The organism is Rhodanobacter umsongensis (assembly GCF_042654965.1).
GTDB classification, from domain to species: domain Bacteria; phylum Pseudomonadota; class Gammaproteobacteria; order Xanthomonadales; family Rhodanobacteraceae; genus Rhodanobacter; species Rhodanobacter umsongensis.
On record NZ_JBHSMK010000004.1, the window covers coordinates 1 to 112831 of the forward strand.

The window sequence follows — 112831 nt, forward strand, 5'->3', positions numbered from 1 at the left end:
GAAATCGTCAGGTCGTGCACATAGACCTTGCTGGACGCGAGGATGTCGATGCCCATGCCCCATTCGCCGGTGGTGCCGATATGCCGGGCGCGCTCGCCGACAATCGCGCCGCCGGTGATCTCGACGTTCGTCACCTTCCAGGCCTTGATCACATGGGAGCGTTGGCTGCTATTGGGAATGGCGACCAGCTTGGCCCCTGAACTCAGCTGCAGGCGAACATGCGAGCGCATGTTGATCGAGCGCAACGCGTCGATCATGTAGGTGCCGGCGGGTACCGTGATGGTGCCGCCGGTCGAAGGCAGCGAGTTGATCGCCGCCTGGAACGCGGCAGTGTCGTCGTGCCGGCCATTGCCGAGGGCACCGGCATTGCGCACGTTGATGGTCTTGCTGCCGATCGAAATGCTCGGCGAGGTCGACCACCAGTTGGCCGCCGATGCAGGCAGCGCCAACAGGCTGAACGCCAGCGCGGCGCCGGCCATGCCCAGCGATCGTCGGATGGATGTGCCGCGACGCGCGGCAAGAGTGGCATCGATGGATGCGGCGATTCCCGTTTTTTGTTCAAACATTGTGGTGAAGCCCTCTGATGTCGGATCGGCGACCGCACTACGCGTGCGCTCATCAACCGATCAAGCGTGTGGTATTCGCAGAATGCGTTGAAAGTAAATCCCGCCTTCATCGAGCCGTCACGTCCATTGGGGCACGCTGATATCCGTGGCTTCATGCCATAGCAGGTAGTAGATCTTGTTGTGGTGGTTGTTTTGAAGCCTGATCAGCACGTCGAGAACGCGCAGATGCGTACCGCTGGCCATGGTCCTGGCCCGCAAGATCACCCGATCAGGCAAAAGGGTCCGGGTCGTATGCAAGCGCAGCGCTGCACTGCAACCATCCGGGACTTGTTGCCGCCGACACGCCATTACGTGTCGGGCCTGAACCATACAAGTTAAAGATAGGCATGCAAACCCGCGCAGCGCGCGCGGCGGTTGCATGTCCACCCGTCATCGCGCGCCTTTAACTTTTTCTTTCAGCTTCACTGGGCAAATCAGCGTTACATGTGACCCCCGCGCGTGCCTTGCCCACGGCGGAATACGCGTGATTCCCCGGATTCGTGGGCACCCCATTTCGCGCTAACTGAATATTCCCACAACAGAGGGGCGACCCGCCGCCTTGCGGCCACCGATGCAGGTTGGCGACGGTGATGAGGCCTTGGCGCGCCCCAGAGGACGCCCGTCAGAGCCGGCGCGCCGTACTACGTCATCAGTGCCGGACCGTTCTATGACGGCGAAACTGATCAGGGCGTCCTGCAGTTTGGCTGGAACTGCGGCCCGGTCGGCATCGCGCCAACGCCAGAATGCCCATGGCGGTGCATGTTTCGCTGTTCATGAGGATGGCGCGTCATCCATGCCACTCATTTCCGCGCTGGACACATGGCTAAGCAGCCAAGGCAATATGACGGCGAGAAGATAGAACTTCGAGGCGAAGTACTTGTTGTTCAGCCGGCCACGATGGAGTTCCAGCCAGCTCACTGCGCCAGGCAGCAAAGCTTGTGCCTCCACGGCAAAGGCATGCACCTGATCGAAGCGTCGCAAGGCCAGTCCACACAGGTCGAAACGGAAGGAGCCCTTCGCCGTCAGATAGGGCAGGTGGTGGAACCGCCGGGCGATATGTCGACGCACCAGGATCTTGTTGACTCCTCCTGGCCCGATCAGGCGATCGTCGGGGAGGTGGTGAAAAACCCAATCGCGCAGGCGCGCATCGCAATATGGATAGGCAGCGCGTAACGATGCCGCGCGGGCGACATACATGCCTTTCGCAAAAGCGGAAGACGCTTCGTCGATGGTGCACGCGACCCGGCGCATTGCTTCCCCCGATGCAGCAGAGTCGATGTCATCGCGGTAGGTTTCCAACCGTTGGCGGGAAAAGTGTGCGATCGGCCGCCCAAACAGCGCATCCACCTCGACGTCGGTGAAACGTGAGCCGGGAAAGAAGCGCTCGAAACTGTTCATCTGCAACGTGCCCAGCGCATAACAGAGTTTGAAGCTCCTACCCACCGGGCCAAGCCCGAAGACCCCGGATGGAAGGCGCAGGTTCCGGGCCAATAGCCTCAGCAGCCAAAGTTTGCGACTCAGCGGAGTTCCGAAGTAGACATCCGATCCAAGCCCGTCGATGACGCCGTCACCACCGCGGCTACGTATCTCCGTGGCCAGATCAACGTAGGACAGCAATGCAAAGTCCGCCGTGAGCAACGGAATCCTAGGCACCATGGCCAGATAGCGGTCATAGGCCCGACCCGGATCGCAAGTCAGCGTCTCATGGCGAAGCCCGAGCTCCCGCGCCACCAGGCGTGCTGACTCCAACTCATTCTCCTCGGGCCCACCCAGATAGGTCATGCACGTGGTTTGCGGGCGGACCTCGGCTACTGCAATGGCGAGCGAAGTGGAATCCTTGCCGCCGCTCTGCAGCAGCCAGGGCGAATCCATGTCGCCGGTGCAGCGCACTACGGATTCACACAGCAGCCGGTGATAGGTCTGCAACAGACTGCGATCATCGGCGGTTGCGCTGTCCGGCCTTGCTGACGCGTTCGACGACTGAAACGGAAAATGAAACTTTGGATTGTCGTACATGTCCTGCTTCTCGTCGAAACCCGACGTTGCGACCTTGACGTTGCTGTAGATGGAGTGCGGTGGATAGACAAAGCCATTGCGCAGCAGATCGGCCACCGATATCGGGTCCAGCGACGCGACGGAGCCCTCATGGCCCTCCAGCGCGGAAAAATCCGCCCGGCCGGCAATCTCGTATAAAGATGCAGCTATCTGTATGCGGGAAGTCGTTCCGCCATCGTCCAATGTTTCGATTTTTTGCATGCCAATCACCAATGGATCATCAGTCGTGCGGTGCCGCCGTTGCGAGTCAACGCGAACTCCGGAACCTGCACGTTGTCGCCAGCTAGCGGCGAGAAAGCCAACACCTTGCGGCATGGATCGATCGGATTTTTTTCAGTTCGGTGCAACGATGCTGCTGTTCAAGTTGAGGTATTCGATGGAGCACTTCATGCGACCGAGCCTGTCACGGCGACGTGATCGCAAGCAGATCGACGTTGAGCGAAGTTGCCGTTAGGTCGGCCGCGGTATCTCTCCAGCCGAAGGGCGCCAGACAGAAACCCCGCCTGCTTGGCAGACGCACATCTATCAACATGCTGCCGAGGCCGAAGTTCATATCATTACCTGATGGATCACGTAGAAGCTGAATACGCCACATGCAAATACCAGACCGCCCCGCAACAGCAATGGGTGGCGCAGCAGCGGAACCCGGGAGAAGCAGAAGACAGCGGCGACGATGAACGAGGCCGCCACCCACGGCGGCAGCAGATACCGGTTGGAGTAGTTGCCCCAGCCCACCAGGAAGAACGGCAGCACCATGGCCATGTAGACGGCCGCACTCTGTTTGATGCGCTCGCTGAACGGTGACCGGATGGTGCGTGATGCTATGAACGGCAGCAGATACCAGAACAGGGAAAACAGCGCGAAGTCGTAGCGGATACCCGCGCGGTAGACAGCATCGGCGTGGTAGTTCATCACGTCGCTGTAGACGGCCGGTACAGCCACCCGCACCGCCATCATGGTCAGGCCCGAACAGTACGCAAGGAAAGCCAGGCCCGCGATGATCCGTTGCCGACGCAGGCTGAGCAGCAGCACCGGCGCGACCGACAGATAGACCAGCGAGGAGTAGTGCAAGCTGCTGGCAGCCGCTCCCAGAAGTGCGAAGCTGCGCCACTTGCGCTGATGAAACGCCAGCAGCGCGGCGAACACCAGCGGCGCGGCCAGGCCCTGGCGCACCGCGTTGATCGCCGCATTGACGAACATGGGCGAGACGAACAGGAACAACAATACCGCGGTCAGAAAGGTCAGGAAGCTTCGGTTCGAATCGAGATAGGTCCAGTAGCGGCGGGCCGCCACCGCCGAACCGGCGAGCAGCGCGGCAAACAAGGTCGCCTGGTAGCCGGCCACGCTCATGCCGGTGGCGCTGGCCGCGCGCGTGAGCGCCAGGAAACCGGGTTCGAAGCGGGTGACCAACAGGCTGTCGCGCATCCCGAGAAAGACCCCAGCGTAGACCCGGGTGTCCGTGCCTACATTGATGGCGCGCAGGCTGACCACGATGGCCGTCACCGTGCACGCGCCAAGCAGCAACAACAGCGACAACACGACGCGCGCATTCGCGGCCATCGAGTCGCCGTAGCCCTCGATGGCGCCGCTCGTGCTCATGAGGCCGGAATTCACTTGCATGGCATCTGCTCCTGCCGCCGGTCAGCTGGCGAGTTGTTCGGAAATATGGGCGGTGGCAGATCGCGCCATCATCTGCAGTTCGCCCACCCGCCGGGCCAGCGTCGAGCGCAGCGGCGACTCGTCGTGCAACAGCCTCGCCAGCGCAACGCCCAAGGTTGCTGCCGAAACATCCGGGGTCTGCAGCACCATGTCCTCGCTGCCGAACAGATCCCGATTGATGCCTCGTGCTTTCACGCTGTAGGCAATCGAGATCGTCGGCACGCCGCTGGACAGCGCCGCGATGGTGGCGTGGGTGCGTGCACCGATGAAGAAACTCAGCTTGCCGATCACGTACTTGGTCTGCGCCGCGTTGAATTGCTGCGGCATCATCTTCACCGTGTCGCCGAGATCGGCAAGCTGCGCCAGCATGGGCGCCATGTACGCCGAGTCGCCGCTGAAATCGTTCGCGGTGCGCGGGGGATTCACGTGGGGCACCAGCAGCACGCCCATGCCGTGCGCGGTGACTACGTGGCGAATGAAGTCGGCAACTTCGCTGCGCAAGTCCTGGCCCGGCCGGCGGTAGCGCTCGATCAGATCGCTCACGTTCAGACCGAGCACCCGCCCGTCGCCACGGGGCCAGAACGCCTCCAGGTCGACCGGCTCGGCCGCCAGCAGGAAAGCCGGGTCCGCCGTCTGGATCACATTGCGCAGTCCGAGCTTTTCGGTCAGGTAGCCGTAGCTCACCGACTCCCGCGCCGCCACGTGGCGCATCCGCGAAAGGTGCTGGGTCATCGGCGCCACCAGCCCCGGCACCTGATCGAACGGACCGACCGAGCCGCCCCACAGGATTACCGGCTTGCCCATGTCCATGGCGAACCGGTCAACCGCCATGACCGGCGAGGGGATGCGATAGTCGAGCGAATAGTTGTCGCCTCCCACGGCCAGCACCGCGTCCACGCCGGCCAGATCCTGCCTGAGCCACCCGGGCATCGGAAACGGCCAGCTGGCGCCCTGCAGCGAACGGAATGGCAGCCGCTGCAACTGCACCCAGTAGCGACCCTGCAGCGGTTGGTAGGCGCGTACAAAGCGGACCCCGCGCTTGGTCGCCTCCGGCCACTGGACGCTGTCCCTGGCCGCGTCGGTGGTCGGCACCAGCACCTCGACCTCGCCGAATTGCGCGGTCAGCATATCCACGGTGCTGCGCACGATCGCCTCGCAGCCGCGGTTGTTGAAGGTGCGTTGACCGGAGAGATAGAAACATTTCATTTGGCGTCGTCCAGATGGGTGAGAATGCTTTGTACGGGCCGGCGCGCCGAGTAGCACACCTTGAGATGATCGCTGGCGTAGCCCACCGCCATCATCGTGATGACGGTATGCGCTCCGTCCAGCGGCACAGCCCTGCGCAAGCGCCGGTCGTCTCCCGCGCCGCGGCTCCAGTTGAGGCAACACGACGCCAGCCCCAGCGAGTGCAGCGCCAACGACAGCGACATGGCGAACATGCCGCCGTCGATCCAGTGCTGGAAGCGCTCGCCATGGGTGTGGAAGGCGCTCAGATCGGCGGTGATGATCAGCAGGCACTGCACCTCGTGGCCAAAGCCGCGGTTGCCGTCCTGGAAGGCCAGCGCGCGGTCGATGCTGGCGCGCTGATCCATGTGGTAGACATGCCAGGCCTGCCGGTTGCACACCGAAGGCGCCTTCATTGCCAGCGCCAGCGCGCGCTTCAACAACTCGCGCGGCACGGGGTCCGGACGAAAATCGCGCACGGAATGGCGGCTCAGGAAGAATCGCTCCGGGTCGTCCAGCCGGCCGGCCAGCAGTTGGTCGGCGGTCAGTTCCACCACGCCGCCCTCGACCGAGTCGAGCCGGGTCTTCTCCAGGAATGCGTTGACGTGGCGGGCGGCATCGCCGTCGCCGTCGGAGCTGGCCACGAAGTCGCGCAGCACCTTGATGCCGACCGCCTCGTGATAGCCGGGCATGGCTGCGTCGCCATCGCGCTCAAGCAGATGCACCAGGTCGGTGGCGGCGGCCCAGCCGGAGTTGGCCCGGCGCTCGCGGAAGCTCAGGCTCTTCTCCATGCGGTGGTAGATCTTCACCGCCTTGTAATCCCGCTTGCGGCTGTCGCCGCGGCTGCGCCAGCCGCCATAGCGCACGAAGCGCGAGAAATCGTAGGCAAAGCCCTGCACGGCCCAGACCACGTGACGTAGCGGCCGCAATGCAACCTTGATGCGCCGTGCGATGCTCAAATCGATACCTCCCTGCTGGCGTGGAACCGCTGCATGCCGACGTGGTTGGGCATCAGCTCCGCGTACACATCGACGGTTCGCTGGATCACCAGCCGCTCGTCGAAATCGGCCAGCGCCCGCTGGCGGGCGCTGCAACCCAGTTGCCACAGCAGCTCGCGATCGTCGTCCAGCGCAATGATCTGATCCGCCAACCCGCGCGCGTCGCGCGCGTCCACCCGAAGGCCATCCACCCCATGCTGCGTCACCACCTCGCGGCAACCGGGCAGGCCCGTGGTGACGATCGCCAGCCCGCAGGCCGCGGCCTCGATCAGGCTTCTCGGCACGCCTTCGCGGTAATAGCTCGGCAAGACCATCACATCGACGGTATGGAGCAGCGCCGGCATGTCGTCGACATGACCCAGCCACTGCAGCAAACCCGCATCGACCCACTGCTGCACCTGCGGCGCATTCACGGAACGGGGGTTGCCCGGATCGGGCATGCCGGCCAGCAGAAACTCCACGTCCCTGCCCTGTTCACGCAAAAGCCGGGCGGCGTCGACGAACTCCTGCAGGCCTTTCTCCCACAGCAGGCGAGCTGCCAGCAGTACGCGCAAACGGCCGTCCCGGCGGCGTGGCGGATTGACCGGCTGGAACCGCGTGGTATTGACGCCGGAGCTGCGAATCACGCGGATCCGGTCCGGCCTCGCCAGGCGTGAAGCGGCGAACGCCGTTGCGTCGTCGGGATTTTGCAGGATCAGCAGCGAGCGCACGCCGCCGAAGGTGGCGCGAAACAGGGCCTTCACCACCGGCCGCAACGAACGCGCCTTGAAGCTGTCGCTGGTGAACACGTAACCCATGCCGGCCACCGCATTCACCACCGCAGGCACGCTTGCCGCCCGCGCCGCCAGCGCACCATAGATCGCGCATTTCACCGTGAAGCTGTGCAGCAGGTCGGGACGCTCGCGCCGCAGCAGCTTCACCAGCTGCCACAACGTCGCCGCCTCGCGCAACGGGTTCAGGCTGGCGCGATGCATCGGCAGCGTCACCCAGCGCAAGCCCAGCGCGGCAAAACGCGCACCGAACTCCCCGGGCGGCGACATCATCACTACCTCATGACCGTCCGCCTGCAAACGCCGCGCAGTTGCCAGCCGGAAGTTGTAGAGGTACCAGTCGGTATTGGCAAAGAAGACGAACTTCATGTTGGGATCAATCCTCGACAAGGGGGCCGGGTCGCACACCGCGATACGGAAGGTCGAACTCCTGCACTACGGTTGAAATTTGTTGCCGGACACAGTGACGTTGCGGGCATCCTGATCGACCCGCAGGTTGAGCGTGCGATCGCCCGCGCGCAGCGAACTGATGGACGAGATGAAGCGACGCAGATAGCGGGCGCTGTTGCCCGTCAAGGTGTTGCCGGTGATGCTCACATCGCTCGCCGTGGCCCGCATCATCACGCCGGTCAGGCCGTTGTCCGTTATGACGTTGTCCGCGATCGTGAGCTGACTCGTGTCGCGCGCCAGCACGCCGTAGCCGCTGTTGCCCTGCACCCTGCAGTGCTTCAACACCACGCCGCTGACATTCTTGCTCAGCTCCAGCCCGGAACCCAGGTTGCCGGTTATCGTGCAGTCGCTGAAGACGATGTCGCTGGCCGGACCCTGCCCTTGCGGCTCGATATCGATGCCATCCTGGGGCTTGGTTCCGTGGGTGTTGCTGAAGGTCGAATGGATCACCCTGACGCCACGCACCGGACCTATCGAAAGCGCCTGGCGCCGATTGTTGGTGGACACCACGTGGTCCAGCGTGACCCCCGTCGACACCACCACGCTGGCGTGTTTGCCCAGGCCTCCGATCCAGATGCCGTCGCCCCAGCAGTCCGAGATATGCGTGCCGATGACGCTGACGTTGTTCGATGCCTGGATGCTGATGCCGAAACCCCATTCGCCCGTGGTTCCGAGGTGCCCGTCCCGCTCGCCGACGACGCGACCGCCGATGATCTGCACGTTGTCCGCCCGCCAGACCTTGATCACGTATGAGTGAGTGGAATCGTTGGCGATGGCGCGCAGCGTGGCCGCCGGCGTCATCTGCAGCCGCGTGTTGGAGCGCAGGTTGATCGAGCGCAATGCGTCGACCATGTAGTTGCCGTCCGGAATCGAGACCGTGCCGCCACTGGCCGGCAGCGCATCGATGGCGGCCTGGATGGCGGCGGTATCGTCGTGCCTGCCGTCACCCAGGGCACCCTTGTCGCGCACGTCGATCCTTGGGCCGCCCGAATCGCCCGGCAGTCGGGCCCAGGCCGCGACGGGCACCGGAACGAACGACAATGCTAGCGGTGCGATCAGCAGCAGGGTTCCCCGCAGAAAACCGCGGCGAGTGGGGAGCAGGTTGCGGGCAGCTCGGATACGGTTCATGGTGAAGACCCCTCGTCGGCCTGTGTCGGGTACGACTCGTGCGCGTGGCTCTGCAGCCAGGGCAGGATGACGGCGAGCAGATAGAACTTCGAAGCGAAGTACTTGTTGTTCATCCGATGGCGGTGACGCTCCAGCCACGCCGCCGCCCCAGGCATCAGCTGCTTCATCTGGACGGCAAAATCGTGCACCTGGTCGAAGCGCTGCCGCGCCAAGCCGCGGACATCGAAACGGAAGGAGCCCTTGGCCGAGACGTAGGGCAACTCATGGAAACGGCGCGCGATATGCTGGCGCACCAGCACCTTGTTGACGCCGCCCGGGCCGATCAGGCGATCGTCCGGCACCTCGCGGAACACCCAGTCGCATAGCGACGCATCGCAGTACGGATAGGCCAGGCGCAAATCCAGGGCCTTGGCCGCATACATCCCTTTGGCAAAAACGGCGGACTCCAGGATCGTCGCCGACACGCGCCGCTTCGCCTCCATCGATTTGGCGGTGGTGATGTCGCCGCGAAAGACTTCCAGCCGCCACCTCGACAACCTGGCGACGTCGCTGCCCAGCAGTTCGTCGACCTCTGCATCGATGAAGCGCGAGCCCGGGTAGAAGCGCTCGAAGCCGTCCATCTGCATCGTCCCCAATACATAGCAGAGCCCGAAGCTGTTGCTGACCAGGCTCAGGTCGAGTACCCCGCGCGGCAACCGCAAGCCCCGCGCCAGCGACGTGAGTACGCGGGTCTGCCAGTGCGGAGGCACGCCGAAGTACGGGTCGGAACCCAGCGCGTCGAGGATGCCGTCGCCGCCGTCTGCGGCGATCTCGGCGGCCAGGTCCACATACGAAAGCATGGCGAAGTCCGCCGTCAGCAACGGCATGCCTGGCAGACACGCCAGATAGCGGTCGTAGCTGCGGCCGGGATCGCATACCAGCGATTCGTGGCGCAGCCCGAGCTTGCGCGCCACGAAGCGGGCCGAGTCGGTCTCATCCTCCTCCTTGCCGCCGAGGTAGGTGATGCAACGGGTCTGCGGCGCGACCTCGGCCACGGCGATGGCCATCGACGTGGAATCCTTGCCGCCGCTCTGCAGCAACCAGGGCGAGCGCATGGCGGCGGTGGAGCGCAATACCGCGTCGCACAGCAGGCGGTGATAGGTATCCAGCAGCTCATCGTCATCCACGGCGCCGGCCGGTGGCCGCGGTGGCGCGGCGGCCGACTGCCTGGCAAAGTGGAACACTGGCGTCCCATGCAGGTCCTGCGCGGGATCGAAGCCGGTGCTGGCGACCTTCACGTCCCGGAAAATCGTGTGCGGCGGATAGACGAAGCCGTTGCGCAGCAGATCGGCGATCGATATCGGATCCAGCAAAGCCGCGCCGCCGCCGTGTCGGTCGAGCACCGAGAAATCGACCTCGCCCGCGTGCGGCGACACGTTGATCTGGGTTCGGCGGCCCGCCTCGCGGGCGCCTGTCTGGTCGGTTCGCATCGGCGCATTCATCGACGTGGCCCACCGCGCAATGGAACGGGTGACGTCCGGCACGGAAGACTTCCGATCGCCGCCACCGGGCAGCACCCCCTGCGGCTAGCGGACGGCGCCTGCCGCCAGCCGAACAGCGGGGGAGACCGGGCCTGGCGCACCGCGCCGAGATGACCGGCGATCACAGCACGTCACCGCGATCGCGCGGTGCCCACGGCGAAGCGGGCCTGTCGAGCCGGCTGAGCAGCCACGGCAACATGATCGCCAGGATGTAGAACTTCGACGCGTGGTACTTGTTGCCGAGACGGCTGCGGTGGCTTTCCAGCCAGAACGCCGCACCCGGCAGCAATGGCTGCGCCTGGATCGCCATCGCGTGCACCTGGTCGAAGCACTGCCGCGCCAGACCGCACAGGTCGAAGCGGAAGCTGCCCTTGTTGCGCACGTAGGGCAGTTGTTGAAAGTGCTGGGCAATATGCTGGCGCACCAGCACCTTGTTGACGCCGCCCGGGCCGATCAGCAGTGCGTCCGGCACTTCTCTGAACGTCCATTCGCACAGTTGCTCGTCCCGATAGGGATAGGCCAGCAGCAGCGACAGCGCGCTGGCGGTGAAGATGCCCTTGCCGAACGTCGCCGCCTCCACGATCGTCGCCGCCACGCGACGCTGTGCCTCCATCGACGAAGCCGCGGCGATATCATCGCGGAACAGCAGCAGGCGCCTCCTGGAAGATTCGGCAACGGGGTAGCCGAGCAAGGTATCCACCTCCGCATCGCTGAAACGCGAACCGGGAAAGCAGCGCTCGAAGGTGTCCATCTGCAGCGTGCCCAGCACATACGACAGCCGGAAGTTGTGGCTGACCAGATACGAGTCCACGATGCCGGGCGGCAAGCGCAGGCGCAGCGCCAGCAGCGCCTTCAGGCGCTGCCGCCAGTTGATCGGCATGCCGAAGTAGTTGTCCGAGCCCAGCGCATCGAGCAGGCCATCGCCGCCATTGGCGGCGATCTCGGTCGCCATGTCGACGTAGGAAAGCATCGCGAAGTCGGCGGTCAGCAGGGGCATCCGCGGCACCAGCGCCAGATAGCGCTGATAGGCGCGGCCGGGGTCGCATACCAGCACCTCGTGACGCAGGCCGAGCTGATGCGCCACGAAGCGGGCGGAGTCGATCTCGTTCTCCTCACGGCCGCCGAGATAGGTCATGCAGGTGGTTTCGGGCCTGGCCTGCGCGACCGCGATCGCCATCGAGGTGGAATCCTTGCCGCCGCTCTGCAGCAGCCACGGCGTGCGCATCGGCGCGCTTGAACGCGCCACCGCATCCACCAGCAGCGCGTGGTAGGTCCTCAGCATCACGCCGCCATCCACCGCATCCAGCCGCGGCCGCAGCGCCCGCGAGGACTGGAAGCGGAAATGGAAGCGCGGATCGCCGTGCAGGTCCTGCTCGCCATCGAAACCGGAGATCGCGAACTTCACATCGCGGTAGATCGAGTGCGGCGGATAGACGAAGGCATTGCGCAACAGATCCGCCATCGATACCGCATCGAGCACCGCGGCATCGCGCGGGTGATGGCGCAGCGGCGAGAAGTCGACATTGGAATGGCCGGCAGGCGCAAAGATCTGGATGCCGCTGCCGCGGCCGGGGGTGCCGTGCGTGGGAAATCCGTGCAAAAGAGAAGCGCTCATACCATGCCCTGCCGATCGATTCGAGCAAGGGTGGCGCCGCCGACCGGCGTCATCGCGCCTCGCAGCCACCTGCGGGAAGCACGGGCGATGCGCACGGAAGCACGTGCCCCGCCGCAGCGGCGATTGCTGTCCAGGCCTATCGTCATGAGCTGGTCCTTGCCCGGGTTTCGATGGGCGCATGTCGGGCACGGCGGCGGGCCGCCACGCGGCGTGCGTACGTGAGCACGTGGCGCCGCGCATAGCGCAACAGATTGGAGACATCGAGCACGCGCATCTGCCACGGACCGATCAACCCCTCGGCGTACAGTGCCCTGCGGACGTCCAAACCGGCTTCGCGCATGGCTTTCAGGTCGCCGCTGAGGCCACCCTCGCCGAACGGCTGCTTGTGCAACGAAGCCAGTACCTGGTTGAGCCGCGCGCAGCGATAGCCGGAAAGAAGAATCTGCGCCCACAGCAGAAAGTCCTCCGCACGCCGGCGATTTTCATCGAAGCGGAATGGCAGATCCCGGCGCAGCACCACGGAAGGAGTGGGAAACGACGAACGCGGCCACATCAGATGGCGCGGGCATATCTTCACCTTCAACGGGTAGCGCAGCGCCGGCGGTGGATCCGAACGTCGCTGCACATTCATGGGGTGGGCCAGCAGGCAAATTGTCGGATCGTTCGCCAGCACATCCATCTGCACGCTGAGCTTGCTTGGATGCCAGGTGTCGTCGGCATCGAGAAAGGCGATCCAGGGCTGGCTGGCGTGCCTCCACCCAAGGTTGCGAGCACCCGAGGCGCCGCCGTTGCGCGGCATCGACAACACCTTGACCCAGCCGTCCGGGCAGACGCGCGCGATCGCCTTCAGCCGTTCCAGCGTTCCGTCACCGCTGGCGTCGTCGATCAGCAACACCTCCGCCGGGCGCAGCTTCTGGGCCGCGACCGAAGCCACCGCCTCAACGATGGTGTCGGCGCAGCGGTAGCAAGGAATGACCACACTCACCGGCGCCAGTCCGGCATCCACGCCGGCGGCATTCCGCGCCAGCCCGGCCGCCCTCCGCGCCAGCCGCTTCATCGCCATGTCATGCTCGGGCTGCTTCATCGTCTGCCCGCTCTGCGCCAGTTCCGGGCGGATGAACGGATCGGCGCGACGGGCCGCACCGCCGGCCACCGCCTTCAACTTCTCTACCTTCATGGCCGCAGCCTCTTCGCGATCGGATGGAAACGCTGCACGCCGGCATACAGGCTGAGCAACAGCACGGCTTCGCCTGTCACCGTCGCGCCGGCAGCGCCCAGTTCGTGGTAAATCGGGATCAGGATCAGGTTGAGCACGATCACCACCGTGGCGCCCAGACCCATGGCGAACACGCGATAGCGCATGTGCCGCTCGGTGAGCAGCGCCGCGCCCACGCTGGTGGACAGGAAGCGGATCGGAATGCATGACGCAAGCACCAGCAACACCGGCACCACCGCCCGGTATTTTTCGCCGAACGCGAGCGGCACCAGCCACGGTGCAGCCAGCGCCACCGCGGCAGCCAGCAGCACACCGGAGACCAGCATGGCGAGGTTGCCATGGCGATAGACCAGCCAGAATTTCGTCCTGTCATGGACGGCCCAGCGATGCAGTTTGGAGAGCAGGAATTTCTGGTAGAGCGTTGCCGGGATCAGGTAGATCGCCGTCATCACGGCCAGCGCGATGCCGAAAATGCCGGCCTCGACGTTGCCATCGAGATACTTGAGCAACACCGTGCTGATCTGGAAGAAGATCGGATACAACACGGCTGCGAGCCCGTAGGCCCACGCCTGCGACCACAGCTGCATCGGGCCGGGGGTGGGAGCGTCATCGCACGCTGGCGGAGGACGTCGGCCATGTCCATGCAGCTGGATGTCGCCACGTAGCATCGCGAGCATCTGCGGCGCCGCCAACAAGGTCACCGCCAGCGAAACCACCCCGTAGCCGGCAGCGACGAAGTGCACGGCAAGGGTGGGAACCACCAACAGCATGACCGCTACCAGCAGGCGGCTCCCCGGCGCGATCAGCTGCCACAGCGCCATCGCCTGGTGCCGTTCCTCCAGCCGCAGCTTGCTGCTGAGCAGCATCGCGGCCAGCGTGGCCAGCACCATCGGCAGCAACAGCAGCAGGGTCGCGGTGGCGTCTGCCGGCGCACCGGTGAAGGCCCACACCGCGATGATCGAAAGCGTCAGCAACGTGGTGGTCACAAGGAACTGGCGTGACGAGGGCAGCCAGCGATTGGCCGCCCATCCTTCGCCGCCGTAAACCTTCAACCAGAACTGTGGCACGCCGAAACCTGCCAGCGGCGCGATCATGCTGACCATCGCCAGTGAAGACGTGAACAGCCCATAGAACGCCGGCCCCAGTTCGTGCGCTAGCAGCGCCTGCGTGAGGAAGGCCATGCCTGCACCCGTCGCTGTGGCAACCCACAGCAGGGACACGGCACCGAGTGCGGCGCGCCAACCTTTCGGAAGGGAGGCCACACGTCCAACGCTGGGCTCGATGACGGACATGGCGCGCTCAGGCCCAAGCCAGCGGGCGGGCGCCGGCCGCGAGCGGGATCAGCGAACCGCGAGCGCGACCAAGCCCCCGAGCCCGTTCCGTGCTGTCCGCCGCGGGGCAGGCGGAAGAGGCCGGCGACCGGCCTGCTTCCTTCCCCTCACAGTGGTTCGCGGATGGCAGAATCATGTCCTGATGCGCTCCGGCCGGTCTACGATTTGGCTGCAGCGTATGTGTAGTACGCGTAGGCGTAGTAGCCCGCGCTGCGCTTCTCGACGAGGTTGAAGATGGCGCCCTTGATCGGCACGCCGTTCTGCTCGAAGCGCTGCTTGGCCAAGGCGATTTCGCGGGGCTGGTTGAGGCCGAACTGCACCACCAGCAGGCTGGTGCCTACGTGGTGCCCGATCACCGCGGCGTCAGTCACCGCGAGAATCGGCGGCGTGTCGATGATGATCAGGTCGAAGCGCGACTTCAGGCCTTCGAGCAGACTGGTGAAGCGGGCATGCATCAGCAGTTCGGACGGGTTCGGCGGGATCTTGCCGCGCGCGATGAAGAACAGCTTGCTGATGCCGTCCACGTTGCGCAGCACCTCGGGCAATTCGGCCTGCCCCGAGATCAGCTCCGACAGACCGCGTTCGGGTTTTCCGCCGATGGTCTTGTGGAGCGTGCCCTTGCGCATGTCGGCGTCGATCAGCAGCACCCGCTGGCCGGCTTGCGCAATCACCGCCGCCAGGTTGGACGCGACAAAGCTCTTGCCGACGCCGGGGCTGGAGCTGGAGATCAGCAGCAGGTTGTTCTTCGCCTCCAGCCGGGCGAAGTGCAGGCTGGTACGCAGGCTGCGCAACGCCTCCACCGCCAGATCGGTAGGGGCGCCCGCCGCCAGCAGGTTCTGTCTGCCGGCCGCGTGGCGGTGGCGCACGCGCAACAGCGTGCGCTCGCGCTGCAGTTCGCTGCGCGGAATGGAGACATACACCGGCAGACCCAGCCGCTCGATCGCAGCCGGATCCTCCACGCCGCGATTCAGCAACTGGCGCAGGAACACGAAGCCGACTGCCAGCAGGCCGCCCAGCAAGGTGGACCCCAGCACCAGCAGGATCTTCCGCGGCCACACCGGCTTGGCCGTATCGGTGGCCGCGCGATCGATCACCCGCACGTTGCCGACGGTGCCGGCACGGGCGATGTTCAGTTGCTGGGCCTGGTTGAGCAGGCTGGTATAGGTCGTGTTGCTGACCTGCACGTCGCGTGCGAGGCGGAGCATCTGCTGCTGGATGTCGGGCAGCTGGCCGACCTGCTTCTGCAGTGCGGCCTTCTGGCCTTCCATCTGGCCGATCTGCGATTGCAGCGCCTTGTAGGAAGGATGCGCAGGCGTGAAGTGACGCTGCATGTCGCTCATCTGCATGCGCAACTGCTGCAGGCTGGCATCGATCGCCACGATCTGGTCGAGCAGCGCCTTCGTCTGCATGCTGATGTCGACCGAATGCGCCCGTGTCTGGAACGTGTTCATGGCCTGGGTGGCCTGCTCCAGCTGGAGCCGCACCTGGGGCAGCTGCTGCTTCACGAAGGCGAGGCTGTTCGCTGCCTCGGCGGAATTGCGATCCACGTTCTGGCGCACGTAGAGCGCGCTGATCTGGTCGACCAACTGAGTGGCAAGCACGGGATCGGCATTGCGATAGTCAAGCTCGATGATGCCCGAATCCTTGCCCTGCTCGGTGGCCACCAGCTGCTGCTGCAGCGTGGTGATGAGCGCCAGCCGACTGTGTCGCACCACGTCGAAACGCGTGCCCGGGTTGGCCAATAGCGACTTCACCTGGATGGTGATGCCATGGGCCGTCACCTTCTCGCCCACCCGGCCGGTAAGCAGCACGCCATCGTCGTCATCGCCGAGGGTGTAGGTACCATTCTTGCCGGCGACCAGGTACAGCGGCTGGTCCAGCAGGGATCCCGGCACGTCGAGCTGGTAGACATCCAGGCTGGAACCGCCCCAGTCGTAGCTGCTCAGACCTGCAAACGGCGGCGCCACCGCGCCGGGAACCTCAGGCGCATAGCGTCGCGCCATGAAGCTGCCGATCACCGGGAAATGCTTCGGCTTGCTGTCGATCTCCAGCTTGAGATTGTCGATGGCTCCGCCAACCACGGTTCGCGAAGTGAGCAGCGCAATCTCGGTGACCGCCTGCGACGTCGACGTACCAAGCGTCTGCGCGAGGTCTTCCAGGCCGGGCAGGCTCGGCACGGTGTTTTCCACCTGGACGATGGCGCTGGACTGATAGATCGGCGTGGCAAGCACCGAGTAGATCACCGCCACCGCGAAGAAGAAGAAGGTGGTGAGACCGATCAGCCATTTGTTGTCGAGCAGCGTACCGATCAGGGCGCGGAGGTCGACGTCGTCGTCGCGCGGCGAAAAAGTTTGCCTGGTAGTCATGCCAGCCGTTCCTTAGAAGTTGAAGGAGGAGTCACAGATAGCGGAGCCAACTGTCGACGCCCCGTTCGATGAGGCCGTAGACATCTTCAAAAGCCTGCCGAGGCTGACGGTAGGGATCCGGCACGTCGTCGAACTCCAGCCACCTGCCCAGCAAAAACAACTTACCGCTGGCTTCAGGGGCCAGCCGCGCCGCTGCCGCCAGGTGTCTGCGTTCCATGCCGAGCACCAGCTCGGCCTCCCGCAACATCTGCGCATCGAGCTGGCGAGCCCGATGCGGCGAGGCGTCAATGCCATGCTCCTGCAGCAATTCCATGGCATGCCCCTCGACCGGGTGACCCACCAACGCCCCCAGTCCGGCGCTGGTGACCTGCACATCGCGCCCGGCCAGCTGCCGACGCAACAGATACTCCGCCGTGGGGCTGCGGCAGATATTGCCCACGCAGAGAATCAGGACCTTGTTGAATACGCCGGCCGATTGCTCCGTATGCCCTGCGCCGCTCGCACCCGCGGCGCGCGCCGATGACCGCTCTTCAGGGACGGTCGCGAAGCGGGGCACGGCAGCGGCGGCGGCAGTTGCGCTCAACGCACCGAATCCATCGCGCGCCATTCCATCCCGGTTAAACGAAAAGCAGACAAATTGGACATTTCATTAACCCAGCGACTGGAAGTTGTATAAATGGATTACCTTGGTTTCACATCGCGCTGGCGAAACCGTTTATTACCGCCGTGGCTCGAATGGCTTGGGATTTGCATCGGCAATTCGAAGGCCGCTGCTGCCCGCGATCGGCGATAGTAGGTTCGCTAATGAGAATTACGCGTGAAACGGCGTGGGAGTCACGGATCCAGGTTTTTTGCCACCGCCTTACAGCCGATCCATCTGCGACAAATCTCTGGCGATGCAGCGAATTGTCCAGTGCCCTGAGTGACTGGCCCGACCCGGCGCGGGGTTGAATCCCGAACGATCAGGCAAACGTCTGCTCGGAAACCACGTTTTTTTCACGTGGCGTTGGCGTCGCGCCGAGTCCACTCCCGCTTCAGAGATGACAGTCTGGCCTGCTTTCCTCTTGATTTTGTCCGTCCCCGCACACCGGCTTTCCTGCGAACGGACAAGGTTGAAGAGCCGGCTTGGCGGGCTTTTTTTCTCGATGCGCCACGCCACATGGCGCGCAGTGGTTTAAGTGACATGTTAATGCTGTCGTCAAGCCGGATCCCGCGACCGGAGAGCGCCCTTTTTCTCCGTGGCTGGACCGACAGGAAAATCGACATGATGGTTTTCGATGAACCGGCTTGAAAATGTACAAACTACGCGCGCCATTGCGCCTTTTCAGGGCATGGCTTCTGCTTGAGGATAATCGGTGCCTTTGGAGGCCAACCCATGAAACACTTTTTATTGCCGGCACTCGCGCTGTCGGTCGTGCTGCTGCATGGCTGCGCCATGGTGCCCGGCCAGCGCATGTCCGAGCGGGCCCTCACACAGGGGGGTGGCTCCGCGGAGAGCGGCCATGTAAAGCTGGTGCAGATCACCGCCGATACGCTGGCCAGTGCACAAGCCGGAGCGGCAAACGAGGAGGTCGCGCCCGAGTTGCTCAGCTACCAGCCGCAGCCCTATCGGATCGGTCCCGGCGACTCGCTCTACATCACGGTATGGGATCACCCCGAGCTGACCTCGCCCGCGGGCACCCAGCAGCAAACTGCGGCCAACGGCCGCGTGGTACGGCCGGACGGCACGGTCTTCTATCCCTATGTCGGCACGATCAAGGCAGCCGGCATGACGATCGAGGAACTGCGCGATGCCATCGGAACAAAGCTGGCAAGCTTCGTGGAGAAGCCGCAGGTCGACGTCAGCGTGATCGGTTACGGCAGCCAGCGGGTCACATTGCGGGGAGCGTTCACCAAGACGGATCCGCAGATGATCACCGATGTGCCGCTGACCCTGGGGCAGGCACTCGGAAGCGCGGGCATCAATACGGATCTTGCGGACCTGTCGGACCTCGTGCTGACCCGCGACGGGCGCGACTACCACATCAATCTCAACGCCTCCGGCCGCAGCCCCACCCAGGCGCATGGCATGTATCTGAAACCGGGCGACGCGCTGTACCTGCCTTACAACGAGAGCCGCGAGGTGTACGTGCTTGGCGAAGTGATCCGGCCGCAGGCGATCACGTTCAAGACCACCGGGCTGAACCTGACCCAGGTGATCGGTCGCGCCGGCGGCGTGAATCCGGTGACGGCCGACGCCAAGGCGATCTACGTGATCCGCGGCGTTGCCAATCTGCAGCAGGAGCCGGCGACGGTATTCCACCTCAACGGGCGTTCACCGGCCGCTTTCGCGCTGGCCGACAATTTCGTGATGCGACCTGGCGATGTGGTGTTTGTCGGCACATCCGGCGTGACCGAATGGAACCGCGTGCTGAGCCAGCTGTTGCCGCTGTCGGGCATCGTGGGCAACGCCGCGCTGACCAACCAGCGGCTCGGCAACTGACACATCGAAGTCTGGTTGGCTGAAGAATGCGCAGGGCCGCGACGGCGGCCCTGCCGGCTCCGCCGGCGATGACCTGCCGATCATCCCCGGCCCGGATGTGACGCTTTAACCCGTCGTGATGACGAGCCCTCCAATCGGGCCACTTCCACACCGCCGTGCCTTCGCGCGAAGACCAGGTGCCCGCAGTGTCACAATGTCGTGGACGCCCGCGGTGCCAGCATGGCGGCGGACAGGCCCGCATCGAGCAGTGGCGCCGGCAACGGCCGGCCCAGAGCGAGGTTGGCGCAGGCTTCGCCCATCGCGGCGCTGCTCTGGATGCCGTAGCCGCCCTGCGCGGCAACCCAGAAGAAGCCTGGCGCGTCCGCCGCGAAGCCGCCGACCAGGTCCCCGTCGGCGACGAACGAGCGCAAGCCGGCCCAGCTTCGGCGCGGACGGTGGATGGTCAGCGTGGTGGCTTCCTCGATGCGATGAATGCCCAGCGCAAGGTCGTAGTCCTCCGGCTGCACGTCGTGCGGCTCGACCGGGTCGGCGTTCGCGCAGGTGCCCAGCAACAGCCCGGCATCGGGCTTGAAATAGAAGCTTTCGTCGAAGCTGGTGACGAATGGCCAGTGCGCGGTCGCCAGGCCATCCGGCGGATCGAACAGGAACACCGAGCGCCGCTTCGGCACGATGCCGATCGGCGCCACGCCGGCCAGTGCCGCGACCTGATCGACCCAGGCACCGGCCGCGTTGAGCAGCAGTGGTGCACGGAACGCCCGCTTGCCGTCGTCCACCTGCCAGCCGCCCTCGACACGGCTGATCGCACGGATGCCGACATCCAGGCGCAACTCGCCGCCGAACGCGCGCAGTCCGCGCAGGAAACCCTGGTGCAGCTCGTTGACATCGATATCGGCCGCGCCAGGTTCATGCAGGCCGATCTGCGCCGCTTCGGGTCGCAGCACGGGCACCGCCGCCCGCAGGCGCGCGGCGTCGTGCAGCTCGATGTCGCGGGTGAAAGGCGCGATCGCCTCGTACAACGCGCGCACGTCGTCGGCCTGCGCCGCCGTGCCGATGATGGTGGCACCGCGCGGCGAGAGGATCGGATGCGCCGCGAAATCCGCCGGCGGCTGCATCAGGAACGGTCGCGTGGCACGGGTCAGTGCGCGCACCTGCGGCGAGCCGTAGGTTTCGCTGAACAACGCCGCCGACCGGCCGGTCGAATGCATGCCCGCGTACGCCTCGCGTTCAAGCACCAGCACGCGCGCGTGCGGCGCCATGAAGTACGCGACCGATGCGCCCGCCATGCCGGCGCCGATCACGATGGCATCGAAATTCTGTACGTCGGAACTCATGCGGTGTCGCGCCTCGATTGTCGGGTGACCACGCTGGCGGCGGTGAGGTCGGCAGTGACGTTGCCGAGCGTGGCCAGTGCGTCGGGGATGGTGTCGACCGCCAGCATCAGGCCCAGCGGACTGAGCGGCAGGCCCATGGCCTGCGCCACCGGCAAGTTGGTGGCGACGAAGGTGACCTGGCCCGGCAGGCCGACCGAGCCCAGGCTGATCACCACCGCCAGCATGGCGCCGGCGAGGAGTTGCGCGGTGCCAAGGTCGACGCCGTAGGCCCAGGCGATGAACACGGCCGAGGTGACGTATTGCACGGGGCTGGTCAGGCGAAACAGCGTCACCGCCATCGGCAGCACCAGCGCGGTCACCTGCTGCGGATAGCCGAGCCGGCGATCCGCGCTTTCCAGCATGGCCGGCAGCGAAGCCAGCGACGACTGCGTGCTGATCGCCACCACCTGCGCGGGCACCAGGGCGGCGGCAAAGCGGCGCAGCCGCTCCCCGCCAAAGGCGATCGCCACCGGCAACATCATCGCCGTGACCGCCAGATACAGCAGGCATTCCACCAGCACGTACACGCCGAGCGCGCTGAGCATGTCCAGCCCCGAGCGCGCGCACACCGACAGGATCAGCGCGAACACGCCCAGTGGTGCGGCCCACAGCACCCAGCGCACGATCACGATCATGGCGTCGGAGATCGCCTGGAAGAATTCCATCAGCAGCGCGCGCCGCGCCGGCGCGATGCGCGTCAAGGCAAAACCCAGGAACAGCGCGAACACCACCAGCGGCAGCATCGCGCTCTGCGCCGCCGCCATGATCGCGTTGTTCGGCACGATCGCGGTGAGCGCGTCGACCCAGCTGATCGGCCCGGCCTGCGCGGCCGAGGGTATCGCCGCGTGGCCGAGCGCCACGGTCAGCGCCGGGTTGTGCGGAAACAGCGCGAATACCAGCGGCGCGGCCAGCGCGGCGAAGACGGCGCCGCCGGCCAGGATCACGATGAACACCACGATCGCCCGCCGCGCGATGCGGCCTGAAGCGGCTGCATCGGTGGCGGTGTTCACGCCGACCACCACCAGCGCCAGCACCAGCGGCACCACGGTCATCTGCAACGCGTTCAACCACAGCTTGCCGATCGGCTGCGCCACGTTGGCGACCTGCAGCGCCACGGCTTCGTTCCAGCCCGCCAGCACAAGGCCGATCAGCGCGCCGGCGGCCAGCCCGCTCAGCACCCGTGCCGACGGGCTCATGGCTTGGCCGCCGAGTCGGCCGGCGCGGGCAGCTGCCAGGCGGTGCGCAGCCGCTGGTACTCGGGCTGCGGCAACAGCACGAACACCGGCTGGTTCTCCGGACGCAGCCACGCCAGCAGCCGGCGCATCACCGGCATGGCCATGGCGGTGCAGCCGGTGGTCGTGTCATGTGGCGATTTCCACAGATGCGCAAAGATGCAGCTGCCGGCCTGCGGCACTGCCCGCGCGTTGTGCTCGATCACGAAGCCGAGCCGGTAGCGCTGGTCACCGTGGGCATGCAGGTCGCGCCGCATCGGCTCGGTCGAACCTTTCACCGCCGCGGCACCGACCTCCTTCGCGTCGACGATGCGGTTGTACTGCGCCGTGCCGCTGACATCCATGCAGTAGTCGGTGGCGCTCAGCGCGCGATAGGACAAAGCGGTAGCCGCGCGCCCGGCATAGCCGAACGCCTCGCCGATGCGGAAAACGCCGGCCGGACTGCGGCCGTCGCCTTCCAGCTTGAGCGGGCCGGCCGCCTGCGGCGGCTGCAACCCAAGCCCCCACGCGGCACCGGCTTTGCCGATGGTCACCGGGGTGGCGCGGCCCACCTCGCGCCAACCCTGGCGGTCGCGCTCGAACGTGCGCAGCGTGCCGTGGTTGGCGTTCCAGCCGGGCGTCGTGACCAGTATCAGCTGACGGGCGTTCTGCCACGCGGCGGCCGGTGGATCGGGAGCCACCGCCGTGGCCGGTGCGATCGTGGCGCCGCGGTGCGCGCACCCGGCCAGCGCGACGGCAAGCATCATCAGGACAACGGTGCGGCGGCGAACAGTCATCGGCTTTCCATCCAGTAGTTTGGGCGTCGCGCAATCGCGGTGGTATCGGCCCGGCTCCTGCCACGAAGGCCGACCCCGCGACTACGGCTCCAGCATCAGCTGGATACGGTCAAGATTGGCCAGCAGCTGCGCGTGGCGATCGTCGTGCCCCTCGCACAGCAGCACGAACACGCCATCGAGCAGGTGCTGCAGCGCCGACTGGTAAAGCAGCGGCTGGATGTACGGTTGTTCGTCGTGCGCCGACACCACCAGCGCGATGTCGGCCAGCGTGCGCAGCGGGTTGGCGGTATGCCGCGTCACCGTGATCACCTGGCCGCGGCGCTCGCGGAAATAGCGGCTGATCTTGCACAGCGCCGGGTGGTTGCCGTGCTCGGAAAACACCAGCAGCACGTCGCCGGCGCTGGCCGCCGAAACATTCGCGGTCATCCGCGCGGTGTCGAAATTGTGCACGGTGAGGATGCCCAGCAGCGACAGCTTCAGTGCGAAGCCGCGCGCATGGATATCGTCTTCGCCCAGGCCGATGATGAAGACCTTGCCGGCACGGCCGGCCTGCTCGATCGCGTCCGCCACCGCATGGATGGTCTGCGGCGGATTGATCAGCCGGGTCGCTTCCTCGGCCTCCGATTTGCGCCGCCACAGGTTGCCGAAGAGCGAGGCATCGGAAGCGCCGTCGGCAGACGCGGCCAGCTGCGGCGTGTCGCCGTTGTCGGCGCGCGCGATCGCCTCGCCCACCGAATACTTGAGGTCCGGATAGCCCTTGAAACCCAGCTTCTGGGTGAACTTGACCACGCTGGACTGGCTGATCCCCAGCGCGTTGGCCAGCTGCTGGGAGGAGTAGTCGCGCAGCAGCTGCGCGTTCTCCAGGATGAAGTCGGCGATGCGCCGCTCCACTGCCGACATCTGGTCGCGTTCCGAACGGATTTTGACCAGCGGCGACATCAGGCTTCGATCCTCTCCAGTCCGCGGATCTCGCGGATGCCCAGTCCGGGCGCGTCCGTCACCGAGATTTCCGATTCGTTGAAGATTACCCCACCGTCGACCGGATTGAACTGGCACAGCGAGGGGCCGTCCAGGTCGATCTTGGTGATCACGTTCGACTTCGCCACCGCCACGTGCACCGCCGCCGCCACGCTTATGCTGGTCTCCAGCATGCAGCCGATCATGCACTCGATGCCGTGCATCGCGGCGATGTCGGCGATGCGGATCGCGTTGGAGATGCCGCCGGTCTTCATCAGCTTGATGTTGATGATGTCGGCCGCGCGCAGGCGGATCAGCTCGATCACCTCCATCGGGCCGAACACGCTCTCGTCGGCCATCACCGGCGTGTGCACGCGCTCGGTGACGTAGCGCATGCCGGCCAGATCGCGCGCCTTCACCGGCTGCTCGATCAGCTCCAGCTTGATGCCGGCCTCCTCCAGCGTCTGCAGCGCGTACACCGCCTGCTTGGCGGTCCAGCCCTGGTTCGCGTCCAGCCGCAGCAGGGCGCGCCCTTCCACCGCGGCGTAGATCGCCTTGACCCGCTCGATGTCGACGCCGATGTCCTTGCCGACCTTGATCTTCAGCGACTCGAAGCCACGCTCCACTGCGGAAACCGAATCGGCCACCATCTTGTCGATGTAGTCGACGCTGATGGTGATGTCGGTGGTGATCACCGGGTCGCCGCCGCCGAGCAGCTTGTACAGCGGCGCGTTGTAGAGCTGGCCCCACAGGTCGTACACCGCGATCTCCACCGCCGCCTTGGCGCTGGTGTTCTTCTCCATCGATGACTGGATCAGCTGGGTGAGGTGGTTGAGCTCGGCGATGTCCTGGCCGATCAGCCGCGGCGAGATGTAGTGGCGGATCGCGGCGATGATCGAGCCGTGGGTGTCGCCGGTGATCACCGCGGTGGCCGGCGCCTCGCCGTAACCGACCTGGCCCGTGTCGGTATGCACCATCACCACGATGTCCTCCACCGTGTTGACCGTGCGCAGCGCCGTCTTGAACGGGGTCTTCAGCGGCACCCGCAGCATGCCGAACTGGATGTCGGTGATTTTCATGGGCAAGCCTTCATGGAATCTGTGTCCTTTTTTCTTCTTGGTGCAGGCGCGCTCAGTGGCGGATGCGCACGATGCTGGTCATGCGGTCGGCGAAGGTCTGCTTGTCGTTGAACAGCATCGGCAGCAGCGGCGTCACCGACACCGCGTTGAGCTTGACGTGCGCCTTGCTGCCGTCGGCCTTGCGGTAGCTCATGCCGCCCACGTCGTGGATCACGTAGGGCTGGCCGTGCAGCTGGCCGATCACCATCATCACGTGGCCGGGGATGTAGACCAGGTCGCCCACCTGCAACGCATGCGCCGCCTTGATGCGTTCTTCGCGGCTGTCCTTCGCGGTGAACGCGCGGCGTTCCAGCGCCGGGCTGATCGCCTGCTTGCTGGTGTTGCGCGGCATCTGCACGCCCATGCTGCGGTACACGTCGGAGACGAAGCCGCTGCAGTCGCGGCCGTCGTAGGCGTGGCCCCAGCCATAGCGCTCGCCGAGGAACTTGAACGCCTGGCGGATGAGGTTGGCGCGGGTCAGCGGCAGGTAGTCGGCGGCGGTATCGGTGTTCTTCTGCAGCAGCGCCGGGCTGAACCCCAGCGAGCCGTCGGCCTGGCGCAGCGGCAGCTCGATCACGTGCGCGGCGTACGGCGTCTGGCCGTTGACCGGCTGGTCCGGCGGCAGCTTCGTCAGCAGCGGCACGCGCGTGCCCATGTCCAGCTGCAGCTGCGATACCGCGGGCTGCTCGCGGGTGAACACGGTGCGTTCGACGGCGCCGGTGACCACCCGGTACGGCGCCTTGTCGGCATAACCGAACACCTCGGCCGCGCTGCCTTCGGCCACGTTCTCTTTCTCGGTCCAGGCGGCATAGCGCGGGCTGACCACGAACAGCCACTTGCCGTCGGCGCTGGCGTGCACGATCGCCACCGGCGTGCCGGGGAACTCGGCGGTCTCCTGGAAGCGGTCGATGTCGGTATCGCCCTTCTCGCTGAACACGCGCAGCGTGGTGGGGAACGTGCGCAACGCGGCGCGGCGCACCACCAGGCCGTAGCGCGTCGGCTGCTGCGCGGGAATCGCATCGAGCGCGAGGTTGCCGACCGCGGCATCCAGCGTGGCGGCCGGCACCGGCCGGCCGTCGACGTCGAACAGCGGACGGTCCGGCCGCTCGGACAGCGCCTCGATCCAGCCGGCGACCTGCTCGCGGCCCAGGGTTTTCGGCAACGCGCGCAGGTCGTGCATCGACGGATCGACCTGCAGCAGCTTCGCGTTCTGCGCCTCGATCGCGGCGCGGTCGAGGATCACCTGGTCCGGCTGCGCCTGCAGGCCGATCCAGAACGCGGGAGTGAGCTGCGCCTCGCCGACGCCGAGTACGCCGGACGGCGGCACCGTCAGCGCATCGTTCGCCGCGCGCGCCTGCGACGGTGCGCCGGCGAAGGCGAGCGCAAGCACGGTGGCAGCAAGCAGGGGAAGTCGCATGGTCTTGGTCCTTGATTGAAACCGCATCAGGTGGCCGCCAGCGTGGACAGGATCGTCGCCACCAGCAGGCCGAAGCCGGTGCCCAGGATGTAGCCGAGCAGGGCCAGCAGGATACCGACCGGCACCAGCGCGGCCGAATAGCTGGCCGCCAGGATCGGCGTGGCGGCCACGCCGCCAATATGCGCCAGCGAGGAGATCCCGCACAGGTACAGGTCGAAGCGGAACAGCTTGGCGCAGCCGACCAGCAGCACCGCGTGGATCGCGATGACGGTGACGCCGCACAGCAGATACAGCGGCGCCGCGGCGATACCCTGAAAGTTGCTCTGCGAGGCCAGCACCGCCACCACGCTGATCAGCATCGCGCTGGAGATCGTGCTGGCGCCGGGGAACTCCGCCAGCGGCGTGTGCGCCACCACCAGGCCCAAGCCGGTGGCCAGCAGGATGGTCCAGGTGGTCGCGCTGATCATGCCGGAAACCGGCAGCCAGCCGGCCAGCCAGCCCGACAGTGCCGCCACCGCCAGCGCCATGCCCAGCCACAGCAGCACGCTGTCGTAGGTGGTCGGCGCCTTGGCCTTCACCGGCGCCAGCGGGATGTCGCCGCTGGATCTCGCCTTGGTCCAGCGGTTGAACGCCGGCGCCAGCCGCGCCACCGAGAACAGCACCACCACCCACATCGAGTAACCCAGCGCATCGGTCAGCAGAGACATCGCCAGGTACGTATCGGACATGCCGATCGCCTGCTTCACCGCGATCATGTTCGCGCTGCCGCCGACCCAGCTGCCGGAGAGCGCGGCCAGCGGCTGCCAGTCGTTGCCGGGCAGCCAGTGGCGATAGATCAGGAAGGTGCCGATGAAGGCCACGAACAGGCTCAGCGAGGTGCAGGCGAACACGCCGAGCACGCGCGGGCCGAGCCGCCAGATCGCGCGCAGGTCGCAGTTGATCATCAGCAGGAACAGCAGGGCCGGCACCAGGTGCGAGGTGAGCATCGACTGCGCCGCGCGGATCTCGTCGTTGACCTGCCACAAGCCCGACACCGCCAACGCCGTGACCAGCAGGTAGGTGAGCACGATCGGCGGCAGCACGGAGAACATGCGCCAGCTGAATCGACGCTCCAGCGCGGGAAACAGCCCGGCGGCCAACAACATCAACGCCAGATACGGCCATACCGTGTGGATCATTGCATCCCCTTGGACAGGTGCTGATGAGTGGTTCGCGGGCAGACGCAGACCGGCGGGTTTGCGCTTTCAGGAATAGGTGATTCTTTTCGAGTTGAATTGAAGCATAAATTATTGACCGCTATTTGCAAGCGTGTTACACAGCGGTTTCAGGGGTTCAATGTGGGGACGCTGGACGATGGATACGCTGCTACCTGTCGCGCTGAAAATACGCCGCCGAGGCCGCTGGCCGCGCGTCGCCGTGTCCCTGCTCAGCCTGCTGCTCGCGGTGCAGCTGGCGTTTGCCGCGACAGCCGACGACCGGCCGCTCGCCGCTATCATCACCCAGATCGACGCGGGCCATTTCCACGCTGCCGACGCTGCGATCACTGCCGCATTGGCGCAACCGGCCCTGCCCGCCGATGCAAGAACCGCACTCGCCTTCCAGCGCGAACGCATGCGCCGCATCCGGCTGGATTTCACGCTGGACGCCGACGACGTCAAGGCGCGCGTGCGCAAGGAAATCCCCGACCTGACCGACGCGCAGTTCGCCAAGTGGGATGCAGCCGGCCTGTTCGAGCATCAGGTCATCGATGGCAGGACGCTCTATTTCAAGCGCTCGCCGGGCAACCTGTTCCGGATCAGCCCCGAAGCGGTCGCGCGGCGCGCCGTGCAGACGCCGATCAGCGACGGTCCGATGGAATCGCTGAACGACCACCAGCGCGCGGTCTACCACGCGGCGCTGACCGAACACCGCAGCAGCGTGCTGCCGCGGCGCGTGCGCATGACCCAGATCCTGACCGTCGACGCCGATGCCGTGCCCGCCGGCGAAACCGTACGCGCCTGGATTCCGTACCCGCAAGCCGTGCCGGGCCAGCAGGAGGACATCCGCTTCGTCGGCAGCGAGCCGGCGCGGCATGAGATCGCTCCCGCGTCGGCGATGCAGCGCACCGTCTTTCTGGAGAAGCCCGCCAGGGCCGGCCGGAAGACCGAGTTTTCGGTGACCTACGAGCTGACCGTATTCGCGCAATACCACGCCATCGACGCGGACAAGGTGCAGGCCGAAACCGTCACGCCGGAGCTCGCCCCGTTTATCGCCGAGCGCGCCCCGCATATCGTGTTTACCGACGCCATGCGCGCGTTCTCGCGCAAGGTGGTCGGCGATGAAAAGAATCCCTATCGCATCGCGCAGAAATTGTTCGCCGCGGTCGACCGGATCCCCTGGGCCGGCGCGCGCGAATACTCCACGATCAGCAACATCAGCGACTACGCGCTGCACGCCGGCCACGCCGACTGCGGCCAGCAGACCCTGCTGCTGATGACGCTGCTGCGGCTCAATGGCATCCCCGCGCGCTGGCAGTCCGGCATGGTGTTCTCCGACAACGGCACCGGCTACAGCAACATCCACGATTGGGGCTACCTGTACCTGGCACCGTACGGCTGGGTGCCGATGGACGTGACCACCGGCCGGCTGCATCCGGCACCGTCCGACGACAAGGCGCTGGAGTGGTTCTACCTCGGCGGGCTCGATGCCTATCGCCTGGCTTTCAACAACGACTACGGGCAACGCTTCCAGCCGCCCAAGCAGCATTTCCGTTCCGACGACGTGGATTCACAACGCGGCGAGGCCGAGTGGAAGGGCGGCAACCTCTACTTCGACCAGACCGGCTACGACTTCAAGTGGCAGATCCTGCCAGCGGCGCAGGGACGCAACAGCAAGTAACCAGAAGCACTTCATAACATGGCATCGACGGCGTCGATGGGGGAGATTGGGAGATGAGCAACAGTTCGACTTTGCGCAGGAACGTACTTTGCATGGCGCTCGGCCTTGGGCTAGCGTCGCTGGCCGTACCCGCCTTCGCTGGCAACAATGACGGCTCGGTGGTGGGCCATGCCCAACCCGGAGCGGTGATCACCGCCGTGAATCCGGCGACCGGCCTGACCCGCACGATTACTGCCGACGAGCGCGGCAACTACCGCTTCCCGTTCCTGCCGGTGGGCGATTACACCCTCAGCGCCAGCAAGGATGGTCAACCGCTGGGCCAGTCGCGTACCGTCACCGTCAGTCTGGGCAACGCCACCACGCTGGACCTGGGCGCAATACCGAACGCCACCGAACTGTCGACCATCAACGTCACCGGCACCGGCTTGCCGGTGATCGATGTCACCTCGACCGAATCGGCCACCAATGTTTCCCGCGCGGAACTGGTGCGTCTGCCGGTCGACCAGAACGTCACCTCGGTCGCCCTGCTGGCGCCTGGCGTGGTCAAGGGCAGCGCCAGCTTCGGCGGCATCTCCTTCGGCGGTTCGTCGATCGCCGAGAACGCGTTCTACGTCAACGGCCTCAACGTCACCGACTTCTACAATCGCAATGGCTTTTCCGAAGCGCCGTTCGCGTTCTACGACCAGTTCCAGGTCAAGACCGGCGGCTACTCGGTCGAGTTCGGCCGCACCACCGGCGGTGTGGTCAACGCCGTGGCGCGTTCCGGCACCAACGAGTTGAAGGGCGGTGTGGAGATCACCCTGGAACCCGGCAACTGGCACTCGCGGGCAGATGACCACTACGACGCCGACGGCCATCGCTACCTCACCGCCAGCCGCGACCAGGACTCGCTGGTGAAGACCAACTTCTGGGCATCCGGTCCGATCGTCAAGGACAAGCTCTTCATCTTCGCCATGTACGAGGCCCGTGGCAGCAGCCCGCGCAACACCGACAACGCCGGCAACTCGCTGACCACCAACAGTGCGAATACCGGCTTCTGGGGCACCACGATCGACTGGAACATCACCGACAGCAACGTGCTGCAGCTGATGGCGTTCTCGGACAAGAGCAAGAACACCGGCGACGTCTACAGCTACGACTACGACACCAACACCATCGGCACTCGTACCAACAAGGTGTTCAGCGATACCGGCGGCAAGAACTGGGCGCTGACCTGGACCAGCTACCTCACCAACGACCTGTCGATGAAGCTGATGTACGGCCGCAACGAGCGCGAGGCATTCACCCGCTCGCAGCTGGACCTCGACTGCAACTACGTCTCGGCGAACAACGCCTTCATGCAGCTCCATGACCCGGGCGTGCAGCTGGGCTGTACCAGCAATTCGACCGTGTACGAGCGCAACGACATCCGCAAGCAGGCGCGTGCCGACTTCGAGTGGACGTTGGGCGATCACCTGCTGCGTTTCGGCTACGACCACGAGAACGACACCTCCGACTACAAGCGCCACTATGCCGGGCCGGGCGCGTACTACTACAACTTGTATGCCACCACGGCGGGCACCACCATTTCCAACGGCGGCGTGGTGCCGGCGGGCTACGACGCTTACGTGCGTGCGCGTCGCTACGAGATCGCCGGCACGTTCACGACCAAGAATGCCGCGTACTACATCGAGGACAACTGGCAGGCCACCCCCAATCTGGTGCTCAACGCCGGTATGCGCAACGACAGCTTCGACAACCAGGACGCCGCGGGCAGAAGCTACATCAAGATGAACCGGCAGATCGCGCCACGGCTGGGCTTCTCCTGGGACATGAAGGGCGACGGCAGCACCAAGCTGTTCGGCAACCTGGGCCGCTACTACCTGCCAGTTGCCAACGTGATCAACATCAAGCAGGCCGGCGGCCTGCTCGACGAGCGTACCTACTACGCGTTCGATGGCTGGGATTACCAGACCCTCAACGGCGTTCAGTACGCCATCCCGAAACTCGGTCCGCAGATCGGCCCGGTCGATGATTCGCAGGGTAACGGCACGGTGGGTGACCTGCGTTCGGAAGTCGACCACGACATGGACCCGGTCTACCAGGACGAGGCGATCCTGGGCTTCCAGCAGTTGATCAGCCCGCAGTGGTCGTGGGGTGTCAAAGGCACCTACCGCCGCCTGCACAACGCGATCGACGACATGGAGATCAGCGCCACATCGCAGTGCGGCGAGAACGGCTACATCGGCTGGGTAATGGCCAATCCGGGCAAGAAGGTCACCGTATGGGGCGACACCAACTGCGACGGCAGCGCCGACGGCTACCTCACCGTGGATACGTCGAAGGAAGGCTGGGCGATGTACGACGCCTCCGGCAATTATCTGGGCCAGCGTGGCTGGGTGAAACCGAAGCGCACGTATGCCGCCGTCGAGCTGCAGCTGAATCGCGCGTGGGACGAGAAGTGGTCGATGAACGCGTCCTACACGATGTCGTGGAACCGCGGCAATGCGGAAGGTCCGGTCAACTCGGACACCAACTTCGACGACACCGGTCGCACCGAGAACTTCGACGACCCGTGGGTCAACCTGGGCGGCAATGGTTACCTGCCGAACGACCGTCGCCACCAGTTCAAGCTGCGCGGCACCTATGCACTCACTCCGCACTGGCAGCTCGGCGCCGACATGAACATGGCTTCCGGCGGGCCTATCACCGGCTTTGGCGTGGGCAATCCCTACGATGAAAAGAACTACCACAGCTATTTCATCTGCGTGCAGAACTGCGATTCACCGGTATCCCAGGATCGCGTCTACGCGCGCTCGCCGCGCGGCAAGTACGGCCGCATGCCATGGACCTTCACCCTCAATGCCGGCATCAGTTACATCCAGCCGTTCGAGGGCGGCGAGTTCCGGGTGAAGCTGGCGGTGTACAACCTGCTCAACATGAAGCGCACGACGGCGGTGGATCAGGATCTGCAGACGGACATCGGCGACGTGAAAGATGCCAATGGAAACGACACCGGCGTCGGCCAGCTCAATCCGACTTTCAGGCAGCCGCTGGGCTTCCAGTCGCCGCGCTTCACCCAGCTGACCATGTCCGTCAATTTCTGATCGACCTCCCCGATCGCGGCCCGCCCGACTGGCGGGCCGCTCTTTTTTTGGCACGACCGCATCAATTACCGATAACCAGCCCATGCCCACGCAGAAGACGAGCCACCCGGCAGCGCAGGAAACCGCCCCGGAAGCGAATAGTGCCCACGGCATGTTCGACGGCGTCGACCTGCAACGACTGGCCGAACGCATTCCTACCCCATTCCACGCCTACTCCGCCAGCGCGATCCGCCAACGCATCGGCGAACTGCAGGCGGCGCTGGCCGGGCTCGACGCCACCATCTGCTTCGCGGTCAAGGCCAACCCGAACCTCGCCATCCTGCAGCTGATGGCCAACGCCGGCGTCGGCGCCGACATCGTCTCGGCCGGTGAAATGCGCCGCAGCCTGCATGCAGGCATGCCGCCGGAGCGCATCGTGTTCTCCGGCGTCGGCAAGAGCGCGGACGAGATTGCCGGCGCGCTGGCCGTCGGCATCCATCGCTTCAACGTCGAGTCACACGACGAACTGCTCACCCTGCAACGCCTGGCCGAAGCCCAGGGCGTGACGGCGCGCGCCGCCGTGCGCGTCAATCCCGATGTCGACGCGCACACGCACGCCAAGATCTCCACCGGCAAGGCGGAGAACAAGTTCGGCGTGAGCATCGACGAAGCGCGCCGCTGGTTCGCCGAGCGTGGCCGGCTGTCGCATGTGCAGCTCGACGGCCTGCACGTGCACATCGGCTCGCAGATCCTCACGCTGGAACCGTTCCGGCTGGCACTGCAGCGAGTGGCCGAGTTCTGGCGCGAGCTCGAACAGGACGGCCATTCGATCAACAGCATCGACGTCGGCGGCGGCCTCGGCGTGAGCTACCGCGCCGGCACCGACCAGCCCGTATCCGCCTCCGACTACGTGAACGTGATCCGCACCGCACTCGCCGGCTACAAAGGTCGCGTGCTGCTGGAACCGGGCCGCTACCTGGTCGCCGAGGCCGGCGTGCTGCTGACCCGGGTGATCCGCGTGAAGGCGGGCGTCGAGCGGCAGTTCCTGGTGCTCGACGCAGCAATGAACGACCTGCAGCGACCCAGCCTGTACGACGCCTGGCACGACATCGTGCCGGTGTCGAATGCGTCGCGGCCGTTGACCACCTACGACATCGTCGGCCCGGTGTGCGAAACCGGCGACACCTTCGCCCGCGGACGCGAACTGCCCGGGTGCGCCCCCGGCGACCTGTTGCTGATCAAGGCCACCGGCGCGTACGGTACGTCGATGGCCTCCACCTACAACTCGCGGCCGCTGGCCATCGAGATACTGTTGAACCAGGGTCGCTACGCGGTGGTGCGCCGCCGTCAGCACTTCGAGGAAATGATTGCCGGCGAGCAGCCGGCGCGGAACTGGGAAACGACATGAAGACCATCGCGCGCCTCGCCACCCTCGCCAGCCTGACCCTGTGCGCCGCGCTGCCCGCGCACGCCGCCGAACAGGATCCGCCGATCACCATCGACACCCATGTCGATATTCCCTTCACCTACATGGCCGAGCCGCGCTTCGACGCCGGCAAAGACACCCGCCTGCTGGTCGACCTCGGCAAGATGGAACGCGGCGGCCTCAACGCGGCGTTCTTCGTGATCTGGGTGCCGCAGCACACGCTCGATGCGACCGGCTACGCCAAGGCGGTGGATCGGGCCGAGCAGAAGTACGACGCGATCGGCCGCATGCTGATGCAGTATCCCGACCGCATCCGCCTGGCCACCACGCCGGAGCAATTGCTGGCCAGCCACCAGGCCGGGTTGCTGTCCGCGACGATCGAGATCGAGAACGCCTACTCGCTCGGCCACGACATCCACCGCCTCGACGCCGCATTCGATCGCGGCGCGCGCTCGGTCGGCCTGGTCCACGTCGGCAACAACGACCTGTGCAGCAGCTCGCTGCCCGACACCGAGCATGGCGAGCCGGCGATGAACAGCGCCGGCGACAAGGGCATGAGCGACTTCGGCCGCGCCGTGGTGAAACGCGCCAACCAGCTCGGCATGCTGGTCGACATCTCCCACGCCTCGGACAACTGCGTGCGCGATGCGCTCAAGCTATCCAGCACGCCGCTCATCGCCTCGCACTCCGGCGCCCGCGCCGTGCTCGACCACCCGCGCAACCTGCCCGATGACCTGCTGCGCGCGATCGCCGCCAGGGGCGGCGTGATCGACGCCGTGGCCTACAAGGAATTCCTGAAGAAGGACCCGGGCCGCGAGGCCGCCGAAAAGAAACTGCAGCACGCCATCGCCAAGCAGGCCGGCGAGAAGGAATACGACAGCGACAGCGACGACTACCGGCCGGAGATGGAAGCCGGCATGGCCGAGATCCAGAAGCAATACCCGCTGGCCACGCTGGACGACTACGTGAAGCAGATCCGGCACATGGTGAAGGTTGCCGGCATCGACCACGTCGGCATCGCCTCCGACTTCGACGGCGGCGGCGGCATCACCGGCTGGAAGGACGCCGGCGAAACCCGCAACGTCACCGCCGCGCTGCGCCGCGCCGGTTTCAGCGACGCCGACATCGCCAAGCTGTGGGGCGGCAACCTGCTGCGCGTGTGGAGCGAGGTCGAGCACCATGCCGATCGCCCTTAAGCCGCGTCTGCTGCTGGCAGCGGCACTCGGGCTGGGCTGCACGCTCGCCCACGCGGCCACGCCCGGGGCGGAAACCGCCGCCCTCGACAAGATCGTCGACGCTACCGTCGCCCGCTACCGGCTGCCCGGCATCGCCGTGGGCGTGATCGAGAACGGGCAGGTCGTCTACACGCGCACCGTGGGCGAAACCGTCGCCGGCTCGGGCCGCAAGATCACTCCGCAGACGTTGTTCAAGATCGCCTCCAACAGCAAGGCGATGACCACCGCGTTGCTTGGGCGTCTCGTCGACGCCGGCAAGCTGCGCTGGGACGATCCGGTGACGAAGTACCTGCCGCAGTTCCGCATGCACGATCCGTGGGTCACCGCGAACATGCGCGTGGCCGACCTGCTCACCCATTCCAGCGGCCTGCCCGAAGGCGGCGGCGACCTGATGCTGTGGCCGGAGCCGAACGCGTTCACCCGCGCCGACATCATCCACGGCCTCGCCTTCATCAAGCCCGGCTACGGCTTCCGCTCGCGGTACCAATACGACAACCTGCTCTATGTGGTGGCTGGCGAAGTGGCGGTCGCCGCGGGTGGTGCTTCATACGAAACACTGATGCGGCGCGAAGTGTTCGAGCCGCTGCACCTGGACCGCTGCCAGGTCGGCGCGTGGAAGCGCGACGCGGTCGGCAACGTGGCGCAGCCGCATCGCCGGGACAACGGCCGCAACGTGGCGATCGGCGAGGACGCCGCGGAGATCCCGGCAATCACCTCCGCGCCGGCCGGCGGCATTCGCTGCGACCTCGAGGACATGCTCGGCTGGGCGCGCAACTGGCTGGTGCCCACGCCGGCACAGCTGACCTGGCTGTCGCCGGCGCAGCGGCAGGTGCTGCAGGCGCCGCACATGCTGATCCCGGTTTCCGAGCAGCGCCGGGCATGGGACAACACGCACGTCATGGCCTACGGCTACGGTTGGCGCATGGCCGATGTGGATGGCGAATGGAACGTGTGGCACACCGGCACGCTGAACGGCATGTACTCGATGCTTTCGCTGCTGCCCGATCGACGCAGCGGCTTCGTGTTCATGATCAACGGCGAAGCGGGCGATGCCCGCACCGTGCTGGGCGAAGTGCTGACCAAGCACTTCACCGCGCCCGGCGACAGCCGCGGCGTGGACTGGTATGCCGACGCGCTGGAGCAGCGGGCGAAGCAGCGATCACCCGCCTCGTCTACCCCGGACACCGCGGCACAGCAACCGGTCAGCGCCGCCGGGCTGGCGCGCTGGCGCGGGCGGTACCGTGACCCGTGGTTCGGCGACATCACGCTGTGTCCGCGCGACGGGAAGATGTATTTCGCCGCCGCGAAATCGCCGACGCTGACCGGCACGGTGATGCGCCTTGGCGACCGCTACCTGGTGCACTGGAACGATTCGGCCGACCTGGATGCCTGGCTGGATTTCCATGCGGCCGCCGGCGGCCAGCCGATCGCCCTGCGCATGGCCAAGCTCGATCCCCAGGGCGACTTCAGCTCCGATTACGAGGACCTCGACTTCCAGCGCGTCGGTGGTTGCCGCTGATGCGCCGCCCGCTCGCCGCCATCGTGCTGTTCGCCGCCATCGGCGGGTCCGCAGGCAGTCTCGCAGAACAGCCGCCGGCACTGTCGCCGGCGAAGACCGCCGCCGCGGCCAACCTGGTCGACATCCGCACGCTGGTGCCGGACATCGCCGAGGACATCAAGTACGCCGGCAGCGACAACTTCGTCGGTGCGCCTGTGGACGGCTACCGCGCGCCCAAATGTTTCCTGCTGCGCCCGGTCGCCGAGGCGCTGGCACGGGTCGAACGCGACCTGCGCACCCGGCACCTGCGCCTGAAGATCTGGGACTGCTACCGCCCAGCACGTGCGGTGGCGCATTTCGTCCGCTGGGCACACGATGCGGCCGACCAGCGCACGAAGGCGCAGCACTACCCGACGCTGGACAAGTCCAGGCTGCTTGGCGACTACATCGCACCGATATCCGGCCACAGCCGCGGCAGCACCGCCGACCTCACGCTGCAACGCTGCGCCAGCGACGACACGCACTGCGAACCGCTGGAGATGGGCACCGACTTCGACTACTTCGGCGTGCGCGCAAACACCGACGTGCCCGGCCTCACGCCGCGGCAGCGCGACAACCGCGCACTGCTGCGCAACGCGATGGAACAAGGCGGTTTCCGCAACTATCCGCTCGAATGGTGGCACTACACCTTCACTCCCGAGCCCACACCGCACACGATCTACGACGTGCCGGTGCAATGACCCCGGCCGTGCCCCGCGCCGACGCGATCCAGCCTGGAGATTTGGCATGCGCATGCTGACGTTGATTTTCGCCGCGCTGCCCCTGTTCGGCAGCTGCGCGGCCAGCGCCGCCGAACCGGCGCACGACAGCGTCATCGATCCGCTGATGCAGAAATACGCCGGCAACGGTCCGGGCGCCTCGCTGCTGGTGCTCAAGGACGGCAAGGCGCTGATCCGTCGCGGCTATGGCATGGCAAACCTGGAACGGCATGAGCGGGCCTCGCCGGCGACCAACTACCGGCTGGCCTCGGTGAGCAAGCAGTTCACCGCGGCGGCGATCCTGCTGCTGGCCGAGGACGGCAGGCTGAAACTGGACGACTCGATCCGTCGCTGGCTGCCGTCGCTGCCGGCGACCACCGCCAAGGTGACGCTGCGGCAACTGCTGAGCCACACCGGCGGCCTGATCGACTACGAGGACCTGATGCCGGCCAGCACCACCGAACAGCTCAACGACCATGACGTGCTGCGCCTGCTGTCGGCCACGCAGAAGAGCTACTTCGCTCCGGGCACGGCGTATCGCTACAGCAACTCGGGCTACGTGTTGCTGGGCCTGGTGGTGGAGCAGGCCTCGGGGCAGGGTCTGCCCGCGTTCCTGCAGCAGCGCATCTTCCGACCGCTGCACATGGATCGCACGCTGTTGTATGTCCGCGGCGGCCCCGAGGTCAGCCATCGCGCCTACGGCTACAGCGAGCAGGACGGCGCGTGGACGCGTACCGACCAGAGCGTCACCAGCGCCACCCGCGGCGACGGCGGCATCTATTCGTCGATCGACGACCTGGCCAAGTGGGATGCCGCGCTGTACGACGACCGCCTGCTCAGCGATGCCTCGCGCAAGCTCGCTTTCAGTCCGCATGCGAAAGTGGTTGGCGAGCCTTACGAAGCCAGCTACGGTTTCGGCTGGCGCATCACCGGCGATACGCTTTGGCACTCGGGTGAAAGCATCGGCTTCCGCAACGTGATCGTGCGCTGGCCAAAACAGCACCTCACGGTGATCCTGCTCAGCAACCGCAACGATCCGGAGCCATACCGCACCGCGTTGTCCATCGCCGAACCTTTCCTGCGTTGAGGAATCGGCTGCCACACAAGCGCCCTGGTCCGGAGTCGTCGCTGATGCGCCATCCATTCGAGCTGCCCGCAAACCGTCGCCTGGCGTGGCGCTGGGTCGCGCTCGCGCTGATCCTGCTGCTCGCCGCCTGTGCCCGGACACCGCCGCGCAACCCCATCGCGACATGGGTGCCTTCGCCCAACCACGACATCCGCCGCCCGGTGCTGATCGTGCTGCACTTCACCAACCAGCACTCCGCGCAGGAGAGCCTGGATACCTTGCGCACCAGGAACAGCGGCGGTCCGGTGAGCTCGCACTACCTGGTCGGCAGCGACGGGCACATCTATCAGCTGGTATCCGATCAACTGCGTGCGTGGCATGCCGGCCCGGGACGCTGGGGCACGATCACCGACGTCAACTCCGCCTCGATCGGCATCGAGCTGGACAACGACGGCTCGACCCCGTTTGCGCCGCCGCAGGTCGCCAGCCTGCTGCGTTTGCTCGGCGACCTCACCGAACGACTGCATATCCCGCGCACGCAGATCGTCGGCCACGAGGACTTCGCGCCCGGGCGCAAGGACGACCCCGGCCCGCTGTTCCCATGGAAGCAGCTGGCCGACGCCGGCTTCGGCCTGTGGCCGCAGGCACCGCTGCTCGATCCGCCGGCCGGCTTCGATCCGTGGATGGCGCTGGGACTGGTCGGCTATCCGCTGGAGGATCGGGCAGCCACCGTGCGCGCATTCCACCATCACTTCCGCGGCATGCAGGGCGATACGCTCGATGCCGAGGACCTGCGCATCCTCTATGGCCTCGCGCAACAGATCGAATCCGCAGGCAACACGCCCACCGCTGGCTAGAACGCCAGTACCTGCCCGGTATACGTCTCGACCAATGCACTGAACGGCCGACCATCGCCGGTGAACAGCAACGCGCGGTGCTGCAGCACGAAATGCGGTATCGCCAGCGCACCCGCAGCCGACTGCGTTTGCGTGCGCTGCAACTCCCAGCCGGCGGGCAACGGCGACCACAGCAGTTCCGCGCTCAAGGTCTCGCGGCGAAAATGCAGCGGCCGCACTACCTTGCCGAACGGCACGTCGCTGCTGTCGAGCTGTCGATTCATCGCGGCCGTCAGCCGGTTCGGCAAGTACCAGTTGTCCGCCTCGGACAGCACGCGATCGCCGCACTTCAACTGCACCCGCCGGTACTTCACCGGCTCGTTCGCATCGATCGCCAGTTGCGTGCGCAAATCGCGTGGCAACGGCTTGTCGCCGCCACGCACCCGCTGCGCAATGACACGCGCCGGCGAGGCCATGTGATGCGCGCCGCACCACCGCTCCAGCGTCAGCGTCGCGCTGTCATGGCTGAGCAGGTCGGCGTTGAGGGTTTGCAGCAGAGCCAGGGCCTGGGTACGGCCGAGCGGGGTGTCGGGCCAACTCGGCACGGCCGCGTCGCGTGCGGTGGCGGCGCCGCCGCCGATCATCGAAAGCAGCGCGAGCACACACAGCCACCGGAAGGGTCTCAAAGTCCCTTCGCCGCCTGCGCCACCGCACGGAACAACGCACGCCCCTTGTTCATCGTCTCCTCCCACTCGGCGGCGGGGTCGGAGTCGTAGACGATGCCGGCGCCGGCCTGCACGTGCAGGCGGCCATCCTGGATCACCGCGGTGCGGATCGCGATGGCGGTGTCCGCATCGCCCCACCAGCCGATCCAGCCGATCGCGCCGGCGTAGATGTTGCGCTTGTACGGCTCCAGCTCCTGGATGATTTCCAGGGCGCGGATCTTCGGCGCGCCGCTGAGCGTGCCGGCGGGGAACGTGGCTTTCAGCACGTCCATGTAGCTGAGGTTCGGCTTGGCGGTGCCCTGTACCTGCGACACGATGTGCATCACGTGCGAGTAGCGCTCGATCACGAACGACTCGCTGACCTCGACCGTGCCGGTCTCGCTGATCCGGCCGATGTCGTTGCGGCCCAGGTCGATCAGCATGACGTGCTCGGCGCGCTCCTTGGGGTCGGCCAGCAGCTCGGCTTCCAGCGCCTGATCCTCCTCCTCCGTCGCACCGCGCTTGCGCGTGCCGGCAAGCGGACGCACCAGCACCTTGCCGTCCTTCAGGCGTGCCAGGATTTCCGGCGAGGAGCCGACGATCTGGGTATCGCCCAGATCGACGAAGTACATGTACGGCGACGGGTTCAGCGCGCGCAACGCGCGGTACACGTCCACGGGACGCGCATTGAAACCGATGCTGAGGCGCTGCGAAGGCACCACCTGGAAGATGTCGCCGGCACGGATGTATTCCTTCGCACGCTCGACCATCACCTCGAACTCTTCCCTGGTGAACGAGGACTTGAAATCGCTCTCGTCCAGCGCGATCGACTGGGTGAGCTGCGGATACGATGCGCCCCCCTGGCGCAGGCGGTAGACCAGCGCATCGAGCCGGCGCAGCGCCTCGGCATAGGCCTGCGGTTGCGCGGGGTCGGCGTGCACGATCAGGTACAGCCGGCCCTTGAGGTTGTCGAACACCGCCACTTCCTCGGCCAGCATCAGCAGCACGTCGGGCGTGCCGAGCTCGTCGGCGCGATCCCACTGCGCCAGCCGCGGTTCGATGTAGCCGATCGTCTCGAAGCCGAAATAGCCGACCAGGCCGCCGGTGAAGGCAGGCAGCTGGGGCAGCCGCGGCACATCGTACTGCTGGCGCAGTTTCTCGATCTCGCCCAGCGGATCGTCCAGATGGCGGCGCTCGGTCACCTCGCCGGAATCCTCCACCTCGAGTTCATGCCCGCGCAGGCGATACACCCGCTTCGCTGGCAGCCCGATGATCGAATAGCGTCCCCAGGTGGCGCCGCCCTCGACCGATTCGAACAGGAAGGTGTACGGGCCATCGGCCAGTTTCAGGTACACCGACAGCGGCGTGTCGAGGTCGGAAAACACCTCGCGCACCAGCGGAATGCGCGTATGCCCCTGGGCAACCAGCGCGTCGAATTCGTCTCGGGAGATCACGGATGAGCCATTTGTACGGGAGCGGGTTGCTGAAGATAGCAGGCTGAGGTGGTACGAGTCTGGACATCCAGGGCAAGAACATATCCTCGCCCAGCCCTGTGCCCGCCGCGCCAAGATGAGGGTGAATCAGAGTCGCTGCCGCGGCATGCCGTGCAGGCGCAGCGAGAACGCCACACCCGTGCCGTCGTCGAGGTTGCGCGCGCTGGCGACGCCGCCGTGGCGTTCGGCGACCAGTCGCACCACGTACAGGCCCAGGCCCAGGTGCGGCGCGTCGCCGGGGGTGGCCTTGTCGCGCAGGCTGACCAGCGAATCGAACAGCCGGCCCTGCATCGCCTCCGGCAACAGCGGGCCCTGGTTGGCCAGCTCGATGTCGACGCCGCCCGTCGCGGCGCTCAGGCTCAGGCGCAGCCAGCCATGCTCGGGCGTGAACGACAGCGCGTTGTCGAGCAGTTTGTCCAGCGCCTGTGCGATCAGCTCGGGCGCGCAATGCAGGCGCAATGGCGCTTCGGGCAGCACGCAATCGAGCCGGCGCGTGCCGATCAGGGCACGGTAGGCGTCGGCGCAGCCGCGCACCACGTCGCGCAGGTCGACGTCCTCGGGTTCCGCGGCGGTGATCGAGCGCTCCATCCGGCTCGACTCGCTCATCGCGCGCACCAGCGCGCCGAGTCGTGCCACGCCGTCGCGGGCGCGCGCCAGGTAGGGCTGCGCCTCAACCGGCAATGCTGCGTGTTCGAGGTTGTCCAGCGAGGACTTCACGATCGCCAGCGGCGTGTTGAGTTCGTGCGAGAGTTTCGAGGCGAGCGTGCGCAGGTAGTCGGTGTAGCCACCGACCACCACGAACAATCGCTCGAAGCTGCGCGCAAGGTCGCCGATCTCGTCCGGCGCACCGGTCATCGGGAAGCGGCCTTGCTCGAACAGGCCGTCCAGACGTCCATCGTTGAGTTGCGCGCGTTCGGCGGCGTTGCGCAGGCGCGCGAGCCGCAGGCTGAGACGGGTGGCGAATGCCAGCAGGATGGCGCCAGCCACCAGCAGCACGCCGAAGCTGGTCAGCAGCAGGGCGAACAGCGCGCGGTTGGCGAGCAGCGGCACGGCCCGGCTGGCCTGCTCCAGCAACAGTACGCCGTCGACCTGGCCCGCGCGTTCGATCGGCACGGCGGCAGCCAGCACCACGCTGCCGCGTTCCTCCCCACTGCGCCATACGGCCACCGGTTTGCCGGCGCCTGCCTGGCCGACCTCCGGGGTCTCCAGCCGCGGCACATCCTGCGACCAGGGGTTGGCATCTTCCAGACGGGTCGCCAGCAACGAGCGATAGACCAGCGAGGCGAACCAGCCTGGCTGGCTGTCGGCATCCGGCGCACTGTCGAGACGGCCGGTGCGCCCCAGCAACCAGCCTTGTGGCGCCAGCACGCGCGCCTGCACGCGGTCGGGCACGAGCTGCGCCAGCTCGCGAGAAAGCTCGTCGGAATAGCTCAGCAGGGTCCGCGTATCGGAAGCCATCCGGTCGCCGCCGGCTGCTGCGTCGTATACGCCGACACCGAGTACGTTCAAGTGCAACGTCGTCGGCAGCCGCAGCTCGACCTGATAGCCGCTGCCATCCTCCTGCCATTGCGCAGCGAGCAGGTCAGGCAAGCCGTCGACCGCCGGGTCGAGCGGTTGTGCAGTGAACGACCCGGGAGCCGCGCTGGTCAGCAGGTAGCGGCGCTGGCCGGCCGCCGTGCCCAGGGTCAGGATCACGTGATCGGCGGCCAGCGCGTTGGCATCGCCGGCATCCGCGCGAGTGCGGCGGATGTTGCGCACGTTCGCGTACAGGTAGAGCCCGCCGTCATCGGCGGCCAGCAGCAGCCGGCCATGCTGGCCCAGCGGCTGGGCCCATGGCGTCAACGGCGCCCAGTCATCACCGTAACCATCCACGGTAATTGGCCCGGGGGGAGCCTGCACGTACCAGCTCCGCCGGGGTTCCGGCTGCACGGCGCCGGTCACCACCAGGCTGCGCGCCACCGCATTCGCCGACGCCAGCAACGCCTGCGCCTGGCCATCGCGCAACAACGCCTCCATCTGCCGAACGTACGACCAGCCGGCGATCGGCAAGGCCAGCGTGCACAGCGCGACGAGCAGGAGTTTGCGGCGCAGGTTCATTCGGGATGGATCAGCCGCCGTGCGCGGGCAGCACGGCCGGGTCGGCCGACCAGCGGGTGGCTAACACGACCTGCATGAAGTCGGCGAGCAAGATCCGGCGCGACGGGTCGGCGTCGTCGAACGCCATCGACCAGCTCAGCCGCACGCCGCTGGCCGCGCCCGGATCGCAGAACACCAGCACGTCGTCGATATGGTCGCTGCCCTGGTAGACCGAGGCCTCGCACGGCATGGCCGGGTGCCGCACGGCGAAGCCGGAGACCTTGCCGGCCGGGTCGTGCTGCAGGTAGCGCTTGCGGTCGGCCTGCACCTCGTCGGCCAACGCGGGCAGCCGGCGCGGCCACACGTTGAGCACCATCACCCGCTGCGGCTTGCCGCTCCATTCGCCCTGGTACAGCACGGCGTTGACGCCGATCGCGCGCGCATAGGTGCAGCAGTCGCGCGTCCAGCCGGCCGGCGTGGCGACGCTGATCGCCCAGGCCGGTGCATTGCCGTCGCGGGCGCCGCGGGCCAGCACGCCGTCGTCCGTGCCGGCCGCCTGCGCCAGCGCCGCAAACGCACACAGCAGCAACGCCAGCCACGTGCGCCCGCTCACGGCTTCCACCGGTAGCCGACACCGTGCACAGTTTCGATCGCATCGAAATCCGGCGCCACCGCGATGAACTTCTTGCGGATGCGCTTGATGTGCGAGGTGATGGTGGCGTCGTCGACCACAAGTTCCGCCTCGCGCATCAGCTGGTCGCGATTCTTCACGTGGCCGGGGAAGCGGATCAGCGTGTGCACCATCCAGAATTCGGTGACGGTGAGCGGTACTTCCGCGCCGTTCCAGCTGATCCGCATGCGCTCGGATTCCATCTTCAGCGGGCCGTGCTCGATCACCGTCTCGCTGGAGGCCGGCGCTTTCAGCGATTCGATCCGGCGGAACAGCGCGGCGATGCGCGCGGCCAGCTGGTGCAGGCTGGTGTCCTTGCTGAGGTAGTCGTCGGCGCCCAGGCGCAGGCCGGAGATCACGTCGAAATCGGAATCGCGCGCGGTGAGGAAGATCAGCGGCAGAGTGGCGGATTTCGCGCGCAACTCGCGGCACAGATCGAAGCCGCCCTCCGGTTCATCGCCGAGCCCGATGTCGATGATGACCAGCTCCGGCAACCGCATCGCGAACGCAGTGGAGGCCTCCTGGCGCGAGCCGTAACCGCGCGCGTCATAGCCAAAGCGGTTCAGCGCCTCCACGTAGTTGGCACGGATCAATGGTTCGTCTTCGACGATGGCAATGCTGCGGCCCATGGCTCGCTCCCTGAAATGACGGACGCTGGAATAGTGGGCGCAGCGTGCTATGCGCTTCGCGCCGACGCAAGCCACTTCGCGCCATCTCGTGCGGGCGCCCGCGATTTGCCACAAGCCGGCGGCAAACCGGCCGCATTGCGCCGTCCGCCACGCCGCTGCCCAAGGTGTGATGTGGACCAGGCACCGTACGTGGAGATCACTCATGTCAAAAACCGAAATCACCGATCGCGACCCGAATGCCGAACTGCGCGGCTTCGAACCCTTGCGCATGACCCTGGCGCTCGGCGCGTTGCTGCTCGGCCTGCTGCTGGGCATCCACTGAGGAGAACGTCATGCCGAAGCTTTCTTTCCATTCGCCCCGCTTCGACCCGTTTGCCGTGGAAGGCACCCGCGCGCCCGGCCCGAAAGGCGTGGCAGCGGGCGCGGCCCGCGATGAAACCGACCCGGACTGGCAACCGATGTAACGCCTGCGCCGCCCCGCTGTTCCGTCCGACATGGTGGTTGTTCTCCCCTCGCTCGCGAGGGGTTTTTTTTGATCGCTCCCGGCGCACAACACATTCTCGGCAACAGGCGGTCAGCATTTCGCCCCGATGCCGCCGCACCCCGACACCTCCATGTCGGCGCTTCGGCCGCAACGCATGCCTCAATGCAGCCGTACCGCTCAATCCAGGGAAAGACCATGCGCACACCACCACGATTCCTGCCCGCGCTGCACCGACTGCTCGCGCTCGGCTGTCTGCTGTTCAGCATCGCCACGCACGCCAGCGCGCCGGACAGCGGCGAGCTGCGCCTGCACGACCAGGCCGGTCGCATGCAGAGCCTGGCCAGCCTGGACACCGACGTGGAGTACCACGTCAGCGGGCTGGTCGCCGAGGTGCAGGTCCGGCAGCAGTTCCGCAACACCGGCAAGCACTGGCTGGAAGGCGATTACCTGCTGCCGCTACCCGCCGGGGCCGCGGTGCATTCGATGGCGCTGGACATCGGCGAGCGCCGCATCGTCGCCGACATCAAGGCCAGGGACGCGGCCCGCAAGGTGTTCGAACAAGCCCGGGCCGGAGGCCGCAAGGCCGCGCTGATCGAAGCCGACAGCGGCAATCTGTTCCGCACCGCGGTGACCAACGTGGCACCGGGCGAAGCGGTGACGATCGTGCTGCATTACTGGCAGCGCGTGGATTACCGGTCCGGCGAGTTCTCGCTGCGCTTTCCGCTCACTTTCACTCCGCGCTACCACATGCAAACCGGGGCGCGGCCGGACGACACGGGTATCGCCACGCCGCGGTTGTTTGCCGACGATGGTGCTGCCGCACCGCTGCGCACGCATATCGCGGTATGGCTGGATGCCGGCGTGCCGCTGGCCGACGTGGGCAGCCCCAGCCATGCGATCGTCAGCGAGCGGCAGGGCGATTCGTGGAGTATCCACCTGCGCGACGACAGCGTGCTGCCCGATCGCGACTTCGTGCTGCGCTGGTCGCCGCAGCCGCAAACCCAGCCGAACGTGGCCAGTTTCAGCCAGGACATCGACGGCGCGCACTACGCGATGCTGATGTTGCTGCCGCCGCAGCAGCAGACGCAGCGTTTGCCGCGCGAGCTGATCCTGGTCATCGACACTTCCGGTTCGATGGGCGGCGAATCGATCCGCCAGGCGCGCGCCGCGCTGGACCTGGCACTGAGCCGGCTGCAACCGGGCGATCGTTTCAACGTGGTCGAGTTCAACTCGATCCTCGACCCGTGGCGCGCACAGGCCGTCGCCGCTACGCCCGAAGCCGTGCAGCAGGCGCGCGCGTGGGTGAGCCAGTTGCAGGCGGAAGGCGGCACCGAGATGGAGCCAGCCTTGCGTTTTGCGCTCAGCGGCCATGCGCCGTCCGGCTATGTTCGCCAGGTGCTGTTTGCCACCGATGGCGCGGTCGACAATCCGAACGGGCTGATGCAGTTGATCGACCAGCGGCTGGGTGATTCGCGACTGTTTCCGGTAGGCATCGGCAGCGCGCCGAACGCGCAGTTCCTGCAGGCGGCGGCGCGCCACGGCCGCGGCAGCGAAACCCTGATCACCGACACCGGCACGCTCACGGCGTCGATGCTGCAATTGCTGGCGAAGCTCGACCATCCGGCACTGCACGATCTGCACGTGGACTGGCCGGCGGGCAGCGAAGCCTACCCGCGCGAACTGCCTGACCTGTACCTGGGCGAGCCCTTGCTGGTCACCGCGAAACTGCCGCAGCGAGTCGCGAAGGTGCAGGTGCACGGCAAGCTGACCGATCGGGAATGGACGGCACCGATGGACCTGTCCACGCCGGCCGCGGCCGCGGGCCTGGATCGGCTGTGGGCGCAATCGCGCATCGCCGATCTGGAGGATCAGCTCGCCCGCGGCGGCGACGCGAAGGAACTCGCCGCGGAAATCACCCGCACCGCACTCGCCGCGCACCTGGTCAGCCGCTATACCAGCCTGGTCGCGGCGGACACGACGCCTGCACGCAGCGCCGCGGCCGCACTCAAACACGCGCAGGTGCCCAACGTGATGCCGTCCGGCACCCACTTCGCGGGCATCCTCGCCGCCGGCGACGCGCGCTTCGCGCAAACCGCCACGCCGGCCGAACTGGAACTCTGGCTGGCCCTGCTCGCCCTGCTGCTGGCGGCGCTGGCCTGGCGGATGCAACGGGCGGCGCGATGAACCGGCGGCGCGCCTGGCGGCACCTGATGGTCGCCGCATTGGCGCTGGCGGCCGGGCTTGGCCTCAGCGCCGGCTGGATCCATGCCAAGGCGGCGCTGGCGCAGGTACTGCTGGAGCGGGCCTGGGCACACTCCGATCACGGCCGGCGCATGCAACGGCCGTGGCCATGGGCCGATATCGCACCGTTGGCCAGGCTCAGCGTGCCGCGGTTGCAGCGGAACCTGATTGTGCTTGACGGCGACAGCGGCCAGGCGCTGGCGTTCGGCCCCGGCTGGACACCCGGCAGCGCGCGCCCGGGTGCGGCATCCGGGCTGACCGTCATCAGCGCCCATCGTGACACCCAGTTCGGCTTTCTGAAGGCTTTGCGCGCAGGCGACCGCCTGCGCCTGGATGGCCCTGCCGGCGCAAGCGAGTACCAGGTGGAAAGCAGCCGCGTGATCGACAGCCGTCAGCATGGCCTGCCTCCCGCCGACAGCGAGGATGGCTTGTGGCTCGTCACTTGTTATCCGTTCGACGCGACCGTGCCGGGCGGGCCGCTGCGCTACGTCGTCAAGGCGCGCCGGGCGGACGGCGCTGCCAGTTGATCAAAATGGAGGGGAACCAACGTCGATCGGCCCGGTCAGAACTTTTGATTGGTACCCTTCCATTGCCGTGGAACGTGCCGATGCGGCCGTTGACCCCTCCCTGGCGGCGGCCGTGTCGGCACACCAATCAGTGGTGTTCCCTCTCACGTCTTGACGACGTTTTATCCCGGCGCAGCCGTTCATTGCGCCGGGATTTTTATGCGTGGATGGTTTTGCGGGGCGGCTCCCGGCCGATGGCCATGCGCAAGGCGAGCGGTACGCCTAGCCGATCGCCTTGCGCATGGCGGCGATCTCGGCGCGGTAATCCTTCGCGTGGAAGATCGCCGAACCCGCCACGAAGGTGTCGGCACCGGCCGCGGCAATCGCGCCGATGTTTTCCGCGGTGACGCCGCCATCGACTTCGAGGCGGATCGCGCGGCCGCTGGCGTCGATGCGCGCGCGTGCCTGGCGCAGTTTCTCCAGCGCACCGGGGGTGAACTTCTGTCCGCCGAAGCCCGGGTTGACCGACATGATCAGGATCAGGTCGAGCTTGTCCATCACGTAGTCGAGATAGTCCAGCGGCGTGGCCGGGTTGAACACCAGCCCGGCCTGGCAGCCCGATTCCTTGATCAGGCCTAGCGTGCGGTCGATGTGCTCGCTCGCCTCCGGATGGAAGCTGATCAGGCTGGCGCCGGCCCTGGCGAAGTCCGGCACGATGCGGTCGACCGGCTTGACCATCAGGTGCACGTCGACCGGCGCGGTGACGCCGTACTTGCGCAGCGACTGCAGCACCATCGGCCCGATCGTGAGGTTCGGCACGTAATGGTTGTCCATCACGTCGAAGTGCACCCAGTCGGCACCGGCGGCCAGCGACGCGGCGGTGTCTTCGCCGAGCCGCGCGAAATCCGCGGCAAGGATGGATGGGGCAATGACAGGGGCTTGCTTGGGCATGGGAGTACCGGGAATCGAAAATCGGGGAACGGGGAACGGGGAACGGGGAACGGGGAACGGGGAACGGGGAACGGGGAAGCTTAAAGAGTCTTTTCCGCAGCTTTCAATCCGACTCGGAACACACGTTACAACAGCCTGCACGTTCCCTGTTCCCCGTTCCTTGTTCCCCGCTCATTTGAACCCGCGCATTTCCTTGATCCGGTCATACGCGGCATTGATCTCGCTGGCGCGCGACTCCGCACGCTTGCGCATGTCCTCGGGCAGGTCGCCGAGGCGGTCGGGGTGATGTTCGGAGATCAGCTTGCGGTAGGCGCGCTTGACCGCACGGTCGTCGGCGCTGCGATCGATGCCGAGCACGGCATACGGATCCGGCCCCTGCGGCGTGCGCTGCGGCGGCGCGTAGCCGCCGCCGGCCGGGCCGTGACCGTAACCGCGTTGACCGCCCGCGCCGGCGTTCCACGCGTAGCCCTTCATCGCCATCAGCGCCATCAGCTCCATCTCGCTGACCCGCAGCGCGAACGCGAGCTGGCGCAGGATCGACATCTTTTCAGGCGGCGGGTTGCCCTCGGCCAGCACGGTTTCGATCACCACGTCGAGCACCGGAAACGCATGGTCACGGCGCAGGCCGACCCAGTTGCGCAGCGCGGTGATGGTCTGGGTGACGTCGAACTCCGGCTGCTTGCCTGCGTTGAAACTGACCACCGCCTGCTTGCGCAGCTCGGCATCCAGTTTCATGCGGGTCATCAAGCGCTCGGCAATCGCGATCTCCTGCTCCGACACGCGGCCATCGGATTTCGCCACCGCGCCGAGCAGGGTGAACAGCGGGCCGACGAAGCCGCCGGCTTCCGGTATGGCGTTCTTGCGCTGGCTGTAGCGCATGTTGTCGAAGATGAAACCGATCACCGCGCCGGTGATGGCCCCGGGCAGGCGGCCGATGATCAATCCGAAGAATGCGAACCACAGCGTGTAGGTGAAGCTCATGGCTGGACCTGCGGTTGCGGTGGTTGCACGTTGTACCAGCGGGCCAGCGCATCGAGTTCGGCATCGCTGACCGGACCGATCGCGGCGCGCATCACCGGAATATTGCGGCGGCCGTCGCGGTACTGCCTCAACGCGTCGCGCAGGTAGTCCAGCTGCTGCCCGGCCAGGTTGGGTACGCCGGGCATGCTGGCGTGACCGTTTGCGCCGTGACAGGCCGCGCACAGGCCCAGCCGGCCGGGTCGCGCCGGGGCCGCGGTCTGGGCATGAGCTGGAATGGCGGCGGCCAGGCAAATGGCCGCGATCGGTAGGATACGCATCGGCAACAGATGGGGCTGAAGGTCGCCAATTCTAGCAGTGCCGCGGCGGTCGCCCGATTCCGGCCGGCCGCGCGGCTAGAATAGGCAGCTTTCCTGCCAGCGGACCTTCGTCGTGCCCACCACCCTGCTGCAATCGAACCTGCCCGGTCTGGAACTGGTCCACCGCGGCAAGGTGCGCGATGTCTACGCGCTGGATGACGACCGGCTGCTGATGGTGGCGACCGATCGGCTGTCGGCCTTCGACGTGGTGCTGCCGAACCCGATCCCGGGCAAGGGCGAGATGCTCACGCAGATCTCCAATTTCTGGTTCGGCAAGACCGCCCACCTGGTACCCAATCATCTGCTGGACGTGCCGCTGGCCGAGGTGTTGCCGCCCGGTACCGATCTGGCGCTGTACGAGAAGCGCACAGTGGTGGCGCGGCGGCTGAAGCCGGTGCCGGTGGAGGCAATCGCCCGCGGCTACCTCATTGGCTCGGGCTGGAAGGATTACCGCGCCACCGGCTCGCTGTGCGGCATCGCCCTGCCCGCCGGCCTGCAACAGGCGCAGGAGTTGCCGGAGCCCATCTTCACGCCGTCGACCAAGGCAGCCGTGGGCGACCACGACGAAAACGTCAGCTACGACGCGGTGGTCGCCGCGGTCGGCGCCACGCTGGCCGGCCAGGTGCGCGATGCCACGCTGGCGATCTATCGGTGGGCCGCCGCCTATGCGGCCGAACGCGGCATCATCATCGCCGATACCAAGTTCGAGTTCGGCACCGACGCCAACGGCACGCTGTACGTGATGGACGAGATGCTGACGCCCGATTCCTCGCGCTTCTGGCCCGCCGACGAATATCGCGTCGGCATCAGCCCGCCGAGCTACGACAAGCAGTTCGTGCGCGACTGGCTGGAAACGCAGGACTGGAACAAGACCGCGCCCGGCCCGGTGATTCCGGACGACGTGATCGCCCGCACTGCCGCCAAATATGCCGAAGCACTGCAACGGCTGGCCGGTATCCGGCTCAGCTGAAAATCCAACGGGGGAAAGCCCATGCGCACCATGCAGGACTGGCTCGACAGTTACAGCGGCGACCACCGCAACCCGACCAACCGCTTGTTCCACTGGTTCTGCGTGCCGCCGATCGTGTGGTCGGTGATCGCGCTGCTGTGGACGATCCCGGTGCCGGCCTCGCTGTTCCGCCCTGGCACAGTAGCCGTCGCGGTAATGGTGCTGGCGTTCTACTGGTACTGGAAACACTCGCACCGGTTGGCGATTGCGCTGCTGATCGCGTTCGCGCTGCTGGGCCTGCTCACCAATGTGTTGTACTACCGGCTCGGCGCTGTCTCGCTGTGCTGGCTGGCGATCGGTGTGTTCGTGGTGGCCTGGATCGGCCAGTTCATCGGGCACAAGTTCGAAGGGCGCAAACCCAGTTTCCTCACCGACCTGGCCTATCTGCTGATCGGCCCGGCGTGGCTGATGGCCAAGCTGCTGCGCGCGCTGGGGTTCAAGCAAGTCACATGACCACCTTGCTTACCCTGATCAGCAGCCTGCTCTGGTGGGTGCTGTACAGCAGCATGGCCGCCCTGGTGTTCGCCCTCATCGGCTGGTCGGTGCTGCGCTGGACCGAACGCTGCGCCGTGGTGTTCAACCGCATCTACTTCGCCTGCCTGCTGTGGACCCTGATCGGCATGCTGCTGATCGTCGGCGTGGCCGCCTACGAAGGCCACCTGCACCCGCCGTATGCGCCGTTGCTGGGTTCCGGCCTGCTGCGCTGCGTGCTGGTGCTGGACATGCTGATCGGCACCGTGCTGCTGTGGCGGCTGACCCCGCGCACCGACGCCCGCCGCATCCGACCCGGCAGCGCCTGCATGGCGGTGGCGGTGATCATGGCGATCGGCTTCGGGGTTGCCACCAGCCTGGCGTGACCTGACCGTGCCGCACACACAAGGAAGGGCGGAGTTTTTCCGCCCTTCCTTTCATCCGGAACAGACTGCAGGATGTTCAGTGCATGCCGAACATCGCCGCACCGAACACCATCGCCAGCAGCAGGCCGACGACCAGCGCCAGCACAAAGCCGATCACCATGTAGACCAGCTCCACCACGCAGGCCTTGCCGTAGCCGATCTGGCTGCCGTTCTGCGCCAGCAGCAGGTAGTTGATCACCGCGGCACCGACCAGGAACTGCACGACCGCCGACAGCAACCCGCTCGCGGCACCATGCAACACCATGCCCAGCACCACCGCCGCCACCACTGCGACAATCGCCGTCAGCACCACGGCGCCCAGCGAACGCAGGTAGGACGGCATGTAGCCGACCACCAGCCGGAACGCCACCGAAAGCACCAGCGCGGCAATCAAGATGCCGCCCACGAACATCACCAGCAGGGCAGCCATGCCCATGCCGGCCAACGCAGCAAACGAAGAAGTACCCATAAAACCCCCTTGAGTGGAAGAAACAACCGCGAGGTGGCATCCCCATGCCATCCTCTCCCCGGCGGTGGCGCAAGCCTAGCCGATTCCGTCGCGGCAGGCGCGCTGTCTCCCCACGCGAGATCGGCGCAAGCTACAACGCTTCGCTTGCTTGCGAGACAACCATGAGCCTGCGCCTGCAGGCATCGCCCGGCATTCGCATCCGCAACTCGTCCGTCGCAGACAGGCCAATCAATCGGCTGGCCACTCCTTCAATGTCGCCAGCGTGCGCATGATCGCGGGCCTTGTCCGGCTGTCCGCGCGCAGTACGGCATGGATGACATTGCTGCAGCGCGTTTCGGCGGAACGAATCACGCGGATCGCCTCGGGTCGCTCGTGAGCGGCCAGGCAGGGCAGCGGCACAATGGAAAGTCCGCGCCCACCGGCTACCCAATCCAGCACCTCCTCCAGCTCCTCGAAGTGCGCTGCCGTGCGAAGCACGGGCGGACTTGTCGAGAGTACATCGGCAAACCAGGTAGCGAACACATAGTCGCTTTCGTCATAGGTGATGAATATCTGCTCGCTGAGCGATGCTGCGTCCAGCGTGGGCACTGGCCACCGCGACGGCGCGATCAACACGATTTCCTCGCTGTCCACCGCCAGCGCGAGCAGCGATCCGGGTGCCGGCAAATGATGTACGAAGCCCAACTCGCATTCGCCGGCTTCCACGCTGCGCATAACATCCTTCGCGGTCGGGTATTGCATGTGTATCGCGACATCCGCCAATGGTCCTTCGCGAAACAGCGGCAGCAGCACGTAACGTCCGTAACCGCTCACGGCCGCGATACGCAGCGGCTCGTCAGACGCCATGCGTATCTCGTCATGCAGGCGCAACCAATCCTGCTGCATGTCGCGGCAAAAGGCCCATAGCCGCTGCCCGGCCGAATTCGGCTGCAGACGCCCCTCGCGACGTTCGAAAAGCGGCAGGCCGAGGCATTCTTCGAGCCGCCGCAACTGGTAACCCACCGCCTGTTCACTTCGATGCAGCCGAGCTGCCGCGGCACGTAGGCTGCCGGCATCGCAAACCGTATGAAAAGCATGCAGGTAACGTAGTTCAACGGTCATGCGTGGCTGTTCCGGCAGGAGTTCCAGGCAACCCAAAAATTCCTTGTGATTGTCGCAAAAAAGATTCGCATGGCACCGCGGAACCCGCCGGCGAACAATGGAGCCCCACTCTTCCATCGACAGGGAACATCGTATGAGCAGGTTCGCCCGTCTTCTTGTGTTGCCCCTTGCCCTATTGGCTGCGGCGGCTTCCCATGCAGCCACGCGGGAAGGAAGCGCTGCACACTTCTTCACCTATCGCCCCGCCTCCGATCAGCAGGCGAAATTCGAAAAAGGGTACCGCCAGCACCTGAACTGGCATCGTCGGCACCACGATCCGCTGGTCTGGTACGGCTGGACCATTCAGGATGGTCCGCGCCAAGGCATGTTTGTCGACGCCAGCGTCGGCGAACCATTTGCAGCATTCGATCGGCGCGTCGACCCCGGCGGCGACGGCGTCAATTTTCGCAAGACCGCCGCGCCCTACGCGACGGCGATTCAAAGCAGCAGCTATGTACTGTTGCGCGAATTGAGCAGCGGATTCCCACTGGAGCAAAGGCAGCCGAGCCGGGTCGTGCAGGTGGTCCATTACCGATTGCATCCGGGCGGTGCGGGACACTTCGAACGCGCTCTGCAAATCATGCGCAAGGTACTTTCCAGCACGCCGGATGCGCCGCCGCATACCTGGTACCGCCTGACAGTCGGTGGCGCGCCGGAGTACATGCTGATGATCGCCCGCGACAACTGGGCCAGCTACGATCATTTCAATCCCCGGGCAGCGGACCTTTTCGGCGGTAACGAAACAGCCCTGCGCGAGTTCGCCAAAGCGGTGAGCGAATCGGAAAGCGAGACCTGGCAGTATCATGCTGAGCTCAGTTATCTGCCGTGACCTGATGCCCGTGTTGCGCTCTGGTTCGCCCCACGCACCGCTTCGACAAACCCGCCAAACGGAATATCCGTGATCCCCACCAGCCCGATATGGCTGTTCTCGCCATCGAGCAGGCGGCCAGTCACCGGCTGATCGGTGTACTCGAACCAGTGCGCGCCGACGATGGCCGGGTCGCCCGCCGCGGCGGCGATGAAGCGCGCATACGCCTCGCCGCGTTGCTGCTCGTTCCACACCGACACCACGCCCTTGCCGAACGGGCCGCGGTCGTCGGAGCCGAAGTGGAATTCGCCGATCAGTACCGGCTTGTCCAGTTGATGTATCGCGGCGGCGTCGAAGCCGTGCTGCGGCAGGTCGGCGTAGACGTTGAAGCTGACCACACCGCAGTACTGCGCGCAGGCGGCGACGGCTTCGGGCGTGTTCACCGCGAAGCGGCCGCCGAGGAAAAGGTGGTGCGGGTCGTGGCGATGGATGGCTTCCGCCACGGTACGGAAATAGGTGTCGGCGTAATGTCGCAGCCACGCGCTGTAGTCGGCGGCGATTGCCGGATGCGCCTCGTTCGGCGCGGGCGCGGCGAAGCCGGTGACGTTCAGTGCATCCCATGAACCCAGCGCGATGCCCCACGCGGCGGACAGTGTTTCCGGCGCCACGTACTGCTTGCGCAGCATCGCGATGAAGGCCTGCTTGGCCGGGCTCCTGGCGTCGCCGGCCAGCGTGCCGAGCGTCAGGCCCCAGCGGCCTTGCGGGCCGGCGCCGGCCCAGGCCAGTTCGTTGTCGGCGAAGTAGCCGAGCAGCCAGGGATCGTCGCGCACGCCGGCGCTGGCCGTGGACACCGCCAAGTCGGTCGCCTGCACGAAGCGCGGATCGAACGGATCGGGCATGCGGCCCCAGTAGTCGTAGCCGCTGGAGACATTCGCGTAATTGCCGGCGATATTGATCGAGCGCGTGTAAGGCAGCCGGTGCGCGCGACCCAGCGCGTCGTCGCTCCAGTTGCCGATGGTGTTGAAGCCCCACGCCTGCAGGCGATCCAGCGTGCGCGTGCGCCACGCATCCAGCCAGTTCCTGCCGTCGAGGCGATACAGGTTCGCTGCGTAGAAATCGAACCAGCGGCCGTGGTTGTAGGCAATGCCCTGGCTGGCGCCCTGGTCCTTGTTGCGGTTGTCGCCGCTGCCGTAGAACGCGGCCCACTCGCCGCGATCCGGCGGCAGGTCGCGGAACATGAACTCGCGGCCCTCGACATAGCTGCGACCGCCATCGGCGATCACTGCGTTGACCCCGAGCGAGAAGAACGCGTGGCCGTCGGGCGTCACCAGTTGCCAGCGGCCGCCGGTTCTCTGCGCGTGGAACCAGCCGGTCTTGTTCAAGCCGTGGACGTCCAGACGTCCACCATAGGCATCCAGCCCGCTGGTCGACGGTCCGGTTACGGGCGCCTTCCCGGCCATGCGCAAGGCGGCATCGGAATCGATCCTCTCCGGCCACTGACCACGCGTGAACTGGCCGTAGCGGTCGACGATGCCGGCATACGCATCGTGCAGCGCGGCGTCGCCCGGCGCGGTGTCGACACGACCGAACAGCAGCGTCTGCGCGGCCTGCGGCGTGGGCACGCCGAGTCGGATCGCGCTGACCTTGCGCAGATCCAGCGCGCCCTGCACCGCGGTCGCCAGCAGGGTCGGCTGGCCGTGATCGTCGAACGGCATCGGCGGCCCCACCTGCATGCCCTCGCTGCGCGGCGACGTAGCGTGCAGCGGCATCACCAGCGTCTGCGCCGGCCCGGCCGGCACGCCCAGGGTCGCCTGCAGATGCTGGCCGGCGGCATCGTCGATATCGACGGTCAACGTCACCGCCCATGCCATCGCGTTCTGCACGCGCAGACGAAGTTCGCCTTGTTTCGACCAGTCCCACGCGCCATGGGCAGGAGTCAGCACGATTTGCGGATGCGCCGCGGGCCGGAAGGCGTAGCGTTGCTGCGCCACGCCGTCGGCGGCATGTTCGACGGCGCCCGTGCGCTGCACCTGGTCGAGCGCCACCTGCGCGATGGCATCGGGGCTGGCGAGATCCGCGACAGCGGGGAGGCTCGCCGCATGACAGGCGCTCAGGCTGCACAGGCACAACCAGATGGATACTCGACGATTCATGCGCAACAAGCCTCGCGATGAGATGCCCGGGCATTATGCGGCGGCGCCGATTTGACCGAAGGCGAAGCACACCAGCTTCGCTGTTGTGGAGCTGCTCCGGCCCGCGCGGGAGTGCCGGGATGGCACTGCAGAAGCGGCTTCAGCCGCGATGCCCTGACTCGATGGTGCAGCAAATGCGCCGCGGCTGAAGCCGCTCCCATGAAAGCGCGGCTGAAGCTGCTCCCATGAAAGAACGACGTCCCTTGGGAACAGAATCAGGGACGCCGGCGCGACCACCACCGCCAGCCGTAATACACCGGCACGCCCAGCGCGATGATCAGCAGGCTCATGCCCGCATCGCCCGGCGCATGGATCGCGCTGGCCACGATCACGCCGAACACGGTGATCACGAAGATCAGCGGCAGCAGCGGATAGAACGGCACCCGGTACGGCGCGGGCTCGTCGATGAAGTGCTTGCGGTACCAGAACAGCGTGCCGATGCCGAACACATGCCCCAGCCACTCGCCCACCGTGGTGTAGTTGAGCAGCTGGTTGAAGCTGCCGGACACAGTCAGCACGATCGCCCACAAGCCAAGTACCGCCAGCGCGATCTGCGGTGCGCGGGTGCGTGGATCGACGCGCCCGGTGGCGCGGAAGAACACGCCGTCCGCGCCCATCGTCTGCAGCACACGGGCGCCGCCGGCGATCGCGATGCTGCAGTAGCCGAACGTGGAACAGGCAATGCCGACCTCGATCACGGTGGCGCCGTGCGCGCCGAACAGCTTCTGCATCAGGTCCGCCGCCGGCGCAATGCTGGTCGCGAGCCCGGCATGGCCGAGCCCGGCCAGGTACGCGAAGTTGACCAGCACGTAGCAGACCACCACGCCGACCATGCCCATGCCCAGCGCGCGCGGCAGGGTGCGCTGCGGGTTGCGCACTTCGCCGGCCAGATCGTTGAGGTAGTGGAAACCGCCATACGCGAACAGCACCGGCAGCAAGGCGCCGGCAAAGGCCCACGAGGGCACCGGCCGCGTGGTGTCCACCGCCAGCGCCAGTCCCAGGTGGCCATGCGCCAGCATCATGCCGGCCACCACCAGCAGGGCGATCGCCATCACCTTCAGCACGGTGAAGATGTTCTGCATCCAGGCCCCGGCGCGGATGCCGAACAGGTTGATGCCGACGATGAACACGATCGCGCCGACCGCGACCGGCATTTCGTAGAGCCGGCTGACGCCCAGCGCCCGGCAGAAATAGACCGCGAATTTGGTCACCACCGCCGCCACGCTGCCGGGATAGTTGATCAGCGCCATGGTCCAGCCGAACAGGAACGCCGGCAGCAGCCCGAACGCCTCGCGCAGGTACACGTAGATGCCGCCCGCCTGCGGACGCCGTGCGCCCAGCTCCGCGTAACACAGCACGCCGGCCAGGGTCAGCAGGCCGCCGATCGCCCACAGGATGAGCACCTGCAGGCCAGATGATGTGTTCTGCGCCACCGTGGCCGGCGTGATGAAGATGCCCGCACCGATCACGCCGCCGATGACGATCATCGCGGCGTCCCAGGTGTTCAGGCGACGGGCATAGGCATTGGCGGGTTCGGTCAGCATGGCGGCTACCTTGCCATTGTCCGTACCGGTTCGACCAGTCCCGGCTGGCACGGCAGGTTGCGCTGCTTGGCATGTCCACCGCCATCGGACAAATTGACAAGCGCCAGCGGCCCCGGAACACTGTCGGCGGCATCGCGATGCGCGCTGCCGGTTCATGGCGCCGCGGAAACGCCGCGACGTCATCGCCACCGAGGGGTGCTGCAGCGGATCGATATCCGCCACGCTCGGCCGGCGAATCCGTTCAAGGGCGCCCTTTCCGGTTACTGGAGATGTCGCCATGTCGCTTCACACTGTCGCTCGTCGGCTTGCCTTTGCCACCTGCGCCGATCTTCCGTCGGTCCAGCCCGACGATGCGTATCTCGTCAGCTCGCTCGAACGGCTCGACATCCAGCCGGTCGTTTGCGTGTGGAACGACCCCGCGGTGGACTGGTCGGCGTTCGATGCGGTGCTGATCCGCACGATCTGGGATTACTTCAAGCACCACGCGGCCTTTCTCGACTGGCTGGACCGGCTCGATCGGCTCGGCGTGCCCACCATCAACGACAGCGCCCTGCTGCGCTGGAACAGCGACAAGCGCTACCTGCTCGAACTGGCCCGGCATGACGTCGCGATCATTCCGACGCGGCCGGCCCGCGCGGCCGAATTGCCCGACGTGCTGGCGACGATGCCGGGGCAGGAGGTGGTGATCAAGCCGACCATCAGCGGCGGCGCCTGGCATACGTTGCGCGGCAGTGCCGGTGACGCGACGTTTGCCCAGGCTGTGACGCAGCTGCCGCACGACCACGATTATCTGGTGCAGCCGTTCGTGCCGGAGATCGTCAGCGCCGGCGAATGGTCGCTGCTGTATTTCGCCGGCCAGTTCAGTCATGCCGTGATCAAGCGGCCGGCCGCCGGCGACTATCGCGTGCAGGGCGAGCATGGCGGCAGCGCCGAGCCGGCCCGGCCCGACGACGCGACCCTGGCCGCCGCCGAGCGCGCGCTGGCTGCCGTGGCCGCCATCGGCCATGGCGGCCACGCCTACGTGCGCGTCGACGGCGTGATCAGCCAGGGGCGTTTCCTCATCATGGAGCTGGAGCTGATCGAGCCGTTCCTGCATCTGGCGGCGCAACCGGCCGCGGCCGAGCGGCTGGCACGCGATGTGGCCGGGCGCCTCGCCGGCCATCGCGACGCGGCGAAAATCCTCGCAAGCGCGCCCTGACATGCCTCCCGGCCCCGGCCCGCTCGCCGCCAGCTCGCGGATTGCCGCACCGCCCTGGCGGGGGCTGCGCGCGCTGTCATGGAGCGCGTCGCTGGCGGTGATCGGCGGGGCGCTGTGGCTGCTGCATCGCTGCCTGGGCCACATCGCCTGGCGCGACGTGGCGGCGGCGTGGGCGCATATGCCGGCCGATCGCGTCGCGTATTCCGTCGTGGCCACCATGGTGAGCCTTGCGATGCTCGCGCTGTTCGACGTGGTGGCGGCGCGCGTGGTGGCGCGCGGGCGCGTGTCCGCCGGATTGGCCGCATTCGCCGGCGCGGTCACGCAGAGCATCTCCAACACGCTCGGCTTCCACGCGGTCACCGGCACCGCGTTGCGCTATCGCATCTACGCGTCGGCCGGCCTGGGCGCAGGCGACATCGCCCGCATCGTGGGACTGGCCGGGCTCGGCGTGGGGCTGGGGTTCGCGGTGGTGATCACCGGTGCGCTGTGCCAGGAGCCGGCGATCGCGCATGGCTGGGGTCGCTGGCCCGGCATGGTGCTGGCGCTGGTACTGCTCGCGCTGGCTGGCTGGCTTGCCCGTCCGCGCACGCTGACGTTGGGACGGCTGACGCTTGCGTTGCCGAGCGCGGCCGTGGCGTCGGCGCAGATGCTGATCGGCGGCGTCGAGATGCTGGCCGCCATCAGTGCGCTGTACGTGTTGCTGCCGGCAGCGTCCGCGCCGCCGTTCGTGGACTTTCTGCCGATCTACGTGGGCGCCGTGCTGGCCGGCATCGTCAGCCACTCGCCCGGCGGGCTGGGCGTGTTCGAGACGATCATGCTGGCATCGTTCCCGCCCGCGGCGCGCGCCGACCTGCTCGCCGCGATGCTGTGCTACCGGGTGACCTACAACCTGCTGCCGTTCGTGCTGGGCAGCGCCGCGCTGGCCGCGTTCGAATGGCAGTTGCGTTGTCGCAACAGGATGCCCGGCCAGCCACGGTAGCGGCACACCTCGTGCGCGACGCCCCTGCCCGTGCGCCGGGCTGTGGTGGATGGCAGCGCCCAGGGGGCGCGCGCTCCGGCCGGGCCAGGTGCACGGGGTTCGATCAGTTCGACGGCGGATAGCGGCGGATCAACCGCTGCTGACGCAAGTGGTAGCGCACCAGCGCCAGCGCGCCGATCGGCCGATGCCCGCGCACCCGGTTGGCCGCACCGAGCGCGAACAGCAGCCGCTGTTTGGCGAACACCATGCGGTACACCTGCCACACCGAGTATTTCGGATCCCACGCATGCACCGCCTCGGAGCCGGCACCATTCACCTCCATGATGGTGAAACGGCCGCCGCGCAGATCCTGCAAGCTGCGGTAACGCACGTCGAAGCGCCCGGCGTGGAATTGCGGCATGTCATGTGCAATCGCCTCGATGGCGGCCAGCAGCCCCTCGCCGGCGAGCGCGGAACCGTCTTCGTAGCGGCCACCGACCCGGGTCGAGCCGATCAGCGAAAGCCGCACGCTGTCGCCCGGCGCCGGCACCTCGTCGGGATCGAACTGGCATTCGTGTTCGCGCTGGTTGCGCATCGCGCGGTGCAGGCGCGCGTCCGCCCGGATCAGTTGCGCCACGTTGCGCACGCCATCGCCGACGACCTGCGGGTAGTGGCGCAGCAGGATGCCGAGCAGCCAGCCGCGCGGCTGGTCCGGATGGCGCACGTAGAAGATGCCGGCCTCGCCCGGCTCATCGAGATAGCGCTGCAGCATCAGCGATTCGCCGGCCGGATAGGCGGCCAGATAGGCGGCCAGCGCGCTAGCGTCGTCGAGCCGGCGCACGCCGAAACCGCACCAGCCCAGATCCGGCTTGGCCACCACCGGAAATGCCAGGCCGGCATCGCGCATGGCTGCCAGCGCGATGGCCAGCGCGTCGTCGGCCACCCGCAGCATCGCGTACTGCGCCACCCGCGAGCGCGCATGCGCACCCATGCAGGCGAAGTATTCCGACTTCGTATCGCCCACCAGGCCGCCGGCGGTGATCCGCGGATTGACCGCCGACGGCAGCGTGAGGCTGCCGTGGCGCAGCCCCAGCCAGCACCACTGCATCACCATCGGCACCAGGTTGAGCCATTTCGGTATCCGCTCGATCGTGCCCTGCCGCGGCGCGGCCGGCGGCGGCGTGGTGTCCAGCGCGGTCGTCAGCGGCTCAATCACGCCCGCTCACCTCGTAATGGATCGGCTTGTACGCGAAGTTGTTCGACATGCCGGCCGAACAGGCGGTGAGTCCGATCAGCAGATCCATCTGCGCCTCGAACACGATGTAGTCGCCCGCGCGGCTCAATGGCGGTTCCACGTGGATGGCGCCCGTACCCGCATCCACCGGCACGTTCATGAACACGTTGAACGCGGTGGGAATGGCATCCGGAGCGACGCCATAAGGCGCCAGCACCGCAGCGAGGTTGCCGAAGCAGCCGCGATGCGGCGCGTCGTCGCCGTAGAGGATCCGGAACATCTCGGCCGAGCACGGCGACAGCAGAAAATCGTGGCGGCCGACGGTGTCCTCGACGATGCGCAGCAACACGCTGCTGCGGTTCGAATAGATCGGGTCGCCGGTGGTCAGATAGATCTTGCTGGCGTAGTCGATACTGCGGCCGGAGGAGATCGCCTCGCCGGTGTCGTGCCGGTTGAACGCGACCAGGTCGGCGACCTGCTCGCCCAGCGGATCGATCACCTTCAGGGATTCGCCGCGCTTCAGCTCGAACGCCACCCCGCTGCGCGGGGCGATCACCCGGATCATCGGCACTCGCCCCGGCCCATCGCACGGAACGGGCACACCCAGTCCGCGCCAACCCGGCGTCCGCTGTACTGGCGCGCCTCCGGACTGGTGCCGTGCACGGCCAGCATCGGGTTGGCCGAGCCGGCATGGGCGACGTCGCGCTGGACGATCGCCTGGCGCAGCTTTGCGTAACGCCCGTCGGCGCGCAGGCGCTCGAACTGGCTATGCAGGTTGAACACCAGCAGCGGCTGGCGGAACCGCCGCGCGGGCCGGCTCGATGCAGGATGCAGGCCGATGACGTAGAACGCGCGGCCACCGATGCTCATGCTGAAATGCGCCGAGTGCGGATCGCTGCTGACCGCCGGGTCCCAGCCGAACCGCCGCTGATCGATCTCATGCAGGGCCTGCAGGCGCCGCCACAACGCCTGCTCGAAATCCTGTTCGGACAGCGCCGGCGCAGCGACAAAGGCCACCGCGAAGCTGACGAACAGGCGGTCGTCGCCAACGTGCCCGGCGAACCGCTGCAACGCGGCGACGATCGCCTCGTCATGCGCACAGTCTGCGAAATCACCACCGTCCAGCACCTCGATGCCACCGCGGGCGAGCGCGGCCTTGGCACCGAGACAGGGGTAATCCCCGACCGCGATGAATGCGTCCAGTGCCGCTGCGATCAATGACATCGGCACGCCCGCGCCCGCCGCCGCGCATGCCCCGCCATCAGCCCAGAAGCGCCAGCAACGCGTGCGCCGCTGCTTCCGACGAGGCCGGGTTCTGCCCGGTCACCAGCTTGCCGTCGGTGATCGCGTAGGACGCCCAGTCATCCTTCTTCGAGTAGACGCCGCCGCTCTCCTTCAGCATGTCCTCGACCAGGAACGGCACGACCTGCGTCAGGCCTACCGCGGCCTCTTCGGTATTGGTGAAGCCGGTGACGGATCTGCCACGGACCAGCGGCGTGCCGTCGGGCGCCTTGACGTGGCGCAGCACCCCGGGCGCATGACAGACCGCACCCACCGGCTTGCCCGCCGCCCACGTCGCCTCGATCAGGCGGATCGAGTCGCGATCCTCGGCCAGGTCCCAGAGCGGGCCGTGGCCACCGGGATAGAACACCGCGTCGTAGTCGCCACCCACGGCATCGGCCAGCTTCATCGTGTGGGCCAGCGCTGCGGTGGCGACGGGATCCTTGCGGAAGCGGTCGGTATTGGCCGTCTGTGCCTCGGGCTCGTCGCTCTTCGGATCCAGCGGCGGCTGACCGCCCTTCGGCGAGGCCAGCACCACCGTTGCCCCCGCATCGGTGAACACGTAGTAGGGCCCGGCAAACTCCTCCAGCCAGAACCCGGTGCGCTTGCCCGTGTCGCCGAGCCGGTCGTGCGAGGTCAGCACCATCAGGATCTTCATGCGAAAACTCCGGGGAACGTGGTAGCGGCACGCTAGCAAGCGGTTCGCGAACCGGGCGTGATGCCGGCGCTGGCGGGCCCGGTGCTCGCCGCGCCGCCTGCATGAATCTAGAATCCGCACTGTGCCCTCCCCGGTTGTCCATGTGCCCGCTGCCCCGCGCAAGATTCTCCACGTCGACATGGACGCGTTCTACGCGTCGGTGGAGCAGCGCGACGATCCGTCGTTGCGAGGCAAGCCGGTGGCGGTCGCATGGCGCGGCTCGCGTTCGGTGGTGTGCGCGGCCAGCTACGAGGCGCGCGTGTTCGGCGTGCGCTCGGCGATGCCGGCGATACGCGCCGAGCGCTTGTGCCCGCAGCTGGTGTTCGTGCCGCCGGATTTCGCGCGCTACAAGGCGGTGTCGCGGCTGATCCGCGAGATCTTCGCGCGGCATACCGACTTGATCGAGCCGCTGTCGCTGGACGAGGCCTACCTCGATGTCAGCGTGACCAAGACCGGCCTGCCCTCGGCCACCGCCACCGCCGAGGCGATCCGGACAGCGATCCGTGAAGAGACGCAACTGACCGCCTCGGCGGGCATCGCGCCGAACAAGTTCCTGGCCAAGATTGCCTCGGACTGGAACAAGCCCGACGGCCAGTACGTGATCCGCCCGCATCAGGTCGAGGCGTTCCTCACGCCGTTGCCGGTCGGCCGCCTGCCCGGCGTGGGCAAGGTGATGGAGGCGAAGCTGGCGGCGCTGGGGATCACCGCCGTCGGCGAGCTGCGCACGTTTGCGCTGGCGGAACTGGAGCAGCGCTTCGGCCGCTGGGGCCGGCGCCTGCACGAACTGGCGCGCGGCATCGATGAGCATGCCGTGCAGCCGGAACGGCCGACCTTGCAGATTTCTGCCGAGGACACCTTCGAGCACGACCTGCGGCTGGATGAGCTCGAACCCCATATCCGGCGGCTCGCCGGGAAAGCCTGGGCCGGCTATCAGCGCGAGGAAGGCCGCGTGGCGCGCACCGTGGTGCTGAAGCTGAAGACTTCGGACTTCCACACGCTGACGCGCAGCCTCACGCCGTCGCAGCGACCGCGATCGGTTGCCGAACTGGCCGGCATCGCCTGCGCGCTGCGCGATCGGGTCGAGCGCCCTGCCGACAGTCGCTACCGGCTGGTCGGCGTGGGCCTGGCCGGCTTCGTCGAGCAGGACAGCTATCAGGCCCAGACGGATCTTTTCATCTGAGCGCGGCGAACGTCGGCAGCCTTGTGAAGCGACGCCGGAGCCTGCGTCATGACCATCCGCGCAGCCGGTAGATCCACTGGCCGAGATACTCGTGCAGGTAATTGGCGCTGCGGAGCAGCGCGATTGCGCGCCCGCGCCAGAAGCGCGTCGGCCGGTCGCGGTGCGGCAGCGGCATGGCCGGGGCGGGGATGACCTCCACGCCCTGCTTTCGGAAACTTGCCGCGGCCCGGCCCATATGGATTGCCGAGGTCACCAGCAGGATGCGGCGCGCGCCCGCGCGGCGAAGCATCTGCGCGGAGTACACCGCGTTCTCGTGGGTATCGCGACTGCGGCCCTCGATCCACAGGCGCGCCGGGGGCAATCCCTGGAGGGCGAGCCTGGCAGCCATGCGTTGCGCCTCGCCATCGCCACCCGAAAGCAGGACCACCGGCGCACGCCCGGCCACATACAGCCGCCGTCCGAAACCCAGCCGGGTATGCGCGTCGTCGGCCGATGGGTTGTCCAGCACGTCCTCGGCATCCGGCATCCAGCCGCCGCCCAACACCACGATGGCATCGGTGCGGGGATAGCCGGCGGCCGGCTGGGCCGGATACGGGTCGGTCAGCCCGCGCCGCAGCCACTGCGCGAAAGCCGGCGTCGAACAGACGGCCAGAAGAAGGGCCACCACGGCCAGCAATACCCACGCATGGCGATGCCAGGTAGCGAAGCGACGCATCAGGCGGTGATGGCCGCGCCATGGACGACGATCCCGGCCGGCGGACCGGGCAGGCCAGATCGCCTGCGCGAAGGCCTGGTCGGTCTCGTCGATATCGACGCAAGGCTGGCGCACGCCAAGAATTTCATCGGTGTCCTGCATCGTGCGGATTCATCGTAGGTGGGTGCACCGGCATCATCGTCACGTGCCGGGGCGCAAGACTGCGTGAATCGCCAGCGGCTCGCATGAAGACGGCGATCGCCATTGCCGTGCCGCGCTCGGGGAACGCTCATTGCGCGTCGGGCAGCGTGTAGTCCAGGTCGTAGCCATGCTGGCCCTCGGTCATCGTGATCGACAGCGTGCCCGCCAACCCCAGCAACTCGCCGGCACCCGAATCGGGCACCACCGTGATGACCAGGTGCGGCGCGCCGCGCGTCATCGTGCCGCTATGCTGCAGCGCGAACGAGCCGCGGCGGCCATGCAGGGTGCCGCTGACCCGTTCCAGCGCGACATAGCCAGCCGAGCCCGGCACATCGGTGCCGGCGGCCAGCATCTGGCCCCTGCCGGTTGCCTCGAGATCACCGTGGAACTGCTTGTCCAGCGCCAGCCGGCCGATACCGGGGTCGCCGACGCCGTCCTGCGCCGGCTGAGGGGTCATCTTCACTTCGAACGTGCCGCGGGCATGCGTGGTCATGGCGATCTTCCTGGAGGCGACGCATGCAGCCTAGCTGATGCCCGTCGCGCCGCTCACCGCCAGCCGGTCAGGATTGCCGCTCGCGACCGAAGCGCGGCAGGTTCCAGTGGCAGCGCAATGCGAGGAACCGCAACCCGAAACAGAACAGGATCGGCAGCCAGGTCGCCCAAACCGCAGGCCAGCGGTAGTGCTCGCCGATCACCGCCAGCGCGGCGCCGGCAAATGCCGCCAGCGCGTAGATCTCCTTCTGCAGCACGACCGACACGCGCGCCAGCAGCACATCGCGCGCCATGCCGCCGCCGATGGCGGTGATCATGCCGAGCAGGATCGCCACCTCCGCGTTGTGGCCGAACCGCAGCGCCTTGTGCGCGCCGTAGACCGCAAACAGGCCCAGCCCCATCGCATCGAACAGCCGCACCGGATAGGTCAGCCGCTCCACCCAGGGATACGCCACGATGGTCAGCAACGCAGCAACGATCGCGGTGAACAGATAGCGCCAGTCCGACAGCCCCGCCGGCGGAATCGCGCCGATGCACAGGTCGCGCGCGATGCCCCCGCCGCAAGCCGTGATGAAGGCGATCGCCAGGATGCCGAACAGATCGAGATGGCAGCGTCGCGCGGCCGTCGCGCCGCTGATCGCGAACGCGAACGTACCGGCCAGGTCCACCAGGTTGAACAGCAGTTGCTCATTCATGCGGCCGGTGGCTTTGCTGGCATGCCGACGACGCGGCGATGCCCGCCATTGAACCAGCTTTAGCCGATCCGCCGGGAGATCGCGAAGAACACCAGATTGCCCACCCCGGTCGCGCCAGCGAGCACGGCGATCAGGCCGGGCGTGACCTCCTGCCAGCCGAACCACTGGATCAGGCCGAAGCCGAGCCCCACCGACAGCAGCACGATGCCCCAGCGCAGCGACGAATGGCGCCGGCGCAGCTCCTCGTCGCGCAGCACCGAGTTGACCAGCTCGGTCGAGCCGCCCGCGTTCACCATGTGCTGGCGCGCCCGGGCGTCCACCACCACCTTGATCGCATAGACGATGCAAATGAACAGGGTGATCGGGATCAGGATTTCGAAGTTCATGGCGGTATTCCTTGGTGGCTGCTGCGGGTGGACGTTCGAGACCTTGGATACCGGCAGCGCGGCAACGGTTGCAACGAAGCGCTTGCAACCGTTCCCCGCATGCGCGTATCCCTTGCGCCATGGATGACATCCGCAATCCCGACCGCGAGCTGGTCGACGCCGTGCTGGCCAACCGGCCGGGGGCGTTCGAGCGCCTGATCCGCGAGTACCAGGGGCTGTGCTGGCACATCATCCAGCGCATGGTGCGCAACCCCGAGGACGCGCGCGAGCTGTGCCAGGACACTTTCCTGCGGGTGCACCAGTGCCTGCATCAGTACCGTTACGAAAGCGCGCTGAAATCATGGATCGGGCGCGTGGCGTACACCATCGCGTTGCGCCACCTGCAGCACAAGCGCATCCCGCTGGTCGAAGCCGGCGATGACGACGACGGCTATGCGTTGATCGAGAACGTCGGCGACGGCTTCGACCTGGAGACGGCCTGCGCGGATCAGGAGATCGCGCAGCACCTGCACGCGGCGATCGAGTCGTTGCCGCCGTTGCAGCGCACCTTGCTGACCCTGTATTACCTCGAGGAAACCTCGATCCCGGATATCGCCCGGATCACCGGGCTGGCCAGCGGCACCATCAAGAGCCACTTGTTCCGCTCACGACTGCGCCTGCGCGGCACACTCGAAACGCGGACAGGAGTTGCAGCATGACTATCCAGCACATCGACGACCACATCCCGTCCTTCGACGACGCCGCGCATGAGCGCGAATGGCTGGCGCAGGAAAACGCCATGCGGCGCGAGCGCCTGCAGCTCGACCCGGCCGGCGACGACGCACGCAGCCGACGCTACCGCCTGCTCGCTCGCGCCTTGCGCGAACCGTTGCCGGATGCGCTGCCGGCGGATTTCGCGCGGCAGATGACCGCACGGGTCGCCGCCAGTCCGGCGCGGCGGGCAGCCTCCGGTACACGTTTCGAATTCACGCTGATGCTGCTGCTGGCGATCGCGCTGGCCGTGGCCGCCGTTGCGGTGACGGCGATGTACGGCGACGCGTGGCTGCCGTCGTTCGCCACGATCCTGCCCACCCCGCATGCACCGGCTACCCGCTGGCTGCTGGCACTGGCCGGCTGCCTCGGCGCGTCGTGGCTGCTGGGGCAGTGGCAGCGGCACGTTCACGGCCCGACCGCCTGAATTCCCGAACCGTCCCGGCGTCCGGCTGAAACCGGAACCGGGCGATCCGCTACTCTTCGCAGTCCGTCCGCCATCGCCGGAAACAGCATGCACCTCGAACTGCCGAAGGCTCGGCTGGAGTCCTTCAAGGATTTCGCCAAGCACTACCTGATGATCGTACTCAGCATCCTCACCGCGCTCGGGCTGGAGGCATGGATCGAGCACGCGCACCACGTCCACGCCGCCGAAGCGGCCAGCCTGCGTATCGATGCGGAGATCCGCTCCAACCTGGATGCGATCGAGTCTTCGCTGGCGCAGGACGCACGGCAAGCGAAGCGACTCGCCGCGATTCGCGACGGTCTGGTACAGGACTTCAAGGCACACGCGCCGGAAGCGACGATCGCGCAGCATATCCAGTCGCAGGTCGCGGCCAGGAATTTCAACCTTGAGCTGAAGTGGCCGACCCTGCGCCACGAAGCCTGGGATGTGGCGGTGGCGGATCAGTCCGCCAGCTGGATCGACCGGGAGCGCATGCAGCGCTATTCCGCGGTCTACGCCAACCAGCGCGATGTCAGCACCAGCCTGAGCGCGAACCTGGCGCTGGTGATGGACGGCCCGCGGATGATCGACACGCTGACCGACCTCGACTCCGGGGATGTGCAATCGCGCGAGTTCCTGCATGTGGTCAGCCAGATGGCGACGATGCTGGATCAGGCGCAGCAGAACCTGCAGTTGCTGCAACGCCACCTGCGGGACGCATTGCCCGCGCAGGCCGACCGCACCACGGCGAGTCGCCGCTGAACCGGAAGACTCCGCTACAGCTCCAGTACCGCGTCCAGTCCGCGATGCAGGCCGACCAGGCCGGACACTTTGCGGATCGCCAGCAGCGCACCGCCCACATAAGGCTTCGCGCTGCTGCCGGCGTTGTGGCGCAGGCTCAGGGTCTGGTCCGGCATGCCGAAGATCGCCTCGACGCCGATCACGAAACCGGGCAGACGCAGCGCATGCACCTGCGATCCCGAGAGCGTGCCGCCGCGGGTCTCGCGCACGCCGACGGTCTGCTCCAGCGGCACTTCCAGCAAGGGCTGGCGCACCTTGCCCAGCCGCGTGGCCAGCTCGCGCACGGTGCCGCTGGGCGCGTCCGGTTTGCCGGCGGACGCATAGTCGATGAGCTCCCACTGCGGGATCAGCTTCGCCGCCATCTCGGCGAACTTGATCAGCAGCACCGCGGTCAGCGCGAAATTGCCACAGGCCAGCACGCCGCGCTGGCGTTCGCGCGCCGCCGCGTCGATCTGCGCGTAATCCGCGTCGGTGAGGCCCGACGTACCCACCACCACGTGCGCACCCTGCGCCAGCGCGGCGAGGATGTTCGCCTTCGCGCTGTCCGGTTTCGTGTATTCGACGAATACGTCGCACGGCCGTGCCAGCGCCTCGCCGGTGCTGGCGAAGATCGGCGCATCCAGCGCGTTCTCGCCCAGCACGTCGCCGAGTTTCTGCCCGGCGTGCCGGCGCGCCACCGCGGCGACGAGATCCAGGTCATCGGCGCCGGCGATGCCGCGCGCCAGTTCGGAACCGGCCCAGCCGATGGCGCCGGCGAGGCATATCTTCAAGGTCATCGGATGGGCCCGGATTCATCGGCGAAGGAATGGCGCAGCGTACGGCGAACCGACCGCGTCATCCAGACACCCAGGCGCACGTGGATCGATCAGTCGTAGACGTCGTGGCAACGGCGCTCGGTGGTGTAATAGGTTTTCTTGTCCTGCGCCTTTTTCTGCACGCGATTGCCGACATAGCCGCCGGCGACGGCGCCGCCCACCGTGGCCAGGGTCTTGCCCTTGCCGCCGCCCACCCGATGACCCAGCAGGCCGCCCGCGACCGCCCCCACGCCGGTGCCGATGAGGCGGTGATCATCCTTGGAGCCCTTGTGCTTGACCTGCACGTCCTCGCAGACCACGCGATGATGACGTTCCTGCGCGTGTACCGGCGTCGTGGTCAGCGCAGGCGCCAGCAACCCAAGCGAGGCGATCAGCATCAACGACTTGTTCATGGGCTTCCTCCATCTTCGATGACGTGCATACATAGCCGGACCGGCGTCACGGCCGGGTCAAGCCACCATCTCGCGCGAAACGGGATCGGCTAAGCTCCGCGTTCGCAAAGCCACCTGTCCGGAACGACTCCATGCACTTCGAGATACCGAAACTGCCCTTGCGCGGCTTCAAGGATTTCGCCAAGCACTACCTCATGATCGTGCTCAGCATCCTCACCGCGCTGGGGCTGGAGGCATGGATCGAGCACGCCCACCACGCGCGCGCGGCCGAGCTGGCCAGCCATCAGATCGAAGCGGAGCTGAGGGCAAACCTGGACGGTGCGTACCATTCGTATCAGGGGAATCAGCAGCGCCTGGTCTCGCTGCAGCAGCTCGATGACACCATCGCCAAGGACATCCGCGACGGCAAGACCGATGCCGCGATCAATCAGCGCATCCAGGCGCTCAAGGACCAGTTCAAGCTCAGCCTCGACTGGCCGATTTTCGCCAACCAGGCCTGGGACGTCGCCGTGGCCAACCAGTCCGCCACCTGGATGGACCGCGCCGCGCTGAACGAGTACTCCGCCGCCTACAGCAAGCAGCACGACGCGGCGAGCTGGATGAGCCAGAACAGCTCGCTGTTTCTCGACGCGCCGCGGATGGCGACGCTGCGCACGCGGATCGACCTCGGGCGCGAGGTCGATCCCATCGAGTTCCTGTCCGTGCTGCGCCAGATGATCATCACCTCGAGCGAAACCCAGTTCCATCTGCAGCAAGTCGAGTCGCAGCTGAAGCAAGTGCGGCCGCACGCGTCGGGCCGCAACAAGAGCTGAGCACCCGGCAGTTTCCCCCGCGCTCGCCCCGAAAGCGGGATAAAAAAAGCCCGGACAATGCCCGGGCTTCTTGTCTGGCGCTTCCGGCACCGCTTACTTTTTCTTCGGCATGTACAGGTCGGTGATGGTGCCTTCGTAGGCTTCCGCCGCCATGCCGATCGATTCGCTGAGCGTGGGATGCGGGTGGATGGTGAGGCCGATGTCGGCCGCCTCGCTGCCCATCTCGATCGCCAGCGCCAGTTCGGAGATCAGGTCGCCCGCATGCACGCCGACGATGCCGGCGCCGACGATGCGGTGGGTTGCCTCGTCGAAGATCAGCTTGGTGAAGCCCTCGGTGCGGTCGATCCCGATCGCGCGGCCGCTGGCGGTCCACGGGAACTTGCCCACGCCGATCTTCAGGCCCTTCTCCTTCGCCTCGCGCTCGGTCACGCCGACCCAGGCGATTTCCGGATCGGTGTAGGCGACCGACGGGATCACCCGCGCGTCGAAGTGGCTCTTCATGCCGGCGACGACTTCCGCGGCGACCTTCGCCTCGTGCGTGGCCTTGTGCGCCAGCATCGGCTGGCCGACCAGGTCGCCGATCGCGAAGATGTGCGGCACGTTGGTGCGCATCTGCGAGTCGACGTTGATGAAGCCGCGCTCGGTCACCGCGACGCCGGCCTTGTCCGCGCCGATCATGCCGCCGTTCGGCGAACGCCCCACCGACACCAGCACGCGGTCGAACAGCGTGGTCGCCGGGATGCTGTCGCCTTCGTAGCCGACCTCGATACCCTTCTTGGTGGCCTTGGCGGAGACCACCTTGGTCTTCAGGTGCACGCCCTTGAGCTTGCCGCCCAGGCGCTTGGCCAGCGGCCGGATCAGGTCGGCGTCGGCGCCGGGGATGAGCTGGTCCATGAACTCGACCACGGTCACCTCGCTGCCCAGCGCGGCATACACGGTGGCCATTTCCAGGCCGATGATGCCGCCGCCGACCACCAGCAGTTGCTTCGGCACGTCGCGCAGCTCCAGCGCGCCGGTGGAGTCGACGATGCGCTCGTCGTCCCACGGGAACGCCGGCAGCTTCACCGATTGCGAGCCGGCCGCGATGATCGCGTACTCGAAGCGGATCAGCTTCGCGCCGTCCTTGGTCTGCACTTCCAGCTCGTTCGACGAGACGAACGTGCCGGTGCCCTCGAGCGTGCGCACCTTGCGCTGCTTGGCCATTGTGGCCAGACCGCCGGTGAGCTGGCCGACCACCTTGGTCTTGAAGCTGCGCAGCTTGTCGATATCGATCGCAGGCTTGCCGAAACTGACGCCGTGCGCGGCCATCGCCGCGGCTTCGTCGATCACCGCCGCGGCGTGCAGCAGCGCCTTGGAAGGGATACAGCCCACATTGAGGCAGACGCCGCCGAGGCTGGCGTAGCGCTCCACCAGCACGGTGTCGACGCCGAGGTCGGCGGCGCGGAACGCGGCGGTATAGCCGCCGGGGCCGGAACCGAGCACGACCAGCTTGCATTCGATGTCGGCCTTGCGGCCGGAGCCGCCTGCGGCCTGCGGCGCCGGCGCAACCGGAGCCGCGGCCGGTGCAGCAGCAGACGCAGGCGCGGCCGGTGCTGCGGGCCTGGGCGCCTCGGCTTCCGGCGCCGCGGCATCGCCGGTCACTTCCAGCACGGCGATCAGCGCGCCCTCGGAAACCTCGTCGCCGACTTTCAATTTCAATTCCTTGATCACGCCGGCGGCGCTGGAGGGAATCTCCATGGTCGCCTTGTCCGACTCCAGCGTGATCAGGCTCTGCTCCTTCGCCACCGTGTCGCCGGCTTTCACCAGCACTTCGATCACCGGCACGTTGCCGTGGCCGCCGATGTCGGGAACCTTGATCTCGATCGTGTTCGCCATCGTCATCGCCTCCGTCAGAGCAGCAGCCGGCGGATATCGCCGAGCTGGTTGGCGAGGAAGCTGGCGAAGCGCGCGGCGAGCGCGCCATCGATCACCCGATGGTCATAGCTGAGCGACAGGGGAAGCACCAGCCGCGGCACGAATTCCTTGCCGTTCCACACTGGCTTCATCACCGACTTGGAGACGCCGAGGATGGCGACTTCCGGCGCGTTGACGATCGGCGTGAAGTAGGTGCCGCCGATGCCGCCGAGCGAGCTGATCGAGAAGCAGCCGCCGGACATCTCGGCCGGGCCGAGCTTCTTGTCGCGCGCCTTCTTCGAGATCTCGCCCAGCTCGCGCGCCAGGTCGAGCAGGCCCTTCTTGTCGCAATCGCGCAACACCGGCACCACCAGGCCGTCGGGCGTGTCCACCGCGATGCCGACGTGGAAATACTTCTTCAGGATCAGCTTTTCGCCCGACTCGTCGAGCGAGGCGTTGAACTGCGGGAACTGCTTCAGCGCGGCCACCACCGCCTTGATCTGGAACACCAGCGGGCTGATCTTCAGGTCCTTGTTCTCCTCGCCGAGCTTCTTGCGGAAGGCCTCCTGCTCGGTGATGTCGGCATCTTCGTGCTGGGTGACGTGCGGGATCATCGCCCAGTTGCGCGCGAGGTTGGCACCGGAAATTTTCTGGATGCGCGTGAGTGGTTTCTCTTCGATCTCGCCGAACTTGGCGAAGTCGACCTTGGGCCACGGCAGCAGGCTGAGGCCACCGACCGAGGCGGACACGCCGCTGCTGGGACGTGCGCCGGAAGCGAGTGCGTGCTTCACATAGGTGCTCACGTCGTCGCGCTGGATGCGGCCGCCGCGGCCGCTGCCCTTCACCTGCTGGATGTCCACGCCCAGCTCGCGCGCGAACGCGCGGATGGCCGGGCTGGCATAGGGCGCGTCGCCGGGCATGACGATGCTGGCGTCCAGCGGCGGACGGGCGGTCGGCGGCACATCGCCTTCGGGTGCGTTGCCTGGCTGCACGCCCTGGCCGGCGATCGGCGCCGGCTTTTCCTCGACCTTCGCTGCAACCGGCGCTGCGGGTGCGGGCGCCGCGGGCTTCGGCGCTTCCTCGGTCCTGGCGCCGGGTGCGGCGGCGGTGTCGTCGGCCTCGATCAAGGCGATCACGGCGCCTTCGGACACCTCATCCCCCACCTTCAGCTTCAACTCCTTCACCGTGCCGGCGAACGGCGCGGGGACTTCCATGGTTGCCTTGTCCGATTCCAGCGTGATCAGGCTCTGTTCCTTCTCGACCCGGTCACCGACCTTGACCAGCACTTCGATGACGGGGACGCCGGCGTGGCCGATATCGGGGACACGGGCTTCTTTGAGATCGGCCATGGGGACTCCTGCAGATGGCGATGGCATACCGCTCGGGGATGGCGGTCGCGGACAAGGCTTCAATCATAGCGAAGGCAGCTGCGATCCGTATGCCGGGGCGGTTGGATTTCCCCGTCCATCGCCGACCATGCGCGTGCGTATGCATGACCTTGAGCGCACGCGCGCCCCTTACCCATGCCGTAACCTGATTCGCAAACCCCTCGCCGCGCGGGCGATCCAGGAACGCACCCATGCTGACGATCCGTGACCTGTCGAAAACCTATGCCAACGGGGTCAGGGCGCTGCGCGGCGTGTCGCTGGATGTTCCCAACGGCATGTTCGGGCTGCTCGGCCCGAACGGTGCCGGCAAGTCGTCGCTGATGCGCACGATCGCCACGCTGCAGGATCCGGACACAGGCACGATCAAGCTCGACCAGATGGACCTGCTTGCCGACAAGCAGGCTACCCGCCGCCTGCTCGGCTACCTGCCGCAGGAGTTCGGCGTGTACCCGAAGGTATCGGCGGAGGAAATGCTGGAGCATTTCGCGATCCTCAAGGGCGTCACCGCGAAGGGCGAGCGGCGCGAGCTGGTGGAATCGCTGCTGCGCCAGGTGAACCTGTGGGACGTGCGCAGGCGCAAGCTAGGCACCTATTCCGGCGGCATGCGCCAGCGCTTCGGCATCGCGCAGGCGCTGATCGGCGACCCGCGGCTGGTGATCGTGGACGAACCCACCGCGGGGCTCGACCCGGAAGAGCGCAACCGCTTCCTCAACCTGCTGGCCGAGATCGGCGAGCGGGTGGTGGTGATCCTGTCCACCCACATCGTGGAAGACGTCACCGACCTGTGCTCGCACATGGCGATCCTCGGCCGGGGCCAGGTCCTGCTGAGCGGCGAGCCGATCGAGGCGATCCGCTCGCTGGAGGGGCGCGTGTGGCGGCGCACGATCGACAAGACCGAGCTGGACGGCTACCGCGCCCGCATGAACATCCTGTCCACCCGCCTCGCCGGCGGCCGCACCCTGCTGCACGTGCTGGCCGATTCGCTGCCCGAGGCCGGCTTCGAACCCGTCGTGCCGGATCTGGAGGATGTCTACTTCGGCCGTCTGCGCGCGCAGGCCGTCGCCAAGGCCGCCTGACGGGACTGCCGATGTTTTCCGCGCCCACGTTCTTCGAGATCTGTCGCTTCGAACTGCGCCAGCAGCTGAGGGCTCCGCTGTTCTGGATCGTCGCCGCGGTGTTCGGCGCGATCGCGTTCGCGCTGGCCAGCACCGACGCGGTGATCGTCGGCGGCGCCAGCGGCAATGTGCTGCGCAACGCGCCGCTGGTGATCGTGCGGCTGCTCAGCGTGCTCACCGTGCTCAGCATCTTTCTGGTAACGGTATTCGTCGCCGGTGCGGCGCTGCGCGATTTCGACCAGCGCACGTCGGAGTTGCTGTTCAGCACACCGATGAGCCGTGGCGCCTACCTCGGCGGCCGCTTCGTCGCCGGCTACCTGACGGCGCTGGCGATCATGCTGATCTGCGCGCTGGGCGTGGCAGTCGGCGGCATGATGCCGTGGATCGATGCTGCGCGGCTGGGGCCGGCCAGCTGGCATGGCTACGCGTGGGCGTTCGGCGTGATGGTGGGCCCGGACATGCTGTTCATGGCCGCACTGTTGTTCCTGATCGCGTCCACCACGCGATCGCTGCTGGCTACCTACATCGGCCTGATCGTCTACGTCGTGTTGAACTTCGTCGTTGGACTGCTGACCCGGGACGTCAACAATCACTTCCTCGCCGCCATGCTCGACCCGTTCGGTGGCCGCACCGTGGCACTGGCCACGCGCTACTGGTCGGCCGATCAATCCAATCACGAACTGCCTGCACTGTCCGGCGTGCTGTTGTTCAATCGGCTGCTGTGGAGCAGCGTCAGCGTGGTCATGCTGGGAGCCGCCGTGGCGTTGTTCCGGCCGAATCGCGAAGGCCTGCGGCTGCCTCGGCGCAAACAGCGGGCGGAGCCGCCGATACTGCGGCCGCCGGCCAGCGCGGCTGCGCTGACCCTGCCCAAGGTGCGGCTGGCCAGCAGCCTGCGTGCCCACCTGCTGCAGCTGCGCGCGCAACTCGCCTTCGACACGCTCGGCGTGCTGCGCGGCGTGCCGTTCCTGATCATGCTGGCGCTGGGCCTGCTGAATCTGTTTTTCACGCTGGCGCTGTCCAGCCAGATCTACGGCACCGCCACCTGGCCGGTGACGCATCAGGTACTGGAAGGCGTGAGTGGCAGTTTCCAGTGGCTGCTGTACATCATCATCACGTTCTACGCCGGCGAGCTGGTATGGCGCGAACGCAGTCTTGGCGCCGCCGAAGTCACCGATGCGTTTCCGGTACCGGACTGGGTGCCGCTGACCGCCAAGCTGGGCGCGCTGCTGGCGGTGATCGCCACGTTCCTGCTGATTGGCGCGGTCGTGGGCATCGGCTGGCAGTTGGGCCGCGGCTACACCCATCTGGAGCCTGGCCTGTACCTGGCGACGCTGGCGCTGGATGCGGTCCCGTTCGTGCTGCTTGCCGTGCTGGCGCTGTTCCTGCAGGTGCTGTCGAACAACAAGTTCCTCGGCTATCTGCTGACCATCGTGTGGCTGGTGCTGGGCACGATCGGTTTCGGCCTGCTGCACTGGGAACAGTACCTGTACAACTACGGCAATGCGCCGGACGTGCCGTACTCGGACATGAACGGCTTCGGCCATTTCCTGCAAGGCGCACTGTGGTTCGACTTCTACTGGGCCAGCTGCGCCGTGGTGCTGCTGGTGCTGGCCGCATTGTTCTGGGTGCGCGGGACCGACCAGGCCTGGAACGACCGGCTGCGCGAAGCGCGCGCACGCCTGCGCACCCCGGCGAAGATCGCGCTGGCGTCGGGCCTGCTGGCGTTCATTGGCAGCGGCATCTGGATCTACTACAACACCAACGTGCTCAACCGCTACCAGAGCAGCGCCACGCAGACGAAACAGCGTGCCGACTACGAGAAGAAGTACGCAAAGTACAAGGATCTGCCGCAGCCGCGCATCACCACCGTGCGAGCGGACGTCGACATCCACCCGTACCGGCGCAGGCTGGATATCCGTGGCCACTACACGCTGGTCAACAAGCACGACACGCCGGTCAGCGAGCTGCATGTGAACTTCACCGACGGCTTCACGCTGAAGTCGCTGGTGTTCGCACCGCACGACACGGTCAGCGCGGACCCGGATCTCGGCTACACCATCTACCGGCTGAAGACGCCGCTGGCACCGGGCGCGTCGATGGATTTCGCGTTCACGCTGGAATACGCCCCGAAGGGCTTCACCAACAGTCCGGATGGCAGTTTCCTTGCCTACAACGGCACGTTCTTCAACAACACCGTGATGCCCCGGTTCGGCTACCAGGCGCAGCAGCAGATCACCGACCGCAACGACCGCCGCAAGTACGGCCTCGGCGCCGAAACACCGCGGATGCCCCGGCTCGGCGACGAGAGCGCACGCGCGAACACCTATATCAGCAACGATGCCGCCTGGATCAGTTTCGACACCGTCGTCTCCACCGCCGCCGACCAGATCGCGGTGGCTCCGGGGTATCTGCAGAAGGAATGGACGGCCAACGGCAGGCATTATTTCCACTACACGATGAGCCAGGGCGGGATCGATCAGCCGATGTTGCCGTTCTTCTCGTACCTGTCGGCGCGCTACGCCGTAAAGCACGCGCCGTGGAAAGGCGTGGACATCGCGGTGTACTACAACCCGGCGCACGCGTGGAACGTGGACCGGATGATCCAGGGCGCGAAGGATGCGCTGGACTATTACGACGCCAACTACACGCCGTACCAGTTCCATCAGCTGCGCATCCTGGAGTTCCCGAACTACACGAGCATCGCGCAGTCGTTCGCCAACACCATCCCGTTCTCCGAATCGATCGGCTTCATCGCCGACTTGCGTGACCGGACCAAGATCGACTACCCCTACTACGTCACCGCCCACGAGGTCGCGCACCAGTGGTGGGCGCACCGGGTGATCGGCGCCAACATGCAGGGCTCGACCATGCTCAGCGAATCGCTGTCGCAGTACTCCGCGCTGATGGTGATGAAGCAGAAGTATGGTGCGACCCAGATGCAGAAGTTCCTGAAGTACGAACTGGACGGCTATCTGGCGGGCCGCGCGACCGAGAGGCTGGCCGAGGAGCCGCTGGCGAAAGTGGAGAACCAGCAGTACATCCATTACAAGAAGGGCTCGCTGGTGTTCTATGCGCTGCAGGATTACATCGGCGAGAGCCGCTTGAACGCGATGCTGAGACAGTTCCTCATCGACAAGGGCTTCCAGCAGCCGCCCTACACCACGTCACGGGAGTTCATGGATGCGCTGGCGAAGGCCGTCGATCCGAAGTGGCAGCCGCTGCTGAACGACCTGTTCTGGAAGATCACCCTGTTCGACAACCGCATCACCGAGGCGGTCGCGAAGAAATTGCCGAACGGCAAGTACGAAGTGACCATGAAGCTGCATGCCGGCAAGGTCTACGTCGACGGCACCGGCAGAGAGACCGCGGCAAAGCCGGACGTGCCCATCGAGATCGGCGTGTTCGCCGCCTCACCCGGTGCCGGCAAGGACGGCAAGCCGCTGCATCTGGAGAAGCGCCTGCTGCCGGATGGCGACAGCACGATCACCGTCACCGTGGACAGCCTGCCTGCGCTGGCCGGCATCGATCCGTACAACGTGCTGATCGACAAGGTCTCCAGCGACAACCGACGCGCGGTGACCGTGCAGTAGGCGCGGCCGGCACGGGCAACTCAGCGTCCGTCACCTTGTTCCGGACCGGCCCGCCCCGCCATCGAGATCGTTGTTTCAACGCGGCCAGCCGTGGACATGGCGCTTCGGGGCGTTCGCCGAGCCGGTCGGGCCCGCGCGCCGACTGTGGTGAAACCGCACTAGTCGTTGTCGAAGCGCAGGCCCTGTGCCTGCGCAGCGACGGCCATGCCGACAGCCAGCATGCGCAGCGAGGTTGTTCCGCGCATGCTCGCAGCTCCCCGACGATGGCTGCACCCGATGGCCGGCCCACGCTGTCACCATGCGCCCCGCGATCGCCGCGGCGTGGCCAGCCTCATGCCCTGTCATCGGTCACCGGCAGGGGCGGCCGGTGCGCAAAGCCGCCTGTCAGAGTCGATGATCCTCGATGTCGGCGACGCGGCCATCGACCAGGGTGACCACGGTGACGTGATCGCCGCGCCGGTAGCGCCATTGCTCGCCGGCCCTGTCGTTGCCCGCGATGCGCACGCCCCCGCGACGGCTGGCGTGGCGCGCGGCGCGCTTGTGCGATTTCGACGATGGCTTGCCCAGCAAGTCGGTGACCCGCTCCGCGCTGTCGCCCGCGGTGAGCACCTGGTTGCCCACGCGCAGGGTGCTGCTGGCTTGCGCGGCGGCGCTGAGTGCGAACAGGATGACGATGAGACGAACACGCATGGCCTGACTCCTTGTCTGATGAAACCGGAAGACCTTTTCCGCTGCGCCGGTGCCGACTCAGCCGTGATGTTCCTCGACGTGATCCTCGATCGCCGCGACCTTGCCGCCGATGATCGTCACGACCACGACGCGACCCCCGGCGCGGCTGTACTGCCAGCGCTCGCCCAGGTACGCGCCAAACTTGTTCTGCACCGGTTCCTTGAAGGCTGGCGTGCCGAGCAGATCGATCACGTGCACCGCGGTATCGCCCACCGACAACACCTGCTGGCCGACACGCAGGGTGTCACCGGCGAAAACATTCAGGCTGATGAGCAGCAATGCCACAAAGAGCAGATGGCGCATGTCGTCCTCCCTGGGTGATCTCAGAAACCGGCGCCCGGCTGGGCCAGATAGATCACTTCCTGCGGCGTACTTGCTCGATCCAGCGCGCCATTGCGATGGGGGAAGCGGCCGAAGCGCGCGATGACGTCGCGATGGCGTCGAGCATAGTCCAGAAATTCCTCGAACCGCGGACGCTCTGCCGGCGACACCTCGGTGCATAGCGCCTCGAACAGGGCCACGGAGCGCTGCTGCAGCGCGCTGTCTTCGGCGTGTTCCAGCGGTAGATAGGCAAACACCCGCTGCAGCGGCGGCAATCGCCGGTCGTCAGCGCGGTCGATGCCTGACAACGCGACGCGCTGCGCCTTGACGTCCTGCATCCATGCCCGCGCATCGCCCCGATGGAGATTGCGGGGAAGCTGGTCCAGTGCGATCAGCAAGGCCAGCCAGCCGGGCGGGGTGTCCGCCCAGCCGGCCAGCTCGCCGTTCGCGGCGGCTTGGGCGATGTCGCCAAAGCGTTCGCGCAATTGCGCGTCGAAGGCGGCGTCGCTGGCAAACCAGCAGGCGGCATGCGGCGGCGCAAACCAGAAATCCAGGAGGGCCTGAGCAGCGTCCGTCGCCATGGCTCAGTGCGCGGTGCCGGTCAGGCTGTGCATGTCCAGGTGAATCCCGCGCAGGCGCGGCAACTGTCGTTGCAGGGTTTGCGCCGAGCCAGGCGGCTCGACCTCGATGGCCTGCTCGAAGGCCCGCAGCAAGGCGCTCTCGTGATGCGCCAGCGCGCGGATCCAGACCCGATCGCGGTGCGTGTCCGCGTGCGCCAGCCAACTGGCCAGATGCCGGCTAGCGGTGCCGCGCCAGCTGCCATGGCAGCTCGGCGTGCCGCCACCGGCGCGCCCCTGCGCCTGCAGGTCGGCGATCAGCAGATCCAGCGCCTGCACGTTTTCGTTCAACACTACGCGCACGCCCGGCTCGCACGCCGCGGCGGCATGCCGATAGAGCCGACGCAGGTCGATGCTGCGCCGGATCAATGCATTGCACGTGGAAGATGAAACGTGCCGCGGCATGGGCCGCCTCCTGCCAAATCGATAATGGAACCGGCGCCATCCTCGCCCCCGTCTACTTAGCGGCACCTAAACCGGACCGGCATCGGCGATGCGCGGGTCAGCTGGCAGCAGGGATGGCGGCGCAGCCGAGCCGGTTCACGGGTCCACTTGCAGCAGGTTCAACGGCCGACCATCGCTGCCGCGCACGCCCTGCTGCAGTTCGGCCAGGCGCTGGATCGATGGACACAACGCCTGGATCTGCGGGCGCAATGCCTGCATGCGCTGCTGCAGTCGCGGCTGCAGTGCGGTGGCGAGGTCGGCGGCGCGATCGCGCAGGCCTGCCGCGGCCTGCAGGTCGCCGGACAGCGCCGCATTGATCGCCTGCTGGCCAAGGTCGGCCGCCAGCAACGGCAGCAGGTCGGCGGCAATCTGGTTCATGTATTGATTGGCCTCGTCGCCCTGCCAGTCGTGGGTGCTGCGACTGATGGCGATGCGTCGTTTGAGATCGCCGGCATGCGCAAGCAGCCGGCGCTCGAACTCGGCACGGCTGGCGGCAGCCAAGCCCATGCCGTCGGCCTCGGCGCGCATCGCCTGCACCGCCATGTCCACCCCGTTCTGCGCCACCGCCCGCACGCGCGGCGCCAGCGCGAGCAGGTCGCGTTCGAACAGCGCCAGCCGGTCCTGATCTTCCGTATTGGGATGCGCATCGATGCCATCGGTGCGCAACGAGCCGTGCTGGAGTTCGACGTGGAATGGCGCCGGCGACGCTCGATCGAACAGCACACTGTCGCTTTTCAGCGTGACGTCGTAGCTGCTGCTGGCATGGCAGATCGCCGCCAGATCCTGGGCGTGCACGCCCGGCGCGGCCGACAGGGACAACAGGGCAACAAGCAGGCAGGCGACACGCATCGGATGGATTCCAGGATACAGGGCACCAAGCGATACCCGCTCACCTGCCAACCCCTGCTGAATGCGGACGGCCGATCGCCCCGCAAACGTCCCGCCTGCGCCCCATCCGTACTCGAGGCCGCCGATCGGACGGAGCCGGTGCGGACGACTCAACGCCGCGGCGGGAACTGCGCGCGCACGCCCGGCCGGCCCAACTGCCAGGCCAGCCAGAGCAGCAGCGGTATCGCCAGCGCCTTCAGCGCCAGCGCCACCTGCCAGGTGCGTTGCGCCCGCGCGATCATCCACAGCGCGACTTCACCCAGTTGGGATTCGGTCATCGCATGCTGCCGGGCAACCGCGAAATCGCCCCACTGCTGCAGCATCAGCGCGCCGGTGAGCAGCGCCCACAACGCCAGCACGACAGCCAGCACGCGCATGATAGGTCTCGCCCAGGGCCGGCGCAGGATGCATCCGGCGCACACCGCGATGACCAGCAGGGCAGCCGCCAGGTACGGATATTCGCCGTGCTGCAGGTACTGCACCGAGCCCACCGCAGCGAACAACAGCAGCACCCACAGGCCGATCGCCCATACCGAGAAACGCCGCGCCGCCGCGTCGGCCGGAATCGCCAACGGCATCAGGGCGCCGCCTTCAGCGTGGCCAGATCGGCCATGACCTGAGCGGAGTTCTTTTCCGGATCCACATCCACATAGACCTTGGCGATCCTGCCCCGCGGGTCGATCAGGAAGGTGGTGCGCTTGGCGTAATGCATGCCCATGTGCTCGTTCAGTACGCCATAGCTGGCGGCCACCTTGCGCTCGACGTCGGCCAACAGCGGAAACGGCACGCGATATCTGGCGGCAAACCCGGCATGCGATTTCACATCGTCGAGACTGATTCCGACCACCTTGGCGCCGGCCTTGCGCAGCTTGGCGATGTCGTCGCGAAAGGTGCACACCTCGGTGGTGCAGCCGGGAGTGAAATCCTTCGGATAGAAGTACACCACCAGCCAGTGGCCGTGGAAATCGGCCAATGTGCGCCAATGGGCGTTCTGGTCCTGCAGACGGAATGCCGGGGCGGCTTCGCCCACCTGGGGACTGCCGGCAAACGCGGGGGCAACCAGCGCGCACAGCAGGATCGATGCAAGCAACCAGGACAGACGACGCATGGCGGAATCTCCAACCGGGAAATGGGCGTGTTGCAGCATCGCAGTTTACGCCCGCGCGCGCCGCGTGTTGTTCACGGCGTCCCGTGCCCGCACCGTCCGGCACCCCTTGCGTCTGCACCGGCCAGGCCGCTTCCCCGTGGTCGCATTTCCGGCAAGGGACATCGACAGCGGCTCACCGTGTTTGCCGCTGACCACCCATCGGTCCTTCTCCGCCGTTCACAATGCGAAGCCCGGACTTGCTCGTCCGCACGCGAGGTGGCTGATCGGGCGCTGCGTACGACCGATTGTCGGCGGCAGTCAGCATGGTGAGATCTTGCTGATCCCCTTTTCGAATCTGCTCCGTCATGTAGTCGATGAACACCCTGATCCGGGTCGGAAGCTGGTGGCGACTCAGGTAGCAGACGTAGTGCCCGCGATCATCGGGCTGATGATGCCCCAGGCATGAGCTCAATCTGCCTTCACGCAGATGGGCAGCCACCAGGAAGCCGGGCAGTTGTGCAATGCCCTGTCCATCGAGGATCGCCTGCAACACGAGATCCGGATCGTTGAAAGTGCAGGCTGACTCCGGCGTCAGCCGGCAGGCATGCCCGTCCACCTTGAATTCCCATTCCGAAATCCGGCCGGATGCCAGGCGCTGACGGATGCATTGATGCCCGGCAATGTCTTCAACACGGGACGGCAGTCCATGGGCACGCGCGTACTCCGGCGAGGCGCAAACCAGCAGTTGCATCGGGATCACCTGCCTTGCCACCACCTGGCTCTCTTCCATGCGCCCATCGTGGAACGCCACATCGATTCGGTCTGAGGTGAAGTCGACATGGCGCTCGTCCAGAATCAGCTCGATGGCGACGTCCGGATAGCGGGTGCGGAATCCGCCGAGCAGGGGCATCACCACGCGGCGCCCGAATGCGGGTGTGGCAACGATTCGAAGCTGGCCGCGCGGTGGGCCTTCGCGCAAGTCGCGCATGTCCTCCAGCGCCTGCAGGATCCGTTCGACGCCCGGATGGCATTTTTCGTAGAAGCGTTCTCCCTCCCGAGTCAACGAGGTGCTTCTGGTGGTCCGGAGGAAGAGGCGTGTGCCGAGCTGGATCTCCAGCTTGCGCACGTTGCGGCTCACGGCGGATCTTCCGATGCCAAGGCGGTCGCCTGCCTTGGCGAAGCTGCCCTCGGCGGCAACGGCCACGAACGCAACGACACCCGCATAGCTGGTCGAGAAGCTCGATGCCAGCGGATCGGGGCTCATGGGTGATGGGTTGAGACTCCTTGCGGACATGATTGCCTCCAAGGGCCATGACGATCTGCACATCGCCGCTCTCAATGGACGGAGGTGCTCGTCGGTGACCGGCCCTCCACGCTGGGTGGCCGAACCCATCCTATTCACGCGCCCCAGGCCCGGACGGACATAATTCCGCCAATTTGCGCCATCCACCCTCCATGGAAAGCCCTCCGCGCCGTGGCGTAGCGGCTATCGCCGGAAGCCAGCCATGGCCCCGCCCGCGCTCCCACTTCGCCCGGGTGGGCCGCCGGAATCATGTCGGCCGAAGAAGCTCCGGCGACTCGTCGTCGCGGCTGTGGCCACGATGACGAGTCGACACGAACGCAGGCGCGATGGCTGCCGCGGGCGCGCGGTGCTGACTTCCATCTGCCTGGACGGAGCTCTCAGCTGCGGAAGAACGCCAGCAGATCCCGATTGATGACATCCGCATTGACGGTCTGCATGCCGTGCGGATAGCCCTTGTAGATCTTGAGCGTGGCATGTTTCAGCAACTTGGCCGAAAGCGGCGCCGAATCGGCGATCGGCACGATCTGGTCGTCGTCGCCGTGCATCACCAGCGTCGGCACGTCGATCGCCTTCAGGTCGTCCGTGAAGTCGGTCTCCGAGAATGCCTTGATGCCCTCGTAGTGCGCGTTGGCGCCGCCCATCATGCCCTGGCGCCACCAGTTGTCGGCGACACTCGGCACGATCTTGGCGTCCGGCCGGTTGAAACCGTAGAAAGGGCCGGACGACAGATCACGATAGAACTGGGCGCGGTTGGCGGCCAGCGCGTCGCGCAGACCATCGAACACCTCGATCGCGAGTCCGCCGGGATTGCCCGGCGACTTCACCATCAACGGCGGCACGGCGCTGATCAGCACCAGCCTGGCGACGCGGCCCGCGCCGTGGCGTGCGACATAGCGCGTCGCTTCGCCGCCGCCGGTGGAGTGGCCTACGTGGATGGCGTCGCGCAGGTCCAGGTGCGCCACCAACGCCGCCACATCGGCGGCGTAGTGGTCCATGTCGTGGCCGCGCCGAAGTAGTACCAGAGATTGAAGTTCTTCGGCGCGTAGTATTCGGTCAGGTGCTTCCTGGCCATGCCTTTCAGCCCAGGCGCGCGCTCGTCTATCCAGTTGTAAAGACGTGTGAGCATGGTTGCCTCGAATCACTCCGTGCGGGATGGCTGCGTGGACGTTTTCAGCAGGCCAGCCGGGGGTCGGAAGGACGGCGCGGCACGTCCGCTTCGCCAAATCCCTCCCACAGGTCCCACACCCCGTCTTCATCACCTTCGGCCAGCAGGTCACAAGGGGACTTTCCGCCGCAGGCACGACTGGGGGCGCAAAGCCAGTGAGCGGCACGTCGCTTGTTCCCGGCATCTTCGAGCAGGACCTGGGCGAGCGATGGCCAGTGGCTTTCGACCGCATCGAAGGCAGTCAATGCCAGCGCTTCGCGGCGCGCCGCGATGGTTGCGATTTCCCTGGCGATATTGCCGAACTTGTCTTTTCGCATGACGGGCCACTTGGTGAATGGAGGCGAAGGCGCGGGCCATCGGCGTGTGACGTCCATGGCGCATGCCGTCACGGATGGAGCGCGGGGACGCAATGACCAGTGCTGCGCGACCCAGCGTCACCTGCTGTGCCGCTGGAAAGATCTCCGGCCCACCGATCGGTTCGTTGGCACCACTCCATGATGGCGACCGGCGGACTCCTGGCGCTCCGTGGAACAGGCCTTCCGGCGTTGGAAGCAGCGTAGGTTCCGATGGCTGAGCGCGGTAGATCGGCGCAGGTGCTCACCGTGTTGTCCCGCGCGCACCAATCGGCGATGCCGCGCTGGCGGCCGTCCCACTGCCGTGCGGGCCGATGCAGCACTGCTGCCCTGGCGCTGCGCCTTGCTGGCCTGCCGCCACGCACTTGCCTGCTAGTCCCGGGGCTCGATAGCCGTCATGGAGAACCGGCAGGGAAAGCACGGCGCGCAGCAGCGGAACCCGGCCCTGCCCGCCAGCCGGCTTTGTGCATTCGGCATTGGTGCTTTTGAGGAAGCGCTGTCGTTCCTGCGCCGGATCTAGCCGGCGGCGAAGGCGCCGCCTAGCATCGGTGGCGCGGGCGACGCGGGTGCTTCGACACGCCAGCCGGGTCATGACTCATGAGGTGCACATGAACATCGTCGTCGTGGGCGGAAGAGGCCTGGTAGGACGGAACATCGTCGGGCGGCTGCGTTCGCAGGGCCACCAAGTGTCGGCCGAGTCCCGATCGACCGGCGTCGACCTGGTCACCGGACGAGGGCTGGCCGAAGGTCTGGCCGGCGCAGATGTGGTCATCGATGTCAGCAACTCGCCGACCTTCGACGACATGGCGTCCTTCGAGTTCTTCAAGGCCGCGATCCTGAATCTCCTCCATGCCGAGAAGCATGCTGGAGTGAAGCACCACGTATCGCTATCGGTGGTCGGGACGGGCCGCCTCGAGGCGAGCCCCTACCTCCGCGGAAAGGCGCTGCAGGAACGCCTGATCGAGTCGTCCGGCATCCCTTTCACCATCGTGCACGCGACGCAGTTCTTCGAGTTCCTCGTCGACATCATCACTTACGCCACCAACGGCCAGACCATCTACTTGTCGCCAGCCTACATCGAACCCGTTGCTTCCAAGGATGTTGCCGCGGCCATCGCGCGGGTTGCCGTCGAGCCTCCCCTCAATGGTTCGATCGAGGTCGCCGGCCCGGAGCGGGCGCGGATGTCCGAGCTCATCCAGCGGTTCGTCAAGGATATGGAGGCGCCGTACGACGTGCGCAGCGATGTTGGCGCGCCCTATTTCGGTGCCACGCTCGACGAGTTCGCGCTCCTTCCGCGCGAAGACGCCGAGCGCGGCGAACTGGGCTTTCAGGCCTGGCTCGAACAGTCGGAATATGCGCGCGCGGACTGGTGACTTCCGGTCGCGGCGACGCCGCCATGGATCCGGCTCCTGCCGCTGCCAGCTGTCGTGCTTCAAGCCGGCACCTTCGCGCCGAAAGGCACTTGCCCGCTCAAGGTACACACACACGAAGGGCGCCCTGGGGCGCCCTTCGTCCTGCCATTCGGCGGGTATCAGCGTTTGCTGATGGTGAACTTGCCCACCGACACGCCCAGGTTGAAACCCTGTCCCGTACCGGTGAGTGCCAGCGAGGTGGTGCCCTTGGTCAGCACCTGCGCGGTGGAACTCTTGACCACGCCGGCTTCGGCGCCGGCCTGCACGTAATCGCCGTACACCTCATTGATGCTGTGCACGTTGCTGATCTCGCCCTTGCCGTTGTCGATGTGGTACTTGCCGGCGGTCAGCCCACCACCCACCACCACGATCTTCACGTTCGAACGCTGGCCGTTGTCGCAAGTGATCGTGCCATTCCCTTCGGCATGCTTGTAGATCAGCGACCAACCGGACAGGTTGAAGGTGAGGTCGCATTTCACCGACGCTTCGGCAGCGCGGGCGCTGCTGGTCGGCAACGCGGTGACCGCACCTGCGCAGGCCAGCACCAGGGCAGCCATTCCAAAAGTACGCTTGATCATCCGTCATCTCCTTTGTGTTTGTGCGGATAGGGTGTGGGGATCGTGTGCAGGCAGGCGTGATAATCGCGTGCACGACAAGCGCTGCTGTTCAGGCTCCAGCCCGACGCCTTCGGCACGAGCCGCCGCGCTGCCCGCTGGCGACCGCGCATCGATCGCGGCCATGCCACCGGCTTGTGGCGCGCCGGCCGCAGCGTGCCTAAACTCGAGCCGGCCGATGCCGATCAGCTGAGGGATGGCAATGATCAAATATTCACTGGTGGGATACGACGGTTCCGACGCGTCGCGGCGTGCGTTCCAGTTCGCCATCGACCTGGCGCGCTGCGCCCACGGCCGGGTGCGCGTGGTGTCGGTATTGCAGGTGACCGAAGGTGGCGCCGATGCCTGCGCGCTGATGATGGCTGACTCCGGTACCCGCCGCGTGCAGGAACTGCTGGACGAGCTGCGGGCGCTGGAGCCGGATGCCGCCGATCTGGTCGACGTCGAGCTGATCCATGGCAGTCCGGGCGACGTGCTGCTCAGCCAGATCGAGCAGCACGGCGTCGACCATATCGTGATCGGCCATACCGAACGCGGTGCGCTGGCGCGCTGGCTGCTCGGTTCGGTCTCCGGCAACGTGCTGGCGCGCGCGCATGTGCCGGTGACGGTGGTGCGCTGATCCGCGCTGGCGCCGGCAATGCGGATCAGCAAGTAGGGCGACGTTAATCCAGCAAGGCCCGTCGGCCTTATGCTGCGTCATCTCTTTGTCATGCATGCGATCGGCAAGGGTTCTTCACCATGCCGACGCACAGGAAGCCGGTTTGAATTATTCCCCCAGTCCGCCATGGACCCTGGAAAGCCTGGATCTCGACCGCATCGAGGTCGCCCGCGTGCGCCACGACGAGGACCTGTTTTTTCTGCTTTGCAGCTCGTCCTTCGTCGAGAGCGGCTCGGATCTGTACACGCAGAACCTGATCAACCATTTTGCCGGTGATGAGGATTTGCAGGGCTGGCTGAGCCAGCACTGGGAACACGAGGAGTTGCAGCACGGCCGCGCGCTCGCGGCCTATGTGAGAAGGGTCTGGCCCGAGTTCGACTGGGACAAGGGCTTCCAGGCGTTCTGGCACGAATACGGCGCGGTATGCACCGCCGAGCAGCTGGAACCCTGCCGCGGGCTGGAGCTGGCCGCGCGCTGCGTGGTGGAGACCGGCACCGCCAGCCTGTACCGCGCACTCAACGAGATCACCGACGAACCCGTGCTGAAGCAACTGACCGGCCACATCAAGAGCGACGAGGTGCGCCACTACAAGCACTTCTACCAGCACTACCAGCTGTATCGGGAACGCGAGGGCTTCGGCCGCTACAAGGTGTTCCGCGCGATCCTGCGCCGGGTCAACGAGATCAAGAGCGAAGACAGCGACATCGCGCTGCGCCACGTGTTCAACCAGTGCTACCCGCAGCACCTTGGCAACGAGGCGGAGTTCCGTCGCGTCAGCGATCGCGCGCAAGGCCTGTTGCGCCGGCACATCCCGGCCACGATGACGGTGAAGATGCTGCTCAAGCCCCTGGACCTGCCGCCGCGGTTGCAGAGTGCGCTGGAAAAGCCGCTGGCGCGGATCACCGAGAAGCTGTTCCTGCACTGAGCGCATCCGCGGCTTTGCCGCGGAAGCGTCCGATCATTGCCGCACCGCCGCGGGCTTGTCCTCGCTGCGCGGCGCGCTCTTGATCTGCCGCTGCTGCAGCTGGGTCGCCTTGAGGCTTTTCACGTCGACCGGGCGGATCTGCGAGATCGTGCAGGGAAAGCTGTTGCGACCGGTGAGCACCTTGTCGAACCCGACCATGACCTGGTTGATGTTGGAGGTGAGACCGATCGCGTTGACGAAGGAAATCTCCGGACAACCGCCACCGAGATCCAGCAGCCAGGCTTCGTTGGGCCGGGTATAGATCGCCACCTGGCGATCGCCCACCGGCTCCCAGGAATACAGGCTGAAGAAACGGAAGCTGCGCACCGGCGCACCCACGGCCGCCGCATACGCGGCCTGGCGTTCGCTGCTGCGCTGGGCGTGCGGCGCACTGGCGCAGGCGCCAAGCAGGGCCAGCAGCGCGCAGGTGAGCAGGATACGGATCGTTGCCATGGCTTCAAACTCCGTCGACGGGATGTATCGGAACGGGTGAACCCTCCGGCGGTGCACGCACCTATTTCTTTTTCGGCTTGCCGACGCCGGCCCACCGGGCGGGATCGAAACCGCCGACCTCGTAGACCAGCGTCTGCTTCTTCTGGCCATCGACCAGGGTCACGTCCATGGTGATCTTCTTCGCCTTCTGCAGCATCGCCAGGAACGCCTTGTCGTCGCGGATCATCAGCGCCGGCTCGCCGGTGGACGGCGCGAACGCCATGATGCGGACCGACTTGCCGTCGACCGTGCTGGCGATGGCGCAATTGCCGCGGCACACGAAGCCGGGCTTGCGGCCATACAGGAACACGCTCTGGCCCCAGCTGGTATGCCGGCGCAAGACCAGCTGCACCCGGTCGTTGCCGGAGGGCTGGCTGCTCTGGATGGTGGCGGTGGATTGCGTGCCGCCGGCCATCGGCGAGACCTGGTACAGCCACAGGTTGGACAGTCGGTACTTCTCGCTGGCTTCGGTATAGCGCTTCTCGATGTCGGGCAGGGTTTTCTGCACCTCCCTGGCGGCGTCGCTGTCCGGGAACCGCTTGACGATGTCCTTGCCCATCGACACGGCCATCTCGTCGTTGTGGATACGCAACAGCTGTCGATAGGTATCGAGGTTGCGCGCCGCGTCGGCGTTCCGGCTCTGCGCCTGCTGCTGCGCCGCGTCGGGCGCGGGCGCCTGGCCTTGTTGGGAGCAGCCCGCAAGCATCAGGGCACCGCCCAGCAAGGCGCCCGCCAGCGGGCGGAGGAAGGACGGATTCATCATCGACGTTGCACCGCGCAGTGGACAGGCACCTAGCTTGGAACGATCCGCCGCCAGGGCGCAACCGGCTCCGCTCACTCCTGCTGGCCGAAGTGTTCGCGCAGGGCGGCCCGGTAGCGCCGGCTGCAGGGGATCTTCGCGCCGTCGCGCATCTGCAGGCGGGCGTCGCCGGTGTCCAGCGGTTCGATCTCGGCGAGATAGTCGAGGTTGATGAAATGGCTGCGATGCACGCGCACGAAGCGCGCCGGATCCAGCCGCCCATCGATCCCCGCCATGGTGGCGCGCAACGGATAGTCGCGGCCGCGTACATGCAGGTTCACGTAATTGCCGGAGGCCTGCAGCCACTCGATCTCGCTGGCATTGATCAGGAACTCCCGGCCCAGCTTGCGCACCAGGAAGCGTTCGGGCCGCTCCACGGGCTCGACCGGCGGGCCCTCCTCCGGCGCCACCAGCAACCTTGCCTCGCCCTGCCAGCGCATCAGCCACAGCCGCGACAGGCAGGTCAGCGCGATGATGATGAAATAGGTGCGGATGTCCTTGAGGTATTCGTAGCCGAAATTGGGCCACCACGCGCCGAAGCGGTAATGCCAGCCGGCGAGGCCGTAAGCCAGCTTGCGCAGGCCGAGCATGCCGCCGACATGCAGCAGGCTGAACGGCAGGCTGGCCAGCAGGTGCCACGGCAGGCTGCGGCGCCAGGTGTCGAAGCGGAACGGCCAGCGCCGCTCGACCGCCAGCACCGCCGGGATCAGCGCCAGGATCATGATCGAACTGGTCCACTCCCACACCCACGGCTCCCAGGCCGCCGTCCGGGCATGGTCGATCTGCGCGACCAGGCTGTTGAACACGGTATTGAAAATGGTCAGCAAGACCCAGAAGCCGATTTCAGCCGGGTGTCGCCAGCGCTGAAAATCCCGGTACTCAAGATCCGTCGGTTCGGTCATGCCGGCCATTCTACGTGGCGGCCGGAACACCCACACGCTTCGTCCCACGGGGCCACCGCTCGTCCCTGTTCAACCACGAACCATCACTGGCGGATCGACACCCGAGCCCAGCGGGGCATCATGGGGGGACGCCGCGGCCTGTCGTGGTGATGCCTCACGAACCGATCTGGAGCAGCCGGATGAAGAGACGCGAATTATTGAAAGCCATGGCGACCCTGCCGCTGTTGCCGCTGCTGATGCGCAGCAGCGTGGCCACGGCACGGGGCGCCGCCACCGCCATGGCGGCGAAACTCCGTTCGCGGGTACGGCCAGGCGACCCCGGCTGGCCACTGGCGACCCAATGGAAGCAGCTCGAGCGCGACGTCGGCGGCCGCCTGCTGAAGCTCGAACCGCCCTTTGTCCGCTGCACCACATCGCCCACCGGCGGTGATTGCGCAGAGGTACTGAAGCAACTGGACAACCCTTTCGCGCTGGGCGACAACCCCGCACTGACCCAGACCAGCGGCTGGGCTGATGCCTGGACCTCGCAGCCCAGCGCCTACGCGGTCGCGGCGCAGAGCACGGCCGACGTGGTCGCAGCCGTCAACTTCGCCCGCAAACACCACCTGCGGCTGGTGGTGAAGGGGGGCGGCCACAGCTACCAGGGCACCTCGGACGCGCCGGATTCGCTGCTGGTATGGACCCGCCACATGAACCAGGTCAGCCTGCACGACACCTTCGTGCCGCAAGGCTGCGCCGGCCATGTGGCACCGCAGGCGGCGGTGAGCGTGCAGGCGGGCGCCATGTGGATCGACGCCTATGACGCCGTGACCACCCGCGGCGGCCGCTACGTGCAGGGCGGCGGCTGCGCCACGGTGGGCGTGGCCGGGCTGGTGCAGAGCGGCGGCTTCGGCAGTCTCTCGAAGCGCTGGGGCACGGCGGCGTCCAACCTGCTGGAGGCGGAGGTCGTCACCGCCGACGGCCAGGTGCGCATCGCCAATGCCCGCACGAATCCGGAGCTGTTCTGGGGCCTCAAGGGCGGTGGCGGCGGCAGCCTCGGCGTGGTCACGCGGCTGACCCTGCGCACCTTCGAGCTGCCCGAGTTCTTCGGTGGCGCCAACCTCACCATCAAGGCCGACTCGGACGCGGCCTATCGCGCCCTGATCGCCGAGGCGGTGGGCTTCTACCGGCGCGCGCTGTTCAATCCGCACTGGGGCGAGCAGATGAAATTCTACGGTGGCGACACCCTTGAGGTCTCCATGATGTTCCAGGGCCTCACCAAGCAGCAGGCCGAACAGACCTGGGCACCCTTCCTCGACTGGGTGCATGCCCGCAAGGATTGCCGCGTCACCAAACCGTTCCAGGTGCTGGCGGCGCCGGCCCGGCATCTCTGGGACGCCGAATTCCTCCGCAAATACCTGCCGAGCGCCATCGTGTCGGATGACCGGCCGGGCGCGCCCCGCCATCACATCCTCTGGGCTGGCGACCATGACCAGGCCGGCTGGTTCATCCACGGCTACCAGTCGGCCTGGCTGCCGGCTTCGCTGCTGCAACCCGGGCGGCAGGCACAGCTGGTCGAGGCCTTGTTCACCGCCTCGCAGCACTGGGGTTTCGCCCTGCACTTCAACAAGGGGCTGGCCGGCGCACCGGCCGACGCGATCGCCCGCGCCCGCGACACCGCCACCCATCCACAGGTGCTCGACGCGTTCGCTCTGCTGATCTGCGCCAACGGCAGCGCTCCCGCTTACCCCGGCCTGCCGGGCACGAAGCCGGACTTGGCCAAGGCGCGGCGCGAAGCGACAGCCATCGACCACGCGATGGACGCCATCCGCGCCGTGGCGCCCGACGCCGGATCCTACGTCTCGGAAAGCGACTACTTCCTGCGCGACTGGCAGCAGGGATTCTGGGGCAGCAACTATCCGCGCCTCGCCGCGGCGAAGCGCAAGTACGATCCGGATGGCCTGTTCTTCGTGCATCACGGCGTGGGCAGTGAATCGTGGAGCGCGGACGGCTTCACTCGCCTCGCATGAATTGACAAATGGTGCATCGGGTCGGCGCGCCACTTGCCGGCTAGACTGGCGGTTTTCCAGCCGCGCCGACCCATGTCCCCACGCGCCGATTCCCTGCTCCGCCATCCCGCCTTCGTCGCGTTCTGGTTCGCCCGGATCGCGTCGGGTTTCGGTTTCCAGATGTTGTCGGTGGCGGTCGGCTGGCAGATCTACGCGATCACCGGCCGCGCCTTCGACCTCGGCCTGATCGGCCTGGTGCAGTTCGTTCCCTCGGTCCTGCTGGCGCTGCCGGCGGGACACGTGGCGGATCAGTACGAGCGGCGACGCGTGGTGCTGATCGGGCAGATCGTGGAATGGATGGCGATCGTGCTGCTTGCGGCGCTGACCCTTACCCATCGCGTCCACGAGACCGGCATCCTCCTGCTGGTGCTGGTGATCGGCATGGCCAAGGCGTTCGAATCGCCATCGATGCAGTCGCTGCTGCCGGCGCTGGTGCCGCCGGCGCTGCTGCCGCGCGCGGTGGCGGTGAGCGGCTCGGCATTTCAGATGGCAATGATCCTCGGCCCCGCGGTCGGCGGCCTGCTCTACGTGGCCGGCCCCGGCGTGGTGTACCTCGGCGCCGCCGTGCTCTACCTGGTCGCGGCGACGATGATGTTTGCGATGCGCTACGAACAGGCACCGCCGAAGCGCGAGCCGGCCACCCTGAAAACCGTATTCGCCGGCGTGCATTTCATTCGCGCGCGCAAGGACGTGCTCGGCGTGATCTCGCTGGATCTGTTCGCCGTGCTGCTCGGTGGCGCCACCGCACTGCTGCCGATCTTCGCCAAGGACATCCTGCGCACCGGCCCGTGGGGTCTTGGCCTGTTGCGTGCGGCACCCGCGGTCGGCGCGCTGCTGATGTCGGTGTGGCTGGCACGGCGCGACCTGCAACGCCGGGTCGGCGCGATCATGTTCGGGTCGGTGGCGGCGTTTGGCCTGGCCACGCTGGTGTTTGCGCTGTCGACCACGCTGTGGCTGTCGCTGGTCGCGCTGTTTGCGCTCGGCGCATTCGACATGGTCAGCATGGTGATCCGCGGCGCGCTGGTGCAACTGGATACGCCGGACGACATGCGCGGCCGGGTCAGCGCGGTGAACGCGATCTTCATCAATACCTCCAATCAGCTGGGAGAGTTCGAGTCGGGCATGCTCGCGGCGTGGATCGGCGCGGTGAACGCCACCCTGCTGGGCGGCATCGGCACCTTGCTGGTGGTCGGGCTGTGGCTGGCGATGTTCCCGACCCTGCGCCGGCGCCAGCGGCTGCACGTCGAGACGGCCGCGCCGGACGGGCCGGTTGCGGATATTCTCTAGCATGGCGGTCACGTGCCCATCGGACGACCCGTCCACCGGAGCCGCCGCATGATCACCACCTCGCCGAGCGAGTTCCAGCACGCCTATGCCGCGCTGGCACCCCTGCCGCACGCTGCGGCTACCGCGCGCGCGGCGTACCTGGTCGCGCCGGCCGATTTCAGCCTGGCGGCGGCATCGGCGCGCGACAACCGCTACATGGACATGAACCTCTCGGTCGACCCGCGCCTGGCGCTGGCCCAGCATGCCGCGCTGGCGCAGGCGCTGCGTGCGGATTGCCCGGTGATCACCTTCCCTGGCGATCCCGCCACGCCCGACGCGGTGTTTCCAAACAACGTATTCGCCACCGCACCCGGGCGGCTCATCGTGGGCCGCATGCGCCACGCGATACGTCGGCGCGAGGCCACGCGCGCCGACATCCGCGAGTTCTTCGGCAACGTGCTGGGTTATGACGAGATCGACCTGTCCGGTCGCGACGACTTGGTTGCCGAGCTGACCGGTTCACTGATCATCGACCGCGCCCGCGGGGTCGGCTACTGCGGCCTCAGCGAGCGTTGCGACATGGCCGGCGCACAGGCGATGCACAAGGCCTTCGGCCTGCGCCTGACGTACTGCTTCGAGCTGGCCGAAACCGAATACCACACCAACGTGGTGCTGGCCCTGCTGGCCAGCCGCGCCGTGATCATCGCCGCCGACGGCTTCCGCGACCCCGCCGTGCCGCAGGCGATCGCCAGGGCGTACGGCGACCGCGCAATCTGGCTGAGCCCGGCCCAGAAACAGGCGTTCGCAGGCAATGCGATCACGCTGTCCGGCGATCGCGCCTGGATGAGCGCCCGCGCCGCCGCCTCGCTCACCGCCGGCCAGATCGCGGCCCTGAGCGGTCATGGTTTTGCGATAGGCGCGGTCGATCTCGGTGAAATCGAGAAGGCCGGCGGCAGCCTCCGCTGCTGCGTGGGCGAGATTTACTGAGCTTCCGCCTTTCTGCCGAAGACCACTGGGGCGCTGCCCCGGCGCGGAACACGATTCACCGGAGCACCGCATGATTACCGTCCACCATCTCAACAACTCGCGCTCGCAGCGCATCCTGTGGCTGCTGGAAGAGCTCGACGTGCCGTACCAGGTCAAGCGCTACCAGCGGGACAGCGGAACCCTGCTGGCGCCGGTGGAGTTGCGCGCCGTGCATCCGCTGGGCAAGTCGCCGGTGATCACCGACGGCGGACTCACGCTGGCCGAGTCCGGCGCCATCGTCGAGTACCTGGCCGACCGGTACGGCGCAGGCAGGCTGATCCCCGCGCACGGAACGCCGGAACGACTGCGCTGCAATTACTGGCTGCACTACGCCGAGGGTTCGGCCATGCCGCCGTTGTTGCTGAAGCTGGTGTTCCGCCGGGTGGAAACCGCTCCCATGCCTTTTTTCGTGAAACCGGTAGCAAAGGGGATCGCGCGCAAGGTGCAGCAGACCTTTGTCGACCCGCAACTGCAGCTGCACCTGGCTTACCTGGAAGGCGAGCTGGGCAAGAGCGAATGGTTTGTCGGTGATTCGTTCAGTGCTGCGGACATCCAGTTGAGCTTTCCGCTGGAAGCGTTCGCAGCGCGCGGCGGCCTGGACGCCGGCTTCCCGCGCCTGTCCGCGTTCCTGCAGCGCATTCACGCGCGACCCGCGTACCAGCGCGCGTTGCAGCGAGGCGGCGAGTATCGGCTCGGCTGAACGGATCGCTTATCGCACGGCCATTGTTTACGCGTCACTCACGACCGCGCTGGCAGCCTGTGGTTTCAGACGACAGGAGAGCGACCATGCGTAATCGTGACATCGAGCGCCATATCCGTGATACGGCCGACCGGGCCACCGAGCGGGCGCGCCACTATGCCGATGGCGCCGCCGACAACGCGCAGAATCTGCTTGAGCGTGGCCGCCGCACCATCAGCGAGCGTTTCGGCAAGCGCGGCAGTTACCGCCGGCAGATGTCGCATGCCGCCGAGGATTTTGCCGATGAGGCGAACTACCAGTACCGCCGGCTGCGCCGCCAGGTGAGCCGCAACCCGGCCACCACCGCCGCGATCGTGCTCGGTACCGTGGGCGCATTCCTGCTGCTGCGCCGCGTGTTCCGCAGCGGCGACGATTGATCGTCCGCGTGATACGTGATCCAAAAAACCCGCTGAGAGGCCAATGCCAGTCAGTCGAGTCAATTGACGCAGCGGGAGTGACCCCAGAGGCTCATGGTTTTCCATGAGCCTCTTGCTTTGATCACAGCCCTGCAAACCCACCTTGATGCGGCGGGCGAGCTGTCTCCCGACGCGGCCGGTCGCTTCAGCCAGATCGTCCCTGCCGACTGGATCGAACACGCCTTGCAGGCGACGGGCATGGCATCACTGCGCCGCCATCGTCTGCCGGTTAGCGATTGACCCGGCTGGTGATCGGCGACAGCAACCGTGTCCCCGGGACGCCAAACGACGTTCCCACACATAAGCCCACGAAAAAATGCCAGTCAGCTCAACTGACTGGCATCAACCCGGAGGCGGGCTCTTCTTGGACGACCCAGCCGTTAAACAGTAAGCGGATTCGGCTTGTCCTGATCGAGCTTGTACTCCTTGATCGCGCGGCTGACGTCCTTGGGGTTCATCTTGCCGTCCTTGGCCAAAGCGGCCAGCGCCGCGTGCGCGATCCAGTAGCGATCCACCTCGAAGAACTCGCGCAGGTGCGCGCGCGTGTCCGAACGGCCGTAGCCATCGGTGCCCAGCACGGTGTAACGCATGCCGTCGGGCATGAACGCGCGGATCTGGTCGGCATACTCGCGCACGTAGTCGGTAGCCGCGATCGCCGGACCGGAGCGCCCGGCGAGCAGGCCAGTGACGTAGGGCACGCGCTGCTCCGCTTCCGGATGCAGGCGATTCCAGCGCTCCGCATCGAAGCCCTCACGACGCAGCTCGATGAAGCTGGGGCAGGACCAGATGTCGGACTCGACACCGAAATCGTTCTTCAGGAGGTCGGCGGCGGCGATCACCTCGCGCAGGATCGTGCCCGAGCCGAGCAGTTGCACGCACGGCGCCTTGACCTTGCCTTTGGCCTTGCCCGATTCCCCGTTCCCGTTCCCGTTCCCGATTCCGGAATCCCGCCACAGATACATCCCCTTGACGATGCCTTCCTCGCTGCCCTTGGGCAGGTCGGGGTGGCTGTAGTTCTCGTTCATCACGGTGACGTAGTAGTAGATGTCCTCCTGCTCCTGCATCATCCGGCGCACGCCGTCCTGCAGGATCACCGCCACTTCGTACGAGAAGGTCGGGTCGTACGACTTCACGTTCGGGATCGCGCCGGCCATCAGGTGCGAGTGGCCGTCCTCGTGCTGCAGGCCTTCGCCGTTGAGCGTGGTACGGCCCGAGGTGCCGCCGACCAGGAAGCCGCGCGAGCGCATGTCGCCCGCGGCCCAGCACAGGTCGCCGATGCGCTGGAAGCCGAACATCGAGTAGTAGATGAAGAACGGCAGCATCGCCTGGTTGCTGATCGAGTAGCTGGTCGCCGCCGCCATCCACGACGCCATGCCGCCGGCCTCGCTGATGCCCTGCTGCAGCACCTGGCCCTTCTGGTCCTCGCGGTAGTACAGCAGCTGGTCGGAATCCTGCGGCTTGTACTTCTGGCCGAACGGCGCGTAGATGCCGATCTGGCGGAACATGCCCTCCATGCCGAACGTGCGCGCCTCGTCGGCGACGATCGGCACCACCCGCTCGCCCAGCTGCTTGTCGCGCAGCAGCAGGTTGATGCCGCGCACCAGCGCCATCGTGGTCGAGATCTCGCGCTCGCCGGTGCCCTTGGTGATCTGCTCGAACGCGGCCAGCTCCGGCGCCTTCAGTTTCGCCTCGGCCTTGCGCCGGCGTTGCGGCAGGAAGCCGCCCAGCGCCTTGCGCCGCTCCAGCATGTACTGCACTTCCGGCGAGTCCGCGCCTGGGTGGTAGTACGGCACGTCCTTGAGCTTGTCGTCGGCGATCGGGATCTGGAACCGGTCGCGGAAATGCCGCACCGACTCGTCGTCCAGCTTCTTCTGCTGGTGGGTGGGGTTCTGCGACTCGCCGGCCGCGCCCATGCCGTAGCCCTTGACCGTCTTGGCCAGGATCACCGTGGGCATGCCCTTGGTGGTCGACGCCGCGTGATACGCCGCGTAGACCTTGTGCGGATCGTGGCCGCCACGGTTCAAGCGCCAGATGTCGTCGTCGCTGAGGTTGGCGACCATCTCGCGCGTCTCCGGATACTTGCCGAAGAAGTGCTCGCGCGTGTAGGCGCCGCCGAATGCCTTGCACGCCTGGTACTCGCCGTCGACGGTTTCCATCATCAGCTTGCGCAGCACGCCCTTGCTGTCGCGCGCCAGCAGCGGATCCCAGTAGCTGCCCCAGACCAGCTTGATCGCGTTCCAGCCTGAACCGCGGAAGCTGCCTTCCAGCTCCTGGATGATCTTGCCATTGCCGCGCACCGGCCCGTCCAGGCGTTGCAGGTTGCAGTTGATCACGAAGATCAGGTTGTCCAGGCCCTCGCGACCGGCCAGCGAGATCGCGCCGAGCGACTCCGGCTCGTCGCATTCACCGTCGCCCATGAAGCACCAGATCTTGCGGTCGCTCTTGGGGATCAGCCCGCGATGTTCCAGATACTTGAAGAACTGCGCCTGATAGATCGCCTGGATCGGTCCCAGCCCCATCGACACCGTCGGCACCTGCCAATAGTCCGGCATCAGCCACGGATGCGGATACGACGACAGCGCGCGGCCATGGCCGGCCACTTCCGTGCGGAACAGGTCGAGCTGGTCCTCGGCCAGCCGGCCTTCGAGGAACGAACGCGCGTAGATGCCCGGGCTGGAATGACCCTGATGCAGGATCAGGTCACCCGGGTGATCGGCGCTCGGCGCGCGCCAGAAATGGTTGAAGCCCACGTCGTACAGCGTGGCGCTGGAGGCGAAGCTGGCGATGTGCCCGCCAAGCTCGCCCGGCTTGCGGTTCGCACGCACCACCATCGCCATCGCATTCCAGCGGATCAGCGAACGGATGCGCCATTCCATCGCAGCGTCGCCGGGCATCTTCGCCTCGTTCGCCGGCGCGATGGTGTTGACATACTCGGTGGTCGGATCGAACGGCAAATAGCCGCCGGAACGCCGCGTGCTGTCGACCATGCGCTCCAGCAGGAAATGCGCGCGCTCGGTGCCGTCGTGATGGATCACCGCGTCGAGCGAGTCCATCCACTCCCGGGTTTCGGTGGGGTCGATGTCCTGGTTGAGGATATCGTCGAGCTGATCCATGAAGATTCTCCGCGGCGCCGTTGCAGCGCCAGGCTTGAGGGGGAACTCCGCCGTGGGGATGGCGGCGGAAGCAATGTCCAAGTCTAGCCGCTGGGCCTGAGCGTCGCCAATTCGGGCTCCATGCGGCAGCGCATGGCTTTGGATCCATCAGCACGGGAAAGACCGCTCCACACGGAGCGGCCGATCGCTCAGCCTTGTTGACGATTCGCCGCGCGGATCTGCGCCTCGACGCAGGCCACCGCGCTCATGTTCACCACCCGGCGCACGGTCGACTGCGGCATCAGGATGTGCGCCGGCTTGGCCACGCCCATCAGGATCGGACCGATCACCACGCCGTCGCTGAGCATGCGGGTCATGTTGTAGGCGATGTTGGCCGCGTCCAGGTTCGGGAACACGAACACGTTCGCCTTGCCCTCCAGCCGCGAGTTCGGGAACAGCTTTTCGCGCAACGCCGGGGTCAACGCCACGTCGGCCTGCATTTCGCCCTCCACTTCGAGCCGCGGCGCGCGGGTGCGGATCAGCTCCAGCGCCCTGCGCATCTTCTTGGCGCCGCAGGTGTCGCGACTGCCGAAGTTGCCGCCCGACAGCAGCGCGATCTTCGGCACGATGCCGAACAGTTTCAGCCGGATCGACGCCTGCAGGGTCGCCTCGGCGATCTGCTCGGGGCAGGGGTCGTCCTGCACGTGGGTGTCGAGGTAGAAGAACGTGCCCTTGTCGGTCGATACCGCGGCCATCGCCGAGGGCTCGACCACGCCTTCGTCGAGGCCGATGATGTCGCGGATGTAGCGCAGCTTGCCCTGGTACTGGCCGACCAGACCGCAGATCAGCGCGTCGGCTTCGCCGCGTTCGACCATCAGCGAGGCGATCGCGGTAGGACGCGACCGGATCACCGCCTTGGCCATCGACGGCGTCACGCCGCGACGCTCCATCAAGCGGTGGTAGTGCCGCCAGTAATCGTCGAAACGCGGGTCGCAGTTGATGTTGCAGATCTCGACGTCCACGCCCGGCTTGATGCGCAGGCCGGCGCGCTTGATGCGCTTCTCGATCACTTCCGGACGGCCGATGAGGATGGGTTTCGCCAGGCCCTCGTCGACCACCACCTGCACCGCGCGCAGCACGGTTTCCTCTTCACCCTCGGCGTACACCAACCGGCACGGCGCGGACTTGGCGCGCTCGAACACCGGCTTCATCAGCAGGCCAGTGCGGAACACGAAGCTGGTGAGCTGGTCCTTGTAGGCAGCGAAATCCGCCATCGGCCGCGTCGCCACACCCGAATCCATCGCCGCCTGCGCCACCGCCGGCGGCAGCTGCAGCAGCAGGCGCGGATCGAACGGCTGCGGAATCAGGTAATCCGCACCGAAGCTCGGTGGCTTGCCGCCATAAGCACGCGCGCTGACATCGGACGACTCGCGCCGCGCCAGCGCCGCGATCGCCTGCACGCAGGCGATCTTCATCGGCTCGTTGATCACCGTGGCGCCCACGTCCAGCGCGCCGCGGAACAGGTACGGGAAGCACAGCGCGTTGTTGACCTGGTTCGGGTAGTCCGAGCGGCCGGTGGCCATGATGCAGTCCGGCCGCACCGCCTTCGCCTCTTCCGGGGTGATTTCCGGGTTCGGGTTGGCCAGCGCGAAGATGACCGGCCGCGCGGCCATCGTGGCGACCATTTCCGGCTTCAGGATGCCGCCGGCGGACAGGCCGAGGAACACGTCCGCGCCGTCGACGATCTCGGCCAGCGTGCGCGCCGTGGTGTCGCGCGCGTAGCGCTGCTTGTCCGGGTCGAGGTCGGTGCGCTCGCTGTGCAGCACACCGTGGCGATCGAACGCCAGGATGTGCTCCGGCTTCACGCCCAGCGCCACCAGCATGTCGAGGCAGGCGATGCCCGCCGCGCCGGCGCCGGTGGTGGCCACGCGGATCTCTTCGATCTTCTTGCCGACCACCACCAGCGCGTTCAGCAGCGCCGCGCCCACGATGATCGAGGTGCCATGCTGGTCGTCATGGAATACCGGGATCTTCATCCGCTCGCGCAGCTTGCGCTCGACGATGAAGCACTCCGGCGCCTTGATGTCTTCCAGGTTGATGCCGCCGAAGGTGGGCTCCAGGCTGGCGATGATGTCGACCAGCTTGTCCGGGTCGTTCTCGTCGATCTCGATGTCGAACACGTCGATGCCGGCGAACTTCTGGAACAGCACGCCCTTGCCTTCCATCACCGGCTTGCTCGCCAGCGGCCCGATGTTGCCCAGGCCAAGCACGGCGGTGCCATTGGTGATCACCGCGACCAGGTTGGAGCGCGCGGTGTACTCGGCCGCCGAGGTCGGGTCTTCGACGATCGCATCGCAGGCGGCGGCAACGCCGGGCGAATAGGCCAGCGACAGGTCGCGCTGGGTCAGCAGCGACGTGGTCGGGGTGACCTTGATCTTGCCGGGACGCGGCAGGCGGTGATATTCGAGTGCGGCAAGACGCAGTTCTTCGGGAAGGCTCATCGGAGGCTTTTTTTGTCGGATAGGGGCGCCTGCCGCAACGGCGGCCGACTGCGATGATGTTAGCACCGGGGCGCCCGCGGCCGGCCGGCTGCCGCGACGCCACGACGCAGCTGGCAGGATGGTCAGGCGCTCGACAGCAGCTCGTCGCCCTGCACCCGGTTCATGTGGATGCCGTTGATGAACACCGAGAACGCCAGCTTGCCAGCCAGTCCATGGACATGCTGCATCCATGGGGGCAACCAGCGCGGCGGCAGGATCGCGCCCGACGCGAAGTGCGGCTGCAGGGTGATGACGTCGTGCAGGGTCAGCTTGCCGGCAAAAAGATGGCGCAGCAGATCCATTCGCCGCTGCTTCAGCGCCCAGCGGAAGAACGTGTGCACGGTGAGCAGGCCCGACAGGTAGACATTGTCCTTGGCGAATGCCGCGCCGCCGGTCAGCGGCACGCCGCGAAATACCCGCTGCGCCGAGTGGAAACTGTCCGGCACGCTTTGCCCGCAGGCGCTGAAATAGCGGTAGACCTCGACGAAATCCGCGCCCTTGAGTGCCATGTCGATCGCCACGATGCGCAGGCTGATCCGCTTCAGTCGGGTGATGTCGATCGCTCCGGACATCAGTTCGGCGAACACCGCCAGACCTTCCTGGGTGGCGGTGACGCGTGGCGACGTGCGCGCCAGTGACGCCAGCAGCGGCTGGCGCCGACCATTCAGCGCGGTCAGCGAGTGCACGAATGCCTCGTGCGCCAGCAACTGATGGCGGTCGTATTCGCTGAAGCAGGCCCCGCCGCGCAGGCGGATGCGGGTGGCGCCGGCGGCGGCCTTGGCGGTGAGCTCCGCATCCACCTCCACGCTGATCGTGCCGGCACCGAAGAAGTCGTCCAGCGTGGCGGCCAGATCCATGCGCAGCACGTCCGCCGGGATGCCCGTGCTGCTGTCGTCGGCGAGCAGGTCGGCGCCCAGTTCGTCGGACAATGCGATGAAGTAGCGCGCCGCATCGAGGTTGCTCTGGGTACTGCCGGGGATCAGATCATCCGGACGTCCATAGAGGGCCACCGACGGCACCGTGACGCCGACCGTGCCGACCGCCTCCAGCATCTCGGCGGCCACCAGCCAGGAGTCGGCGGTGCGCTGCAGATAATCGCCCAGCGGATCGGCGTGCGCGTCGCTGGTGGCAGCATGCTCGATCGCCGCCAGTTCGGCCCGCGCCGCGCCCAGCTCCGGCTGCGCATAGCTGACTTTCGGCAGGGTGAACTGGCCACGGCTGTACGCCTCGATCATGCGGCTTTCCAGCGAGGCCGGCCACGCCACCGTGGAAAGAATATGGATGCCGCGAACCGCCGCCAGCAGGCGCTGGTCGAGCGCGGCGTAACGCTGCAATTCAGGTGCGACGGCGTGGCTGGACGCGTTCATCGGGCGCATGGTGCCGCCGCCACGCCGGCGCTGGCCGTCCGCCCGGAAAAGTGTGTGCACGAGGGGAACAGCCCACGCATGCCTGCGCTCCGCAACAACGATGTTCCGATACTAGATGTTTTGCCGCATGTCGTGCGCCGGCGCCCATGGCGGCGGTTTCATTCCCGTTCGCGTTGCCCGCGATGCCCATGCGGCCGCTCGATCGGGCGGCCGCCACGCTGACGGCGCAGGCGCGCCTCCAGCGTCGCGGCCTGTTCCTCGCGCTCGTCGTGCAGCTTGAGGTAGTTGCGCCAGCGGCCAGGCGCCAGTTCGCCATTGTCGAGCGCCACCTGGATCGCGCAGCCCGGTTCGCTGCCATGGCCGCAATCGGCGAAGCGGCATTGCTCGGCCAGCGCCTCGATGTCGGCGAACAGGTCGAGGTTCTCCTCGCCGGTGAGCTTCAGCTCGCGCATGCCGGGCGTGTCGATCAGGCAACCGCCGCTGGGCAGCTGCAGCAGGGCACGATGGGTGGTGGTGTGGCGGCCACGGCTGTCGTGGCTGCGCACCTCCGCAGTGGCCATCGTCGCGGTGCCGAGCAAGGTGTTCGTCAGTGTGGATTTGCCCGCGCCGGAGGAGCCGACCAGCACCGCGCTGTCGCCCGGCTGCAGGTACTGCGCGAGCAGTGCCACGCTGGCCGGGTCCTTGCCGTTGAGCGGATGGATCGGAATGCCGGCAGGCAACCGCTCGCGTAATGCCGCGATCTGTTCGGCGGCGTCCGCGCGCGTATCGAGCTTGCTCAGCAGAACCACCGGCTGCGCGCCGGAATCCTCGGTCAGCGACAGGTAGCGCTCGATCCGCGCCGGGTTGAAGTCGCCATCCAGTCCGGTCAGTACCAGCACGTAGTCGATATTGGTGGCGATCAGCTGCCGCTCGTAGCGCTCGCCGGCCGCCGCGCGCGACAGCACCGTGCGCCGCGGCGCCACCGCGACGATATGCGGCGGCGTGCCGCTTTCCACTTCGACGAAGTCTCCCACCACCGGCCGCTCGGCCGGATCGATGCCGCGCTTGAGGAAACGCCCGTCCGGCTGCGCGCCGAACAGGGTCTGGCCATCGTGCAGCTCGTAGCCGGCGCGATGCTGGGCAACCACTCGCGCAAGCCGCAGGCCGGCTGCCGGCAAGGCATCGCCGCGCCATCCGATATGCCGCAGGCGCTCGATCGTTTCGGCATCACTCATGGCGAAGGTCTGTCTGCACGGTCCGGCGATTATGCCCTGCCCGGCGGTTGCCCGCCCGGGAACCGTCGGCTGCCCCGACAGGCGCTCGCGCTGCACTGCGTCACGCTGCTAGCATCGGCCGGTCGGCGGCGGCGCCGATCCCGAAACAATGAATAGGATGCGGCGTTGGCTTCGATCACACCCAGTGCGCACCTGGCGGAGGTGCGCTACGAAATCCGCGGCGCGCTGACCCGGCGCGCGCGCGAGCTTGAGGCCGCCGGCCTCGACATCATCAAGCTCAACATCGGCAACCCCGGCCGCTACGGCTTCGAGGCGCCGGCGCACCTGCGCGAGGCGATCGCCAGCCACCTGCATGACAGCGAGGCCTACGGCCACGAACAAGGTCTGGAACTCGCCCGCGACGCGATTGCGATGCAGCAGCGGGCGCGGGGTGCGCAAGCGGTCGAACCCGAGCGCATCTTCATCGGCAACGGCGTCAGCGAGCTGATCGATCTCAGTCTGCGCGCCCTGTTGCAGCCGGGCGACGAGGTGTTGCTGCCCAGCCCCGACTATCCGTTGTGGAGCGCGGCAACGATCCTCAACGGCGGCGCGCCCCGCTACTACCGCTGCCTCGCCGGCAATCGCCATCTGCCCGATCCGGACGAGGTCGAGGCGCTGATCACGCCGCGCACCCGCGCCCTGGTGCTGATCAACCCGAACAATCCGACCGGCGCGGTGTATCCGCGTGAGCTGCTCGAACCGCTCGTCGCGATCGCGGCGCGCCACCGGCTGCTCCTGCTGGCCGACGAGATCTACGACGAGATTCTGTACGACGGCGCGGCGTTTCAGCCGCTGGCCGAGGTGGCAGGCGACGTGGCCTGTCTCAGCTTCGGCGGCCTGTCCAAGGTGCATCGCGCCTGCGGCTACCGGGTGGGCTGGATGAGCCTGTCCGGCAATCCTGCGCACACGGCAGCCTATCGCGATGCGCTGCAATTGCTGGCCGCGCTGCGGCTGTGCGCCAACGTGACCGCGCAATGGGCGGTGCCGCCGGCGCTGCAGGGCGCAGCCACGATCGGCGCGTTGACCGCGCCGGGGGGCCGTCTGCACGAGGCGCGGAGCGCCGTATTGCGGGGTGTCGCCGCCAGCGACTATCTGGACCTGGTTGCGCCCGATGGCGCCCTGTACGCGTTCCCCCAGGTGCGCTCCGACCGCATCGCCGGCTTTGACGACGAGGCATTCGCGCTGCGCCTGCTGGAGGAGGAATCGGTGCTGGTGGTGCCCGGCAGCAGCTTCAACGTACCCCGCAGCCGCCACTTCCGGCTGACCCTGCTGCCGCCGCCGCTGCAGTTGCACGAGGTCTTCGTGCGGATCGAACGGGTGCTGGCGCGAATGGCTCGCGAACAGGCCCAAGCCCCCGCGACCGCCGTGGCCTGAGCCGTCCGATGAAGCCGGCCGCCCCCGCGCTGCGCTATCTCGCCCTCGGTGACTCCTACACCATCGGCGAAGCGGTTGCCGCGTCCGGCCGCTGGCCGGCCGAACTGGTGCAACGGCTGCGCAGCGCCGGCGTGGCGATCGACGATCCGCTCATCGTCGCCACCACGGGCTGGACTACCGACGAGCTGGCGCAAGGCATGGAGGCGGCGGCGCTGGCGCCAGCGTACGACCTGGTCACCCTGCAGATCGGCGTCAACAACCAGTACCGCGGCCGCACGACCGCGGAGTACCGCGAGCAGTTCACCGCACTTCTGGACCGCGCGATCGTGCTGGCCGGTGGCCATGCGGTGCACGTGGTGGTGGTGTCGATCCCGGACTGGGGCGTTACCCGCTTCGCCCGCGAACAGGGCCGCGACCGCGCGCGCATCGCCGCCGAGCTGGATGCCTACAACGCGATCGCCCGCGACGTGAGCCTTCGTGCGGGCGCGGCTTTCGTCGATGTCACCGACATCTCGCGCGCGCATCCCGGACTCGTCGCCGACGACGGCCTGCATCCTTCCGCAGCGCAATACGCTTTGTGGGTGAGAGCGATCGAACCGGTGGTTCGCGCGGCGTTGCGCTGAAAGGCCTTGGCGCGGCCCGTTCCCGGAGGGCGATGGCGCGACGACGTGGACGCGTTGCCACGCGGCTGCGCGGCCTTGAAGGCTGCGCGGGGCCACCGCATATCGGGCCGGCGTATCATTGCGTTCTTTGCCGGAGCCCTCCATGTCCCTCGACGCCACCACCCGCGAACGTATCGAAGCCCTGCTCAAGGACCACCGCGTGGTGCTGTTCATGAAAGGTGATCGCCAGCAACCCATGTGCGGCTTCTCCGCCGCCGCCACCAACACCCTCAACGAGCTGCTGCCCGAGTACCACACGGTGAACGTGCTGGACGATCCGGAAATCCGCGAGGGCATCAAGGCCTATGGCGACTGGCCCACGATCCCCCAGCTGTACGTCGAAGGCGAGCTGGTCGGCGGCGCCGACATCATCCGGCAGATGTACGGAAGCGGCGAACTGCACACCCTGTTCGGTGCCAGCGCGCCGGACCGTACGCCGCCGCAGATCACCATCACCGACGCCGCCGCCGAGGCGATCCGCCAGGGCACCGCTAACGCACAGGGCGTCGCGCTGCACCTCGAGATCGGCCCCGATCACAGCGCCGGCTTCCAGCTGGCTCCGGCAGGCGAACACGACATCGTGGCGCACGCGAACGGGCTGGACGTTCATTTCGATCCGGCCAGCGCACAGCGCGCCAGGGGCATCGTGATCGACTGGGTCTCCACCGTGCAGGGCGAAGGCCTGAGCCTGAAGTTTCCCGGCGCGACCGAGATCCGATCGCTCAGCGTCCAGGAGCTGCAGCAACGGCTCGCCGCCAACGACATCACCCTGATCGACGTGCGTCCCGCCCACGGCCGTGCCCAGGCGGCGCCGCTGGTGCAGGCGCACGTGCTGGAAGACGAGGGCTACGAGGCCCTGGCCAGCCTGCCGAAAGACACCGCGCTGGCGTTCATCTGTCACCACGGCGTCTCCAGCCGCGCCATGGCCGAGCGCTTCGCCGCGCACGGCTTCAGCAACCTGCACAACGTCGAAGGCGGCATGGATGCGTGGGCTCGCGACGTGGATCCCGGCGTGCCGCGCTACTGATCGGCGTTGCCTGAAAGCCCTCCTGGCGGGCTTTCAGGCAGGCCTGCTCAGTCCGTCTCGATTTCCCCCTCGAACCGCAGATGCCTCACGCTGCGGCCATTGCGCCGCACCAGCTTCAGTGCTTCGACGCCGATCTTGATATGCGCCTCGACAAACTGCGAGGTAATGCTGCGGTCACTGAGCTCGGTCTTCACCCCTTCCGGAATCATCGGCTGGTCGGATACCAGCAGCAGCGCCCCGCAGGGAATGCGGTTGGCGAAACCGGCGGCGAAGATGGTGGCGGTTTCCATGTCCACCGCCATGCAGCGAGTGCGCCGCAGATAGTCCTTGAAGGTATCGTCGTGTTCCCATACGCGACGATTGGTGGTGTACACGGTGCCGGTCCAGTAGTCGTGGCCGAGGTCGCGGATCATGGTGGAGACGGCGCGCTGCAACTGGAACGCCGGCAACGCCGGCACCTCCGGCGGAAGGTAATCGTTGCTGGTGCCTTCGCCGCGGATCGCGGCGATCGGCAGCACCAGGTCGCCGAGCTGGTTCTTCTTCTTGACGCCGCCGCACTTGCCCAGGAACAACGCAGCCTTCGGCCCGATCGCAGCGAGCAGGTCCATGACGGTGGCCGCGTTGGGGCTGCCCATGCCGAAGTTGATCATCGTGATGCCGTCGGCGGTGGCGTTCGGCATCGGGCGGTCGCGGCCCTGCACTTCCACGCCGTGCCATTGCGCGAACAGTTCCACGTAATGGCCGAAGTTGGTCAGCAGAATATGTTCGCCGAACTGCTCCAGCCCCGTGCCGGTATATCGCGGCAGCCAGTTGGAGACGATTTCCCGTTTGCTTTTCATTGAGGTCTTGCCCACATTGCATGACCGGCGACGCCACGCCGGCGGGATGCCAGATCAGTCGCGCCATCTTAGGTGGCCGACACGGCGGCCCGCCAGCGATGCGCTGCATGCTATGTTTTGCCTGCCATTCATGAGGGGGACCACGTGATGCGGATGGGCCTTGCAATCGATGCGGCTTGCGATCTACCGCAGGCGTTCCTGCAGCAGCATGCCATCACGGTGATGCCGATCACCGTGCGGGTGGACGGCGAGGTCTTCATGGATGACCGCAATCCGGCGGAGATCCAGCGCTTCATCGATCGCCGCCTCGGCAGTCGCAGCCACTCGGCGGAAACCGAACCGTGCCCGGTGGAAGATATCCAGAAGCTGTTCCTGGAGAAGCTCGTGCTGGAGCAGGACTGCGTGTTCTGCCTGACCATCACCGCCACGCGCAGCCCGATCAACGAGCACGTCAACCGCGCCAGCTTCGCGATCCTGAAGAATTATCGGCAGGCACGTGAACGGGCCGGTGTCCCCGGCCCGTTCATGATGCGCGTGGTCGATACCCGCAACATCTTTGCCGGCGCGGCGCCTGCCATCTACGAAGCCGCCCGGCTGATCGCGGCGGACGAAACGCCGGCGGCGATCCGTGAACGCCTCACGCATATCGCCAACAACTCCTACGGCTACATGTTGCCGCGTGATCTCTATTACCTGCGCGCCCGGGCCAAGAAGAAGAACGACCGCAGCGTGAGTCTGGTGAGCGCGATGCTGGGTTCGGCGCTGGACATCAAGCCGTTGCTGCGCTGTTATCGCGGCGAGACCGGGCCAGTCGGCAAGGTGCGCGGTTTCGAGCAGGGCGCCGAAGCGCTGTTCGGCTATGCCACGCAGCGGGTACGCGCCGGCCTGCTGGTGCCGATGGTGTGCGTCAGCTACGGCGGCGACCTGGCCGTGCTGACCCATCTGCCGGGCTATCCGGAATTGCGCGCGGCCTGCGAGGAACGCGGCGTGGCATTGATGGAGGCGCCGATGAGCATCACCGGGATGGTCAACGTGGGCGAGGGTGCGGTCACCCTTGGCTTCGCCGCCGAGGAGCACGTCGCCGAGTTCTGAGTGCGACTGCGCGCATGTTCAGAACCCGTAATTGAGAAAGCCGCCGTCCACCGCCAATATCTGGCCGGTGATGTAGCTGGCTGCCGGCAGGCACAGGAACGCGATCGCGGCGGCTACCTCCTCGGGCTCGCCGATCCGCTTGAGCGGCGTGCGCTCGAGCACCTCGTCCAGATAATCGACGTCCGCCAATGCCGGCTCCGAACGCTGCGTGCGGATGTACCACGGCGCCACCGCGTTGACGCGAATGCCGTCCACCGCCCACTCCGCTGCCAGGTTGCGGGTCAGCTGGTGCAGCCCCGCCTTGCTCATGCCGTACGGCGAGCCGGTGCGCACGTGCGTGATGGCCGATACCGAACCCACGTTGACGATCGCCGCGTTTGCATGCTGCACCAGTTGCGGGTGCGCCAGCCGGCACATCTCGAACGCGGAGAACAGGTTCTGCTCGAAGATCGCGCGGACTTCGCTGGTGGTGTAGTCGAGCGTCGCCATGGGTCGATTGCCGCCGGCGTTGTTGATCAGCAGCGACACCGGCGCGCCCAGGTCGGCGATCCAGTCGAACACCGCCAGCCGGTCTTCCGCCTCGGCCAGGTCCGCGCCGAATGCCAGCACCTCGACGCCGGAGAACTCGTCGGCCAGCTCCACCCTCACCTGCTCGAGATGGTCTTCGTCGCGTGCCACCAGCAGCAGGTCGGCACCGAGGCTGGCCAGCTCGCGCGCGGTGGCGTAGCCGATGCCCTTGCTGGCACCGGTGATCAGGGCGGTATGGCCTTGCAGCTGCCAGGCATCAATGCGGCTGTTCATGCCCGCAGCTTAAAGCGTCGCTCCGATCCCGCCTAGTTCGCCGCGCCGGCTGGCGATGCACGCTTGCCTGCATGCGTGCATCGCAGGACACTCGACGCCTCACGTCCGAGCGAGACCGCCCATGAAGTCTTTGCCGCTGCTGCTCTGTGCGCTGGCCCTCGCCGCCTGCTCCGGCAAGCCGCCGCAACCGCAGGCCAAGCCGGCCGACGCGGCCACCCCGTTCGACACGCTGAAGGCCGACGAACAGCGCGCCAGGGACGTGCAGAAAGTCGTCGACAAGCAGGCTGACGAGCAGCGCAAGCAGATCGAGGCGCAGGAGCAATAGACGACTCGACGTTGGTGGCGGTGGCTGCGCTCAACGCGGGCTGCATAGACAGTCGGCATAGATGTTGGGCGTGCCGGGCTTGGCGTTTCGCAGCAGCTGCAACCCGGACGTCAGTGCCGGCAGGCGCGCAAACCAGGTCGGCAGGCGGATGCCCCAGGACTGCAGCAGGTGCACGCTGGCGTTTCGGCTGAGGCCGCTGAGGAAGCGTTCGAAACCGCCCTGCGGGTTCTCCTCGTAACGCACCGGATAGCCCCTGGTCAGCTTAGCCAGGCTGGCCGCCTCGGCCACGGCACGGTCGAGGCCGCCGAGCTGGTCGACCAGGCCGCGTTCGAGCGCCTGCTGGCCGGTCCACACGCGGCCTTGGGCTATCGCGTCGACCGATGCGTAGCTCCTGCCACGCGCCTTCGCCACGTTGCCGACGAAATCGCGATAGCCCTTGTTGATGATCGCCTGGATCACCGCGCCGACCTTCGGATCGAGCGGACGGGTGATGTCGAACGCACCGGCCATCGGGCCGGTGCCGACGCCGTCACTCTGCACGCCCAGCCGCGCCAGCGTGTTCGGCACCGAGTAGTACATGCCGAAGATGCCGATCGAGCCGGTGATGGTGTTCGGCTCGGCGAAAATGCGGTTGGCGTTCATCGCGATCCAGTAGCCGCCGCTGGCCGCCACGTCACCCATCGAGACCACTACCGGGATACCCGCATTGCGCGTCAGCACGATCTCGCGGCGAATCTGCTCGGCCGCATACACCTCGCCGCCGGGGGAGTTGACCCGCAGCACCAGCGCCTTGGTCTTGCGGTCCTCGCGGGCGCTGCGAATCAGCGCCGCGGTGGATTCGCCGCCGATCGAACCGGGCGACTGCCTACCGCCACTGATCCCGCCCTCGGCCACCACCACCGCCACGCCAGGCGCGAGCATGTCGCCCTCGTCCGGCACGCTGGCGGCATACTGCGTCAGGTCGACCTGGCGGAAGCTGTGGCCCTTGCGGTCGGCCGGT

107 protein-coding genes, 1 pseudogene and 1 riboswitch (1 of these 109 cut by a window edge) are annotated in these 112831 nt (G+C 66.7%); of the genes and pseudogenes, 41 read left to right on the forward strand and 67 right to left on the reverse strand.

Annotation, left to right across the window (positions count from 1 at the left end; genetic code table 11):
• The 14 genes from ACFPME_RS07365 to ACFPME_RS07430 form a co-directional block, all read right to left on the reverse strand.
• Window positions 1–566: glycosyl hydrolase family 28-related protein (locus tag ACFPME_RS07365; RefSeq protein ID WP_377303681.1), on the reverse strand; the 566-nt coding region annotated here is incomplete at its 3' end.
• Window positions 567–683: 117 nt separating this feature from the next.
• Window positions 684–863 carry a hypothetical protein gene (locus ACFPME_RS07370; protein WP_377303683.1) on the reverse strand — a complete coding sequence of 60 codons (180 nt, stop codon included), beginning with the start codon at window positions 861–863 and terminating at the stop codon, window positions 684–686.
• A 513-nt stretch (window positions 864–1376) separates the two neighbouring features.
• Window positions 1377–2861, reverse strand: coding sequence for an asparagine synthase-related protein (locus ACFPME_RS07375; protein WP_377303685.1), 1485 nt, complete (start codon window positions 2859–2861; stop codon window positions 1377–1379).
• Window positions 2862–3209: 348 nt separating this feature from the next.
• On the reverse strand, window positions 3210–4280 hold the full coding sequence (locus tag ACFPME_RS07380) for an EpsG family protein (protein ID WP_377303687.1): 1071 nt from the start codon (window positions 4278–4280) through the stop codon (window positions 3210–3212).
• Window positions 4281–4301: 21 nt separating this feature from the next.
• Window positions 4302–5525, reverse strand: a complete 1224-nt coding sequence (locus ACFPME_RS07385) for a polysaccharide pyruvyl transferase family protein (RefSeq protein WP_377303689.1) — start codon at window positions 5523–5525, stop codon at window positions 4302–4304.
• Complete coding sequence (locus ACFPME_RS07390) at window positions 5522–6502, reverse strand: nitroreductase family protein (protein ID WP_377303691.1); 981 nt, start codon at window positions 6500–6502, stop codon at window positions 5522–5524. The genes ACFPME_RS07385 and ACFPME_RS07390 overlap by 4 nt, the downstream gene beginning before the upstream one ends.
• Window positions 6499–7680, reverse strand: coding sequence for a glycosyltransferase family 4 protein (locus ACFPME_RS07395; RefSeq protein ID WP_377303693.1), 1182 nt, complete (start codon window positions 7678–7680; stop codon window positions 6499–6501). The genes ACFPME_RS07390 and ACFPME_RS07395 overlap by 4 nt, the downstream gene beginning before the upstream one ends.
• Before the next feature lie 66 nt (window positions 7681–7746).
• On the reverse strand, window positions 7747–8889 hold the full coding sequence (locus ACFPME_RS07400; RefSeq protein ID WP_377303695.1) for a right-handed parallel beta-helix repeat-containing protein: 1143 nt from the start codon (window positions 8887–8889) through the stop codon (window positions 7747–7749).
• Complete coding sequence (locus ACFPME_RS07405; RefSeq protein WP_377303697.1) at window positions 8886–10358, reverse strand: asparagine synthase-related protein; 1473 nt, start codon at window positions 10356–10358, stop codon at window positions 8886–8888. The genes ACFPME_RS07400 and ACFPME_RS07405 overlap by 4 nt, the downstream gene beginning before the upstream one ends.
• A 172-nt stretch (window positions 10359–10530) precedes the next feature.
• Window positions 10531–12024 (reverse strand): asparagine synthase-related protein, encoded by a 1494-nt coding sequence (locus ACFPME_RS07410; RefSeq protein ID WP_377303700.1) that lies wholly within the window; start codon window positions 12022–12024, stop codon window positions 10531–10533.
• A 142-nt stretch (window positions 12025–12166) separates the two neighbouring features.
• Window positions 12167–13201, reverse strand: a complete 1035-nt coding sequence (locus ACFPME_RS07415; RefSeq protein ID WP_377303702.1) for a glycosyltransferase family 2 protein — start codon at window positions 13199–13201, stop codon at window positions 12167–12169.
• Window positions 13198–14532 carry an oligosaccharide flippase family protein gene (locus ACFPME_RS07420; RefSeq protein ID WP_377303704.1) on the reverse strand — a complete coding sequence of 445 codons (1335 nt, stop codon included), beginning with the start codon at window positions 14530–14532 and terminating at the stop codon, window positions 13198–13200. Before ACFPME_RS07420 ends, ACFPME_RS07415 begins: the two co-directional genes overlap by 4 nt.
• Before the next feature lie 197 nt (window positions 14533–14729).
• The gene (locus tag ACFPME_RS07425; protein WP_377303706.1) at window positions 14730–16937 is read right to left on the reverse strand and encodes a polysaccharide biosynthesis tyrosine autokinase; all 2208 of its coding nucleotides are present in this window, start codon (window positions 16935–16937) and stop codon (window positions 14730–14732) included.
• A 31-nt stretch (window positions 16938–16968) separates the two neighbouring features.
• Complete coding sequence (locus ACFPME_RS07430; protein WP_377303708.1) at window positions 16969–17520, reverse strand: low molecular weight protein-tyrosine-phosphatase; 552 nt, start codon at window positions 17518–17520, stop codon at window positions 16969–16971.
• Between the two features lie 792 nt (window positions 17521–18312).
• Here ACFPME_RS07430 and ACFPME_RS07435 point away from each other — a divergent pair.
• Window positions 18313–19419, forward strand: coding sequence for a polysaccharide biosynthesis/export family protein (locus tag ACFPME_RS07435; RefSeq protein WP_377303710.1), 1107 nt, complete (start codon window positions 18313–18315; stop codon window positions 19417–19419).
• Window positions 19420–19607: 188 nt separating this feature from the next.
• Here the strand turns inward: ACFPME_RS07435 and ACFPME_RS07440 are convergent, their stop codons facing one another.
• From ACFPME_RS07440 to ACFPME_RS07470, 7 genes are all read right to left on the reverse strand, one after another.
• Window positions 19608–20750 carry an NAD(P)/FAD-dependent oxidoreductase gene (locus ACFPME_RS07440; protein ID WP_377303712.1) on the reverse strand — a complete coding sequence of 381 codons (1143 nt, stop codon included), beginning with the start codon at window positions 20748–20750 and terminating at the stop codon, window positions 19608–19610.
• A complete protein-coding gene (locus ACFPME_RS07445) occupies window positions 20747–21985 on the reverse strand; it encodes a dicarboxylate/amino acid:cation symporter (RefSeq protein WP_377303714.1) in 1239 nt (412 codons plus the stop codon). The genes ACFPME_RS07440 and ACFPME_RS07445 overlap by 4 nt, the downstream gene beginning before the upstream one ends.
• On the reverse strand, window positions 21982–22797 hold the full coding sequence (locus ACFPME_RS07450; protein WP_377303716.1) for a L,D-transpeptidase family protein: 816 nt from the start codon (window positions 22795–22797) through the stop codon (window positions 21982–21984). The genes ACFPME_RS07445 and ACFPME_RS07450 overlap by 4 nt, the downstream gene beginning before the upstream one ends.
• A gap of 81 nt (window positions 22798–22878) precedes the next feature.
• On the reverse strand, window positions 22879–23736 hold the full coding sequence (locus ACFPME_RS07455) for a MurR/RpiR family transcriptional regulator (RefSeq protein ID WP_377303719.1): 858 nt from the start codon (window positions 23734–23736) through the stop codon (window positions 22879–22881).
• The gene (locus ACFPME_RS07460; protein WP_377303721.1) at window positions 23736–24833 is read right to left on the reverse strand and encodes a dipeptide epimerase; all 1098 of its coding nucleotides are present in this window, start codon (window positions 24831–24833) and stop codon (window positions 23736–23738) included. The genes ACFPME_RS07455 and ACFPME_RS07460 overlap by 1 nt, the downstream gene beginning before the upstream one ends.
• A 52-nt stretch (window positions 24834–24885) precedes the next feature.
• Window positions 24886–26289 (reverse strand): C40 family peptidase, encoded by a 1404-nt coding sequence (locus ACFPME_RS07465; protein WP_377303723.1) that lies wholly within the window; start codon window positions 26287–26289, stop codon window positions 24886–24888.
• A gap of 26 nt (window positions 26290–26315) precedes the next feature.
• Complete coding sequence (locus ACFPME_RS07470) at window positions 26316–27467, reverse strand: DUF819 family protein (protein WP_377303725.1); 1152 nt, start codon at window positions 27465–27467, stop codon at window positions 26316–26318.
• A gap of 175 nt (window positions 27468–27642) precedes the next feature.
• Here ACFPME_RS07470 and ACFPME_RS07475 point away from each other — a divergent pair, with 175 nt between their 5' ends.
• From ACFPME_RS07475 to ACFPME_RS07510, 8 genes are all read left to right on the forward strand, one after another.
• The gene (locus ACFPME_RS07475; protein WP_377303727.1) at window positions 27643–29166 is read left to right on the forward strand and encodes a transglutaminase-like domain-containing protein; all 1524 of its coding nucleotides are present in this window, start codon (window positions 27643–27645) and stop codon (window positions 29164–29166) included.
• Window positions 29167–29219: 53 nt separating this feature from the next.
• Window positions 29220–32252, forward strand: coding sequence for a TonB-dependent receptor (locus ACFPME_RS07480; protein ID WP_377303729.1), 3033 nt, complete (start codon window positions 29220–29222; stop codon window positions 32250–32252).
• A gap of 82 nt (window positions 32253–32334) precedes the next feature.
• On the forward strand, window positions 32335–33639 hold the full coding sequence (gene lysA, locus ACFPME_RS07485) for a diaminopimelate decarboxylase (protein ID WP_377303731.1): 1305 nt from the start codon (window positions 32335–32337) through the stop codon (window positions 33637–33639).
• Entirely contained in the window at window positions 33636–34853 is a 1218-nt protein-coding gene (locus tag ACFPME_RS07490; protein ID WP_377303733.1) for a dipeptidase, read from the forward strand. Before lysA ends, ACFPME_RS07490 begins: the two co-directional genes overlap by 4 nt.
• Complete coding sequence (locus ACFPME_RS07495) at window positions 34837–36411, forward strand: serine hydrolase (protein WP_377303735.1); 1575 nt, start codon at window positions 34837–34839, stop codon at window positions 36409–36411. Before ACFPME_RS07490 ends, ACFPME_RS07495 begins: the two co-directional genes overlap by 17 nt.
• Window positions 36411–37130, forward strand: a complete 720-nt coding sequence (locus ACFPME_RS07500) for a M15 family metallopeptidase (RefSeq protein ID WP_377303737.1) — start codon at window positions 36411–36413, stop codon at window positions 37128–37130. The genes ACFPME_RS07495 and ACFPME_RS07500 overlap by 1 nt, the downstream gene beginning before the upstream one ends.
• Before the next feature lie 46 nt (window positions 37131–37176).
• Window positions 37177–38235: a serine hydrolase domain-containing protein gene (locus ACFPME_RS07505; protein WP_377303739.1), complete on the forward strand. Its 1059-nt coding sequence runs from the start codon at window positions 37177–37179 to the stop codon at window positions 38233–38235.
• Between the two features lie 44 nt (window positions 38236–38279).
• Complete coding sequence (locus tag ACFPME_RS07510) at window positions 38280–39071, forward strand: N-acetylmuramoyl-L-alanine amidase (protein ID WP_377303741.1); 792 nt, start codon at window positions 38280–38282, stop codon at window positions 39069–39071.
• Here the strand turns inward: ACFPME_RS07510 and ACFPME_RS07515 are convergent.
• The 5 genes from ACFPME_RS07515 to pdsR form a co-directional block, all read right to left on the reverse strand.
• A complete protein-coding gene (locus ACFPME_RS07515; RefSeq protein ID WP_377303743.1) occupies window positions 39068–39712 on the reverse strand; it encodes a hypothetical protein in 645 nt (214 codons plus the stop codon). The genes ACFPME_RS07510 and ACFPME_RS07515 overlap by 4 nt on opposite strands.
• A 20-nt stretch (window positions 39713–39732) precedes the next feature.
• Window positions 39733–41208 carry an anthranilate synthase component I gene (gene trpE, locus ACFPME_RS07520; RefSeq protein WP_377303746.1) on the reverse strand — a complete coding sequence of 492 codons (1476 nt, stop codon included), beginning with the start codon at window positions 41206–41208 and terminating at the stop codon, window positions 39733–39735.
• A 126-nt stretch (window positions 41209–41334) separates the two neighbouring features.
• On the reverse strand, window positions 41335–43344 hold the full coding sequence (locus ACFPME_RS07525) for an ATP-binding protein (protein ID WP_377303749.1): 2010 nt from the start codon (window positions 43342–43344) through the stop codon (window positions 41335–41337).
• A 10-nt stretch (window positions 43345–43354) separates the two neighbouring features.
• On the reverse strand, window positions 43355–43936 hold the full coding sequence (locus tag ACFPME_RS07530) for a hypothetical protein (RefSeq protein WP_377303751.1): 582 nt from the start codon (window positions 43934–43936) through the stop codon (window positions 43355–43357).
• Entirely contained in the window at window positions 43933–44622 is a 690-nt protein-coding gene (pdsR, locus tag ACFPME_RS07535) for a proteobacterial dedicated sortase system response regulator (protein ID WP_377303753.1), read from the reverse strand. The genes ACFPME_RS07530 and pdsR overlap by 4 nt, the downstream gene beginning before the upstream one ends.
• Window positions 44623–44954: 332 nt before the next feature.
• Here pdsR and ACFPME_RS07540 point away from each other — a divergent pair, with 332 nt between their 5' ends.
• The 3 genes from ACFPME_RS07540 to ACFPME_RS07550 all read left to right on the forward strand — a co-directional run bounded on the left by ACFPME_RS07540 (window position 44955) and on the right by ACFPME_RS07550 (window position 47874).
• Window positions 44955–45086 (forward strand): hypothetical protein, encoded by a 132-nt coding sequence (locus ACFPME_RS07540; RefSeq protein WP_377303755.1) that lies wholly within the window; start codon window positions 44955–44957, stop codon window positions 45084–45086.
• 215 nt (window positions 45087–45301) lie between these two features.
• Complete coding sequence (locus ACFPME_RS07545; protein WP_377303757.1) at window positions 45302–47290, forward strand: marine proteobacterial sortase target protein; 1989 nt, start codon at window positions 45302–45304, stop codon at window positions 47288–47290.
• Window positions 47287–47874: a class GN sortase gene (locus ACFPME_RS07550; protein WP_377303760.1), complete on the forward strand. Its 588-nt coding sequence runs from the start codon at window positions 47287–47289 to the stop codon at window positions 47872–47874. Before ACFPME_RS07545 ends, ACFPME_RS07550 begins: the two co-directional genes overlap by 4 nt.
• A gap of 261 nt (window positions 47875–48135) precedes the next feature.
• Here ACFPME_RS07550 and rpe read toward each other — a convergent pair whose 3' ends face one another.
• The 3 genes from rpe to ACFPME_RS07565 form a co-directional block, all read right to left on the reverse strand.
• A complete protein-coding gene (rpe, locus tag ACFPME_RS07555) occupies window positions 48136–48804 on the reverse strand; it encodes a ribulose-phosphate 3-epimerase (RefSeq protein ID WP_377303763.1) in 669 nt (222 codons plus the stop codon).
• Window positions 48805–48975: 171 nt separating this feature from the next.
• Window positions 48976–49785: a co-chaperone DjlA gene (gene djlA, locus ACFPME_RS07560; RefSeq protein WP_377303766.1), complete on the reverse strand. Its 810-nt coding sequence runs from the start codon at window positions 49783–49785 to the stop codon at window positions 48976–48978.
• The gene (locus ACFPME_RS07565) at window positions 49782–50102 is read right to left on the reverse strand and encodes a c-type cytochrome (RefSeq protein ID WP_377303768.1); all 321 of its coding nucleotides are present in this window, start codon (window positions 50100–50102) and stop codon (window positions 49782–49784) included. The genes djlA and ACFPME_RS07565 overlap by 4 nt, the downstream gene beginning before the upstream one ends.
• A gap of 112 nt (window positions 50103–50214) precedes the next feature.
• On the opposite strand from ACFPME_RS07565, the gene ACFPME_RS07570 reads away from it, so the two are divergent.
• The 3 genes from ACFPME_RS07570 to ACFPME_RS07580 are packed head-to-tail and all read left to right on the forward strand — an operon-like array spanning window position 50215 to window position 52007.
• Window positions 50215–51111 carry a phosphoribosylaminoimidazolesuccinocarboxamide synthase gene (locus ACFPME_RS07570; protein WP_377303771.1) on the forward strand — a complete coding sequence of 299 codons (897 nt, stop codon included), beginning with the start codon at window positions 50215–50217 and terminating at the stop codon, window positions 51109–51111.
• Window positions 51112–51132: 21 nt separating this feature from the next.
• Window positions 51133–51603, forward strand: a complete 471-nt coding sequence (locus ACFPME_RS07575; protein WP_377303773.1) for an Mpo1 family 2-hydroxy fatty acid dioxygenase — start codon at window positions 51133–51135, stop codon at window positions 51601–51603.
• Window positions 51600–52007 (forward strand): hypothetical protein, encoded by a 408-nt coding sequence (locus ACFPME_RS07580; RefSeq protein WP_377303775.1) that lies wholly within the window; start codon window positions 51600–51602, stop codon window positions 52005–52007. Before ACFPME_RS07575 ends, ACFPME_RS07580 begins: the two co-directional genes overlap by 4 nt.
• Before the next feature lie 76 nt (window positions 52008–52083).
• Here the strand turns inward: ACFPME_RS07580 and ACFPME_RS07585 are convergent, their stop codons facing one another.
• Complete coding sequence (locus tag ACFPME_RS07585) at window positions 52084–52515, reverse strand: hypothetical protein (protein ID WP_377303777.1); 432 nt, start codon at window positions 52513–52515, stop codon at window positions 52084–52086.
• 228 nt (window positions 52516–52743) lie between these two features.
• On the reverse strand, window positions 52744–53733 hold the full coding sequence (locus ACFPME_RS07590) for a LysR family transcriptional regulator (RefSeq protein ID WP_377303779.1): 990 nt from the start codon (window positions 53731–53733) through the stop codon (window positions 52744–52746).
• A gap of 16 nt (window positions 53734–53749) precedes the next feature.
• On the opposite strand from ACFPME_RS07590, the gene ACFPME_RS07595 reads away from it, so the two are divergent.
• Window positions 53750–54484 (forward strand): hypothetical protein, encoded by a 735-nt coding sequence (locus ACFPME_RS07595; protein WP_377303781.1) that lies wholly within the window; start codon window positions 53750–53752, stop codon window positions 54482–54484.
• Here ACFPME_RS07595 and ACFPME_RS07600 read toward each other — a convergent pair.
• Together ACFPME_RS07600 and ACFPME_RS07605 are read right to left on the reverse strand one after the other, a co-directional pair.
• The gene (locus tag ACFPME_RS07600; protein WP_377303783.1) at window positions 54472–56616 is read right to left on the reverse strand and encodes a beta-agarase; all 2145 of its coding nucleotides are present in this window, start codon (window positions 56614–56616) and stop codon (window positions 54472–54474) included. The genes ACFPME_RS07595 and ACFPME_RS07600 overlap by 13 nt on opposite strands.
• 254 nt (window positions 56617–56870) lie before the next feature.
• Entirely contained in the window at window positions 56871–58199 is a 1329-nt protein-coding gene (locus ACFPME_RS07605) for an APC family permease (protein WP_377303785.1), read from the reverse strand.
• A 184-nt stretch (window positions 58200–58383) separates the two neighbouring features.
• Window positions 58384–58459, forward strand: a riboswitch (S-adenosyl-L-homocysteine riboswitch).
• Between the two features lie 17 nt (window positions 58460–58476).
• Between ACFPME_RS07605 and ACFPME_RS07610 the strand changes: the two genes are divergently transcribed.
• Entirely contained in the window at window positions 58477–59397 is a 921-nt protein-coding gene (locus ACFPME_RS07610) for an ATP-grasp domain-containing protein (RefSeq protein WP_377303789.1), read from the forward strand.
• A gap of 1 nt (window position 59398) precedes the next feature.
• Window positions 59399–60376: a putative bifunctional lysylphosphatidylglycerol flippase/synthetase gene (locus ACFPME_RS07615; RefSeq protein ID WP_377303791.1), complete on the forward strand. Its 978-nt coding sequence runs from the start codon at window positions 59399–59401 to the stop codon at window positions 60374–60376.
• A 103-nt stretch (window positions 60377–60479) separates the two neighbouring features.
• On the opposite strand, the gene ACFPME_RS07620 is transcribed toward ACFPME_RS07615, so the two are convergent.
• Genes ACFPME_RS07620 through ACFPME_RS07635 form a run of 4 tightly spaced genes read right to left on the reverse strand, consistent with a single transcriptional unit; the run spans window position 60480 to window position 63528 of the window.
• Window positions 60480–61571, reverse strand: coding sequence for a hypothetical protein (locus ACFPME_RS07620; RefSeq protein WP_377303793.1), 1092 nt, complete (start codon window positions 61569–61571; stop codon window positions 60480–60482).
• On the reverse strand, window positions 61564–62154 hold the full coding sequence (locus ACFPME_RS07625) for a DUF1989 domain-containing protein (protein WP_377303795.1): 591 nt from the start codon (window positions 62152–62154) through the stop codon (window positions 61564–61566). The genes ACFPME_RS07620 and ACFPME_RS07625 overlap by 8 nt, the downstream gene beginning before the upstream one ends.
• Window positions 62151–62813, reverse strand: a complete 663-nt coding sequence (gene gntA / locus ACFPME_RS07630; protein ID WP_377303797.1) for a guanitoxin biosynthesis heme-dependent pre-guanitoxin N-hydroxylase GntA — start codon at window positions 62811–62813, stop codon at window positions 62151–62153. The genes ACFPME_RS07625 and gntA overlap by 4 nt, the downstream gene beginning before the upstream one ends.
• 37 nt (window positions 62814–62850) lie before the next feature.
• Window positions 62851–63528, reverse strand: a complete 678-nt coding sequence (locus tag ACFPME_RS07635) for a type 1 glutamine amidotransferase domain-containing protein (protein WP_377303799.1) — start codon at window positions 63526–63528, stop codon at window positions 62851–62853.
• Window positions 63529–63670: 142 nt separating this feature from the next.
• Between ACFPME_RS07635 and dinB the strand changes: the two genes are divergently transcribed.
• The gene (dinB, locus tag ACFPME_RS07640) at window positions 63671–64747 is read left to right on the forward strand and encodes a DNA polymerase IV (RefSeq protein ID WP_377303801.1); all 1077 of its coding nucleotides are present in this window, start codon (window positions 63671–63673) and stop codon (window positions 64745–64747) included.
• A gap of 46 nt (window positions 64748–64793) precedes the next feature.
• Here dinB and ACFPME_RS07645 read toward each other — a convergent pair whose 3' ends face one another.
• On the reverse strand, window positions 64794–65414 hold the full coding sequence (locus ACFPME_RS07645) for a YdcF family protein (RefSeq protein WP_377304383.1): 621 nt from the start codon (window positions 65412–65414) through the stop codon (window positions 64794–64796).
• Between the two features lie 18 nt (window positions 65415–65432).
• Between ACFPME_RS07645 and ACFPME_RS07650 the strand changes: the two genes are divergently transcribed.
• Complete coding sequence (locus ACFPME_RS07650) at window positions 65433–65621, forward strand: hypothetical protein (RefSeq protein ID WP_377303804.1); 189 nt, start codon at window positions 65433–65435, stop codon at window positions 65619–65621.
• A 109-nt stretch (window positions 65622–65730) separates the two neighbouring features.
• Here ACFPME_RS07650 and ACFPME_RS07655 read toward each other — a convergent pair whose 3' ends face one another.
• The 3 genes from ACFPME_RS07655 to ACFPME_RS07665 all read right to left on the reverse strand — a co-directional run bounded on the left by ACFPME_RS07655 (window position 65731) and on the right by ACFPME_RS07665 (window position 67215).
• On the reverse strand, window positions 65731–66135 hold the full coding sequence (locus tag ACFPME_RS07655; RefSeq protein ID WP_377303806.1) for a DUF3224 domain-containing protein: 405 nt from the start codon (window positions 66133–66135) through the stop codon (window positions 65731–65733).
• Window positions 66136–66202: 67 nt separating this feature from the next.
• Window positions 66203–66829, reverse strand: a complete 627-nt coding sequence (locus ACFPME_RS07660) for a trimeric intracellular cation channel family protein (RefSeq protein ID WP_377303808.1) — start codon at window positions 66827–66829, stop codon at window positions 66203–66205.
• Window positions 66830–66888: 59 nt separating this feature from the next.
• Window positions 66889–67215: a DUF6249 domain-containing protein gene (locus ACFPME_RS07665; protein WP_377303810.1), complete on the reverse strand. Its 327-nt coding sequence runs from the start codon at window positions 67213–67215 to the stop codon at window positions 66889–66891.
• Between the two features lie 119 nt (window positions 67216–67334).
• Between ACFPME_RS07665 and ACFPME_RS07670 the strand changes: the two genes are divergently transcribed.
• The 3 genes from ACFPME_RS07670 to ACFPME_RS07680 all read left to right on the forward strand — a co-directional run bounded on the left by ACFPME_RS07670 (window position 67335) and on the right by ACFPME_RS07680 (window position 69172).
• Window positions 67335–67913 (forward strand): RNA polymerase sigma factor, encoded by a 579-nt coding sequence (locus ACFPME_RS07670; RefSeq protein WP_377303812.1) that lies wholly within the window; start codon window positions 67335–67337, stop codon window positions 67911–67913.
• Window positions 67910–68392 carry a hypothetical protein gene (locus tag ACFPME_RS07675; RefSeq protein ID WP_377303814.1) on the forward strand — a complete coding sequence of 161 codons (483 nt, stop codon included), beginning with the start codon at window positions 67910–67912 and terminating at the stop codon, window positions 68390–68392. Before ACFPME_RS07670 ends, ACFPME_RS07675 begins: the two co-directional genes overlap by 4 nt.
• A gap of 87 nt (window positions 68393–68479) precedes the next feature.
• A complete protein-coding gene (locus tag ACFPME_RS07680) occupies window positions 68480–69172 on the forward strand; it encodes a hypothetical protein (RefSeq protein ID WP_377303816.1) in 693 nt (230 codons plus the stop codon).
• Between the two features lie 14 nt (window positions 69173–69186).
• Here ACFPME_RS07680 and dapB read toward each other — a convergent pair whose 3' ends face one another.
• Together dapB and ACFPME_RS07690 are read right to left on the reverse strand one after the other, a co-directional pair.
• Window positions 69187–69987, reverse strand: coding sequence for a 4-hydroxy-tetrahydrodipicolinate reductase (gene dapB / locus ACFPME_RS07685; RefSeq protein ID WP_377303818.1), 801 nt, complete (start codon window positions 69985–69987; stop codon window positions 69187–69189).
• 89 nt (window positions 69988–70076) lie between these two features.
• Window positions 70077–70418, reverse strand: coding sequence for a glycine zipper 2TM domain-containing protein (locus ACFPME_RS07690; RefSeq protein ID WP_377303820.1), 342 nt, complete (start codon window positions 70416–70418; stop codon window positions 70077–70079).
• Between the two features lie 131 nt (window positions 70419–70549).
• Between ACFPME_RS07690 and ACFPME_RS07695 the strand changes: the two genes are divergently transcribed.
• Window positions 70550–71230, forward strand: a complete 681-nt coding sequence (locus tag ACFPME_RS07695; protein ID WP_377303822.1) for a hypothetical protein — start codon at window positions 70550–70552, stop codon at window positions 71228–71230.
• A 93-nt stretch (window positions 71231–71323) separates the two neighbouring features.
• Here the strand turns inward: ACFPME_RS07695 and lpdA are convergent, their stop codons facing one another.
• Window positions 71324–73105 (reverse strand): dihydrolipoyl dehydrogenase, encoded by a 1782-nt coding sequence (lpdA, locus tag ACFPME_RS07700; protein ID WP_377303824.1) that lies wholly within the window; start codon window positions 73103–73105, stop codon window positions 71324–71326.
• A gap of 14 nt (window positions 73106–73119) precedes the next feature.
• Complete coding sequence (gene aceF, locus ACFPME_RS07705) at window positions 73120–74499, reverse strand: dihydrolipoyllysine-residue acetyltransferase (RefSeq protein WP_377303826.1); 1380 nt, start codon at window positions 74497–74499, stop codon at window positions 73120–73122.
• Between the two features lie 203 nt (window positions 74500–74702).
• On the opposite strand from aceF, the gene ACFPME_RS07710 reads away from it, so the two are divergent.
• Window positions 74703–75587: an ABC transporter ATP-binding protein gene (locus tag ACFPME_RS07710; protein ID WP_377303828.1), complete on the forward strand. Its 885-nt coding sequence runs from the start codon at window positions 74703–74705 to the stop codon at window positions 75585–75587.
• 11 nt (window positions 75588–75598) lie between these two features.
• On the forward strand, window positions 75599–79216 hold the full coding sequence (locus ACFPME_RS07715; RefSeq protein ID WP_377303830.1) for an ABC transporter permease/M1 family aminopeptidase: 3618 nt from the start codon (window positions 75599–75601) through the stop codon (window positions 79214–79216).
• A gap of 384 nt (window positions 79217–79600) precedes the next feature.
• On the opposite strand, the gene ACFPME_RS07720 is transcribed toward ACFPME_RS07715, so the two are convergent.
• The 11 genes and pseudogenes from ACFPME_RS07720 to ACFPME_RS07770 form a co-directional block, all read right to left on the reverse strand.
• The gene (locus ACFPME_RS07720) at window positions 79601–79906 is read right to left on the reverse strand and encodes a DUF2845 domain-containing protein (RefSeq protein ID WP_377303832.1); all 306 of its coding nucleotides are present in this window, start codon (window positions 79904–79906) and stop codon (window positions 79601–79603) included.
• A 57-nt stretch (window positions 79907–79963) separates the two neighbouring features.
• Window positions 79964–80248, reverse strand: coding sequence for a DUF2845 domain-containing protein (locus ACFPME_RS07725; RefSeq protein ID WP_377303834.1), 285 nt, complete (start codon window positions 80246–80248; stop codon window positions 79964–79966).
• A 20-nt stretch (window positions 80249–80268) separates the two neighbouring features.
• Entirely contained in the window at window positions 80269–80847 is a 579-nt protein-coding gene (locus ACFPME_RS07730) for a DUF924 family protein (protein ID WP_377303836.1), read from the reverse strand.
• Between the two features lie 3 nt (window positions 80848–80850).
• Window positions 80851–81288: a DUF2383 domain-containing protein gene (locus tag ACFPME_RS07735; protein WP_377303838.1), complete on the reverse strand. Its 438-nt coding sequence runs from the start codon at window positions 81286–81288 to the stop codon at window positions 80851–80853.
• Window positions 81289–81423: 135 nt separating this feature from the next.
• The gene (locus tag ACFPME_RS07740) at window positions 81424–82176 is read right to left on the reverse strand and encodes a DUF2884 family protein (protein ID WP_377303840.1); all 753 of its coding nucleotides are present in this window, start codon (window positions 82174–82176) and stop codon (window positions 81424–81426) included.
• Window positions 82177–82325: 149 nt separating this feature from the next.
• Window positions 82326–82793 carry a hypothetical protein gene (locus tag ACFPME_RS07745; protein WP_377303842.1) on the reverse strand — a complete coding sequence of 156 codons (468 nt, stop codon included), beginning with the start codon at window positions 82791–82793 and terminating at the stop codon, window positions 82326–82328.
• Window positions 82793–83323 carry a peroxiredoxin gene (locus ACFPME_RS07750; protein ID WP_377303844.1) on the reverse strand — a complete coding sequence of 177 codons (531 nt, stop codon included), beginning with the start codon at window positions 83321–83323 and terminating at the stop codon, window positions 82793–82795. Before ACFPME_RS07750 ends, ACFPME_RS07745 begins: the two co-directional genes overlap by 1 nt.
• 172 nt (window positions 83324–83495) lie before the next feature.
• On the reverse strand, window positions 83496–84566 hold the full coding sequence (locus ACFPME_RS07755) for a LysR family transcriptional regulator (protein ID WP_377303846.1): 1071 nt from the start codon (window positions 84564–84566) through the stop codon (window positions 83496–83498).
• A 416-nt stretch (window positions 84567–84982) separates the two neighbouring features.
• Window positions 84983–85609: pseudogene (locus ACFPME_RS07760) on the reverse strand (alpha/beta fold hydrolase); the annotation flags it as partial.
• Window positions 85531–85731, reverse strand: coding sequence for a hypothetical protein (locus tag ACFPME_RS07765; RefSeq protein ID WP_377304405.1), 201 nt, complete (start codon window positions 85729–85731; stop codon window positions 85531–85533). The gene ACFPME_RS07765 and the pseudogene ACFPME_RS07760, both read right to left, overlap by 79 nt.
• 44 nt (window positions 85732–85775) lie before the next feature.
• Complete coding sequence (locus tag ACFPME_RS07770) at window positions 85776–86087, reverse strand: DUF2384 domain-containing protein (protein ID WP_377303848.1); 312 nt, start codon at window positions 86085–86087, stop codon at window positions 85776–85778.
• A gap of 433 nt (window positions 86088–86520) precedes the next feature.
• Between ACFPME_RS07770 and ACFPME_RS07775 the strand changes: the two genes are divergently transcribed.
• Window positions 86521–86643 (forward strand): hypothetical protein, encoded by a 123-nt coding sequence (locus tag ACFPME_RS07775; RefSeq protein WP_377303850.1) that lies wholly within the window; start codon window positions 86521–86523, stop codon window positions 86641–86643.
• 88 nt (window positions 86644–86731) lie between these two features.
• Window positions 86732–87496, forward strand: coding sequence for an SDR family oxidoreductase (locus ACFPME_RS07780; RefSeq protein WP_377303852.1), 765 nt, complete (start codon window positions 86732–86734; stop codon window positions 87494–87496).
• A gap of 158 nt (window positions 87497–87654) precedes the next feature.
• Here the strand turns inward: ACFPME_RS07780 and ACFPME_RS07785 are convergent, their stop codons facing one another.
• On the reverse strand, window positions 87655–88113 hold the full coding sequence (locus tag ACFPME_RS07785; RefSeq protein ID WP_377303854.1) for a hypothetical protein: 459 nt from the start codon (window positions 88111–88113) through the stop codon (window positions 87655–87657).
• A 238-nt stretch (window positions 88114–88351) separates the two neighbouring features.
• Here ACFPME_RS07785 and ACFPME_RS07790 point away from each other — a divergent pair, with 238 nt between their 5' ends.
• Together ACFPME_RS07790 and ACFPME_RS07795 are read left to right on the forward strand one after the other, a co-directional pair.
• Window positions 88352–88768, forward strand: a complete 417-nt coding sequence (locus tag ACFPME_RS07790) for a universal stress protein (RefSeq protein WP_377303856.1) — start codon at window positions 88352–88354, stop codon at window positions 88766–88768.
• A gap of 142 nt (window positions 88769–88910) precedes the next feature.
• Complete coding sequence (locus ACFPME_RS07795; RefSeq protein ID WP_377303858.1) at window positions 88911–89732, forward strand: ferritin-like domain-containing protein; 822 nt, start codon at window positions 88911–88913, stop codon at window positions 89730–89732.
• Window positions 89733–89765: 33 nt separating this feature from the next.
• Here ACFPME_RS07795 and ACFPME_RS07800 read toward each other — a convergent pair whose 3' ends face one another.
• The 3 genes from ACFPME_RS07800 to ACFPME_RS07810 form a co-directional block, all read right to left on the reverse strand.
• Window positions 89766–90224, reverse strand: a complete 459-nt coding sequence (locus ACFPME_RS07800) for a DUF6491 family protein (RefSeq protein WP_377303860.1) — start codon at window positions 90222–90224, stop codon at window positions 89766–89768.
• 61 nt (window positions 90225–90285) lie between these two features.
• Entirely contained in the window at window positions 90286–91023 is a 738-nt protein-coding gene (locus ACFPME_RS07805) for a hypothetical protein (RefSeq protein ID WP_377304385.1), read from the reverse strand.
• Window positions 91024–91097: 74 nt separating this feature from the next.
• On the reverse strand, window positions 91098–91964 hold the full coding sequence (locus ACFPME_RS07810; protein WP_377303862.1) for a LytTR family DNA-binding domain-containing protein: 867 nt from the start codon (window positions 91962–91964) through the stop codon (window positions 91098–91100).
• 179 nt (window positions 91965–92143) lie between these two features.
• Here ACFPME_RS07810 and ACFPME_RS07815 point away from each other — a divergent pair, with 179 nt between their 5' ends.
• From ACFPME_RS07815 to ACFPME_RS07840, 6 genes are all read left to right on the forward strand, one after another.
• Window positions 92144–93973 carry an FAD-binding oxidoreductase gene (locus ACFPME_RS07815; protein ID WP_377303864.1) on the forward strand — a complete coding sequence of 610 codons (1830 nt, stop codon included), beginning with the start codon at window positions 92144–92146 and terminating at the stop codon, window positions 93971–93973.
• Between the two features lie 72 nt (window positions 93974–94045).
• Entirely contained in the window at window positions 94046–95299 is a 1254-nt protein-coding gene (locus ACFPME_RS07820) for an MFS transporter (RefSeq protein ID WP_377303866.1), read from the forward strand.
• Between the two features lie 48 nt (window positions 95300–95347).
• Window positions 95348–96265, forward strand: coding sequence for an arginine deiminase-related protein (locus tag ACFPME_RS07825; protein WP_377303868.1), 918 nt, complete (start codon window positions 95348–95350; stop codon window positions 96263–96265).
• 70 nt (window positions 96266–96335) lie between these two features.
• A complete protein-coding gene (locus ACFPME_RS07830; protein ID WP_377303870.1) occupies window positions 96336–97004 on the forward strand; it encodes a glutathione S-transferase family protein in 669 nt (222 codons plus the stop codon).
• Window positions 97005–97090: 86 nt separating this feature from the next.
• Window positions 97091–97420, forward strand: coding sequence for a hypothetical protein (locus ACFPME_RS07835; protein WP_377303872.1), 330 nt, complete (start codon window positions 97091–97093; stop codon window positions 97418–97420).
• Window positions 97421–97537: 117 nt separating this feature from the next.
• Window positions 97538–97699: a transposase domain-containing protein gene (locus tag ACFPME_RS07840; RefSeq protein WP_377303874.1), complete on the forward strand. Its 162-nt coding sequence runs from the start codon at window positions 97538–97540 to the stop codon at window positions 97697–97699.
• A 140-nt stretch (window positions 97700–97839) separates the two neighbouring features.
• On the opposite strand, the gene aceE is transcribed toward ACFPME_RS07840, so the two are convergent.
• The 4 genes from aceE to rsgA form a co-directional block, all read right to left on the reverse strand.
• Window positions 97840–100572 (reverse strand): pyruvate dehydrogenase (acetyl-transferring), homodimeric type, encoded by a 2733-nt coding sequence (gene aceE / locus ACFPME_RS07845; RefSeq protein ID WP_377303876.1) that lies wholly within the window; start codon window positions 100570–100572, stop codon window positions 97840–97842.
• A 188-nt stretch (window positions 100573–100760) separates the two neighbouring features.
• On the reverse strand, window positions 100761–103052 hold the full coding sequence (locus ACFPME_RS07850; RefSeq protein ID WP_377303878.1) for an NADP-dependent malic enzyme: 2292 nt from the start codon (window positions 103050–103052) through the stop codon (window positions 100761–100763).
• 122 nt (window positions 103053–103174) lie between these two features.
• Window positions 103175–104458, reverse strand: coding sequence for a flavohemoglobin expression-modulating QEGLA motif protein (locus ACFPME_RS07855; protein ID WP_377304387.1), 1284 nt, complete (start codon window positions 104456–104458; stop codon window positions 103175–103177).
• Window positions 104459–104616: 158 nt separating this feature from the next.
• Window positions 104617–105672, reverse strand: coding sequence for a ribosome small subunit-dependent GTPase A (gene rsgA / locus ACFPME_RS07860; RefSeq protein ID WP_377303881.1), 1056 nt, complete (start codon window positions 105670–105672; stop codon window positions 104617–104619).
• A 165-nt stretch (window positions 105673–105837) separates the two neighbouring features.
• On the opposite strand from rsgA, the gene ACFPME_RS07865 reads away from it, so the two are divergent.
• The 3 genes from ACFPME_RS07865 (at window position 105838) to grxD (ending at window position 108774) form a co-directional block, all read left to right on the forward strand.
• Window positions 105838–107085: an aminotransferase class I/II-fold pyridoxal phosphate-dependent enzyme gene (locus ACFPME_RS07865; RefSeq protein ID WP_377303883.1), complete on the forward strand. Its 1248-nt coding sequence runs from the start codon at window positions 105838–105840 to the stop codon at window positions 107083–107085.
• Window positions 107086–107093: 8 nt separating this feature from the next.
• Window positions 107094–107708 carry an SGNH/GDSL hydrolase family protein gene (locus tag ACFPME_RS07870; protein ID WP_377303885.1) on the forward strand — a complete coding sequence of 205 codons (615 nt, stop codon included), beginning with the start codon at window positions 107094–107096 and terminating at the stop codon, window positions 107706–107708.
• Window positions 107709–107850: 142 nt separating this feature from the next.
• Entirely contained in the window at window positions 107851–108774 is a 924-nt protein-coding gene (gene grxD, locus ACFPME_RS07875) for a Grx4 family monothiol glutaredoxin (protein WP_377303887.1), read from the forward strand.
• 47 nt (window positions 108775–108821) lie between these two features.
• Here grxD and ACFPME_RS07880 read toward each other — a convergent pair whose 3' ends face one another.
• On the reverse strand, window positions 108822–109613 hold the full coding sequence (locus ACFPME_RS07880) for an AMP nucleosidase (protein WP_377303889.1): 792 nt from the start codon (window positions 109611–109613) through the stop codon (window positions 108822–108824).
• Window positions 109614–109760: 147 nt separating this feature from the next.
• Between ACFPME_RS07880 and ACFPME_RS07885 the strand changes: the two genes are divergently transcribed.
• On the forward strand, window positions 109761–110705 hold the full coding sequence (locus ACFPME_RS07885; RefSeq protein WP_377303891.1) for a DegV family protein: 945 nt from the start codon (window positions 109761–109763) through the stop codon (window positions 110703–110705).
• 18 nt (window positions 110706–110723) lie between these two features.
• On the opposite strand, the gene ACFPME_RS07890 is transcribed toward ACFPME_RS07885, so the two are convergent.
• Window positions 110724–111506, reverse strand: a complete 783-nt coding sequence (locus ACFPME_RS07890) for an SDR family oxidoreductase (protein WP_377303893.1) — start codon at window positions 111504–111506, stop codon at window positions 110724–110726.
• Window positions 111507–111627: 121 nt separating this feature from the next.
• On the opposite strand from ACFPME_RS07890, the gene ACFPME_RS07895 reads away from it, so the two are divergent.
• Complete coding sequence (locus tag ACFPME_RS07895; RefSeq protein WP_377303895.1) at window positions 111628–111831, forward strand: hypothetical protein; 204 nt, start codon at window positions 111628–111630, stop codon at window positions 111829–111831.
• 30 nt (window positions 111832–111861) lie between these two features.
• Here the strand turns inward: ACFPME_RS07895 and sppA are convergent, their stop codons facing one another.
• On the reverse strand, window positions 111862–112831 hold the 3' portion of the coding sequence (gene sppA, locus ACFPME_RS07900; protein WP_377303897.1) for a signal peptide peptidase SppA. Its footprint extends 905 nt past the window's final position; only the last 970 of its 1875 coding nucleotides appear in the window; the start codon falls outside the window, past its right edge; it ends in the stop codon at window positions 111862–111864.

Bases quoted from the DNA above. Each gene is read 5' to 3' on its own strand.
- ACFPME_RS07375 (WP_377303685.1), bottom strand. From the start codon at position 2,861: ATGCAAAAAATCGAAACATTGGACGATGGCGGAACGACTTCCCGCATA.
- ACFPME_RS07380 (WP_377303687.1), bottom strand. From the start codon at position 4,280: ATGCAAGTGAATTCCGGCCTCATGAGCACGAGCGGCGCCATCGAGGGC.
- ACFPME_RS07385 (WP_377303689.1), bottom strand. From the start codon at position 5,525: ATGAAATGTTTCTATCTCTCCGGTCAACGCACCTTCAACAACCGCGGC.
- ACFPME_RS07395 (WP_377303693.1), bottom strand. From the start codon at position 7,680: ATGAAGTTCGTCTTCTTTGCCAATACCGACTGGTACCTCTACAACTTC.
- ACFPME_RS07400 (WP_377303695.1), bottom strand. From the start codon at position 8,889: ATGAACCGTATCCGAGCTGCCCGCAACCTGCTCCCCACTCGCCGCGGT.
- ACFPME_RS07405 (WP_377303697.1), bottom strand. From the start codon at position 10,358: ATGCGAACCGACCAGACAGGCGCCCGCGAGGCGGGCCGCCGAACCCAG.
- ACFPME_RS07410 (WP_377303700.1), bottom strand. From the start codon at position 12,024: ATGAGCGCTTCTCTTTTGCACGGATTTCCCACGCACGGCACCCCCGGC.
- ACFPME_RS07415 (WP_377303702.1), bottom strand. From the start codon at position 13,201: ATGAAGGTAGAGAAGTTGAAGGCGGTGGCCGGCGGTGCGGCCCGTCGC.
- ACFPME_RS07420 (WP_377303704.1), bottom strand. From the start codon at position 14,532: ATGTCCGTCATCGAGCCCAGCGTTGGACGTGTGGCCTCCCTTCCGAAA.
- ACFPME_RS07425 (WP_377303706.1), bottom strand. From the start codon at position 16,937: ATGACTACCAGGCAAACTTTTTCGCCGCGCGACGACGACGTCGACCTC.
- ACFPME_RS07435 (WP_377303710.1), top strand. From the start codon at position 18,313: ATGAAACACTTTTTATTGCCGGCACTCGCGCTGTCGGTCGTGCTGCTG.
- ACFPME_RS07440 (WP_377303712.1), bottom strand. From the start codon at position 20,750: ATGAGTTCCGACGTACAGAATTTCGATGCCATCGTGATCGGCGCCGGC.
- ACFPME_RS07445 (WP_377303714.1), bottom strand. From the start codon at position 21,985: ATGAGCCCGTCGGCACGGGTGCTGAGCGGGCTGGCCGCCGGCGCGCTG.
- ACFPME_RS07450 (WP_377303716.1), bottom strand. From the start codon at position 22,797: ATGACTGTTCGCCGCCGCACCGTTGTCCTGATGATGCTTGCCGTCGCG.
- ACFPME_RS07455 (WP_377303719.1), bottom strand. From the start codon at position 23,736: ATGTCGCCGCTGGTCAAAATCCGTTCGGAACGCGACCAGATGTCGGCA.
- ACFPME_RS07460 (WP_377303721.1), bottom strand. From the start codon at position 24,833: ATGAAAATCACCGACATCCAGTTCGGCATGCTGCGGGTGCCGCTGAAG.
- ACFPME_RS07465 (WP_377303723.1), bottom strand. From the start codon at position 26,289: ATGCGACTTCCCCTGCTTGCTGCCACCGTGCTTGCGCTCGCCTTCGCC.
- ACFPME_RS07470 (WP_377303725.1), bottom strand. From the start codon at position 27,467: ATGATCCACACGGTATGGCCGTATCTGGCGTTGATGTTGTTGGCCGCC.
- ACFPME_RS07475 (WP_377303727.1), top strand. From the start codon at position 27,643: ATGGATACGCTGCTACCTGTCGCGCTGAAAATACGCCGCCGAGGCCGC.
- ACFPME_RS07480 (WP_377303729.1), top strand. From the start codon at position 29,220: ATGAGCAACAGTTCGACTTTGCGCAGGAACGTACTTTGCATGGCGCTC.
- lysA (WP_377303731.1), top strand. From the start codon at position 32,335: ATGCCCACGCAGAAGACGAGCCACCCGGCAGCGCAGGAAACCGCCCCG.
- ACFPME_RS07490 (WP_377303733.1), top strand. From the start codon at position 33,636: ATGAAGACCATCGCGCGCCTCGCCACCCTCGCCAGCCTGACCCTGTGC.
- ACFPME_RS07495 (WP_377303735.1), top strand. From the start codon at position 34,837: ATGCCGATCGCCCTTAAGCCGCGTCTGCTGCTGGCAGCGGCACTCGGG.
- ACFPME_RS07500 (WP_377303737.1), top strand. From the start codon at position 36,411: ATGCGCCGCCCGCTCGCCGCCATCGTGCTGTTCGCCGCCATCGGCGGG.
- ACFPME_RS07505 (WP_377303739.1), top strand. From the start codon at position 37,177: ATGCGCATGCTGACGTTGATTTTCGCCGCGCTGCCCCTGTTCGGCAGC.
- ACFPME_RS07510 (WP_377303741.1), top strand. From the start codon at position 38,280: ATGCGCCATCCATTCGAGCTGCCCGCAAACCGTCGCCTGGCGTGGCGC.
- ACFPME_RS07525 (WP_377303749.1), bottom strand. From the start codon at position 43,344: ATGAACCTGCGCCGCAAACTCCTGCTCGTCGCGCTGTGCACGCTGGCC.
- pdsR (WP_377303753.1), bottom strand. From the start codon at position 44,622: ATGGGCCGCAGCATTGCCATCGTCGAAGACGAACCATTGATCCGTGCC.
- ACFPME_RS07540 (WP_377303755.1), top strand. From the start codon at position 44,955: ATGCCGAAGCTTTCTTTCCATTCGCCCCGCTTCGACCCGTTTGCCGTG.
- ACFPME_RS07545 (WP_377303757.1), top strand. From the start codon at position 45,302: ATGCGCACACCACCACGATTCCTGCCCGCGCTGCACCGACTGCTCGCG.
- ACFPME_RS07550 (WP_377303760.1), top strand. From the start codon at position 47,287: ATGAACCGGCGGCGCGCCTGGCGGCACCTGATGGTCGCCGCATTGGCG.
- rpe (WP_377303763.1), bottom strand. From the start codon at position 48,804: ATGCCCAAGCAAGCCCCTGTCATTGCCCCATCCATCCTTGCCGCGGAT.
- djlA (WP_377303766.1), bottom strand. From the start codon at position 49,785: ATGAGCTTCACCTACACGCTGTGGTTCGCATTCTTCGGATTGATCATC.
- ACFPME_RS07565 (WP_377303768.1), bottom strand. From the start codon at position 50,102: ATGCGTATCCTACCGATCGCGGCCATTTGCCTGGCCGCCGCCATTCCA.
- ACFPME_RS07575 (WP_377303773.1), top strand. From the start codon at position 51,133: ATGCGCACCATGCAGGACTGGCTCGACAGTTACAGCGGCGACCACCGC.
- ACFPME_RS07580 (WP_377303775.1), top strand. From the start codon at position 51,600: ATGACCACCTTGCTTACCCTGATCAGCAGCCTGCTCTGGTGGGTGCTG.
- ACFPME_RS07585 (WP_377303777.1), bottom strand. From the start codon at position 52,515: ATGGGTACTTCTTCGTTTGCTGCGTTGGCCGGCATGGGCATGGCTGCC.
- ACFPME_RS07590 (WP_377303779.1), bottom strand. From the start codon at position 53,733: ATGGAAGAGTGGGGCTCCATTGTTCGCCGGCGGGTTCCGCGGTGCCAT.
- ACFPME_RS07595 (WP_377303781.1), top strand. From the start codon at position 53,750: ATGAGCAGGTTCGCCCGTCTTCTTGTGTTGCCCCTTGCCCTATTGGCT.
- ACFPME_RS07600 (WP_377303783.1), bottom strand. From the start codon at position 56,616: ATGAATCGTCGAGTATCCATCTGGTTGTGCCTGTGCAGCCTGAGCGCC.
- ACFPME_RS07605 (WP_377303785.1), bottom strand. From the start codon at position 58,199: ATGCTGACCGAACCCGCCAATGCCTATGCCCGTCGCCTGAACACCTGG.
- ACFPME_RS07610 (WP_377303789.1), top strand. From the start codon at position 58,477: ATGTCGCTTCACACTGTCGCTCGTCGGCTTGCCTTTGCCACCTGCGCC.
- ACFPME_RS07615 (WP_377303791.1), top strand. From the start codon at position 59,399: ATGCCTCCCGGCCCCGGCCCGCTCGCCGCCAGCTCGCGGATTGCCGCA.
- ACFPME_RS07625 (WP_377303795.1), bottom strand. From the start codon at position 62,154: ATGATCCGGGTGATCGCCCCGCGCAGCGGGGTGGCGTTCGAGCTGAAG.
- gntA (WP_377303797.1), bottom strand. From the start codon at position 62,813: ATGTCATTGATCGCAGCGGCACTGGACGCATTCATCGCGGTCGGGGAT.
- ACFPME_RS07635 (WP_377303799.1), bottom strand. From the start codon at position 63,528: ATGAAGATCCTGATGGTGCTGACCTCGCACGACCGGCTCGGCGACACG.
- ACFPME_RS07650 (WP_377303804.1), top strand. From the start codon at position 65,433: ATGGCGATGCCAGGTAGCGAAGCGACGCATCAGGCGGTGATGGCCGCG.
- ACFPME_RS07655 (WP_377303806.1), bottom strand. From the start codon at position 66,135: ATGACCACGCATGCCCGCGGCACGTTCGAAGTGAAGATGACCCCTCAG.
- ACFPME_RS07660 (WP_377303808.1), bottom strand. From the start codon at position 66,829: ATGAATGAGCAACTGCTGTTCAACCTGGTGGACCTGGCCGGTACGTTC.
- ACFPME_RS07665 (WP_377303810.1), bottom strand. From the start codon at position 67,215: ATGAACTTCGAAATCCTGATCCCGATCACCCTGTTCATTTGCATCGTC.
- ACFPME_RS07670 (WP_377303812.1), top strand. From the start codon at position 67,335: ATGGATGACATCCGCAATCCCGACCGCGAGCTGGTCGACGCCGTGCTG.
- ACFPME_RS07675 (WP_377303814.1), top strand. From the start codon at position 67,910: ATGACTATCCAGCACATCGACGACCACATCCCGTCCTTCGACGACGCC.
- ACFPME_RS07680 (WP_377303816.1), top strand. From the start codon at position 68,480: ATGCACCTCGAACTGCCGAAGGCTCGGCTGGAGTCCTTCAAGGATTTC.
- dapB (WP_377303818.1), bottom strand. From the start codon at position 69,987: ATGACCTTGAAGATATGCCTCGCCGGCGCCATCGGCTGGGCCGGTTCC.
- ACFPME_RS07690 (WP_377303820.1), bottom strand. From the start codon at position 70,418: ATGAACAAGTCGTTGATGCTGATCGCCTCGCTTGGGTTGCTGGCGCCT.
- ACFPME_RS07695 (WP_377303822.1), top strand. From the start codon at position 70,550: ATGCACTTCGAGATACCGAAACTGCCCTTGCGCGGCTTCAAGGATTTC.
- lpdA (WP_377303824.1), bottom strand. From the start codon at position 73,105: ATGGCGAACACGATCGAGATCAAGGTTCCCGACATCGGCGGCCACGGC.
- aceF (WP_377303826.1), bottom strand. From the start codon at position 74,499: ATGCCATCGCCATCTGCAGGAGTCCCCATGGCCGATCTCAAAGAAGCC.
- ACFPME_RS07710 (WP_377303828.1), top strand. From the start codon at position 74,703: ATGCTGACGATCCGTGACCTGTCGAAAACCTATGCCAACGGGGTCAGG.
- ACFPME_RS07715 (WP_377303830.1), top strand. From the start codon at position 75,599: ATGTTTTCCGCGCCCACGTTCTTCGAGATCTGTCGCTTCGAACTGCGC.
- ACFPME_RS07720 (WP_377303832.1), bottom strand. From the start codon at position 79,906: ATGCGTGTTCGTCTCATCGTCATCCTGTTCGCACTCAGCGCCGCCGCG.
- ACFPME_RS07725 (WP_377303834.1), bottom strand. From the start codon at position 80,248: ATGCGCCATCTGCTCTTTGTGGCATTGCTGCTCATCAGCCTGAATGTT.
- ACFPME_RS07730 (WP_377303836.1), bottom strand. From the start codon at position 80,847: ATGGCGACGGACGCTGCTCAGGCCCTCCTGGATTTCTGGTTTGCGCCG.
- ACFPME_RS07735 (WP_377303838.1), bottom strand. From the start codon at position 81,288: ATGCCGCGGCACGTTTCATCTTCCACGTGCAATGCATTGATCCGGCGC.
- ACFPME_RS07740 (WP_377303840.1), bottom strand. From the start codon at position 82,176: ATGCGTGTCGCCTGCCTGCTTGTTGCCCTGTTGTCCCTGTCGGCCGCG.
- ACFPME_RS07745 (WP_377303842.1), bottom strand. From the start codon at position 82,793: ATGCCGTTGGCGATTCCGGCCGACGCGGCGGCGCGGCGTTTCTCGGTA.
- ACFPME_RS07750 (WP_377303844.1), bottom strand. From the start codon at position 83,323: ATGCGTCGTCTGTCCTGGTTGCTTGCATCGATCCTGCTGTGCGCGCTG.
- ACFPME_RS07755 (WP_377303846.1), bottom strand. From the start codon at position 84,566: ATGAGCCCCGATCCGCTGGCATCGAGCTTCTCGACCAGCTATGCGGGT.
- ACFPME_RS07765 (WP_377304405.1), bottom strand. From the start codon at position 85,731: ATGCTCACACGTCTTTACAACTGGATAGACGAGCGCGCGCCTGGGCTG.
- ACFPME_RS07770 (WP_377303848.1), bottom strand. From the start codon at position 86,087: ATGCGAAAAGACAAGTTCGGCAATATCGCCAGGGAAATCGCAACCATC.
- ACFPME_RS07775 (WP_377303850.1), top strand. From the start codon at position 86,521: ATGGAGAACCGGCAGGGAAAGCACGGCGCGCAGCAGCGGAACCCGGCC.
- ACFPME_RS07780 (WP_377303852.1), top strand. From the start codon at position 86,732: ATGAACATCGTCGTCGTGGGCGGAAGAGGCCTGGTAGGACGGAACATC.
- ACFPME_RS07785 (WP_377303854.1), bottom strand. From the start codon at position 88,113: ATGATCAAGCGTACTTTTGGAATGGCTGCCCTGGTGCTGGCCTGCGCA.
- ACFPME_RS07790 (WP_377303856.1), top strand. From the start codon at position 88,352: ATGATCAAATATTCACTGGTGGGATACGACGGTTCCGACGCGTCGCGG.
- ACFPME_RS07800 (WP_377303860.1), bottom strand. From the start codon at position 90,224: ATGGCAACGATCCGTATCCTGCTCACCTGCGCGCTGCTGGCCCTGCTT.
- ACFPME_RS07805 (WP_377304385.1), bottom strand. From the start codon at position 91,023: ATGAATCCGTCCTTCCTCCGCCCGCTGGCGGGCGCCTTGCTGGGCGGT.
- ACFPME_RS07810 (WP_377303862.1), bottom strand. From the start codon at position 91,964: ATGACCGAACCGACGGATCTTGAGTACCGGGATTTTCAGCGCTGGCGA.
- ACFPME_RS07815 (WP_377303864.1), top strand. From the start codon at position 92,144: ATGAAGAGACGCGAATTATTGAAAGCCATGGCGACCCTGCCGCTGTTG.
- ACFPME_RS07820 (WP_377303866.1), top strand. From the start codon at position 94,046: ATGTCCCCACGCGCCGATTCCCTGCTCCGCCATCCCGCCTTCGTCGCG.
- ACFPME_RS07825 (WP_377303868.1), top strand. From the start codon at position 95,348: ATGATCACCACCTCGCCGAGCGAGTTCCAGCACGCCTATGCCGCGCTG.
- ACFPME_RS07830 (WP_377303870.1), top strand. From the start codon at position 96,336: ATGATTACCGTCCACCATCTCAACAACTCGCGCTCGCAGCGCATCCTG.
- ACFPME_RS07835 (WP_377303872.1), top strand. From the start codon at position 97,091: ATGCGTAATCGTGACATCGAGCGCCATATCCGTGATACGGCCGACCGG.
- aceE (WP_377303876.1), bottom strand. From the start codon at position 100,572: ATGGATCAGCTCGACGATATCCTCAACCAGGACATCGACCCCACCGAA.
- ACFPME_RS07850 (WP_377303878.1), bottom strand. From the start codon at position 103,052: ATGAGCCTTCCCGAAGAACTGCGTCTTGCCGCACTCGAATATCACCGC.
- ACFPME_RS07855 (WP_377304387.1), bottom strand. From the start codon at position 104,458: ATGAACGCGTCCAGCCACGCCGTCGCACCTGAATTGCAGCGTTACGCC.
- rsgA (WP_377303881.1), bottom strand. From the start codon at position 105,672: ATGAGTGATGCCGAAACGATCGAGCGCCTGCGGCATATCGGATGGCGC.
- ACFPME_RS07870 (WP_377303885.1), top strand. From the start codon at position 107,094: ATGAAGCCGGCCGCCCCCGCGCTGCGCTATCTCGCCCTCGGTGACTCC.
- grxD (WP_377303887.1), top strand. From the start codon at position 107,851: ATGTCCCTCGACGCCACCACCCGCGAACGTATCGAAGCCCTGCTCAAG.
- ACFPME_RS07880 (WP_377303889.1), bottom strand. From the start codon at position 109,613: ATGAAAAGCAAACGGGAAATCGTCTCCAACTGGCTGCCGCGATATACC.
- ACFPME_RS07885 (WP_377303891.1), top strand. From the start codon at position 109,761: ATGCGGATGGGCCTTGCAATCGATGCGGCTTGCGATCTACCGCAGGCG.
- ACFPME_RS07890 (WP_377303893.1), bottom strand. From the start codon at position 111,506: ATGAACAGCCGCATTGATGCCTGGCAGCTGCAAGGCCATACCGCCCTG.
- ACFPME_RS07895 (WP_377303895.1), top strand. From the start codon at position 111,628: ATGAAGTCTTTGCCGCTGCTGCTCTGTGCGCTGGCCCTCGCCGCCTGC.